Below are 110,450 nucleotides of genomic sequence, written 5' to 3' on the forward strand. Positions count from 1 at the left end.
GGCATAGACCATGGTCAGCTTGTAGCTGCCCGGCTGAACCGGCTTGCCGAAGTCGAGGCTGACGGTCTGGGCATCGGCATCCACCTTGGCCGTGCCGGTGATCGCCTTGCCCTTGGCCGGGGTCAGGGTGACGCTGGAGACGGTCAGGTCGGCGACGTTCAGCACCAGCGCCGGCATGGCGGTGGCGACAGTGACGTCGATCGTCACCTTGCCGGTGAATTTGAGGTTCGCTGCATCGGGCGTCACTTCGATCGCATAATGGCTGGGCGCAGCACCACGGGGCAGCTGGGTGGTGACGCCGGCGGCGGGGCCGGCAGGCGCGGTCTGGGCCAGCGCGGGCGCGGCGATCGCCAGCGGCGCGGCCGCCATCAGGAACGGCAGGATTTTCGACAAGGGCATGGGGGAAGGCACTCCGATACGGCTTGGATGGCGCAATGAGACATAGTCACGCGCAACATGCAAACCGGATCGGCCCTTTCCCGCGGAGGGTCAAGTGAACTATCCGCAAGAGAATGTCGTTGGTCGAAGCCTGTTGCGCGTTCGTCCAACAAGGGCAGCGTGGCTATCGGACGAGAAGCCTTCCGTCCCGCTGGGCGATGAGCGAGCGATCGCCGTTATCGCGCACGTGCCGCAATGCCGCCTTCCGGCAAGCCGGATTGCTATTAATTTGGCGCTCAAGCCAGCGCCGCCAGATGGGATCAGTCAAGGCGATGGCATAGGCTTCGTCTATGCCACATGCTTCGCTCAGGCGAATTTCCTTGATCAGCAGATGCCAGCGCGAACCGTCGGACGGGTCCAGTTCCGCCCGACGATTACGATAAAAAGCCATGAGGCTCGCGGCATCCTCCATGATCGGCGCAGCCTATGAATCAGATATTCAGCCGCGGCCGCGATAGCCCGGCACGTCCTGCGGCGGCAGCCACAGGCCGGCGGGCGGTTCGCCCGACTGCCAGAAGACGTCGATCGGGATGCCGCCGCGCGGATACCAATAGCCGCCGATGCGCAGCCAGATCGGCTGCATTTCGGTGAACAGCCGCTCGCCGATGCCGACGGTGCAATCCTCGTGGAAGCCGGCATGGTTGCGGAAGCTGCCCAGGAACAGCTTGAGTGCCTTGGATTCGACGATCGTCGCGCCAGGCGCATAGTCGATCACCAGATGGGCGAAATCGGGCTGGCCGGTCACCGGGCAGAGCGAGGTGAATTCCGGCGCCGTGAAGCGCACCAGATAGGGCTTGCCCGGACGGGGATTGGGGACATAGTCGAGGACGGCGTCCTCGGGCCGCTGCGGCAGGGTGCTGGCGCGGCCGAGATGGAGCGGGGTATCGGTCATGAGGGCGCATGTAGTCGATTGCACGCAATTTGTCATCGGTCCGGCGCGCAAGGCCATCCGTTCATCTGGCGTTCAGCAAAATTTCTGCCTTGGCAGGGCCATGGGGTCTATGCGTCTGTTCCTTTCCGCCCTGCCGCTGCTGGCAGTCACGCCCGCGCTGGCACAGCAAGCCACCGGCAGCGATCCGGTCGTCAATCTGCAGCGCGCCGCGCCACCGCCGCCGGCCGATGATCCGCGCCGTCAGGGTCCGGAACTCGACGTGTTCCGGGGCACGGCAACGCCGACCCCGACGCCCACTCCGTCGCTGCCGCCGATCGTCGCGCCCACGGTGACGCCGGCGCCGACCCAGCGCGCGCCCACGCCTGCCCCCGCATCGCAGCGCCCGGCCCCCACGCCAGCGCCGACGCGCACCGAAACACCGCGCACGACGCCCACGCCCGCCCCCACCGAACGCCCGGCCGCGCGCGACACCATGCCGGCGCAGCCCAGCCCGGCGCCCGTTGTGGCGGAACCGGACAATGCCGCCAACGCGGTGGAAACGCCGCCGCCGGCCGCCCTGCCCGCGCCCGAGCCGGTCACGGCCGACAACAGTGTCACCACTGCCGAACCCGCGCCGGAAGCCGAAGCGCAGGGACTGAGTTGGCCCTGGATCGCCGCGGCCATCGCCGCGCTGGCGGTGATCGCCGGCTTCCTGCTGATGCGGCGCCGTCGTGCGGCGGAGGACGTCGACGCCGTGCCCGCGAGCGCGCCACCCCCGGCAGCGCCCCAACCCGCCCCGGCCCCCGTCGCGCCGCCGGCTCCGGCACCTGCTCCCGCGCCCATTCCGGCGCCCACGCCAGCCCCTGCCCCCGAACCCGTGGCATCGGCGCCGGCCAGCGACGCCGGAGACCGCCCCTGGATCGAACTGGGTCTCGACATCAGCCTCGCCCGCTCCTCGCTGATCGGCGTGACCATCGGCTATACGCTGCAGCTCCATAATCGCGGCGATCGCCCGGCCCGCGACATCATGGTGCGCGGCATATTGGGCAATGCGGGCGCGCAGCAGGATGCGTTGCTGCGCCATTTCTTCGGTGGCGAAACCGGCATGCCGCTGCATTCGATCGTCGCGATCGCGCCGGGCGAAACCGTGCGCATGACCAACGAACTGCGCCTGGCCCAGGACGAGATCGTGCCGGTGACGATGGGCGAACGATCGCTGCTGGTGCCGATCGCCGCCTTCGACGCCCATTATCGCTGGGGCGAGGACGAGGAAGCGCCCGAAGGCACCGGCCGCACCGGCCGCGCCTTCATCGTCGGCCAGGAACAGGATCCGCCCGCCGAGCGCCTGTCGCCCTTCCGCCTCGACCAGGGGCCGCGCCAATATCGCCGGCCGGCCGCCCGCGCCGCCGCCGAAGTGCCACCGGCCTGAGCATTTCCCTTTCCTGTCCGGCCAGGCGCTCCTAAAGTGCCTGCCGGACAAGGCAAAAGGGGCCGCATGGACATTCTCGTTTCCACCGACTGGCTGGCCGGCGAAATCGGCAAGCCCGATCTCGTCATTCTCGACGCCAGCCTGTTTCTGCCCGGCACGCCGCGCGACCCGCGCGCCGAGTTCGACGCGGCCCATATCCCCGGCGCTGCCTTCATGGACCTACCGAGCCTCAGCGATCCTGCCGATCCGGTGCCGGGCCAGTTGCCGCCCGACGCGCTGATGACGCAGCGCATGCAGGCGCTGGGCGTCAATGCCGACAGCCGCATCGTCGTCTATGACAATAGCCCAACCCACAGCGCCGCGCGCGGCTGGTGGATGATGCGCGTCTATGGCCTCGGTGCATCCGCAGCGATCCTCGACGGCGGCCTGCCCAAATGGGTTGCCGAAGGCCGCCCGGTCGAAAGCGGCGCGCCCGCCATCGCACCCGGCACCGCCGTCGCCCGGCTCGACCGGGCGCAGGTGCGTAGCAAGGCGGACATCCTCGCCAATCTCGACAGCGGTACGGCGCAACTGCTCGACGCGCGCGGCGCGGGGCGCTTCAGCGGCGCCGAGGCCGAACCGCGACCCGGCATGGCGTCGGGCCATATTCCCGGCAGCCGCAACATCCCCTCCTCCGCCTTCTTTGCCGCCGACAACAGCCTGAAGCAGGGCGAGGAACTGCGCCGGCTGCTGCTGGACGCCGGCACCGATCTCGACCGGCCGATCATCACCACCTGCGGCAGCGGCGTGACTGCGGCGATCATCCTTGCGGCGCTCGAAACGCTCGGGAAGCGCGACGTTGCCCTCTATGACGGCAGCTGGTCGGAATGGGGGTTCGATCCCGCCACGCCCAAGGCGACCGGGCCGGCCGCATGAGCGAGGACAGCAGAAGGCCGCTGACCAGGCTGGCGCAGGCTGGCCGCCGCGCCGACTGGACCGGCATGCCGGGGCAACCCGGCGCGATCGTCAGTCCGGGCGTGTGGCGCGCCTCGACCATCCTCTATGACGATGTCGCCCATCTGCGGAAGGCGGCCGGCAGCAGCACCCATGAACGGCTGTTCTATGGGCGCAAGGGCACGCCGACCAGCTGGAGCCTGGCCGACGCGCTGACCGAAATGGAGCCGGGCGCGGAGGGCACGATGCTCTTCCCCTCGGGCGTGGCGGCGATCGCCTGCGCGCTGATGGCGGTGCTGCGGCCGGGCGACCAGTTGCTGATGGTCGACAGCGCCTATGACCCGACCCGCAATTTCTGCGAACAGGTGCTGAAACCCCTCGGTGTCGAGACGCTCTATTATGACCCGACCATCGGTGCCGGCATCGCCGACCTGTTGACCGATCGCACCCGCGCCATCTTCCTGGAATGCCCCGGCAGCCTGACCTTCGAGGTGCAGGACGTGCCGGCGATCAGCGCCATCGCGCGCGATCGCGGCATCACCACCCTGCTCGACAATACCTGGGCAACGCCGCTTTTCTTCCCGGCGCTGGCCCATGGCGTCGATATTTCGATCCTCGCCTGCACCAAATATATTGTCGGCCATAGCGACGTGATGATGGGGTCGGTCACGGCCACCCCGGCGCTGTTTCCCAAGGTCCGCCAGTCCGCCTATCTGTTCGGCCAGATGACCAGCCCCGACGATGCCTGGCTCGCCAGCCGTGGCCTGCGCACGCTGGGCGTCCGCCTGGCCCAGCATCAGGCGAGCGCGCTGGAGATCGCGCAGTGGCTGAAGGACCAGCCCGACGTCGCCCGCGTGCTGCACCCCGCTTTGCCCGATTGCCCCGGCCATGAATTGTGGGCGCGCGATTTCAGCGGCTCGACCGGCCTGTTCAGCTTCGTGCTGCAGGGCGGCGACGAGGCGGCCCGCGCCGCGTTGATCGACGGGCTCGCCCATTTCGGCATCGGCTATAGCTGGGGCGGGTTCGAGAGCCTGGCCCTGCCGGTCGATCCGGCCCGCTATCGCACGGCGACCCAATGGCAGGCGGAAGGGCCGGTCATCCGGCTGCAGATCGGGCTGGAAGATCCCGCTGACCTGATCGCCGATCTCGACGCCGGTCTCTCCCGCTTCCGGGCTGCCCGCGGATGACGCAACTGTCCGCATGGCTGGCCCGACTGCCGGGCAATGCGGACATCACACAGCCGCTGATCGCGGTCGGCATCGCGCTGCTACTCTATGCCATCGCCCATAGCGCGGCGCGCCTGCTGGCGCCACGGGTGAAGGACAGGCTGCCCGCGCTCAGCGAACTGGTCTCTACCCATGTTCGCCCGATGCTGCGCCACGCCATCAGCGTACCGCTGTTCGCGACGGCGCTGGCGCTGTGGCCGGCGGACAGCATCGCCCATCTGATCCTGGGCGCAGCGCTCGCCTTTGCCGTCGCCCTGTTCGCGCTGCATCTGCTGCAGGCGCTCAGCTTCCCGCGCTGGGCGATCACCCCGCTCGCCCTGCTGCTGTTCGTCATGGTGATATCGGGCAGCAGCGGCGGCATCGCGCCGGTGGGGTCAATGCTCGACGATGTCGCGCTGACGCTGGGCAAGCGGCGGATCAGCCTGCTCGACATCCTGTCGGTCGCGGCGACATTGGTCGCGCTGCTTGCCGGCATACGCCTTGCCAACCGGCTGATCCGGCGCAGCATCCAGAAGGCGCCCGATCTCGACCCGACCCAGAAATTGCTGGGCCAGAAGCTGGCCGGCATCGCCGTGGTCATCGCCGCCTTCTTCATCGGCATCGACATATTGGGGATCGACCTTACCGCCTTCACCGTCTTTTCCGGCGCGCTGGGTCTGGCGGTCGGCTTCGGCCTGCAGAAGACGGTCGGCAATCTGATCGCCGGAATCATCCTGCTGATGGACCGGTCGATCAAGCCGGGCGACGTGATCGCCGTCGGCGACAGTTTCGGCTGGGTCAGCAAGATCGGCGTGCGCGCCGTGTCAATCATCACCCGCGACGGCAAGAAGCACCTTATCCCCAACGAAATCCTGATGACGCAGGAGGTGGAGAACTGGTCCTATTCGGACCGCAATATCCGCGTCCGCATCCCGGTGGGGATCAGCAACGACAGCGACATCGCGCTGGCCCAGCAACTGATGCTGGACGCCGCGAAGGAAAGCCCGCGCGCGCTCAAGCATCCCGAGCCCAAAGTGTGGCTGACGGCGCTGGGCCAATATCGGCTGGAGCATGAGATTCGTGTCTGGATCAGCGATCCGGAAAATGGCGTGGGCGGCGTGACGTCGGACGTGCTGATGCGGGTGTTGGACAAGTTCAAGGCGCACGGCATCATCATGCCCTATCCGCGCCAGGTCATCGAACTACGGCAACCGCAGCAGAGACATGATTCAGCAATGAACGACCCTGGCGAGCCGGACCGTTCACAATTCTGAGCGGCTGCAAATCGCCACGAAATCCTATATATCAAGCTTTATGAGATAGATGCGCCAGTCAACCGGCGAACACCGCCGCGCACCTTGTTGCGCCGTAGCAACAATAAAAGACGTAAAAGACATGAAACAGCAATAATATCTTGTGCGCCGCAGCGCGCGCAGGCATGGCCAGAAGCGTTGAGGCAAGCTGGCCCACTTCCTTTGAGGGAAGCATAGAGGCAGGCGCCTGGACGCAGGCGGGACGATCGCAGAACCATCAAGGGGATTATCATGCGTAAGTCCATTCTCGGCCTCTCGGCCTTCGCTCTTGTTGCGCTGTCGGCACCCGCCATGGCCCAGGATGAGCCCGCTCCCGCGGTGACCGTCACCGGCAATGCCGCCGTCGTCACCGACTATCGCTTCCGCGGCATTTCGCAGACCAACAAGAAGTTCGCGCTGCAGGGCGGCATCACCGTCACTCATGAATCGGGCTTCTATGTCTCGACCTGGGGCAGCTCGATCGACGAATATGTCGCCAACGGCTCGGACCAGGAACTCGACCTGATCGGCGGCTATTCGACCACGGTCGGCGGTGCGACGATCGACGTCGGCGTCCTCTATTATTACTATCCGGGCAATGCCGGTGCGAACACCGACTTCGTCGAGCCCTATGCCTCGATCAAGGGCACGTTCGGCCCCGCCACCGCCAAGCTGACCGCCAACTACGCCCCCAAGGCGAAGGCGCTGACCGTCGGCAATGGCAAGGAAGACAATCTCTACCTCGCCGGCGACGTCTCGGCCTCGATCCCCAACACCCCGCTGAGCGTGTCGGCGCATCTGGGCCACAGCTTCGGCCCGAGCTACCTGACCATTGGCAAGGAATATACCGACTGGAATATCGGCGCGACCTACACCTGGGGTCACCTGACCTTCGGCGTATCCTATGTCGATACCGACAAGTCGCTCTATTCGTCGGCAGGCCACAATATCAGCAAGGCCGGCGTGGTCGGTTCGCTCACCGCCTCCTTCTGATCCGCCTTCCCTTCGGGGATGAACAGGGCCGCGCTCTCCAAAGGGGATCGCGGCCCTTTTCTATATGCGGTGTTTACGGGTCGCCTTGGCCCGTGTCGCTGCCTATAAGGCGCCGATGCCTCCGATCGCTCTTCTGCTGCTCTTCGTCGCCACGATCGCGCTGATGGAGGGCTTTGCCTATGTGATGCATCGCTGGGTGATGCACGGGCCGGGATGGTTCCTCCATGCCAGCCACCACCGCCCCCGCACGGGCTTCTTCGAGGCCAATGACCTTTATTTCGTGATCTTTGCCATGCCCTCCATCCTGCTGCTGCTGGGCGGGGTGCAATGGGGCTGGGGCAACTGGGCAACCGCCGTTGGCGCCGGCGTCGCCGCCTATGGCGCCATCTATCTCGGCTTCCACGACATCATCGTCCACCAGCGGGTACGCCACCGCTATGTCGCCCGCTCGCGCTACATGAAGCGGATCGTCCAGGCGCATCGGCTGCACCATGCGGTCGAGACCAAGGACGGCACGGTCAGCTTCGGCTTCCTGATCGCGCCCCACCCCGCGGACCTGAAACGCGAACTGGGGCGGCGCGGCCGGGCCGGCGTGCGCGCGGCAAAAACTAGCGCTTAGGCGGCAGATCGGGCGGATTGCGCCCCATCCCGACGACTTTTGCCAGCGATATGCGCTGCCTGATCGCGATTCGAGCGGACCGGCCCACGGCATTTCAATCCGTTAGGCGGACAGGATCGGAAGTTTATGCGTGTGACCCATGGCAGAGTTCCGCCCACCACAAAAAATCTCTGTAAATAGAATAGGTTGACAATAGGACGGCGCCGGCTGAAACTTTACACCGGGCGCACCGCTGTAGGACAGCGCTTTTACCGGACGCGGCAGGTCTCGAACGGCTGTGAGGGATCAGTCGCTGTAACAGGCCTGGCTTCCATAGGCCTCACTGTAGGGCCGGTCAAAGCACCGGATCAGGGCATCCACAATGTTGAGATTGGGCGGCCATGGATCGCCGGGATCGGGAGCAGGAACATCGACAGCCTGCCCCTTATCATCAAAAAGCCATTGATGGGTGTGGGGGAGTGGCGTTCCGGCCAGTCGATTCCTGGCCTCAACAAGTGCCGCACGATCCCGATTCAGGAAAGCGATCGTCGCATCCAGATAGGCATTCCAGCCATGACCATCCATCTTATGCTTCGCTTTGGGCAGAAGCAGAACAGCGTCTGCATAGTCACCTGCATAGGCCCTCATCTGCGCTTCATGCATCCAGGATATGGTCTGCAATTCAAGGGAATGGGCCTGACGATAGTCTCTGATGAGATTAGCGGCTTCGCGATAGCATTCCCGTTTTGCCAACGACCGCCACCCGCCATCGCCTTGATCAAAAGCCGTTTCGTCCAAAGACAACATCGAGGCCCGATCAGCGTCGCATGCTGCCCCCCCAGCAGCGGGCGCAATCAGCAGGGACAAGGCAATCCACGCACTTGGCATCGCGCCAGCCTATCCCATGAACGCTCATACGCAAGGTGGACGTTACCCGGCCGAGCCGTTTTGAAACCGATCGCCAGCGACGGCGCGCGCGCCTATCCCCGCAGCGCGCAGGGGACGATGCTGGACGGATCGGGGCGGGCGGTGCTGCGGCGGAAGCGGGCCATATAGCCGCCGGCGGTCGGCTTGGCGATCATCTCCTCCAGCCGGAAGCCCATCGCCGCCAGTTCGCAGGTGAGCAGGCGCCGGGGCGTGCCATGCTGGTCGGTCGGGCGATCGGCATCGACCACGATCAGTTCGCCATCGGCCTTGAGCGCCGGGCTGAGATGCCACAGGAACGCATAGGGTTCGGCGATCTCATGATACATATGGACCATGAAGATGCGGTCGAAGCTGTTTTCGGGCAGCTTGGGATCTTCCGGCGCGCCCAGCTTCACGCTGACATTGGTCCAATCCTCGCGGGTGATGCGACGGCTGAGCGCATCGATCACCTCGGGCAATATATCCTCGGCCAGCACCCGCCCCTTGGCGCCGACGCGCTTGGCCAGACGCACGGTATAATAGCCCTCGCCCGCACCGATATCGGCAATGGTCATGCCCGGCCGGATGCCGGCCCGGTCCATGATATCCTCCGCCTCATTGACCCGGTCGCGCGCTTCCTCGCTCGACCAGCGGGTCGACACGATCGGCGCCACCGGCCGGTCGGCGCGGGGGAAGGACGCGGCGCCGGCCGCGCGTTCCGACTGGTTGCCGCCCGACCACTGGCCGCAGGCAGCCAGCAGGAGCGACGCCCCCAATGCGGCCACCTGCCGGTGGATCATTAATCCACATCCTCCACATCGACCTTCTCGCCCGTGACCTTCTGCGACAGGGCAGCGGCCATGAACGGATCGAGCGCGCCATCGAGCACATCGTCCGGGGCGGTCGAGGTGACGCCGGTGCGCAAATCCTTCACCAGCTGATAGGGCTGGAGCACATAGGAACGGATCTGGTGACCCCAGCCGATCTCGGTCTTGGCGGCATAGTCGGTCGATGCAGCTTCCTCGCGCTTGCGCAGTTCGGCCTCGTACAGACGCGCCTTGAGCATATTCATCGCGGTGGCGCGGTTCTTGTGCTGCGATCGGTCATTCTGCGACGCCACGATGATGCCCGAGGGGACGTGGGTGATGCGGACCGCGGAGTCGGTGGTGTTGACGTGCTGGCCGCCCGCACCCGAGGCGCGATAGGTGTCGATCTTGAGGTCGGATTCCTTGACCTCGATATCGATATTGTCGTCGATCACCGGGTAGACCCAGACCGACGAGAAGCTGGTGTGGCGGCGCGCAGCGCTGTCATAGGGACTGATGCGGACCAGGCGGTGGACGCCGCTTTCGGTCTTGGCATAGCCATAGGCATTCTCGCCCTTGATGAGGAAGGTGGCCGACTTGATGCCGGCGGTTTCGCCCGCCTGATAATCGACCAGTTCCACCTTATAGCCGCGCCGTTCGGCCCAGCGGCGATACATGCGCGACAGGATTTCGGCCCAGTCCTGGCTTTCGGTGCCGCCGGCGCCGGCGTGGATTTCCAGATAGGTGTCGCTGGCATCGGCTTCGCCCGCCAGCAACGCCTTGATCTTGTCCTCGTCGGCGCGCTCGGCCAGCGCCTTCAGCGCGGCGATGGCTTCGGAGACCATATCCTCATCGCCTTCGGCCTCGGCCATTTCGATGAGTTCGGCATTGTCGGTCTTTTCAGCCTCGATCGCGCGGGTGGCGCCGATCGCGCTGTCAAGACGGGTGCGCTCGCGCATCACCTCCTGCGCCAGCTTGGCATTGTCCCACAGGGTCGGATCCTCGACGCGGGCATTCAGCTCGTCCAGCCGGCGCAGCGCACGGTCCCAGTCGAGGAAGCGGCGCAGCAGGTCCAGCGCGGCGTCGATACGGTCGATATATTGCTGCGCTTCGGCGCGCATGGGAGGTCTCCAGAATCTCGTGGCGTCTCAACGCATCAAGCGACCGCCCCTATCCCAGACCGGCAGGCTTGGAAAGATTCAATCCTCCCCTGGAAGGGGAGGTGGCAGCCCGCAGGGCTGACGGAGGGGTAGGTCGCCCCGTGCCTTGGCGGTGATGTGAAGCACAACAGCCTCCACATCCCTCAACACGTCCGTTGCCGGGATACGCAGAACCCGGATACCCTCGCCGACCAACCAAGCATCGCGTTCAGCATCGCGAACCGGTGCGTCACCACGCCCATGCACTTCCCCATCGACCTCGACCGCGAGGCGATGACGGGGACAAAAGAAATCCAGCACATAGCTGCCAGCAGGATGCTGTCGCCGAAAACGCAACCCGGCGGGACGCTTGCGCAGTTCCTGCCACAGCAGCACTTCGGGCAGGGTCATCGACTGGCGCAGGCGACGGGCGCGATGTTGCGTGCCTTTGGGACCATGGAGCATGACTGCAGCCTACCCCTCCGTCTGGCCTCCGGCCAGCCACCTCCCCTTTCAGGGGAGGAATTACGTTGCGGGCGCTGGTGCGGCAACGGTCCGAAATCTGCCGGACATAATGGCATCTTAACCCGATGGCGCAGACCGCCCCGCGCGAGGGCGGCGCATCAAGGGGGAAAACCTTTTCCATGAAAGGCGATCCCATGAACCCGATCACCCCCATGCCGGCGACGCACAGCCCGGCCACCCTCTATATCCTGCTCGACGCCGTGCGTTGCTGGGCAGCGGCGCGACGCCGGCATCGGCCGGCGATGGCCCAGTTGCACCTGCGGCTGCGGCGCTATGGCTGCGAACAACTATCCCCCGCGCTCGACAGCCTGTTGCGGCTGGGCGAGCAGGTGACCGGCCATGGACTGCGCACCGGCCGGGGACCGCGCTTGAGCGAAGACGAGAATTTGCTGATCGACCTCTTGCAGGCGCGCTGGACCGGCCCCGTTCCCTATGCCTGCAGCGACGCGATTGCCTGTGCCTTCTGCTATGCGGTGCGATCGACCCAGATCTTGCTGGCGCAGGCGCTGGAGGGCCGGCGCGGCACCGCCAGCCTGTCGATCCGCGACGCCAATCCGCGCCACTGCTGAGGGAAAGGGGGCGGGCGCCGACGCGCCCGCCCCTCAATAGATGCCGCCCTGATCCTGCAGGAAGTCGGCGTCGTTGCGCTGGCGGGTGCGGACCGCGTCGGCCTTGGCCGCGACCTTGGCCTGGGCCTCCGCCTCTTCCTTGCGGATGGTGCGGCGCGGTTCGGATTCGGGCTTGAACGCTTCCCAGATGACGGCGGGTTTGGGTTCGTCGGTCGGCCAGGCGCCATAGACGCGCTTGCCCGAGCGGCGGTCGATCGCGACCATGCGGATGCCGGCCGGGGCGATGAACGGCGTCTTGGGCATGGTCTCCAGGATCGGGGCCATCGCCTCCTTCCAGATCGGCGCGGCGATGCGGCCACCCTGTGCCCAGCCACCCAGGCTGCGGGGCTGGTCATAGCCGATATAGACGCCGGCGACGAGGTCGGGCGAACCGCCGACGAACCAGACATTGGTCGGGCCGTTGGTAGTGCCGGTCTTGCCGAACAGCGGGCGCTTGAGATCCGCCAGCACCGTTGCGGTGCCGCGCTGGATCACGCCTTCGGTGATGTGGACGACCTGATAGGCGGTCATCGGGTTCATCACCTGGCGCCCCTCGAAACCGAAGCGCGGCATCGGCTTGCCGTCCCAATTGGCCATGTTGCAATTGTCGCAGGGATGCCAGCGTTCCGGCCAGATCACCTTGCCGCGCCGATCCTGCACATAGTCCATCAGCTTGGGGGCGAATTGGCGGCCCTGATTGGCGAGCGTGGCATAGGCGTTGACCATGCGCTCCACCGTCGTCTCACCCGCGCCGAGCGCGAAGGAGAGATAGGGCTGATAATCGCCGATGCCCATATTCTTGATGGTGCGCACGACCCGGTCCATGCCGGTCTGGCTGGCGGCGCGCACGGTCATCAGGTTGCGCGACTGCTCGACGCCCCAGCGCATCGTCTGCGGACCGGCGCTGCCGCCCGAGAAGTTGCGGAAGCATTTCTGGCCAAGGCCGGCGCCCTGATAGACGCACAAGGGACCGTCGACGATGATCGAGGCCGGGGTCATGCCATTGTCGAGCGCGGCGGCATAGACGAAGGGCTTGATCGTCGAGCCGGGCTGACGCTGGGCCTGGGTCGCGCGGTTGTAGGAGGAAAGGCGATAGTCGAAACCACCCTGCATCGCGCGGATGCGGCCCGAATGCACTTCCTCCACCACCATGCCGCCCGACACTTCGGGAATGTTGCGCAGCGCCCAGCTGGCGCCGTCGCGGGCGACGATGATCAGGTCGCCCGGCTTCATCGCCGCAATGGCGGGGCCGCCGGTGCGGCGATAGGGCAACTGCGCCAGGCTGGCGGGCAGCGTGCCGGTGGTGCCGTCGGCAAAGCCGATCTGTGCGCCGCTGCGGTCGCGGCTGATGACGGCGGCGACGCGCCAGCCGGCATAATCGACGCTGATGAAGCTGGCGGCGAGTTCGCGTTCCCAGCCCTTGTCGGGGTCGATATGGCCGACCGGACCGGACCAGCCGCGGCCGGCGCCGAAGCGCAGCAGGCCGTTGCGCAGCGCGGTCTGGGTATGGTCCTGCGCCACCGGGTCATAGGGGCTGCGCACCCACAGGCCGCCGGCATAGACGCTGTTGGGGCCATCCTCCGCCTTTTCGCCGAACTGCTGGATCAGGCGACGGCGCACCTCCTCCATATAATAGCCGCCGGCATTGGCGTCGAAGCTGGAGCCATGGGCGGCAACGGTGCCGAGCGGCTGGGCGGCGGCGGCATCGCGCTGGGCCGCGGTGATCCAGCCATTTTTGAGCATCTCGCCCAAGGCCCAGTTGCGGCGGTCGAGCGCACGGGCATGGCCGGTGGTGCTTTCCGGGCGATAATTGGCCGGCCCCTTGGGCAGGATCGCCAGATAGGCCATTTCGGGCAGTTGGAGATCGGCAACGTCCTTGTCGAAATAGGCGCGCGCCGCCGCCTGTACGCCATAGGCGTTGCGGCCGAGGAAAATCTGGTTGAGATAGAGTTCGAGTATCTGCTGCTTGGTCAGGACATTTTCCATGCGCCAGGCCAGGATCATCTCCTTCACCTTGCGCGTGGGCGAATATTCGTCGCCGATCAGCAGATTCTTCGCCACCTGCTGGGTGATGGTGGAGCCGCCACGGGCGCGCTGGCCCGAGCCGAGCTTGCTGGCATAGTCGAACACCGCGCCGGCGAAACCGGGAATATCGACGCCATGATGTTCGAAGAAGGTCTTGTCCTCCGCCGCCAGATAGGCGTGGATCAGCTGCTGGGGATAATCGCTATATTGCAGCTGGACGCGGCGTTCGCGGGCATAGCTGTGGACCGGCTGGCCGTTGATGTCGCGCACCATGGTCGGCAGCGGCGGCTCATATTCCAGCAGCGTCGCCGCATCGGGCAGGCCGCGCGCGAAGATCAGCCAGAACAGGAAGATGGCGAGCAGGAAACCGCCCAGCAGGATCGCGGCCCAGCGGAACAGGCGGCGCTGCCACAAGGGCTTCAACCGGTCGGCAATGCCCCCGGCGCCACGGCGCAGGCGATAGGCGAAGGACGATGCGGGCGGATTGGAACGGGCCTCTTCCATGGTGGAAGAGGCTCTAGAGCCTGATCGCCTGAGATGGAAGCGCTTTGCGTTTCCATCGATGGCGTGAATCAGGCTCTACATCCTGACTCCCGGCCAAAAGTCCTTCAATACCAGCACCGATGCGCGGATAGGCGCGTCAGCCGCCCGACCGGCCGCTGCCCATGGCGAGCTTGCGCGCGAAATGGACATCGATGGCGCGGGCGACGCCGCGCGCGATCGCCTGCTGCCCCTCACGCGAGGAGAGGAAAATGGCATCATCGGCATTGCTGATATAGCCGGTCTCGAACAGCACCGAAGGCGTGTCCGGAGCCTTCAGCACCATCAGCGAGGCGAAGCGGTGATAGGCGCTGCGGAACGGCACATAGGGCGCCGCTTCCCGTTGCAGTAGCCGCGCGAAATTGGCCGAAATGTTCATCGATTCCCGCTGCGTCAGATCGATGAGGATCGAGGAGACGTCGCCCGACTGGTTGCCGAGGTTGACGCCGTTGAGCACATCGGCCTTGTTCTCGCGCGCGGCAAGCCGCGCCGCCTCCCGGTCCGATGCGGTTTCCGAGAGGGTATAGACGGTCGCGCCATGGGCATCGGCATTGTCCGCCGAATCGGCATGGACCGAGATGAAGAGATCGGCACCCAGCTTGCGAGCGATGCCATAGCGTTCCTGCAGCACGAGGAAGCGGTCATCGTCGCGGGTCAACGCCACGCGCACCCGGCCGGACTTGACCAGCTGGTCACGGATCGCCTGCGCGATCGCCAGCGTCACATCCTTTTCGCGCTTGCCATTATCCTTGTTGATGGCGCCCGGATCATGACCGCCATGCCCCGCATCGATCACCACCAGCGGGCGCGATCCGTCGCGCACGCCCTCGATCGCGGGCAGATCGACGCCGCGCGCGACCGGCGGGATCGGCACGGTGATCGAATGAATGCGCTTTTGCGGCCGGGCGCTCATATTGGCCGGCGCGTCGAAGCGCAGCCGCCCCTGCCCCACGGCGGTGCGGAACCGGCCGTCGGTCACGTTCTGGAGCGAGAAACTGAGCGACTTGCCGTCGGCCGCGATCTGCGGATCGCCGAGCGTCGCCGGCGTCGTCAGGTCGAGCACGATGCGCGCCATCGTGTCGTTGAGCTGGCCCTGGCGAATGCCGCTGACCACGGCATTGGAACCGGCATAGCCGCTGGCGCCGGCCTGCGCGCCGGAAACGTCGAGCGCGATGCGGCGTGGCCCGTCGAGCAGGAAGGCGGACGCGCCGTCCACCCGATCGTCGAACCGAACGGTGACGCGGTCGCCCTGCACGTCCACAGCCGCGATGCCGCCGGCATCGCCGGGGGTCGCGGCCAGCATCGTCGTTGCCAGCGCAATTATGTTGAGCATGCGCCGCTTGTGCAACGCGCGCCCATCGGCCGTCCAGCCCATTTTCATGACGTCTATCCGTCCAGCGTCCCCACGCTGAATTTCGGATTAAGCATTGCCCGTTGTGACGGGGTAAAATGAGACGGTTAATATGTGTTTCAGCATGAATCCCTGAGCCGCCGATCAACGGTCATCATAAAGACATAATCTTTTCAGGGACCGTTGCTCCCCGCGCCCATGACTGCTACCCCTTCATATTCCGGGAGGACCGACCATATTATTGCGGTCCTTTGCGGGATCTTGATTATATGCATCGGCGCGCGCCTGTCGCTCGAGCCGATGCGCAACAGGTTGACGCTGCATGAGGCATGACTTTCCTTCCACGCTGGCCCCGATACCGGGTGCTGTGGCGTGGATGGTCCGGCCCGGCGCACTGTCCGGCCCTGCCGACGCAGCAGACACGCAATTTTTCCTTCAAACCTGGACGATGCCGCCTCGCGCGCCGAACCCGGCGCGCGCACGGCCGTCCCATCACTATCGCGCGGCGGCCCGGCTCCATGCCTGCGGCCGCCGTCGCCGGAGACACATAAATGACAATGCGTATGCTGATCGATGCGCGCCACCGGGAAGAAACCCGGGTCGCGGTCGTCAAGGGAAACCGGATCGAGGAATTTGACTTCGAATCCGCTGAGCACAAGCAGCTCAAGGGCAATATCTATCTCGCCAAGGTCACCCGCGTAGAGCCTTCGCTCCAGGCGGCCTTCGTCGATTATGGTGGCAATCGCCACGGTTTCCTCGCTTTCAGCGAAATCCATCCCGACTATTACCAGATTCCGCGCGAAGATCGCGAGGCGTTGCTGCGCGAGGAACGCGCGCATGCCGAGGAAGAGGCCGCCCTGCGCGCCGACTATGACGAGGATGAGGACGCCGCCGGGGACGATGGCGTCGAAGTCGTCGAAGCAAGCCATCATGACGATGAGGAAGGCGCCCACGAAGCCGAAGCCAGCGAAGGCGACGGCAACGAAGGCGGCCGTCCCAATCGTCGCAAGCGTGAAAAGGGCGACGACGCGGCCGACGAGCTGCGCCGCAAGCGCATGGCGCTGCGCCGTCGTTACAAGATCCAGGACGTCATCAAGCGCCGCCAGGTGCTGCTGGTGCAGGTCGTCAAGGAAGAGCGTGGCAACAAGGGTGCGGCGCTGACCACCTATTTGTCGCTGGCCGGTCGCTATTGCGTGCTGATGCCCAACACCAGCCATGGTGGCGGCATTTCGCGCAAGATCAGCAATGCGGCCGACCGCAAGCGGCTGAAGTCGATCATTGCCGAAATGGCGCTGCCTTCGTCGATGGGCTGCATCGTGCGCACCGCCGGCCTGCAGCGCACCAAGCCCGAGATCAAGCGCGACTTCGACTATCTTGCCCGGCTGTGGGACGAGATTCGCGAGAAGACGCTGCGCGCCGCCGCGCCCGAGCTGATCCATAACGACAGCGACCTCATCAAGCGGGCGATCCGCGATATCTACAACAAGGATATCGAGGAAGTGATCGTCGAGGGCGAGCATGGCTACAAGGCCGCCAAGGACTTCATGAAGCTGCTGATGCCGAGCCATGCCCGGCGCGTGAAACAATATGCCGACGCGGTGTCGCTGTTCCAGCGCGCCAGCGTCGAGGACCAGCTGGCGGCGATGTACAACCCCGTCGTGCAGCTCAAGTCCGGCGGCTATCTGGTGATCAACCCGACCGAAGCTCTGGTGTCGATCGACATCAACTCGGGTCGGTCGACCCGCGAGCATGGCATCGAGCAGACCGCCGTCGCCACCAATCTGGAAGCCGCGCGCGAGATCGCCCGCCAGCTGCGCCTGCGCGACATGGCAGGCCTGGTCGTCATCGACTTCATCGACATGGAGATGAACTCCAACATCCGCAAGGTCGAGAAGGCGATGAAGGAGGCGCTGAAGGACGATCGCGCCCGCATCCAGGTCGGCCGCATTTCGGGCTTTGGCCTGATGGAAATGAGCCGCCAGCGCCTGCGCACCGGCGTGCTGGAAGCCTCCACCCGCCAGTGCCCGCATTGCGAAGGCACCGGCCTGGTCCGCACCGCATCGTCGGCGGGCCTTGGCGCGCTGCGCATGCTGGAGGAAGAGGCCGCCCGTGGTCGTGGCAGCGTCATCACCCTGCGCGCCAGCCAGGAAGCCGCCTTCTACGTCCTCAACAACAAGCGCCGCGAACTGGACGAGATCGAACAGCGCTATGGCGTGCGCATCGTCGTCCTGCCCGATGGCGAGATTGAGGGCGCCCGCATGTCGGTCGAACCCAGCGGCCCGCGCCCCGAACGCGTCGTCACCTACGCCCCGCTCGCGGAGGAAGAGGATGACCTCGACATGATCGAGGAGGAAGAAGAAGAGGAAGAGGTCGAGGCCGAGGAAGAAGCCGCCCCCGAACGCCAGGAGCGTGGCGACCGCAGTGACCGGGGCGAAGAACGCGAAGGCGGACGCCGCCGTCGCCGTCGTCGCCGTCGTCGCGGTGGCCAGCGCGATGATGCGCCGGGTGAAACCGGCGAAGACAATGGCGCCGAAGATGGTGAGGAAGGCGAGGAATCGGCCGAAGTCGAGACCGATGCCGAGGCTGTTGCCGCAGAGCCGGCCGCCGAGGGCGAGGACGAAGGCGGCAGCCGTCGTCGTGGTCGCCGCGGTCGCCGTGGTGGTCGCCGCCGTCGCGAAGGTGGCGAAGCTGGTGTCGAAAGTGGCGAAGCCGCTGGCGACGACAGCGTCGAAACGGTGATCGAAGCCGAAGCGGCTGCACCTGCCGAGGAGGCTCCGGTTGCCGAAGCGGCCCCGGAAGAAGCCCCGGCCGAGGAAGCGCCCAAGACGCGCCGTCGCCCCCGTGCCCGCAAGGCGAAGGACGCGGCAGTCGAACCGGCTGCTGCCGACGCGACCGAAGCCCCGGCCGAAGTCGTTGCCGAAGCGCCCGCCGCCGAGCCGGTTGCCGAGGAAGCGGCCGAAAAGCCCAAGCCCAAGCGCACCCGCAAGAAGAAGGCGGATGTCGAGGCCGAAGCCGCTGCTGCCGCCGAAGCGCCCGCCGTCGAGGTGGCTGCCGAGGAAGCGGCCGAAAAGCCCAAGCCCAAGCGCACCCGCAAGAAGAAGGTCGAACCAGTCGCCGAGGAAGCCGCCATCGAGGCCGCGCCGGCCGTGACCGAGGTCGCTACCGCACCCGCCGAGGCGCCGACTGCGACTGCCCCGGCCAGCGAAGCCGTCACCGCCGATCCCGCCGCCGAGGCGGAGAGCGACGAGAATGGCGAGCCGCGTCGCGGCTGGTGGCAGCGCACCTTCGGCCAGTAAGGCCAGGGCACAAGCCTGAATGAAACACGCCGCCATCCAGCCCCAGGGGTCGGATGGCGGCGTTTTTCGTGGCTTCACTTGATGTTCAGGGCGAGAAGGGCATAAATCGCGCCAATGCCTGTTCCCCTTCCCCATCAAGGCTTTGCATGATGACGCGGTGGCTGCGCCTTGTCGCGCTCCTGCTGGGGTCGCTGATGCTGATGGCGCGGCCAGCACTGGCCCAGAGCATCCTGCGCGACGCCGAGACCGAAGCGTTCATGGCGGACATGTCGGGCGATCTGGTCAAGGCGGCGGGCATGCAGCCTCGCAATGTCCACGTGATGGTGATCAACGATCCTGAGATCAACGCCTTCGTCGCGGGCGGCCAATATGTCTGGGTGCATAGCGGGCTGATCGCGCAGGCCGACAATGTGAACCAGTTGCAGGGCGTGGTCGCCCATGAACTGGGCCATATCGAAGGCGGCCATGTCATCCGGACCGACGGCATCAAGGAAGCGACCAGCATCACCTTGCTGAGCCTGGTGCTGGGCGCGGCGGCGATCGCGGCGGGCGGCGCAGAGGCCGGCATGGGCATCATGGGCCTGGGCCAGCAGGTCGGCATGTCCAAATATCTCGCTTTCTCGCGCGCGCAGGAAAGCTCCGCCGACCTTGCCGGCGCACGCTATCTGAGCGGCGCGCATCTGAGCGGCAAGGGCAGCCTGGAATTCTTCAAGAAGCTGCAGAATCAGGAATATCGCCTCGCGATCCCACAGGATAACAGCTATGGCCGCACCCACCCGCTGTCGGGCGAGCGCATCAATGTGCTGCGCGAGGTCTATACGGTCGATCCGGCCTGGGACACGCCCCCCAATCCCCAACTGGAAGCGCGGTTCGAGCGGATCAAGGCAAAGCTGATCGGCTTCGTGTCGGAACCGCAGCAGACGCTGCTCAAATATCCCGAGAGCGACCAGTCGATCCCGGCGCATTATGCGCGCGCCTATGCCTGGCATAAAAGTGCCTATCCCGAGAAGGCACTAAGCGAGGCGGACGCGCTGCTGAGCGCGGCGCCGCACGATCCCTATTTCCTGGAGCTGAAGGGCCAGATCCTGCTGGAGAGCGGGCGGCCTGGCGAGGCGATCCCACCACTACGCGAGGCTGTCGCCAAGACGCAGCAGCCGCTGATCGCGGTATTGCTGGGCCATGCCCTGATCGCGACCGAGGACGAGAAAAATTATGCCGAGGCCGAGACCGTGCTGCGCAATGCGATCGCGCGGGACCGCGAAAATCCCTTCGCCTGGTATCAACTGGGCGTCGTCTACGAGCATCGCGGCGACACGCCGCGCGCCGCGCTGGCCAGTGCCGAGCGCTTTTCGATGATCGGCCAGGACAGTATGGCACTACGCAGCGCGGACGCGGCGATGCAGGGTTTGAAGCCCGGAACGGTTGACTATCTGCGGGCGCAGGATATCGCGATGGTCTCGCGGGCTGCCGTCGAGCAGAAGCGGAAGAGAAGATGACAGATCAGACCCGGCCCAGCTTTCGTGCGGCCCTATCCAACAGGAAAATGCAGATGACCCTGGGCGCCCTCGCCTTGATCGCTGGCGCCGCCGGCACCGCCCTTGCCGTGCAGGCGCCCGGCAGCGTCTCCACCGGCGACAAGGCCGCGATCGAAAAGATCGTCCACGACTATATATTGGAGCATCCCGAGATCATCCCGCAGGCGATCGAGAAGCTGCAGGCCAAGCGGATGGAAGGCACGATCGACGCGAATCGCCAGACGATCGAGACGCCCTATGCCGGCGCATGGGAAGGCGCGGCCAATGCCGATGTCACCGTGGTCGAGTTTTTCGACTATGCCTGCGGCTATTGCCGCGCCTCGCTGCCTGACCTTGCCAAGCTGGTCGGCGCCGATGCCAAGGTGAAGATCGTCTATCGCGAACTGCCGATCCTGTCGGAAGAAAGCTCCGACGCCGCCAAGGTGTCGCTGCTGGCAGCCGAGCGCAATCGCTACATGGCCTATCACAAGGCGCTTTATGGCGCCGGCAAGGTGACCCGTGAATCGATCATCGGCGCCGCCACCCAGGCCGGAATCACCAAGGCCGATGCCGAAGCGGCGATGGCGTCGAGCAAATATGATGCGGAACTGCAGTCGAACATCGCGCTCGCCCAGAAGCTGCAGGCCAGCGGCACGCCCACCTTCGTCATCGGGAACCAGGTGCTGAACGGCGCGGTCGGCTATGATTCGCTCAAGGACGCGGTGACGAGCGCCCGCGGGAAATAAGCCCGAGAGCCGTTCGGGCGGGACAAGCAGAGGTTTGCGGGGAAGCGCGGCGCAGCGCCATTGACTTCCCCGCCCCATTTCCCTATCGGACGGCCCCTGACTTGCGGTCGCCCCGTGTGGCGGCCCTTTTTTGTCATACCTGATTCTCTAGTTTGTTTGAGGAATGAACGATGAAGCGCACTTTTCAGCCGAGCAATCTGGTTCGGAAGCGCCGTCACGGTTTTCGCGCTCGCATGGCGACCCCCGGTGGCCGCAACATCATGCGCGCCCGTCGTGCCCGCGGCCGCAAGAGCCTGAGCGCCTGAGCGACCTGACGCCGCCGGCCGCGCCTGCCATCATGGGCAAGCGCGCGGATTTCCTGGCGGCGAATCGGGGCCGACGCGCGCCCATGCCGGGATTCGTCCTGCTGGTGCGTGAGCGCGGCGATGGCGATCCGGCGATGCGTATCGGCATCACGGTGACCAAGAAGATAGGCGGCGCTGTCATCCGCAATCGGATGAAGCGCCGTTTTCGCGTCCTGGCACGCGAATTGCTGCCTGTGCATGGTGTGGCTGGTGCCGACCATGTGCTGATCGGCCGTGCCGAAGGCGTGGAGCGCGACTTCGCGCTGCTGCGCGGCGAACTGGAAAAGGCGCTGGGCAAGATATTGACCCGGCCCGAAGGCCAGGGCCGCCCGCCCCGCCGCAAGGGTGTTTCCCGCCCCGCGCCCCCAGCCGCGAAGACCGGCCAGCCGGCATGATTGCGCGGCTGCTGATCCTGATCGCGCGCGCCTGGCAGCTTGGCCCGTCCCGCATCCTCCCCCCCACTTGCCGCTATGCCCCCTCCTGTTCGGAATATGCGATCCAGGCGGTCGGCAAATATGGTGCGATCAAGGGTAGCTGGCTGGGGTTCAAGCGGCTAATGCGTTGCCACCCATGGGGTGGTTCGGGCTATGACCCGGTCCCCTGAGACATTGACGAGTTTAGACGGCGGAGCCGAATAGCGTGGACGACAAGAAGAATATCATTCTGGCGGTGATCCTGACCGCAGCGATCCTGTTCGGCTGGCCCTATATCTCCGAGCATTTCTTCCCGGCGGCAAACCCGCCCGCGACGAAGATCGAGGGGGGCAAGACCACGCCGCTGACCCCGGCGGGCGAGGCCCCGGCGCAGGACGCGTCGACCGCGATCCGTGACCGCGCACTGGTGCTGAAGGAAAGCCCGCGCGTTGCGATCCGCACGCCCAAGCTGACCGGGTCGATCAACCTGAAGGGCGCGCGCATCGATGATATCGTGCTGCCGACCTACAAGGAGACGATCGCCAAGGATTCGCCGGCGATCCGCCTCTATAGCCCGAGCGGCACCAAGGACGCCTATTTCGCCGGCTTCGGCTGGCAGGGCGAGGGCATCAAGACCCCCGACGCCAACACCGTCTGGACCGCCAGCGGCACCGAACTGACCCCCACCAGCCCGGTCACGCTGAGCTGGAACAATGGCGCGGGCCAGAATTTCGAGATCCGCTATTCGATCGACGAAAATTACATGATCTCCGCCGCGCAGAAGGTGTCGAACAGCGGCACCGGCGCGATCGCGGTCAAATCCTATGGCTATGTCAGCCGCGCGGCTCCGTCGGCCGATCCCGACACCTGGACCATCCATGTCGGCCCGATGGGCGTGTTCAACGGCGCCGCCAATTATGATGTGAACTACAAGGATCTGGAAAAGGGTCCGGCCAGCCAGAGCTTCCAGTCGACTGGCGGCTGGATCGGCTTCACCGACAAATATTGGCTGTCGGCGCTGATCCCCGACCAGAAGGACGCCTTCACCGGCCAGATGCGCAAGGGTGCCGGCACCCAGTTCCAGACCGACATTGCGCTGGCGCCGGTCATGCTGGCCCCCGGCAAGGCGATGACCCAGACCAACCGGCTGTTCGTCGGCGCGAAGGAAGTGAAGACGCTGCAGGCCTATGAGCGCGCCGGCGTGCCGCTGTTCGATCGCGCGATCGACTGGGGCTGGTTCTACTGGTTCGAGCAGCCGATCTTTGCGCTGCTGCACTGGCTGTTCGAGACGCTCGGCAATTTCGGCGTCGCCATCATCTGCCTGACCTTCTGCGTCCGTGCCCTGATGTTCCCGGTCGCTCAGCGCCAGTTCGCCAGCATGGCAGCGATGCGCGCGGTGCAGCCCAAGATGAAGGCGCTGCAGGAGAAATATAAGGACGACAAGCAGCAGCTGCAGCAGAAGATGATGGAGCTGTACAAGCAGGAGAAGGTCAATCCGCTGGCCGGCTGCCTGCCCATCTTCATCCAGATCCCGATCTTCTTCGCGCTGTACAAGGTGCTGCAGCTGACGATCGAAATGCGCCACCAGCCCTTCGTGCTGTGGATCAAGGATCTGTCCGCGCCCGACCCGCTGCACATCCTGAACCTGTTCGGCCTGCTGCCCTTCACCCCGCCATCCTTCCTGGCGATCGGTGTGCTGGCGCTGCTGCTGGGCATTTCGATGTGGCTGCAGTTCAAGCTGAACCCGGCCCAGATGGACCCGATGCAGCAGCAGGTATTCGCGATCATGCCGTGGATGATGATGTTCATCATGGCGCCGTTCGCCGCCGGCCTGCTGGTCTACTGGATCACCAACAACTGCCTGTCGATGGCGCAGCAATGGTGGCTGTACAAGCGCCACCCCGTGCTGAACACCGCGACGGCCACCAAGTAAGGACAAGGAAATCCTCCCCGAAAGGGGGGGATTTTTTCGATATGACAGAAGACGACAACACCGCCCTGATCGAGGAAGCCCGCAAGCTCTTTTCCGGGCCGATCAGCTTCCTCAAATCCGCCCCGACGCTCGACTATCTGCCCGACATGGCGGTGAACGAGGTCGCCTTTGCCGGCCGATCCAATGTCGGCAAATCGTCGCTGCTGAACGCGCTGACCAACCGCAATGGCCTGGCCCGCACGTCGAACACGCCGGGCCGGACGCAGGAACTCAACTTCTTCGACGTCGGCGATCCGCTGCGCTTCCGCCTGGTCGACATGCCCGGCTATGGCTATGCCAAGGCGCCCAAGGATCTGGTCAAGAAGTGGCGGTTCCTGGTGAACGACTATCTGCGCGGTCGCGCGGCGCTCAAGCGTGCGCTGGTGCTGATCGACAGCCGCCATGGCATCAAGGATGTCGACACCGACATGCTGGACATGCTGGACGGCGCGGCGGTCAGCTATCGCATCGTCCTGACCAAGAGCGACAAGATCAAGGCGAGCGAACTGATCGCCGTGACGCAGCGCACCGCCGATGCGATCCGCAAGCGCCCGGCCGCCCATCCCGAGATCATCGCCACGTCGAGCGAGAAGGGCATGGGCATCCCCGAGCTGCGCGCCGCCGTTCTCGAAGCCGTGAGCCAGGGATAAGCCGATGGCCGACGACGACTATGTCTATGACGAAGCCAGCGGCGAATGGATCAGCGCAGCCGATGCCGCCGCCAAGGCCGATGCCGGCGATGCCGTGGAAGTCCGCGATTCGGTCGGCAATTTGCTGGCCGATGGCGACCAGGTGACCCTGATCAAGGATCTGGTCGTGAAGGGCGCCGGCCAGACGCTGAAGCGTGGCACGCTGATCAAGTCGATCCGCCTGACCGGCGACGCGCAGGAAATCGACTGCCGCTATGACGGCATCAAGGGGCTGGTGCTGCGCGCGGAATTCGTGCGCAAGCGCTGAGCGCCTTCAGAACAGGCTATATTGGTCGCTGCCGCGCAGCGGCCATCGCCCCAGCAGCTCATGATGGGTGCGGCCGACATGGCTGCATAGCAGCACGAAATCCTCGACCCGCCAGTGGAAGCCGCTGATCCGTTGGGTGGCCGGCGCGCCGTCGCGATAATAGAGCGTCTGGTGCGGGTTGAAGCTCCAGCCTGAACGGGCGCCCACCCCTGCCCGCTTCATCGCCAACGCCACCTTGCGCTGCAATTCCCGGAGCGGCGGCAGCGCATGGGCTGGCCGCAGCGCGGCCGACCGGCCGCCCTCGCTCAACTGGTCCAGCGACAGGTCGAACGGATCGGCCAGGATGCCGGTAAAACTGCGGTGCATCGCCTTCACCAGCGCATAGGGATAGTCCGGCCAGTCGTCGGTGATCCCCAGCGTGATATGCTGGTGCGCCGGCAGGATACGCTGGGCATCGGGCGCCAGCGTCTCGGCGAAATGGTCGATCTGCCGCGTGATGAGGGTCGGCGGCTTTAGCGCCACGATCAGGCGATAGAGCGACGGCGTGCGGGCAAGCATGGCGAACATCCTCCGAATCGGATTTATGTTCACTATATGTTCTTTTCTTCCTCCTGACGAATCCGACGCATCCGAATCCGCTCTGTCAGCGTTGAACCGGGCAGAAGAGGAGAGCGACCATGGCCCAGCAGACCATCGCCACCCTGGCAGACAAGATGCAGCAGATCGATTTCGCGATGCTGTCCACCCATACCGAGGACGGCCAGATCGGCGCCCGGCCGATGAGCAACAATCAGGACGTCGCCTATGGCGGCGACAGCTATTATTTCACCACCGAAGACACGCTGATGGTGAAGGATATCGAGCGCGATCCGCGGGTCGGCCTGTCCTTCCATGGCAAGGGCGGCCTTCTGGGGCAACGCCCCCTGTTCATCGCGGTCGAGGGCCGCGCCGACCTGATCCGCGACCGCAGTGCATTTGAAGCGCATTGGAACCCGGACCTGGAACGCTGGTTCGCGCAGGGTGCCGACACGCCCGGCCTGGTGATGATCAAGGTCCATGCCGAACGCGCCCATTATTGGGACGGTGAGGATGAAGGCGAGTTGGAGCTGTAGCCGTTACCGCGCGCGCCATAGCCCGTGCCGTTCTGGCGCTTGCCTATGCAGTCGCGGGCGCGGCGCATCTGATGCAGCCGGACGGTTTCGTCGCGATCACGCCGCACTGGGTGCCTGAGCCACAAACCGTCGTCGCGCTGACCGGTATCGCCGAACTGGCCGGGGCTGCTGGGCTGATGATCCTGGCCACGCGCCGCGTCGCCGCGATCGCGCTCGCTCTCTATGCGCTGTGCGTCTGGCCGGCCAATTTCAACCATGCCCTGTATGACATCCCGCTGGGTGGGGTGCATCTGAGTTGGTGGTATCATGGCCCCCGGCTGGCACTCCAACCAGTGATCATCTGGTGGGCACTCTGGGCCGGCGCGGTGATCGACTGGCCGTTTCGCCGACGATAGCGGTCAGGCCTTCGCCAGCAGGTCCGCAATCAGGGCGATCTCGTCGGCGCTGTTGTAGATATGGGGCGAGAAGCGGATGGTCGGCTTGCCGTCCGCCCTGGACGGGGCGACCACCACCTTGCCCTGAGTCCACAGATGATCCCGGATCGCCAGCACATCCTTGCCGGCAAAGGTCGGGGTGATGACCGGGCCGGTCAGGCCCTTGGTGGTCGTGCCGACCAGCTTCGCGCCGGGCAGGCGCAGCACCATGTCGCGCATCTGGTCGCCGATGGTGAAGGCGCGGCGCTCCACCTCCGCCTCGCCGATGGCATCCAGCGCATCGAGCGTCGCGTCGATCGCGATCAGCTTGGGATCGTCACGCTGGCCGAGAATTTCATATTTCTGCGCGGTATCCAGATTCTTCTCGTCGGTCAGCCAATAGCCATGGCTGAGCATGATCGGCTGGAGCTGCGCCTGGCCTTCGCGCCGGACATAGAGGATGCCGCCCTCCAGCGGCCCCATCATCCATTTATGGGTGCTGCCCGAATAGGAATCGACGCCGAGCGCGGGCAGGTCGAGCCGCAGCCAGCCGAAGGTCTGGGCGCCATCGCCATGCAGCCAGATGCCTTTGGGCCGGGTCAACTGCGCGATCTGCGCCAGCGGGAAGATCATGCCGGTGACGTTCGACATGTGCGACAGGAAGATGGCGCGGGTGCGCGGCGTGATCGCGGCGGCGAACAGGTCGACCACCGTCTGGGCAGAAGTCGCATAGACCGGCACCGGCAGGATTTTGAGTAGCAGCCCCTCGCGCGCGGCGCGCAGCTTCCATGTCTCCAGGGTCGAGGGGTGGTTGTGATCGGTCAGGATCACCTCATCCCCTGCCTTGAGCGCCAGGCCGCGCACCGCGACCGTATTCGCCTCGCTGCTGTTGCGGACCAGCGCGATTTCCTGCGCGCTGACGTTCATGCGCTTGCCCAGGCGCGCGCGCAGGGCGTCGGCGGCAACCGGATATCTGGTGCGATACTGGGGCGAGGGATTGGCCTGGAACGCCTGCGTCTCGCGCTCATGCGCGATGATCGCGCTGCGGAAGGCCGGGCCGATATTGGCTGCGTTGAAATAATGGATGTCGGGCGCGAGCAGCAACTGGTCGCGCGTCGCATTGCCCGATGGGGCCGCGCGCGCCGCCAGCGGCAGCGCCGCCCCCACGACCGCCGCCGCCTGCAACAAGCCCCTGCGCGAAACGTCCTTGCTCCGGTCGGTCATGCGATGCCTCCTGCCCTGTTCACCCGATGGACGAACGAACGCGCCAGAATCCCCTAACCCCGACAGGCGCCTAACCCAGACTGGCGGTTGTCTTTCGGGGGGAGCGGCCTAGTGTGGCGGCCAATCCCTATCCCGAACCGTTGAGAGAGCGATGACCCGGCACATTCCATGGATCCTGACCGCGCTGGTGGGCGCGGTGTCGCTGGCGGTCGTCGCGGTCTCGCGCGGCGAGACGGTCAATGCGCTGTGGATCGTGGTCGCATCGGTCAGCTGTTTCCTGGTCGCCTATCGCTATTATGCGCTGTTCATCGCGCGCGAGGTGATGCGGCTCGATCCGGCTCGCCCCACCCCAGCGATCCGCCGCGCCGATGGCCTCGACTATGTCGCGACCGACCGCACCGTGCTGTTCGGCCATCATTTCGCGGCGATCGCCGGCGCGGGGCCGCTGGTGGGGCCGGTGCTGGCGGCGCAGATGGGCTATCTGCCCGGCACGCTGTGGATCATCGCCGGCGTCGTGCTGGCCGGCGCAGTGCAGGATTTCATGGTCCTGTTCATCTCCATGCGCCGCGACGGCAAGTCGCTGGGCGAACTCATCCGCATGGAAATGGGCCAGGTGGCGGGCACCATCGCGCTGTTCGGCGCCTTCATGATCATGGTCATCATCCTCGCCGTGCTGGCGCTGATCGTGGTCAAGGCGCTGGCCGAAAGCCCCTGGGGCATGTTCACCGTCGCGGCCACCGTGCCGCTGGCCATGGCGATGGGCGCCTATACCCGCTGGATTCGTCCCGGCCGGATCGGCGAAGTGTCGATCCTGGGCCTGGTCGGCCTGCTCGCGGCGATCGTCTATGGTCAGGCGATCGCGCAATCGCCAGTCTGGGGGCCGATCTTCACCTTCACGCCCGTGCAACTCTGCTGGATATTGATCGGCTATGGCGCGGTGGCGTCGGTGCTGCCGGTCTGGCTGCTGCTGGCGCCGCGCGATTATCTCTCGACCTTCCTCAAGATCGGGGCGATCGCCGCGCTGGCGATCGGCATCGTCATCATGGCCCCGCCGCTGAAGATGCACGCCGTCACCCAGTTCGCCGCGGGCGGCGGGCCGGTCTGGTCGGGCGGCCTGTTCCCCTTCCTGTTCATCACCATTGCCTGTGGTGCCGTTTCCGGCTTCCATGCGCTGATCGCCAGCGGCACGACGCCCAAGCTGATCGCGACCGAAAGCGACGCGCCGCTGATCGGCTATGGCGCGATGCTGATGGAGGCGTTCGTGGCGATCATGGCGCTGGTCGGCGCGTCGATCCTGGACCCCGGCATCTATTTCACGATGAACAGCCCGGCCGCCGTGATCGGCACCGACCCCGCCAGCGTGTCCGCCGCCGTTACCGCCATGGGCTTCCCAATCAGCCCGGACCTGATCGTCCAGACGGCCAAGGATGTCGGCGAACATACGATCATCAGCCGGGCCGGCGGCGCGCCGACGCTGGCCGTGGCGATGGCGGAAATCTTCAGCCATGTGTTCGGCGGCCCGGCAATGAAGGCCTTCTGGTATCATTTCGCCATCCTGTTCGAGGCTTTGTTCATCCTGACCGCGGTCGATGCGGGCACCCGCGCCGGCCGCTTCATGCTGCAGGATCTGATCGCGCTGGCGGTGCCGAGCTTCAAGGACAGCAAGAGCCAGTTGCCCGGCTTCATCGCCACCGGCCTGTGCGTCGCGGCCTGGGGCTTCTTCCTCTATCAGGGCGTCACCGATCCGCTGGGCGGGGTGAACACGCTGTGGCCGGTATTCGGCATTTCCAACCAGATGCTCGCCGCGATCGCGCTGATGCTGGGCACCGCCGTGCTGTTCCGGATGAAGCGCGACCGCTTCGCCTGGGTGACGATGGTGCCCGCCGCCTGGCTGCTGATCTGCACCTTGTCGGCCGGTTTCCTGAAATTGTTCTCCACCGATGCGAAGGTCGGCTTCCTGGCCCATGCCGCCAAATATGGCGCGGCGCTGGACAAGGGCGAGGTGCTGGCGCCGGCCAAGTCGATGGCGGAAATGCGCCAGATCCTGTTCAACAATTACGTCGATGCCGGGCTGGTCGCGATCTTCCTGGCGGTTGTGCTGGCATTGCTGGTTTTCACCATCCGCACCTGCCTAGCCGCACGCGGTTTCGCCGCGCCGACCGCGCGCGAGATTCCCGCGCAACTGGTCACGACGCCATGAACCATGTCCTCCAGACGCTGCGGCGCATGGCGCATCTGATGGTCGGCCAGCCGGACTATGACGCCTATCTGCGCCATATGCGCGACCATCATCCCGGCCATGCGCCGATGGACCGCACCGCCTTTTTCCGGAACCGACAGGAGGCGCGCTATGGCGGGAAAAATGGCGGAAAATGCTGCTGAACGATTGCGCCTGATCAGCGCTTGGCGTTGAAGCCGGCGACCATGCCGGCGGTGATCGACAGGGCGATTTCCGCCGCGCCGATCGCGCCGATGTCGAGGCCTGCTGGTCCATCGATCCGGGCAAGATCTTCTGCGCCAAAGCCCTGCGCCGCCAGCCGTTCGAGCCGTGCAGCATGGCTGCGCCGCGATCCCAGCGCCGCGACATAGCCGGTTGGTGCAGCGAGCGCGGCGATCAGCGCGGGATCGTCGATCTTGATGTCATGGCTCAAGGTCACGACCGCGGTGGATTCACCAGGATGGCGCGCGGCGATCGCCGCATCGGGCCAGCGATCGTCCAGTTCGATGCCGGGGAAACGCTCTGCCGTCAGAAAGCGACCGCGCGGGTCGATCACCACCGGGGTGACGTCGATCGCCTGCGCCAGCGCGGCCAGCGACTGGGCGATCTGCACCGCGCCGACGATCAGCAGCCGGCGGGGTGGATCATAGCGGTTGAGGAACTGGCCTTCGACCACATCTTCGCGGGTGACGCCGCTGTCCAGATCGGTCGAGAGCGTGAGCGCCCGGCCGCGCGCGCTTTCCGACGCGATCCGGTCGAACAGGTCAGGGGCGAAGCCATCCTCCCCCACCGGCTGCACCAGCACGCTGATCTCCCCGCCACAAGGCAGGCCGACCTCCCACGCATCGCCATCGGCCACGCCATAATGCGCGACATGGCCGGGCCGGCCGGCGATCACCTCGGCGGCGCGCTGCAACACGTCGGTCTCGACGCAGCCGCCCGATATGCTGCCCTCCAGCCGGCCGTCCTGATGGACGATCATGTGGCTGCCACGCGGACGCGGCGCCGATCCCCAGGTCGACACGACGGTTGCGAGCGCCATCGGCGCACCGCGCCATTCGATCGCCTTGCGGATCACCGCGCCATTATCGTTCATGATCCAGCCTTCCCCTGTTTTCCCAGACATAGGAAAGGCATGGCGCCTTTCAAAGACGGATCAGGCTTCTCAGACCAGCCGCCTGCCTGTCCAGACGACCCGGCCGACGATCGCCACCATCGCCGGATCGATATCGGTCCAGTCGGGATAATGGGGATTGTCGCTCAATACGCTGAACCGGCCGCGCAATGGCCCCATCGCCACCCGCTTGACCATCAGCACGCCGTCGAGCCGCAGCACATAGACGCCATCACGCAGGCGATCGGCATCATCCTCATGATCGACCATGATGTCGTCGCCATCGTTGAGCGTGGGCGCCATCGATTCGCCATCGACCCGGATGATCGACACGCGCTGCGGCCGCACGCCCAGATGCCGCAGCCATTGCGCGTCGAACGCCATCACACCGGATGCGCGCTCATCCTCATCCAGCGAGCCGGCCCCGGCCGAAGCGCCGAGCGACAGGCGCGGCACCGCAACCACCGCAGGCAGGCCGCGCACGCGCGGGATCGGTGCGCCGGCTGGCAGCGGACTGCCCAGCATCGTTTCCGCCACGCCGAAATAGCGCGCCAGAATGCGTCGATCCGCCTCGTCCAGCTTACGCGGCGTGCCGCGCTTGATGAACTGCTGGATATAGGCGGGATTGCGCCCGATCAGCCGCGACAGATCGGCATAATTTTCCCCACGTTCGACGATCAGCCGATCGAGGGCAGTCCGGGCGTCCTGCGCTTCATCCATGTTGCATCCATAATGATAGGAATTTTCCTAGACAAGTAGGAAAATGAATATGAGATAGGAAATTGCCTATCGATTCGCAGGGGGCGAATCGGCTCGAAAGAGGAGAGTTCCGTCCATGCTGTTGCGCACGATCGAGAAATTCCTGCGGGATCATCAGATAGCGCCGACCCGATTTGGCCGCGACGCCGTGCGCGATCCGCGCCTGGTCTTCGACCTGCGCATGGGGCGCGATCCGGGCGATCGGGTAAAGAGACGAATAGAACATTTCATGAACGAATATCGCAGGAGCGTGAGCCAATGACAAGCGCCGACATGCTGCGCACGAGCGCAAATCTGGTCCGTAATCGAGCGGGAGAACGGCGCGAGGCCGATCCGCTGGCCCAGTTGCTGGTCCAGCTGATCGCCCGGATCGGCGAGCCTGCGACGGTCGAGCGCGCGGTCAGCCGCCCCTGGGCCAGCGCCCTGTTCGAGGGGCGCCGCCATGTCATCCTGTTGCGGGTGGCGGGCGGCAGCCTGCGCGCGCGCCGGGACGCGCTGGCGCACGAATTGCAGGATGCCGAATGGACTTTGCCGGGCCATTTCGTCGCCGACATGGTGATCGACGACCTGCGCGGCGATGCGGAGGGCGAATGGATCGAGCTGTCCGCCCTCACCATCCGCGACTGGTAGCCTGATCGTTTAGCGCGGGCGGCCGGTCATGGTGCGCAGCGTGCCGAGCGCGGCACGCAGCGCATCCTCGACATCCTCCGACACCGCCTCGCGCACCGGCACCGCCGAAGCGATCGGCATGTCGGCGATGACGCGCGGCGCGGTCGCCGGCCGGCCACGCTGGACCAGCGCCCGCTCCAGCCGCTCGGTCAGTTCGGTGATCGACAGGCTGTCGATGCTGCGCGGGGTCGGAGCGGGCGATGCCTCCGCCCTCGGAACAAAAGGTGCGGGTTCAGGTGCAGGATCGAACGCCTGGATCGGTTCTTCGATCACCGGTTCCGGGACGAAGGCATGGGCCTGCTCAACGATCGGCTCCGGTGCGATATCGGTCGGCTCTTCATCGAAGGCGGCAAATTCCGCCGCTGCCTCTTCTTCCCAGGGCTCGAATATAGCGTCTTCCGGCGGCGCGAACGGCGCGCGGCCGAGCGGGATCGGAACGGCCGACAGGGTCGGCATGGCGTCGAACGGACGCGAGAAACCCGGCGCCGGTGCGATGGCCATATCCTCGACCGGTGCCTCTTCATGCGGGGTCGGCATGGCAAAGGCGGCTGGCGTCTCCATGCGCACCACAGTCGCCGTCACCGGCTCTACCGGATCGCTATCGACCACCAGACGACGACGCCCCGATTCCGGGCGCGCGAAGATATCGGCGCCACCAAAGTCGCGGCTGGCAAAGATCGGAGGACGGGGCGGCGCATCGGGATGCGCGTCGGCACGGCGCTGGGTAGGCGCAGCCTCTTCGGCAGCGGGCACATTGCGTCCGCGGGCAAGCGCGGTCAGCTTGGCAAATGCGAAACCCATTTTTCTTGCTCCTTGGGCGTCTGGATGACGCCTTCCGCTTATTCTCAAGCGCCTGTGCGGCGCATCCGATCCATTTCGCCGCACCGCGGCCACAATTCCTACACTCATCAGCGCTGCGAAACCGGCCAGCAGCAATCTTGCCTTCATGCCCAGCGGCGGACCGGCCGCCGGGATCGTCTCGCTCAGGCCGCTCGACGCGACCAGCATTTCCACCCAGCCGACCGGCAGGGTCAGCACCACCAGGGCGCCGCCGCCTGCCGCGGCCAATGCCATGATGGCCAGTCCCCGCATGGACGGTGTGAACTTCGGCATCGCCGCCGTTCCTCAGGCCGCCTTTGCGGTCGAGTCGCGTCCCAGAAGTCGCTGGTAAACAGGCTCATAACGCAAAATGTTTGACGACCAGTTACGCTCCCTCTCGACGAAATCGCGCGCGACGATACGGCGTTCGTCCCAGAAGCCGCGATCCGCAAACATGCCGGCAAGCGCCTGCGCGATCGCGGCCGGATCGTCCGGCGCGAACAGGGTGCCGGTCACGCCATCCTCGATCAGTTCGCGATGGCCGCCGACGCTCGACGCAGCGACGAGTCGGCCCTGCGCCATCGCCTCCAGCGGCTTCAAGGGCGTCACCAGATCGGTGAGGCGCATCGCCTTGCGCGGATAGGCAAGGACATCGACCTGGGCATAATAATGTTCGACCTGGTCGTGCGGCACCCGGCCGACAAAGACAATATGGTCAGTGAAAGGCGAGGCCAGCGCCTGGTCGCGCAGCGCCTGTTCCATGGGTCCGCCGCCGACCAGCAGCAGCTTGGCCCTGGGCCGCGCCCGCACGAGTCGCGGCATGGCGGCGATCAGATCGTCCAGCCCTTCATAATCATAGAAGCTGCCGATGAAGCCGACGACATCGGCGCCTTCCAGCCCCAGCTTCGCGGTCAGGGCGGGATCACGCGGCACCGGCGCGCCGAACTGATCAAGATCGACGCCATTGGGCGACACGGTGATCTTGGCCGCGTCGATTCCGCGCGCGACCAGATCGGACCGCAGCCCTTCGCAGATGACGGCAACCGCGTCGGCGGCACGGACTGCATGGGTTTCGAGCTGGCGGGTCAGCCAGTAGCGCGGGCTGCCTTCGGTGCCGGTGCCGTTACCGACTGCCGCATCCTCCCAGAAGGCGCGAATCTCGTAGATCAGGGGAATGCCGTGGCGGCGCGCGACTCGCTGCGCGGCCATGGCATTGAGCACCGGTGAATGGGCATGGATGATGTCGGGCCGCCACTGGCGCACCAGCGACTCGATCGCATCGGCATGGGCGGATATGTCGCGCCATTCGCGCAGCAGCGCATTGCCGCCGGCCGCTTCGCCCGGCGTGCGGTGGAAATGCAGGCCGTCGACCAGTTCCTCCTGCGGCCCCGCCGCGACATGGCGCCGGCCGGTAAGGCCGCGCACATCCCAGCCCTTGGCCAGTTGCGCCCGCAGGATCGCCCGCGTGCGGAACGTGTAGCCGCTGTGCATCGGCAGGCTGTGATCGAGAACGTGAAGGATACGAGTCATAGCGGTAACTTTTTGCCGAAAAAGGTTTAACGCCCCGTCAACTCTGTCACGCTAGGGATTTTCCGGGGCAAGAGTCCAGAACCGGCAGATCAAAACACGCAATGATTGATACCCTATCCCTGCTGATCAGCCATGGCGTCATCCTGCTGGCCGCCTGGCGGCTGCTGTCGCGCCCGGACCTGGATCGCGACATCGACACCCCGCCGGCATCGCCGGACGGAGACGCCGCCGATGCGTGACCTGTTCTTCATCGCCTTCCTCGGCATCTTCTTCCTGATGGGATTCAAGCGGCCCTTCCTGCTGGTCATCATCTACGCCTATATCGATATCGTTTCGCCCCAGCGGCTCTGCTATTATCTGCTCAATTCGATCCCGATCTCGCTGATCGCCTTCGTTTGCGCGGTCGGTGCCTGGGTCTTGGTGGACGACAAGAAGGATTGTCGTTTTTCCGCGCGACAGTTGTTGCTGCTGATCCTGCTGGCCTGGTGCGGCTATACGACCGCGACCGCCGACTTCCCGATCAACGCCGCGACCAAATGGGCCTGGGTGTGGAAGGCGATCGTCTTTGCCGTGTTCCTGCCGCTGGTGCTGCGCACAAGGCTGCGGATCGAGGCGCTGGCGCTGTTCATGGTGCTGTGCGCGAGCACGATCATCATCAATGGCGGCATGAAGACCGCGCTGTCGGGCGGCGGCTATGGCGTACTCAATCTGATGGTGGACAATAATAGCGGCCTGTATGAGGGCAGCATCATTTCCTGCGTGGCGATCGCGCTGATCCCGATCATCCTGTGGCTGACCCAGCATGGCACCATCTTTCCGCCCGACTGGAAGGTGAAGGCCTTTGCCTATGCGCTGTGCCTGGCCTGCATGCTAATGCCGGTCGGTACGGAGGCGCGCACGGGCCTGGTCTGCCTGGTCATCCTGGCCGGCATGATGCTGATGCGGTCGAAGCGCAAATTCGTCTATGGCCCGCTGCTGGCCTTTGCTGCGCTGGCCGCCATCCCCTTCCTGCCCGCCAGCTTCACCAAGCGGATGCAGACGATCGAGAATCACCAGGGCGACGAGAGCGCGTCCACCCGCGTCGCGGTGTGGATGTGGACGCTCGACTATGTGAAGACCCATCCGGGCGGCGGTGGCTTCGACAATTATCTCCAGAACAGCTTCACCTATTTCGCCCAGAGCGAGGTCGGCGACGGCGACGAGAAGCGGATCGAGCGCCGCCTGGTCACCGACAAGGGCCGTGCCTATCACAGTGCCTATTTCGAGATGCTCGGCGAACAGGGTTATTTCGGCTTCTTCCTGTGGGCGCTGCTGCACCTGAGCTGCTTCGTCCGCACCGAATCGATCCGCCGCATGTATCGCAAGCGCGACGGACCGGATGAGGCATGGATCGCGCCCTTTGCGAGCGCGCTGCAGCAGGGCCATGTCGTCTACATGATCGGATCGCTGTTCGTGGGCATCGCCTATCAACCCTTCATCTTCATGATGCTCTCGCTCCAGATCGGCCTCGACACTTATTTGACCCGCAAGCGCAAGGACGCGGGCCGCGTGCCGTTCTTTGAGCAGCCTGGTTCGCAGGCGGGAGTGACGGCATGACCATGGAATTGCGGATTTTGGGCTGGCTTCAGGGGCTGATGCTGGGATTGATCCTGGCCGCCCCGCTGCTGTCCCCCGCCTATATGCCATGGGGCGTACAGATGCTGTTTGCCCTGTCCGCCTTCCAGTTGCGGCAGGCCGACCGGCGCTGGGCATTGCGGCCGGGCATGACCGGCTGGATCAGCCATATCCGCATGGCGCCGTCGCGGATGCTGCCCTGGGCGGCGAGTGCCGTCGTCGCCTTCATCGCGGACGGCGCGGGCGCGGCGGCCCCCGGCGCGATCCTGCTGGCGGCGCTGACCTGCGAATTGCTGCTCTATCCGCTGCTCACCCGCCTGATCGGCGGCTGGCAATGGCGTCGCGCCGCGCTGGCGATGGTCGGGCTGATCGCCGCCTGCGCGATCGTGCCGGCCGGCGCGATGCAGAATATCGCCATGTTCGCGCTGGGCGTCACGGGCTGCCTGTTCTGGCTGCGCGGACCCGATGGCGACCTGCGGGCGACGCTGGCGGCCTTTGGCGGCGGGCTTTCGGCGATCACCCTCGCCTTCGCCATGCCCGCCACCATGATGCTGGCCTTCCCGCTGGCGGTCATCAGCCTGATCGTCGGCTGCGCCCAGGCGACGACGGTGCGCCGTCCATTGCTGCCCTGGACCGGCCATTATGGCGCGGGCACCGGCTGGTTGCAGCGGCTGCGATCGCGCCCGTCCTGACAGCGCCGGGCGGTCTGCACGCGGAACGAAGCCGATCATCACGGGTTGGACCGGAAGAAAGAAGGTCGCCCGGTTCCCATGTCGTCCCCCGCCATCATCCACAGCCATGACGGCATGCCCGGCATCAGCCGGCGCGCGCTGAAGCAGGGATGGGCCTATCGCGCGGCGGATGGCAGCCGCATCACCGACCGGGACGAGATCGACCGGCTGAACGCGATCGCCATGCCGCCCGCCTATCGCGACTGCTGGTTCTGCCCCTCCCCCCACGGCCATATCCAGGCGACCGGCTATGACGAGCGGGGGCGCAAGCAATATCGCTATCACCCCGATTTCCGGGCTGCGCGCGAGGCGGAGAAATATGCCGGCTGCCCCGCCTTCGGCCGCGCCCTGCCGCAACTGCGGGCGCAGATGGAAGAGGATCTGGCGCGACGCGGCCTGCGCAAGGCGCGGACGATCGCGGCGGTGGTGCGGCTGCTGGACCTCGCCAAGCTGCGGGTCGGCAACGAACATTATGCCACCACCAACAAGAGTTTCGGCGCGACCACGCTGCGGCGGCGGCATGTCGACCTGAATGGCCGCAGCCTGACCCTGCGCTACCGCGCCAAGTCCGGCAAGGAGCAGCAGCTGAGCATCACCGACAGCCGCCTGCTGCGCTTCGTGCGGGCGGTGCAGGATCTGCCGGGCCAGCATCTGTTCCAATATCTGGACGAGGATGGCGAGGCGCGGCCGATCAGTTCGAGCGACGTCAACGCCTATATCGCGCAGGCCATGGGCGGCGACTTCACCGCCAAGCATTTCCGCACCTGGGGCGCGTCCACCATCGCCTTCGAGACACTGGCCGCTGGCCATGTCTCGCTCAAGGAGATGATCGACCCGGTCGCGGCGGCGCTGGGCAACACGCCGGCGATCAGCCGCAAATCCTATATCCACCCCGCCCTGATCGACCTGTGCAAGGACGGACAGGATGAATGGCGGCAGGGGCTTCGCCTGCCGCGCCGGACGCGCTATCTGTCGCGTCACGAACGCGGGCTGATCGCGTTCCTCGACGATCTGGCCAACGCGCCCCCGCTGGCAGCGGCGGCCTGATCGAGCCCACGGACCATCAATCAAGGATCAGCATGGCCAACAAGAACGACCCCGGCATCGACATCAATGTGCGTGCGCCCAACCTCACGGAAATGTGGCATTCGACCATCGCCTGGTTCCAGCTTCATTATATCCAGATCCTGATCGCCATCGGCGCGGCCACGATCATCTATCTGGCGCTCGCCACGTTGCGCCGGATCGGCACCAAGCATCGCGGCCGGCGTGGCGATCCGCTGGGCCTGGGCAATGTGCTGAGCCGCGCGGCGGCGCGCACCACGCAATATTTCATGATCATGGTCGCGGCGCGGCTGGTGGTGGTGTTCGCCGACGCGCCCACGTCGCTGGACAAGACCGTCACCTTCTTCTTCACCATCGCCGTGGTCGTGCAGGCCGCGATCTGGGCACGGGAGATCATCCTGGGCCTGATCGAGCGCAAGACGCTGGCCGACGATGGCCAGGGCGAGACGCTGGCCAATGCGATGGGCCTGATCCGTATCCTGGTGACATTTGCCCTGTTCGCGATCGCCGCGATCGTGGTGCTCGACAATCTGGGCGTCAATGTCACCGGTCTGGTCGCGGGTCTGGGCATCGGCGGCATCGCGATCGGCCTTGCCGCGCAGGGCATCTTCTCCGATCTGTTCGCGGCGCTGTCGATCATCTTCGACAAGCCGTTCCGCCAGGGCGAGATCATCACCTATGACCAGACCACGGCGCGGGTCGAGAAGATCGGCCTGAAATCCACCCGGCTGCGGGCGATGAGCGGCGAGAAGAAGGTGATTTCCAACGCCAATCTGCTGCAGAAGGAGATCACCAGCCTGCAGACGCTGATCCAGCGCCGCGTCACCTATGCCATCGGCATCATCTACCAGACGTCGGAGGAACAGGCCGAGGCGATCCCCACCATATTGAAGGAGATTGTCGAGGCGGAAGGCATGATCTTCGTCAATGCCGGGATCATAGCCTTTGGTGCCAGCAGCCTGGACTATCAGCTCAATTTCGATGTGCCCGACCCGGACCATCATGACTATTTCCAGATGCGCCATCGCATCGGCCTGGCCATCTGGAAACGGTTCAATGCCGAGGGTATCGAGTTCGCCTATCCAACCCAGACCAGCTTCACCGCAGCCCCCGACGGCAAGGCGATCATGCCCTATGCCGAGGTGCAGCCGGTGCGCCGCGTGGACGGATAGAACGGAACGCCTCGCTTCACCGCAGGACGGATTCGGCTGGTCCCCTTTCCGCTTGCCGGCGGGGACCAGCCGCGCCCTTACCGACCCATCACCAATGAACGATATGGATTTGCCATGAAAATGAACCGGATGGCGGCCCTTGGCCTGCTGATCGCTGCTCCCCTGATGGCGCCTGCCGCCCATGCCGAGGGACTGGGCGCCGAAGTCAATTATGGCCGCGCCGATGGCCATTGGGGCACCGAGATCGGCGCCGGCTATGCGTTCGACATGGCGGGCTTCAGCCTGACGCCGGGCGGCGGCGTCTATCTGCGCGATGGCGACACCAAGCTCTATGGCCGGGTCGAGGCGGCCTATACGATTCCCATGTCGGTCTCGATCGGTGCGGGCGTGCGCTTCAGCGGCGACAATACCCGCCCCTATGCGACGCTGGCGATGCCGCTGATCCCCAAGCTGCGTGCCAAGGCCAATGTCGGCCCGAAATATTATAGCGTCGGCCTGACGCTGGGTTACTGAGCCGAGACAATCCGTCGCGATCGGCGGACCCGGCAGGGTCACGCCGACGCGACAGCCCCGAAGTTCACGGTGTCGTCGAGCAAATCGGGCCGTTTGCGCCGGATATGCCTCCCCCACGCCCCTGTCACGCGACAACGGCGCGACACCTGGGTCACAACTGCCTGCCGATCGGGTCACGACCAGGCGACGGTGACGCGCCATCGAGGCGACACTTGGGTCACACCTCCTATGGGCGACGGGCGATGACGCGGATTGCATCGCCGAGGATAGACCAGAGAATGGCCGAGTAGGAAAGCGGCGCCGCTTGCTTCAGGCGGCTTCCCCCCCTCCACCATCCTGCGGATGGTCCCCCTCCCCGCACGCGGGGAGGAATGGTTTCAGCCCTGGCCCCAGAGCCTGCCGGGGTGGAGCAGGCCGTCGCGCAGCGGCAGGGCGCCGTCACGATCCTTCGCCAGCAGAAGAGCGCCGTCGAGATCGATCCAGTCGGCCCCTTGCGCCACCAGCGCGGCAGGCGCGATGCCGAGCGAGGTGCCGAGCATGCAGCCGACCATGATGCGAAAGCCGCGTGCCCGCGCTGCCTGCGCCAATGCCAGCGCTTCGGTCAGGCCACCGGCCTTGTCGAGCTTGATATTCACCGCGTCGAAATCGCCCAGCCGGTCGAGATCGGCGCGGGTGTGGCAGCTTTCGTCGGCGCAGAGCGGCAGCGGCGCCCGCAGGCCGGCCAGCCTGTCCTCCCGCCCGTGCAGGATCGGCTGTTCCACCATTTCCACGCCCAGTTCGGCGAGCGCCGCTGCCTCCGCCACGATGTCGCGGTCATGCCAGCCTTCATTGGCGTCGACGATCAGCCGAACGCCGGGTGCGCCGGCGCGCACGGCGGCGATGCGGGCATGATCGCCCTCCCCCGTCAGCTTGCATTTGAGCAGGCCAAATCCGCGCGCGACGGCGGCGCGGGCATCGGCCTCCATCCGCTCCGGTTCGCCCAGGCTGATGGTGAAGGCGGTGGGCAGCGGGACAGGCGCGGCAAGGCCGGCCAGTTGCCAGACCGGGACGCCGGCCCGTTTCGCCTCCAGATCCCACAGCGCGCAGTCGAGCGCGTTGCGCGCGGCGCCGCGCGGCATCGCCTGCAACAGGGCCTCGCGATCGAGCGGCCCGGCATAGGCGTTGAGCGCCGCCACGCAGCCCTGTGCGGTCTCACCCTCATAATAGATGGCCGTGCCCTCGCCCCGCCCGACATGATCGCCGTCACCCACGGTGCAGACGACGACGTCCACTTCCGTCTTGGCGCCACGGCTGATGATGAAGGCGCCCGCCACCGGCCAGCGTTCGACCGTCGCGGAAATTATACGGGTCATCGGCGTTTCCTGCGTGATGATTTGACCAATTCGACCGGCGTCATATGCGTGAAACAGGACGGACGGCATAGTCCCCGCCTTTGCGACAGGAGCGTATTTCCCCGTGACTTCCCGTGAATTGACCGGCTTCCTCTCGCTGCATGAATCCGAAGCCGTGACCGATACCCTGTCCCGCCGCGTCTCCGACATGGCATGGCGCCTGACCTTTGGCGCGATCGGCTGGCCCTGGCTGCTTGCCAGCCTGTCGGGCGGGCGCAAGGCGGACAAGCGCGCGCTGCTGGACGAATTGCAACTGCCCCATGACGCGCTGCCCCATCTGGGAAGCTGGAAGGCCGATGTCGGCTTCCTGCGCCATATCGTGCGCGAGATCGCCCGGCTGCGGCCGGCGCATGTCGTCGAACTGGGCGCGGGCGCATCCTCGCTGATCGCGGCGCGGGCGCTGCAATTGCATGGCGGCGGACAGTTGCACAGTTTCGACCAGCATGGCGGCTTTGTCGACGCGACCCGGCAATGGCTGGCCGACCATGCGCTGGACGTGGATATTCGCCATGCGCCGCTGATCCACGAAAGCGCCGACTGGCCGGGCCGCTGGTATGCGATCGACCGGCTACCCGAGCAGATCGACCTGATCATCATCGATGGTCCGCCCTGGAGCGTCCATCCACTGGTGCGGGGCGCGGCCGACAGCCTGTTCGCGCGCCTCTCGCCCCATGGCGTGGTGCTGCTGGACGATGCCGCACGGCCGGGCGAGCGGCTGGTCGCGCGCCGCTGGCGCAAGCGCTGGCCGCATATCGATTTCCGCCTGATGCATGACGGCACCAAGGGAACGCTGATCGGCCGGCGCCGCGACATGTCGCAGCCGGTGGCCAATGATAATGACATCGGGCACGGCTGGCGCCATGTCGGGCGGGCGGCGGCGATCGCCGCGCTGCTGGCGACGGGATGGATCGGCCGGGGCGCGCTGGGCGAATTTCCCCAGGCGGCGCAGGCCAGCACCTTCCTGGACGAGGCGGCCGCATCGCGCCGCGCCGGCCTGCTGCGCCAGCAAATGGAGTCTCAGGTCGAGAGCGCGAAGCTGGATGATGCCGAAATCCGGCGGTCGACCGGCATCGTGCTGCCGCGCCTGCCGGCCAATTGGCAAGTTACCGACGTGCAACTGGTTCCGTCCACGGACAGCGCCGCAATCGCGATCGCGCTGACCACCGAGAAGGGCGAACAATTGTCGCTGTTCGCCGACCGGGCCGAGACGCCGGCGGAAGGGCAGCCGTTGATCGCCCAGCGGCGGGACGGCGCGGTCGCCTATTGGGAGGCGGGCGACATGGCCTATGCCCTGACCGGCAAGGCGGATACGCCGCGCCTGATAGCGCTGGCGGAGCGCATCGCGCCGGCGGCCTGAGCGGCGGGATCGCGCGCGCCCATTGAGGCGGGCGCGCCGCGCTGCTAACGCCCCCGACATGGAGGATGCCCCCGAAGCCGCGCCGCGCCGCGCCGATCGCCCTGCCCTGTCGAGCCTGGCCATGCTGTGGCGCTTTGCGACGCGCTATCCGGCGCGGATCGCCGGGGCGCTGATCGCGCTGATCGTCTCTTCCGCAGCGACGCTGGCGATCCCTAGTGGCTTCCGGCTGGTGATCGACAAGGGCTTCACCGGCGGCGGCGATATCAGCCGCTGGTTCGAATATCTGTTCCTGCTGGTGGTGATCCTGGCGCTGGCGAGCGCGCTGCGCTTCTATTTCGTGTCCTGGCTGGGCGAGCGGGTGGTCGCGGACATTCGCAGCGCGACCCAGGCCAATCTGCTGCGCCAAGCGCCGGCCTTCTTCGAGGAAAACAGGCCGTCGGAGATCGCCTCGCGCATGACGGCGGATACCGCGATCATCGACCAGGTGGTCGGATCGACCGTGTCGGTCGCGCTGCGCAACCTGGTCACGGGCATTGGCGGCCTCATCTACCTGTTCATACTGGCACCCAAGCTGGCAGGACTGCTGATCCTGGGCATACCGGTGATCGTGCTGACATTGGTGACGCTGGGCCGGCGGGTGCGCAAATTGTCGCGTGCCAGCCAGGATCGGCTGGCCGAAGTCGGCAGCGTCACCACCGAGGTGCTGGGCGCGATGAAGATCGTCCAGGGCTTTGGCCAGGAAGGGCGCGAGGCGGCCCGGTTCGACGCGACCGTCGCGAGCGGCTTTGCCACCGCCCGGCAGCGCATATTGCTGCGCGCAGTGATGACCGCGATCGCCTTTGCCCTGGTGTTCGGGTCGATCACCGGCGTATTGTGGCTAGGCGCGATCGACGTCGCGGCGGGGCGGCTGTCGGGCGGCAGCATCGCGGCATTCGTGCTGACCGGCGGGCTGGTGGCCGGCGCCTTCGGATCCTTGTCGGAAAGCTGGGGCGACCTGTTGCGCGGCGCGGGGGCGGCGAGCCGGCTGGACGAGCTGATGGCGGCCGAGCCGGCCATCGCCGCGCCGGCGGCGCCGGTCGCGATCCCGACGTTGCCGCAAGGCGCGCGGCTGCGCTTCGACAATGTCCATTTCCATTATCCCACCCGGCCCGACCAGGCGGCGCTGAACGGCGTCACGATCGACATTGCGCCGGGCGAGACGGTGGCGGTAGTCGGCCCTTCGGGGGCGGGCAAGTCGACGCTGATCCAGCTCGCGCTGCGCTTCTATGATCCCGACCAGGGTGAAGTGCGGCTGAACGATGTGCCGCTGCCGGCCGCCGATCCTGCCGCGCTGCGCGCCGCGATGGCGATGGTGCCGCAGGACAGCGTGATCTTCGCCGCCTCCGCCCGCGACAATCTGCGCTATGGCAAATGGGATGCGAGCGACGAGGAGATATGGGCGGCGGCGCGGGCAGCCAATGCCGAAGCCTTCCTGCGTGCCCTGCCCGAGGGGCTGGACAGCCATCTGGGCGAAGGCGGCGCACGACTGTCGGGCGGACAGCGCCAGCGCGTGTCGATCGCCCGCGCGCTGCTGCGCGATGCGCCGATCCTGTTGCTCGACGAAGCTACATCTGCGCTCGACGCGGAATCGGAGCAACTGGTCAAGGATGCGCTCGACCGGCTGATGCAGGGGCGCACGACGATCGTCATCGCCCATCGGCTGGCGACGGTGCGGGCGGCCGACCGGATCATCGTGCTGGATCAGGGCCGGATCGTGGAAGAAGGCGACCACGCCACGCTGGTGGCGCTGGGCGGGCTTTATGCGCGGCTGGCCAGCCTGCAGTTCCAGGACCAGCTGGACGGCTGAGGCGCCGTCCGCCGAGAAGTGCGGTCAGCGGCCGGACAGGCTGCGCTGGATGATATAGTCGAAGATGGCGGGATGGAGCGGGCGCTCGAAGGTGCAGCCCGATTCATGCGCGCGCACCCATTGAACGCGCGCGCGGCGCCCCTCGAAGCCCGGCAGCATGATCCACAATTCGCTGCCGACGGTGAGCTTCATGAAGCTGTGCAGGCGAAAGCCGGTGAGCGACATGTCGGCGATATTGCTGGTGAACCAGGTTTCGCCCGGACGCCGCACCTTGACGCTGATCACGACGTCGCGCCGTTCGGCAAGCCGCCCCTTGCGTTCCAATTCCGTCAGTCGTTCAGCGCCCATGGTCCACATCCACCCATTCCCCTTCAGCATCGCGCAGGAAGGTAAGGGAAATGTTAAGCCAGCGACCGGCAGGCACAAAAAAGGGGCTGCCGAAGCAGCCCCTGTCCATAGCCCGATCTTGATCGCCCGATGGGTCGGAGACGGGAAGTCTGAGACCGACGCTCCCGGACGAATCGCGGATCAGAAAGCGCTATATTGTTCGTTGCCGACGAAACCCAGCTTGGTCACGCCCGCACGCTTGATCTCCGCCAGAACCTCGTCAACGACGACGTAGCGGGTCTGCGCGTTGGGCTGGAACTGCAGTTCCGGCTCGACGGGCAGACGCAGCGACTGCTGCAGATACTGACGCAGGGTCAGCAGGTCGATCGGCGCACCGTTCCAGCTGATCACGCCGCCGGCATCGATCGCGACCTTGTTCTTGACAGGGTCGACCACAGTGTCGCTCGGAGGCGCGTTCTGCGGCAGATCGATCTTAACCGCGTGGGTCTGGATCGGAATGGTGATGATGAACATGATGAGGAGAACGAGCATGACGTCGATCAACGGCGTCGTGTTCATTTCCATCATCGGCTCGCCATCATCGGAGCCCATGCTCATGGCCATAGCGAATTCTCCTTAATCAGCCGGTCAGAGGCGGGTCGTCGACGTGCCGGGTTCCGGCTCGGAGATGAAGCCCACCTTCGGGAAACCGGCGCGCTGCATCGTGTAGATGGTGCCGCCGATGCAACGATAGGGGGTATTGATGTCGCCGCGGATATGCACTTCGGGCAAATCTTCAGGCGTCATATTTTCAACGCCGCCGGCCTTCTTGATGTCCGCTTCCAGCTTGGCCACGGCACGATCAAGCAGATCATCGGAACTGACCTTGGTCAGGTTCCAATATACCGCACAGCTGCCGTCGGGCGCAGAGGTGACCGACAAAGAAACATTTTCCGGCTTCGTCGTGGTCGGCTCGAAAGCCACCTTGGGAAGCTGCAGCTCAACCGTCTGGACGACGACCGGGACCGCGATGAGAAAGATGATGAGCAGCACCAACATGACGTCGACGAGCGGCGTCGTGTTGATGTCGGACAAGGGCTTGTCGTCACCGCCGCCGGGGCCAACACTCATTGCCATTGATACTATCCTAACCTTGGTGTCGATGGTGCCCCGTTGAACGGGGCCCCTGTCCGGCAGGGTGCCAAGTGATCGCAGCCGTCACCCGGCACCCGAACCGGCGTCTTAAGGCGATTAGGCCTTGGTCGGCGCAGCGGCCGGCTTGGCAGCAGCGGCCGGAGCGGCAGCAACGGTCGGCTTCACGGCGCCGTCCGAAACCAGATAGGCCAGCAGGTCGACGGTGAAGCCGTTCAGCTGTTCGGCGATCGACTTGTTGCGACGCTGCAGGAAGTTGTAGGCCAGAACGGCGGGAACGGCCACGGCCAGACCCAGAGCGGTCATGATCAGAGCTTCACCGACCGGGCCGGCAACGGCGTCGATCGAGGCCTGACCGGCAGCGCCGATCTTGATCAGGGCGCGGTAGATGCCGATAACGGTACCGAACAGACCGATGAACGGCGAGGTCGAACCGACGGTGGCGAGGAAGGCCAGACCGCCACCCAGCGACGAGTTGATCGCGGCTTCCGAACGCGCCAGCGAGCCGTGCAGCCAGTCATGGGCTTCGACCGGATCCTTCAGCTTGCCATGCTCTTCCTGAGCCTTGATGCCGTCATCGACGATCTGCTTGTAGGCCGAGTTCTTTTCGAGCTTGGCCGAAGCTTCCTTCAGCGAACCAGCGCGCCAGAAGGTCGCACGGATCTTCTTGCCCTGGCTGATCACCTTCTGCTGTTCGATCAGCTTGGTGAACAGGATGTAGAAAGTGCCAACCGACATGGCGCAGAGGATGATGAAGACGGTCCAGGCAATGGTGCCGCCCTGCTCCAGGGCTTCCATCAGGCCGTACGGGTTTTCCGGCTTGGGCGCCGCGGCTGCGAGATACATCAACATGTTCAAGACTTCCCTCTCAAAAGGATCATGAAAGGGGAGGGCGGCGCCGGGCGCCTGCCCTCCCGTTTAAATTACTGCGGGATCCGCCACTGAATGCGGTTCGCGTAGGTCGACGGGATCTTGTTACCCTGGTCATCTTCCGCGGGGCTAAAGCGCGCGCGGCGGGAAACCAGCTTACAAGTTGCGTCGTCCAGTTCAGGCGAGCCACTCGACTGCGTAACGCTGCAGCTCGTGACACGGCCATCGGCACCCACTTCAAGACGGAAACCAGTGGTCCCCTGCTTTTCTTCACGCAGAGCGCGCGAAGGATAGTCTTCCGTGGTTGCCCAGGAACCCGGATTACCACGCGGCTGCACACCCTTTGCAGCCTGCTTTGCGGCGGGCGGCGGCGGGGGTGCCGGCGGCGGTGCGGCGACCGGAACCTCATTGAATACCGGCGGCGGCGTCCGAACCGTCTGGATCGGCGGCGCGGGGGCCGGGGTCTGGACGATCGGCGGCGGCGCGACGACCGGCGGAGGCTCAATCGGCTTGTCCGGCGGCGGCGGCGGCGGCTCCTCGTCAGGTGGCGGGGGCTCCTCCTTCACGTCGATCACGTTCAGCTGTTCCGCCGCCTTTTTGACATATTTCATGCCAAGACCGGTGACGAAGGCATAGCCGAGAACAGCGTGAATCAGGGCGACGATGACGATCGATATCGTACGACTCGATCCTTGCGAGTGGTCAGCATAGGCCATTCGGCAACGACACTCCTTAACTCATCTTACCAGTGGGTTGTACAAATCAGCCAAAAACGGCCCGAGCTGCCCGGGGGTATCCCCGACCACCTTTGGCCCTTATCCGTCCATTTGCTACCGTGCGAACTCCTATCGCGGCGCATCGTGGCACGCAAACGCTTTATCGAACTACCGGCTTGCGTTTACCATCACACACCGGAATGACTTGCCTGTGACATCCCTGCCACGGGCTGATAGCATAGGACGAAGATGCAGAAGAAATCCACCACGGCCATGAAGACGCTTGCTTCGCTGTGCCTCATTTCCGCCTCATATACCGCCGTTTTTCCGGCATTTTCTCAGACAAATTCGATGACAGCGCAATCATCGACGGTCGCCGCCGGATTGACCTATGCCGACATTGCCGACCTTTCCGATGCGGCACCGATCGTTGCCAACGTGCGCATTAGCAACATCGTCCCATTGAAGCCCGAACAGGCTCCGGATGTGCCGGCAGGCTATCGCAGGCTCTATATCGAGGCCGAAGTGACCGCACTGATTCGCGGCGAAGGGGGTATCAGCCCGACCGTCGGCTATCTTTATGACGCTCGCCTCGATTCGAAGGGCAAGATGCCCAAGCTGAAAAAGGCGCAGGTGCTGCTGTTCGCCCGTCCGGGCGGGCGTCCGGGCCAGATTCAGCTGATCGCGCGCGATGCGCAGATCGCCGCCACGCCCGCCGAGGTCGAACGGGTGAAGGCCGTGCTGTCCGCGCTGGTCGCGCCCGATGCCGCACCGCGAATCACCGGCCTGGGTGATGCCTTCCATGTGGCCGGTACGATCGCCGGCGAAGGGGAGACCCAGATTTTCCTGCGGACGGAAAATGGCGACCCGGTGTCGCTGTCGATCATCCGCCGTCCCGGACAACAGCCCAGCTGGGCCGTGGCGCTGGGCGAAATCGTCGATGAAGCTGCCCGCGCGCCCGCCCCTGGCAGCCTGCTCTGGTATCGGCTGAGCTGTAGCCTGCCGGCCAATCTGCCAGCGCAATCGGTCCGCACCCTGGCGGTGCAGGACGCTGAATCCGCACGCGCGGATTATCAGTTCGTCCTGAACGCGCTCGGCCGTTGCGCACGCAATCGAAAGCCGATCTGACCGACCACGCACTTATCTTTCAATCGGGCGCCGCCGTGCTTTTCCTTGGACAGCGGCGCTCGGGCCGCTATCAGCGCGGCTCTTACAGTGCGAAGGACCAGGAAACGCCATGACCAATCTCCACCGCCATGCCCCGCTGCGCGTCGCGCTCGTTGGCCTCGGAACGGTGGGTGGCGGCGTCATTCGCCTGCTCAACACCAATGGCGACCTGATTGCCCGCCGTGCCGGCTGCCCGGTGCAGGTGGTCGCCATCTCCGCACGCGACCGCAACAAGGATCGCGGCGTCGACCTGTCCCCCTATGAATGGGTCGATGACATGACGACGCTGGCGACCCGCGACGATATCGACGTGGTGGTCGAACTGATCGGTGGCGCCGACGGCCCCGCCCTCACCCTTGCCCGCCAGTGCCTGGCCGCCGGCAAGCCGTTCGTCACCGCCAACAAGGCGATGCTGGCCCATCATGGCCTCGACCTCGCCAGTCGGGCGGAGAAGGCGGGCGTGGCGCTGAAATATGAAGCGGCGGTCGCTGGCGGCATCCCGGTCATCAAGGGCATGCGCGAAGGCGCGGCGGCCAACGAGATCAGCCGCGTCTACGGCATCCTCAACGGCACCTGCAATTACATCCTGACCACCATGGAAAAGGAAGGCCGGGGCTTTGACGAGGTGCTGAAGGAAGCCCAGGAACTAGGCTATGCCGAGGCAGATCCGAGCTTCGACATTGACGGCGTCGATGCCGCGCACAAGCTGACCATCCTCGCCAGCCTGGCCTTTGGCACCGAACTGGACTTCGACCATGTCGCCACCACCGGCATCCGCCATGTGATCGCCGCCGACATTGCCGAGGCAGCGGCGCTGGGCTTCCGCATCCGCCTGGTCGGCATGGCCGAGAATGGCCCGGAAGGGCTGTTCCAGCGCGTCCATCCGATGCTGGTGCCGCTCGACCATCCGCTGGCCCATGTCGATGGCTCGCTCAATGCCGTCGTGGCCGAGGGCAATTTCGTCGGCCGTCTCTTCTTCCAGGGGCGTGGCGCGGGCGACGGCCCGACCGCTTCGGCCGTGGTCGCCGACCTGATCGACGTGGCGCGGGACGAATATGGCGATGCGCTGGCAATGCCGGTCGCCGCCCTGACCCCGCAGCAGCCGGCAGACGCCGGCCAGCGGATCGGCCGCGCCTATCTGCGCTTCAAGGTGCAGGATCGCCCCGGCGTGCTGGCCGAGATTGCCGCCGCGACCCGCGATGCCGGCGTCTCGATCGAGAGCATGATCCAGCGCGGCGCCAACCAGGCCGATGGCGTGCTGGTGGCGATCGTCACCCATGCCGGCGAGGAACGCTGCGTGCGCGAGACGCTGGAGCGGCTGGCCGGCTCCGACAGCCTACTCGACACGCCGATGGTCATGCATATTCTGGATTGAGCCGACAGGCCCAGTGCTGGTTCAGTGCTGGCCCGCGCCCCTGACCTGATCCGGCAGGGGCGGCGGCGGCGCCATGTCGGCGTCGGGGTCCAGCAAATGGGTGATGACCTTGCCGGCCAGCATTGCCGCGCCCAGGATCGGCACGCCGCCGCCGACGCAGCCCGCCCCCTGCCCGCCGACGACGCCACAGGCGCCTTGCCTGGGTGCGGCAGCGGAAGCGCGCGGCGCATCGCCGGCAAGCGGTCGCCCCTCAACCGGTTCGCGCGGCAGGGGCAGCCTTTCCTTCGCATTGCGTTCCGCCCGGCTGCCGCAGACGACGATGCCGCCGCCGCTGCGATCGCACGGCCGCACCACGGCAGTGCGCGCCTGATATTGCTCCATCGCGGTGCGCTGGGCGAGCGGCGCCCCTTCGACCGGCACGACTTCCTGCGCGGCCGCCGATGGCATGCCCAGAATCAGAAGAAGGATACCGCAAAGGCGCATTTGCATATCTGAACAGGCGAAGATGGCGGGATGATGGCGACCGGCCATGCCGCAGCGGCAGCATTGGCGCGCCCACCCGTTGCTTCCCGACCATGAAAAGCGCCGTTGCACCGGCAAGTTGGGTCGACAAGGCGGGACGGACATCCTATCGCCCTCCTCAATGATTTTCAGCAGAGGGATGGCTATGGTGCAGGCTAGTTCGATACTCGATCGCGTCTTGGTGCTTGAAATGGTGCGTGTCACCGAAGCGGCTGCGATTGCAGCCTCCAAGCTGATTGGTCGAGGCGACGAGAAGGCCGCCGACGCCGCTGCGGTCGAGGCGATGCGCCTGGCCTTCAACGACCTTTATATGGACGGCACCGTCGTGATCGGCGAAGGCGAGCGCGACGAGGCACCGATGCTCTATATCGGCGAGAAGGTCGGCAATGCGATCGGCAAAGGCCCCAAGATCGACATCGCGCTCGATCCGCTGGAAGGCACCACCATCACCGCCAAGGCCGGCCCCAATGCGCTGGCCGTGCTCGCCATTTCGGAAGAAGGCGGCCTGCTCAACGCGCCCGACGTCTATATGGACAAGATCGCCGTCGGTCCGGGCTATCCCGACGACATCATCGACCTCAACAAGTCGGTGAAGGAGAATGTCGAGGCAGTAGCCCAGCACAAGGGCGTCGATCCGCATGAAATCATCGTCTGCGTGCTGGATCGCCCGCGCCACGAGAAGCTGATCGCCGAACTGCGCGCGATCGGTTGCGGCATCATGCTGATCCCGGACGGCGACGTTGCCGGCGTGATCGCGACCACCGATCCCGAAACCACGATCGACATCTATATGGGATCGGGCGGCGCGCCCGAGGGCGTGCTGGCCTGTGCCGCGCTGCGCTGCGTCGGAGGTCAGTTCAAGGGCCGCCTGCTGTTCCGCAACGATGACGAGAAGCAGCGCGCCTACAAGTGGGGCATCACCGACCTGGACAAGGTCTATGACCTCAAGGAACTGGCCAAGGGCGACTGCATCTTTGCCGCGACCGGTGTGACCGACGGGTCGCTGCTGGCCGGCGTGAAGCGCCTGCCCGGCGACAAGCTGACCACCGAGAGCGTGGTGATGCGCGCCAGCACCGGCACCGTGCGCTGGGTCAAGGGCGAGCATCGCGTGGAGCGCAAGGACGCCTGATCGGGCGCACTGGACGGAAAGACGAAGGGGGCCGAAAGGCCCCCTTTTTCGTGGTCATCGATGCGGGAGGATTCGTCCCCGATAATCGCCAGCGGTCAGTGGCTGGCGCGGTGGTTGAGATCGTGTCCGAGCGCGAGGATGGCGACGCCAAGCAACGTATAGGCGCTTTCCTGCCAGCCATGGTCCATGGTCAGCGCGCCGGCCATGATGCCCAGGCCCAGCGAACCGATCGCCGCCGGCATCATGAAGCGATGGACGAGCGCGCCATGGCCGAGCGCGATCGCGCCCATCAGGATGGCGAGCGCCAGCCCCGCTTCATGGAAGATCGGGCTGCCGAAGATCCCGCCAGCCGACGCCAGCAGGCCCAGCACGACCGCCGTCAGGAAGCAATGCGCGACGCACAGGCCCGAGAGCGCCATCGCGAGGCGATCGAGGCGGCCGGATTCCAGAGCGTGGCGGAGGCTGGACGACATGGTGCGCGTTACATAGTCGAGAGCGGCATAAGTTACAACATAACATCACCGATTTTTCCGGCGGGAAAGACGCTCTCGTTCCGCCGGATCATCAGGCGGCGAAGCGCAGACAGTTGCGACCGCTGCCCTTGGCGGCATAGAGCGCCTTGTCCGCCGCCTCCATCAGGGTCGCGGCGCTGGCGCAGCCGTCCAGTTCGACAAGGCCCGCGCTGAAGGTGATGGCAATATCCTCGCCATTGCCGAGCGGGAAAGGCCGCACCCCGACGCGGGTGCGCAGATGCTCGCAGATGCGTTCGGCCCGTTCCAGATCGACATCGGGCAGCAGCACGGCAAACTCCTCGCCGCCCAGACGACCGATGCTGCCGGTGCCGCGCAGTGCCTGGCGCAGCCGCTCGACAAAGCCGACCAGTACCCGGTCGCCGGCGGCATGGCCGTGACGGTCATTGACCGACTTGAAATGATCAATGTCGATCAGCAGCAGGCAGGCCCGTCCACCGGCGGCGACGCGGGCGATCTGCTCGTCCAGCTTTTCCTGGAACGCGCGGCGGCTGTCGGCGCCGGTCAGGGCATCCTGCGCCGCGGCCTGGTGCAGCGCCCGCTGGCGCGCCTTGTGGCGGGAAATGTCGCGCACCGTGCTGATGACGCCGATCGCCCGCCCCTGCTCGTCCAGCACGGCGCGGACCAGCATCTCATACCAGTCGCAATCATTGTCCGGCCGGTTGGGGCGAAATTCGACCGCATGCGCCTCCCCCGGATGGGCGAGCGCGCGGCGATGGGTGACGATCGCGAAGGGGCGATATTCCGGGTCGATCAGGTCAACGGCTGGCTGGCCCAGCAGTTTGTCCGCATCAATGCCGATCTGGTCGACGGCCGAAGGCGAGACATATTGGATGATGCCGTCGATGCTGAGATTGACCACGCCGTCGCCGCTATGTTCGGCGAAGGCCCGATAGCGCGCCTCGCTGTCCCGCAACATGCGGATCAGGCGGCGACGGCTGTTGAGTTCGGCCGCCACGGGAACCGACAGCAGGAAGCTGAGCGCGAGATAGAATTGGAAGAACTGGATGCGTTCGGGGATATCGGCCGCGACCAGCCGGAGCGGGCCATGGCCGGTCATGGTCGCGGTGCCGCCGATCAGGGCGAGAATGACGATCGCCGCCGCCGCCCCCGCATAGCCGGTGCGAAAGGCGATCAGCACCAACGGCAACAGCGAGGCGAACAGCATCGGATAATCGACGCGATAGAAGATCCACCAACTGCATAGGGCGAAGGCAGACAGCAGACCGAACGCCTCCAGCCGCTCGATCGGCCGGGCCTGGCGCGCCCAGCGGCTGACCTCGCCCTGCAGCAGGATCAGCAGCAGGGGCGTGCAGATGAGGCCACCCAGCACATGGCCGCTATACCATTGCAGCCAGATATGGGGGAAATTGCCATCCAGCAGGAAAGCGACCACCAGTCCGGCGGCGATGCCGGCGAGGATGTTCGCTACGCCGGCGAGCGCAGCCACGAAAATGCTCAATTCGCGCATCGATCCGCCGATCTGCCGCCCGACATTCATCCGGCGACAGATATAGGCGACGACCAGCGCCTCGCCGGCATTGATGAAAGCCATCGGCACCGCCGCGAGCGGCCCCATGCCGAACAGGGCGGTCGCGATCGTGCTGGCAATCATGCAAGAGATCAGGAGGCGCGGCCAGGCGCGCATCCGCGCGGTCATCATTTCCGCCATCAGCAGGGCATTGGCACCCCAGATGAAGGCCAAGCCGCCTTCGAATCGCGAAGTCAGCAGAGCAAGCGACGCGACCGCAAAGTAAAGCAGGCCGGTAAATACCGACATTTTCAGGGAGATATGGCGAAGGGCGGACCGCGTCATGTTCCCATCCGGGTTAAGCGGACAATGTTAATATATATTCCTATGCCCCGGACTATTTCTTGCCGAATATATGCAATCAGGCCCCGGCGCTATTAGCCGGGGCCTGATTTTGGAATATTGCAAGTCTATTCAACTGGATGCGTCAGCCAACAGCGCATCGGTCGGGGCCGAAATCGACGGATTGCGATCCTTGATCGTGGCCCGCGCCTGGCGCACGCCGGCGCCATAGTCGGAATGGACCTGGTCGAAGAGCTTGCACTGGCGCTCCTCGATCTCGTCCGGGATATCGCCCATGGCGGCGGCGATATTGGCGAAGAGACGCGCCTTCTGCGCATCGTCGAACAGGTTGAACAGCGCGCGCGGCTGGCCGAAATCATCATTGCCTTCGCGATGATTATAGCGGTCGGCATCGCCCGAAATCTTCAGCGGCGGCTCCAGGAAGCGCTGATCCTCGACCGGGCCGCCAAAGCTGTTGGGCTCATAATAGGCGGCCGGGTTCGGATTGTTCGGGAAGAAGCGCATCGCCCCGTCCTTGTGATAATGATGCACTGGGCATTTGGGGGCATTGACCGGCAGCGCCTCATAATGGGTGCCGATCCGATGCCGGTGCGCGTCCGCATAGGAGAAGATGCGTGCCTGCAGCATCTTGTCGGGCGAGAAGCCGATGCCCGGCACGATGTTGGAGGGCGAGAAGGCGGCCTGTTCGATCTCCGCGAAATAATTGTCGGCGTTGCGGTTCAGCTCCAGCACGCCAACGTCGATCGGCGGATAATCGGCATGCGGCCAGACCTTGGTGAGGTCGAACGGATTATAGGGCGTCTTGTCCGCATCCAGTTCGGGCATGATCTGGACCTGCATCTTCCATTTGGGGAAGTCGCCCTTCTCGATCGCCTCGAACAGATCCTCCTGCGTGGATTCGCGGGTGCGGCCGACGACATCGGCCGCTTCCTCGTTGGTCCAGTGGCGGTGGCCCTGCATCGTCTTGAAGTGGAACTTCACCCAGAAACGCTCGCCGGCGTCGTTGATGAAGCTGAAGGTGTGGCTGCCATAGCCGTTGATATGGCGCACATCGGTCGGCAGGCCGCGATCCGACATCAGGATCGTCACCTGATGCAGCGATTCCGGCGACAGCGACCAGAAGTCCCACATTGCCGTGGGCGAGCGCAAATTGGTGCGCGGATGGCGCTTCTGCGTGTGGATGAAATCGGGGAATTTCAGCGGATCGCGCACGAAGAAGACCGGCGTGTTGTTGCCGACCAGATCCCAATTGCCTTCGGGCGTATAGAATTTCATCGCGAAGCCGCGCACGTCGCGCTCGGCATCGGCCGCGCCCAGTTCGCCCGCCACCGTCGAGAAGCGCAGGATCATCGGCGTTTGCGCGCCCGGCTGGAGCGCCTTCGCCTTGGTATATTTGGAAATGTCGCCGGTGATGGTGAGCGTGCCATAGGCGCCCCAGCCCTTGGCATGGACGACACGTTCGGGGATGCGTTCGCGATTCTGGTGCGCCAGCTTTTCGAGCAGCTGATAATCCTGAAGCAGCAGCGGGCCGCGCGGGCCTGCGCTCAGGCTGTTCTGGTTATCGGCAATCGGCGCGCCCGCGCTCGTCGTCATCACTGGCTTATCGACCATATCGTCCTCCTCAGCTTTGGATGAGAACAGGCTAAGGCCCCGCGAAGTTTCAGAAAAACTGATTAAATCGGATTGGGTGATCGATTTTTACGGTCAATCTGAAAATCGCCCGGGTCAGGAGGTCAGCGCCCGATCGCGCAGGCGGTGCCATGCCGACAGTCGCGCACCGCGCGGCTGCGGCAGCATTGCCGGATCAAATCGAGTCGTCTTCCCTGCCATCGTCGCGGCCTCGTCCAGGGAGCGGAACAATCCAGCCCCCAACCCTGCCAGCATGGCTGCACCCAGCGCCGTGGTTTCCACATCCGCCGGACGGTCCACACTGATATCGAGCATATCAGCGATATCCTGGGCGATCCAGTCATTGGCGCTCACGCCGCCATCGATCCGCAGCTGGCGCCAGGGCGCGCCGTCGGCGGCGAAGGCGGTGGCGAGGTCGGACAATTGATGCGAAAGGGATTCGAGCGCGGCGCGGACGATATGCGCACGGGTCGATCCCTGGGTAAGACCGGCGATGACGCCGTTCACGTCGGGCCGCCAGTGCGGCGCGCCCAACCCCGCCAGCGCCGGCAGCATCAGCACGCCGCCGCTGTCCGGCACGGAGCGGGCCAGCGCCTCCGTCTCCGCCGCCGATCCGATCAGGCCGAGCTGATCGCGCAGCCATTTGATGAGATTGCCGGCGATGAAGATCGATCCTTCGAGCGCATAGATGCGCTGGTCGCCGATCCGGTAGAGCAGGGTGCCGAGCAGGCGATGGCGCGAGGTAGGCAGTTGCGCACCCATATTGGCAAGGATGAAGGCGCCGGTGCCCAGGGTCGCCTTGGCATCGCCCGGCGTCAGGCAGGCCTGACCGATGCTGGCCGCCTGCTGATCTCCGGCCAGTCCGCGGATCGGGATGGCGCCGCCGAACAATTCCCCCAGCGTCTCGCCAAAGGCGCCGGCATTGTCGACGATTTCGGGGAGCGCAGCGCGGGGCACGCCGAACAGGTCGCACAGCGCCGGATCCCAATCGGTGCCATCGAGCGCCACCAGCTGGGTGCGGCTGGCATTGCTGGCGTCGCTGACATGCAGGCCGCCGGTCAGCTTCCACACCAGCCAGCTTTCGATCGTGCCGAACGTGAGCGCATCCCCCGCCTCTGCCACGGCCGGCACATGGTCGATCATCCAGCGCATCTTGCTGGCGGAAAAATAGGGATCGACGACGAGGCCGGTGCGCTGTTGCAGCATCGCTTCATGGCCGGCTTCGCGCAGTACCGTGCATTGCGCCGCCGTGCGCCGATCTTGCCAGACGATGGCGGGCGCCAGCGGTTCGCCGGTGCGCCGGTCCCAGGCAACCACCGTCTCGCGCTGGTTGGTGATGCCGATGGCGGCGATCCGGTCGGCGCCGCCCGCCCGGTCGACCATCTGGCGGGCGCAATCGCGCGTACGGATCCAGATTTCGGCGGCGTCATGCTCGACCCAGCCGGGCTGTGGATAATATTGGGTCAGTTCCGCCTGCGCCATCGCAATGCGGCGGCCATCGGGGGCGTAGAGCATCGCGCGGGTCGAGGTCGTCCCCTCGTCCAGCACCAGCAGATAGCGGTCGGTCATGCCCTCTCCTCAAGCCAGGCATCGAGCGCGGCCAGTTGCGCGGCATCGAAGCGCAGGCCCAGCTTGGTCCGGCGCCAGAGAATATCCTCGCTGGTCTGTGCCCATTCGCGCGCGAGCAGGTAGCAGAGTTCCGCTTCGGTCAGGCCATGGCCGAAATCCCGGCCCAGGTCCGACCAGTCGCGCGCCGCGCCCAGCCAGTCGCGGGCGCGGGTGCCATAGGCGCAGCCGATCCGTTCGGCCGTGTCGAGATCGAGGAAGGGATAGTCGCCCGCCAGCGCGGCGACGAGATCGGCCAGGCCGGTCATCGGGAAATCGCCGCCGGGCAGCGGCGCATCCGCCGTCCAGTCATCGCCCGCGAGCGCAGGCAGGAGCGGCTTCAGCAGCGCGATCGCCTCGGCCGCGAGATGGCGATAGGTGGTGATCTTGCCGCCATAGATGCTGAGCAGCGGCGGCGCGTCCTCCTCCCGATCAAGATCGAGATGATAGCCGCGCGTCGCCGATTCCGGCCGGGCCGATCCGTCGTCGATCAGCGGCCGGACACCGGCAAAGGACCAGATAACATCGGCGGGGCTGATCGAGCGGGCGAAATAGCGGTTCGCACCCTCGCACAGATAGGCGATTTCCTCGGCACTGGCCTCGATCGGATCGACGCCGTCCTGATGGTCGCGGTCGGTGGTGCCGATCAGCGTGTAGAGATGCTGATAGGGGATGGCGAAGAAGATGCGGCCGTCGGGCAACTGGAAGAAATAGGCCATGCCATGGTCGAACAGGCGCGGCACGACGATATGCGATCCGCGCACCAGCCGGATGAGCCGGTCGGCGCGGCGATCGGCGCGGTCGAGCAGGTCGAGCACGGCGGGTCCGGTAGCATTGACCACGACCCGCGCATCGAAGGTCTGCGCCTGCCCCGCCGCGTCGCAGGCATGGATGCGCCAATGATCGCCGGCCTGCTCCAGCCGCAGCACCTGCGTACGGGGACGGATATCGGCGCCATGATCGGCGGCGTCGCGGGCGTTGAGGATGACCAGTCGCGCGTCATCGACCCAGCCGTCCGAATAGACATAGGCAGGGCCGAACCCCGCCCGCAGCGGCGCGCCGGCGACATGCTGGCGCAGGTCGATCGCCTGCGTCGCCGGCAGCGCGCGGCGGCCACCGATATGATCGTAGAGGAAGAGGCCGAGGCGCAGCAGCCAGCACGGCCGCAGTCCCTGGACCCAGGGCAGGACGAAGCGCATCGGCTGGATGATGTGCGGCGCGATGCGCCACAGCCTCTCCCGTTCGGCCAGGGATTCGCGGACCAGACCGAAGGCGCGATGTTCCAGATAGCGCAGCCCGCCATGGATGAGCTTGGTCGAGGCCGAGGAAGTGCCCTGCGCCAGGTCGCCGCGTTCGAGCAGCAATGTACTTGCCCCCCGCCCCGCCGCATCACGCGCGATGCCGCACCCGTTCACCCCGCCGCCGATCACGGCAAGGTCGTGGATGAAAGGGGCCGTCTCCTGCGTCACGCCGCTGTTCTAGCGGCAAAATGCTGCCCCCGATATTAACGAAGGCAAGATCGTGAAAATTCATCCGGCCGGCGGCACGCGCGGTCGCCCATGCCGCCGGCCGGATGTCTGCCCGCCCCCACGCGCGTCAGAAGGGCGCGCCGTCAGGCGAGGCTGTCGACCACCAGTCCGCTATTGCTGCTGCTCGTCGCGCTGCTGGTCGATCCATAGAGCGACTGGCTGAGGCTGGAGCGGAGATTTTCGAGGAAGGCGATGATCGAATCCAGCTGATCGGTGGCACTGGTCGCACTCGTCTCGCTGGTCGTGCTGCCGTCGTCATCGCTGCTGTCCTCGGCCGGGCGCGGTGGCGGCGGACCGCGCATGCCCTGTGGCCCCTGCATCCCGTCCATGGCGGCCAGACCGTCGATGCTCATGCCGTCGCCGCCATCGGCCGACGCCGCCGCGCCGCCCGGCCCCTGGGCAAAGAGGCTTTGGAGCTGCGCCGCCTGATCCTCGGTCAGGGTGCCGGCCGATACCTGATCATCGATCAGGGAATCGATCCGGTCCTTCATCGAGGACGGGTCGAGCCGTGAACTGCCCGAACTGGCGGAGGCACTGAGCGCGGAATCGATGGAATCGAGCGCGGTTTCGAGCGCGTCGCCATCCGTTTCCGAGATGGAACCGGCCTCCACCGCGGCGTCGATGCGATTGGTCATCGACATGCGCGGCGATGGCGGCATGGTCATGCTGTTGTAACTGCTGATAGTCGTCATGCTGGAAGTCCCCACTTCGTTTAGCGGGACCATTCATGCCGAATAAGCCTGAAAAAACATTGTATTTCAATCATGTAATTGATTGAAATAGAGGCGCTACACTGACCAAGAAAAGGTTAAGCGCGCGCCCTTACCCGATGATATCAGGCCTTTTCCAGCGTGCATTGCAGCGGATGCTGGTTCTGCCGGGCGAAATCCATCACCTGATTCACCTTGGTCTCGGCCACTTCATAGCTGAAGATGCCGCACACGCCGACGCCGCGCTGATGGACGTGCAGCATCACCCGCGTCGCTTCCTCCATATCCATGCGGAAGAAATGCTGGAGGACATGCACGACGAACTCCATCGGGGTGTAATCGTCGTTCAGCATCAGCACCTTGTAGAGCGACGGCTTCTTGGTGCGGGTACGCGTGCGCGTGGCCACGCCGATGTTCGGGTCATTGTCGCCCGTATCGTCCTGGTCGGGACCGGCCGTGAAGGGGATAGCCGCCGATGCGCTGATGAGATGCTTCATGATGGTGAAGGATATGGCGATTTGTCTCGCCAAGGCAAGGGGGCGGACCGCGTGCTATCGCGGCGTAACCATGTTTCCGCCGCAAGTCATGACATGGAAAAGGGCGCCGCTTCCATGAAAGCGACGCCCTTATCTGTCATTCCGTTCGGAAGAGCGGCCCGCCTCAGGCGGCGAGCGACTTCACCTTGTCGGTGACCAGGGTCACGCGCGCGGTCAGCGGCTGGCTGATGTCGCCGGCCAGCTTCATGAAGGCTTCGCTGCTCTTGGCGGCTTCCTTGGTGAACTCGTCGAAGCTGCTCGACAGGAACTGGCTCTGCAGCTGGAAGAATTCGGTCGGGGTCTTGGCGGTCGAGAAGCTCTTGATCGAGGCGGTCGCCTTCTCGAAGCTCTTGCGGCTGTAGTCGACGGCTTCCTGGCCCAGCGTCTCGAAGCCCTTGGCCGCGATCTTGCCCGATTCCACCAGCGCCTCGACATTGCCCTTGGCGATGTCGCTCAGCTCTTCCATCGCCTTGGTCGACTTTTCGACACCGGCCTTCGCCTTTTCGTTCAGGTCGGCATAGGCCGTTTCCATCTTGGCCTTGGTGTCCTCGGCGAACTTCTTACCGGTTTCGAGAATGTCGTTCATGATCAATGTTCCTTCCGTGGCAGGCAGCGTCTTCGCTTTGGTCTGGGGGGCGGACACAGGCTCCGAAGCCACTACCGCCTCTAGGTCTTCAACAACGGGTTCGGGTGCAGCATCGACCGCCGTCGAGGCCGCGATCACCGCCACCGGATCGGCGACAGGTGCAGACTCTTCCACCGCCAGCTTGGGCTTTTCCACCGGCTTGGGCGCAGGCGCCTTTACAGGAACAGCTTTGGCAGCGGTTTTGCGCGGCGCAGGCTTTTGGGGCGCGGGCTTTTCACCCAGGGCGGACTCAGCGGCCTTGAGCGCCTCACTGGCAGACAAGGTTGCAGAACCGCTTTTCGCGACCGACTTGGCACGCGCAGACTTAGGGGTAACGGCCATCGACCATCCTCCGTTTGTTGCACTGCACAATAATCCTTATCCCAAAGGATTACAAGGCCCATTGTGCAGTGCAACAAATCAGACATATTGATGTTTCGGCACTGATGGGCGCCCATCGCGAAATGGCTGAAATCTGCGCCTCTACCGGGCTTTTACGTAACGTCCGGGCGCATCTTCTATTGCCCGAAGCTTGCCGCCGCCCGGCTTGCGCGCGCCGCGGACAGCCACCTCGCGCGAATCGATGCCGCGCAGCCATTCGGCCCAGTCCGGCCACCAGCTGCCCTTGGTCTCGCGCGCAGCCGCAACAAAATCATCCAGCGTCGGCTGTGGCGCGTCGGCGGTCCAATATTGATATTTTTGCGCCACCGGCGGGTTGATGACGCCGGCGATATGGCCCGAGCCTGCCAGCAGGAAGCGGACCGGCCCGGCGAGATGCTCGGTCAGTTTCCACACGCTTTCGAGCGGGGCGATATGATCCTCCTTGCCGGCCTGGACATAGGCGGGGGTGCGGATCTGCGTCAGGTCGATCGGCGTACCCGCGACGCTGATCGCGCCCGGCACTACCAGCATATTGTCACGATAGAGCTGGGTCAGATAGTCGCGATGCCAGCGCGCCGGCAGGTTGGTCGTGTCGCCATTCCAGTAGAGCAGGTCGAAGGGCGGATAGTCCATGCCGAGCAGGTAATTGTTGACGACATAGTTCCAGATGAGGTCGCGCCCGCGCAGCAGGTTGAAGGTCGCCGCCATGTAGCGCCCGTCGAGAAAGCCGCTGGAGGAGAGACGGTCGACCAGCTTCATCTGCTCGTCATCGACGAACAGGGTGAGATCGCCGGCCGCGCTGAAATCCACTTGCGCCGTGAAGAAGGTCGCGCTCGCCACCTTGTCGGCCTCGCCCCGCGCCGCCAGCAGCGCCAGCGTGGCCGCCAGCGTCGTGCCGGCCACGCAATAGCCGATGGTGTGGACGCTGGGCACGTTCAGCAGGTCGCGCACGGTGTCGATCGCGTCGACCTGGCCATTCAGGATATAATCGTCCCAGACCATGTCCTTCATCGAGGCGTCGGCCGACTTCCACGAGACGAGGAAGACGCTGATCCCCTGATCCACCGCCCATTTGACGAAGCTCTTCTCCGGCGAGAGATCGAGAATGTAGAAGCGATTGATCCAGGGCGGGAAGATGATCAGCGGCGTCGCCAGCACCCTGGGCGTCGAGGGCGCATAATGGATGAGCTGGTAGAGCGGGGTTTCGTGAACCACCTTGCCCGGCGTCGCGGCGATGTTGCGCCCCAGTTCGAACTGGGTGCCGTCGGTATGGGTGAGTTGGCCCTTCTCCATGTCGGCCAGCATATGCTGGAGGCCCTTCACCAGATTCTCGCCGCCGCTCTGGATCGTCTTTTCCACGACCGTGGGATTCATCAGCGGGAAGTTGGACGGCGCCATCGCATCGAGCATGCCGGTGGTGGCAAAACGCAGCTTGGCCTTCGCCTTGGGATCGACGCCATCGACTGCATCGGCAAGGTTCATCAGATAGTCGGAGATCAGCAGATAGCTTTGCCGGATCAGGTCGTAGAAGGGATGGGTCGTCCAGGCGGGATCGGCAAAGCGCCGGTCCTTGCGCGCGGCCGGACTGTCGGCCGGCGGCGGATCGGGCTGGTCGCGCAGCAGGCCGCCGGAATCGAGAAAGCGCTGCCACAGCGCCAGCCCTTCATCGGCAAAGCTGGTCTGGATGCGGGCGACGGTTTCGGGATCGAAGGGCAGCACCCGGCCGGTCGCGCCCGCCGCCTGCTCCAGCATCAATTGCTGCGCGCGGCCCAGCACCTGGGTCCATTTCTGCATCTCCGCCAGGGTCGGGAGATGGGGCTCCAGGACATCCTGCGTTTCCATGGCCACCTTCCTCCTCCTGGCATTGCCGATATCAGCCGCTTTCACTGGCGCGCCGCAGCCTGGCGGGTTATAGCCAGATTGTGACACGCCGAATGCGTGCCGCGCACTATTCCTTACCGAGAGCTTTCAGGAAAGCCCCTATAATGTCCGAAGAATTCTACCGCATGAAGCGCCTGCCGCCCTATGTCATCGCCGAAGTGAACGCGATGCGAGCCGCAGCCCGCGCCGCGGGAGAGGATATTATCGACCTTGGCATGGGTAATCCTGACCTGCCGCCGCCCGATCATGTCATCGCCAAGCTGGTCGAAGTCGCGAGCAAGCCGGACGCCCATGGCTATTCCCAGTCCAAGGGGATTCCGGGCCTGCGCAAGGCGCAGGCCAATTATTATGGCCGCCGTTTCGGCGTCGATGTCGACCCGGAAACCGAAGTCGTCGTGACCATGGGGTCGAAGGAAGGCCTCGCCAGCCTCGCCACCGCGATCACCGCGCCCGGCGACGTGGTGCTGGCACCCAACCCCAGCTACCCGATCCATATGTTCGGCTTCATCATCGCCGGCGCCACCATCCGGTCGGTGCCGACGACGCCGGACGAGAATTATTTCCGCGCGCTCGACCGCGCCATGGCCTTCACCGTGCCGCGCCCGTCGATCCTGGTGGTCAATTATCCGTCCAACCCGACGGCCGAGACGGTGGACCTGGCCTTTTACGAGCGTCTGGTCGCCTGGGCGAAGGAGAATAAGGTCTGGGTGCTGAGCGACCTGGCCTATTCCGAGCTTTATTATGACGGCAATCCGACGCCTTCCATCCTGCAGGTGCCGGGCGCCAAGGATGTCGCGATCGAGTTCACGTCCCTGTCCAAAACCTATTCGATGGCCGGTTGGCGGATCGGCTTTGCGGTCGGCAACAAGCAGCTGATCGCGGCAATGAGCCGGGTGAAATCCTATCTCGACTATGGCGCCTTCACGCCGATCCAGGCTGCCGCCTGCGCCGCACTCAACGGCCCGCAGGACATCGTCGCCAAGAATCGCGAACTCTATCACAAGCGGCGCGACGTGATGGTCGAGAGCTTCTCGCGCGCAGGATGGGATATTCCCGCGCCGCGCGCGTCGATGTTCGCCTGGGCGCCGCTGCCGCCCGCGCTCAAGGACATGGGAAGCCTGGAATTTTCCAAGCAGCTGCTGACCCATGCCAAGGTCGCGGTGGCGCCGGGCGTGGGCTATGGCGAGGATGGCGAAGGCTATGTCCGCATCGCCATGGTCGAGAATGAGCAGCGGCTCCGCCAGGCGGCGCGCAACATCAAGCAGTATCTCAAGTCGATGGGCGTCAACACGCCTTCGTCGAAGGGCGCGGCCTGACCTTCACGCGCGTTGCGCGTTCGAAACATGACCATGATCGCCGTCGGACATTGGTGTGTCCGGCGGCGTTTGCTTTAGTGCCCCTTGCCCCTTGGCCCGCGATCAAGGATAGAAGCGAGGGATGAGAGGACCAAGTCGATGATCCCCCTTCCGCAGGTCAGCCAGGTCGCCCAGACGATCCAGCTCGCGCTTGCCCCCGTCTTCCTGCTCGCCGGTATCGGCGCGTTCCTGAATGTCTGCGTCAGCCGGCTGGCCCGCATCATTGATCGCGCCCGCGCGGTCGAGGAATGGGTGCTGAGCACGCGCGGCAAGGAGCATGACCGGATGGTGAGCGAGATCCGCGTGCTCGACCGGCGCATGAGCGTGGTCAATGGCGCGATCTTCCTGTCGGTGGCGTCGGCCTGTGCGGTCTGTCTGGTCGTCATCCTGCTGTTCGCGGGCAATCTGTTCAACGCCCATCTGGGCACGCCGGTCGCGATCCTGTTCAGCCTGGCGATGGTGCTGCAGGCCGCCGCCTTCGGCACCTTCATCCAGGAAATCCGCCTGGCGTCGCGCACCATCCATATCCGCAACGAGGTGCTCTACCACAAGGTGGAGGAGGAAGAGGCGGCATGACGCGCTTCACCGTCAACGACCGGCCGGTGCAATATCGGATGGACCCGGAGACGCCCCTGCTGTGGGCGCTGCGCGACGCGTCGAACCTGACGGGGACCAAATATGGCTGCGGCACGGGCGATTGCGGCGCCTGTACCGTGGATATCGACGGCGAGGCGGTGCGGTCCTGCCAGGTGACAATCGGCAAGACCGAGGGCCGGTTCGTGACCACGATCGAGGCGCTGTCGCCCGATCGCGGCCATCCGCTGCAACAGGCGTTCGCGGCCGAGAATGTCTCCCAATGCGGTTACTGCATGTCCGGCATCATCATGGCGGCGTCGGTATTGCTGCGGCGGACCAACGACCCTACCGATGCGGAGATCGATGCGGCGATCACCAATATCTGTCGCTGCGGCGTCTATCCCCGGCTGCGCGGCGCGATCAAGCGCGCCGGCCGGATCATGCGCGGCGAGGACCAGGCGGGCGACGGTCCGATCCAGGCCGCGCCCCCGCCCGGCATCACGCCGGACGAGGCGGTGCGCGCCGTGCCGGCGCTGCGCAAGCCCTAGATATCGGCCTTAACCGAAGCGATAGCCCGAAACCGTCCAGCCCAGCACCGTGCTGCGATGGGCGCAGATGGCGGCGTCCTCGCCGCCGGCCCCCAGCGCCACCATCAGCGGCAGCAGATGCTCCTCGCGCGGATGGGCGAAGCGGGCATGGGGCAGATGATCCCAGGCGGCGACGCGCCCTGCGCGACGGGCCGGATCGGGGTCGGTCACGGCATCGCGCAGCGCATCGTCCCACTCAAGCGAGGGCGCCGTCGCCATCGCGCCGCGCACGCGCAGATTGTGGAAGCTCATGCCCGATCCGACGATCAGCACGCCATCGTCGCGCAACGGCGCCAGCGCGCGACCGGCGGCGATATGGGCGGCCGGATCGAGATCGCGGCGCAAGGACAATTGGGCGACCGGAATGTCCGCATCGGGCAGCGCGACCTTCATCGGAATGAAGACACCATGGTCCCAGCCCCGTTCGGATTCGCGCGCTGTGGGAAAGCCCGCCTGTTCCAGCAGCGCGGCCGCACGTTCGGCAAGCGCGGGTGCGCCCGGCGCGTCCCAGCGGATCTGATAGGTGTGCGGCGGGAAGCCGAAATAGTCGAACAGCAAGGGCGGCTGGCTACCGTCATGGACGGTGAAGCCGGGCGTTTCCCAATGCCCCGACACCAGCAGGATCGCGCGCGGCCGTTCCGGCAGGTCGGCTATCAGGCCGGTGAGATAGTCCTGCATCGGCTGCCACATGGCGTCGCTGTGCGGGTGCTGGGGATCGGCGGGGTCCATGAAGAAGCAGGGACCACCGCCATGGGGGATGAACAAGGCTGGCTGTTTCATGCCCGCCTAGATCGGATGTCGGTACCGCCCGCGCAACGCGCCAGGCGGAAACCAACTGTTTCCTGTCAGCCCCTGGCCAGCATCGGGGCGATGGCCTGGGCCAGGGTCGCACCCGAATAGGGCTTCTTGAGCAGGATGACGTCGCTGAACCGATCGGGCAGGTCGAGCCCGTCGCCATAGCCGGTGGCGAACAGGAAGGGCACGCCGCGTTCCGCCAGCATGTCGGCGATCGGCAGGCTGGTTTCATTGCCCAGATTGAAGTCGAGAACGGCGAGGTCGACCGGATGGAGCGTGATCGCCTCATGCGCGCGACCGATGCTGGCGGCGGTCACCACCTGCGCGCCGAGGTCGCGCAACGCATCCTCGCCATCCATGGCGATGATCATATTATCCTCGACCAGCAAGATCTGCCGCCCCTTGAGCAGATGCGGCGAAGGAGCGGGCGCCGGCTTGGCGCGATCGGTACCGGCCACGTCGGGCAGGATCGAGGCGACATGGGCGGAGGGAATGCAGAAGCGTGCCTCCAGCCCCGCCAGCCGATAATTGACCTCCGCCCGGCCATCCAGATCATAGGGAATGGAGCGCTCGATCACGGTCGAGCCGAAGCCCCGGCGCGAGGGCGCGACGACCGCCGGGCCGCCGCTTTCCAACCAGTGGAGCAGCAGGCTGCCCTCGGCATCGACATGCCAGTCGATCGCCACCGATCCATTGTCGGACAGCGCGCCATATTTGGCGGCATTGGTCAGCAGTTCGTGGATGACAAGCGCCAGCACGGTGAAGGCGGCGGGGGTCAGCAGCACATTGGGGCCGGTCAGCTTCACCCGGTCGCGCCGGTCGCCGAGATAGGCGCCGGCCTCCACTTCGATCAGGTCATAGAGGCGCGCGGGCGCCCAGCGATCGGCAGTGATCTGGTCATGGGCACGGGCCAGCGCATGGACGCGGCTTTCCAGCGTGCCGATGAACTGGTCGACCGACATGGCGCTGTCGCGGGTCTGGGAAATCAGACCACGGATCAGCGCGAGAATATTGCGGACGCGGTGGTTGAGTTCCGCGATCAGCAATTCCTGCTTTTCATGCGCGCGTTGCCGTTCCTCGTCAGCGGAATCGGACAGGCGCAGGATCACTTCGAGCAGCGCCGTGCGCAGCGCTTCGGCGACACGCAGTTCGGCCGGCATGAAGGCGACGGCCGTGCCCTTCACCAGTTCCGACCATTCCTCGAAACTCTTGCGCGGGGTCAGGCGCGGGCCGTTGGGGCCATATTCGATATGCTTGTCCTGCTTGCCGGCCCAGCGGACCGAACGCAGCTGTTCGGCACGGAACAGCACGACATAGTCGCGCGGCCGGCGCGAGATCGGAATGGCGAGCAGGCCGGCGGCGCGATCGGCATGGGCCATCGCTTCCGGCATGATGCGGGCGATGCTGTCGGTGGTATAGACCTGGCTGGCGGCGGTGCGGTTGAGCATCGAAACGATCGCGGCGAAGGACGGCTCGTCCGGGGTCAGGCCCGACAGGGTCATCTGCCCGTCGATATAGATGCCCACGCCATCGGCGGGAATCGTGTCGAAGATGATATCGCCCAGCCAGCGGGCGTTGGTCATCAGATCATGATCCTGCGCCACCGCGGAGAGCAGCCGGTCGGCGACCTGGCGGGCCTTGCCCTCATAGCTGGCAGTTTCTGCCCGCTCGCGCCCTTCCAGCATCATCGAGAAGATCTGGCCGAACAGTTCGGCGGCACTGCGCTGCGCGAAGCTGGGCAGGCGCGGCGCATAATGATGGCAGGCGAACAGCCCCCACAGCTTGCCGTCGACGATGATCGAGATGGAGAGCGAGGCCCCCACCCCCATGTTGCGCAGATATTCGATATGGATCGGCGACACCGCGCGGGTGACGCAAAGCGACATGTCGAGCGCGGCGCCGGCGGGATCGAGGGTCGGGATGACCGGCACCGGCGGCGCGTTGATGTCCGCAATCACCCGGAAGATATTGCGGATGTAGAGCGCCCGCGCCTGCGCCGGGATGTCGGAGGCCGGATAATGCAGGCCGAAGAAACTGTCGATGCCGGGGCGCAGGGCTTCCGCCACCACCTCGCCATCGCCATTGTCGGCGAAGCGATAGACCATCACCCGGTCAAAACCGGTGAGCGCCCGCACCTGGCGTGCGCCATCGCGCAGGAAGGCGGTCATGCCATCCGCCTGCGCCAGCCGTGCAACCATCGAGCGGACCATGGAACTGGCCTCCATCTCATCGGGCACGGCAGGCTCCGCCTCGATCACCACCAGTTGGCCGGAGAAATGGACGGCCACGTCGAACGGCGCGCCGCCCTCCACCAGCGGCAATGAGAAGACCCGCTCCACCGAATCGGGGCCACGCAGCAAAGTGATGCGGTTGCGCAGCGTGTGGATCGCATCGGCGGTGAAGATCGCGCTGACCGGCTGGCCCAGCATCTGGTCGGGCGCCAGGCCGATATGGTCGGCACTGTTGGTCGAGACGCGCGACACCAGCCAGTCGGCGGTCAGGGCAACGAGAAAGCCGAAGGGCTGGACCGTGCCGAGCACATGGATCGGCTCGCGATCGCAATTATTGATGTCGACGGCGAAGCCCTGGGCTTCCGGGCTGGTCACATCAGTCACAGGCGACCTCCCGCTCGGCGCGCGCGCCGGCTTCGAACAGGGTGAAGGCCGCCTGCGCGCCGGCAATCGCATCGTCCAGCCAGGCCGCATCGCCCTGCGCGGCAGCGTCATCCAGCTGCTGCTGGAAGGCGACCCAACCGCCCTTCCCATGCACGGCGGACAGATAGGCATGGGGCAAGTCTTGTGCGACCTGACGCGCGAGCATCGCGCCGCCCAGGCGCGACCCTTCGAGCGCATAGAGCAGGCCCCAGCGGAAGCCGTCGCCGCCGGTAGACGGCATCGGCAGCGGCGCGGGCATAGCCTCCCCCAGTGCCGCGAGATCCTGCGCCATCAGTGAGAGGCGCGGCGAATCGGGCTGGGCGACCGGTTCGAGTGTGGCCAGCGCGCGGGCATGGGCGCGCAGGAACGCCCGGTAATCGGGCGCGGAAGCGAGCGAAAAATGGGAAAACAGGTCATCGACCCGTTGATGGCTCTCCATCGTCGCGGCGCGCAGGGCCTGTCTTATGCGGCCGGCATCGGCGGTTCTTATCACCCGTTGGTCCTAATGGTTGTTTGTCGGCACTGCACTGATCTGGATCAGCTTTGCGCCGAACAGCCCATTTACCGGGCTTTTCCGATGCAAGATGTTGGGATGGATGGAATGATCGAGATTGTCCATTGTTCCGGGGCAGAATCTTTCAAATCGCTGACAGAAGAGTTCAGCATCGCGACATCGCCATCCGCGTAGAAATGCGGCATGAAGGGAACGGATGGTTCCCGCACGAGGAATCGGAACGATGCTGAGGAAATGGATGCTGGCCGGCCTGATGGGTGCGACGCTGCTGAGCGGCGTGGCACCGGCCTATGCCCAGCGGAACGACAATGGCGGCGGTCCACGCGGCGAGCGTGGCGCCGGCAATCCCGGAAACCGTGGCGGCGACATGCGCGGCGCGCAGGGCAGCACGCGCTGGCAAGGCAGCAGCGATCGCGGTGGCGATCGCAGCGGACGCCCGCAAATGGCCGCGCCCGCGCAGCGCTGGCAGGGTGGCCCGGAACGGGTTGGTCGCCCGGATCAACGGCCCGATCAGCGCGCGGATCGCCCCAATGGCAATTGGCAGCGTCCCGGCAATCCCGGCCCCGCTAATCCGGGAACCGGCATGCAGCCGATCGCCCGACCCGACCGCCCGGACGGACGCGATGATGGGCGCGGTGATGGGCGCCGGCCCGACGTCCGCCCGGATGCCCGGCCAGACGCCCGCGCCGATTGGAACCGGCAGGTCTGGGACCGCGATCGCAATGGCCGTGACTGGAACGACCGCAATCGCGACGGCCGCCCTGACGATCGACGCTGGAGCGACAATGATCGGCGCGGCGATCGTCCCGGCTATCCGGGCAACTGGAACAATGATGGCCGCCGCTATGACGATCGCACCCGTTGGGCCGACCAGCGCCGCTGGGACAATGGCTGGCGCCAGGACCGGCGCTATGACTGGTATGGCTATCGCAGCCGCTATGGCGACCGCTATCGCATGGGCCGCTATTATGCGCCGTCGGGCTGGAACTATGGCTATCGCAGCTTCTCGATCGGCGTGTTCCTGTCGGGCGCGCTCTATGGCAGCAATTATTGGCTGAATGATCCCTATTATTACCGCCTGCCGCCGGCCTACGGCACGATGCGCTGGATTCGTTATTATGATGACGCGCTGCTGGTCGATATTCGCGACGGCTATGTCGTCGACGTGATCCGCAACTTCTTCTGGTGACAGCCTCCTGAACTGGCCTTCAGGACACTGGGCCCGGTGCGACACCGCACTGGGCCCTTTTTCATTGCGCGGCGCCGATGGGAAATGGCAGGGAGGCGGCATGAACGAGATAGTGGATGATGGCGGCATCGCGTCGCCAGCCCGCGCCACGATCGGCGATCGGGTACGCGAGAAACTGAACCGCAACCCGCTGGTCAGTCGCATCGATAGCCCGCATCTGGAAATTTATGGACGGCAGGATTTCCTGGGCGCCGAAGAATGCGCGGTGATGCGCGCGATCATCGACGCCGGCGCCCAGCCATCGACCCTGTTCACCGGCCGGGAAAATGCCGATTATCGCACCAGCCACAGCTGCAATCTCGACCGGGAAGACCCGCTGGTCCATGCGATCAGCGCCCGCATCTGTGCGATGACCGGACTGGAACCCGACCATGGCGAGACATTGCAGGGGCAGCGTTACACCCAGGGCCAGGAATATAAGGTCCATTGCGACTATTTCCCGGTCAATGCCAGCTATTGGCCCGAGATGCGCAAGACCGGTGGCCAGCGTAACTGGACGGCGATGATCTATCTGTCGCCGGTCGAGGGCGGGGGCGAGACCCATTTCCCGCGCTGCGAATTCATGGTGCCGCCGATCGAGGGGATGATCCTGATCTGGAACAACCTGAAGCCCGACGGCGCGCCCAACCCCTATAGCCTGCACGCCGCCCGGCCGGTGACGCAGGGCACCAAATATGTCGTCACCAAATGGTTTCGCGAACGCCCCTGGGTTCGCTGATCCAAACGTCGCGTGCCATTACACTTTGCGACATAAATGACTGGTTCCTGACAGCGCCGTTCCCGGACCGTTCAGCGAATCCACTCCATATTCAACATGTTGGTAAGGGAACCTGCCCCGCTTGAAGCGGTTGGAAGCGTCCCCGAGCCTCCAGATTGATGGGAGTAGAAATATGCGCAAGATCATCATCCTTGGCCTTCTTGCGGCCACCGTCGTCCCCAGCGTCGCTTCCGCCCAGTCCTATGGCGAAGCCCGCCGCAGCGAACAGCGGCTGCGCGAAGACCAGCGCGACCTGCGTGCGGCCCAGCGCTATGGCGATCGCCGCGATGTGAAGGAAGCCCGTCGCGACGTCCGCGACTCCCGCCAGGAAGCGCGGGAAGACTGGCAGGATTATCGCCGCAGCCACCGCGACGTCTATCGCGCCGGCAACTGGAATGCGCCCTTCCGCTATTCGCGCTGGAATGCCGGCGCCCAGCTTCGCCCGGCCTATTATAGCTCGCGCTATTATATCGCCGATCCCTATCGCTATCGCCTGCCCCGTCCGGCCGCCAATCAGCGTTGGGTCCGCCACTATAATGACGTGATGCTGGTGAATGTGCGCACCGGCCGGGTCATGACCGTCCATCGCGGCTTCTTCTGGTAAGCCGATCGAAACAGGAAAGGCCCCGGACAGCGATGTCCGGGGCCTTTCTTTACCCCCTTGGCCGCGCCCCCCGTTTCCGGGCGGGCGCGGCCGATGCCGTGCCAGGCACGCCATCAGTCCGAAAGGGGGGTGGACCGTTCGCGAAACGCCCCTCGCGCGCGATGGTTCCCCCGCTTCGTTCCGATCAGGCGGCGAGTGCCTGCGCAATCAGCTTGCGGCTGTTATCGATGCCATAGAGCGCGATGAAGCTGCCCATGCGCGGCCCCTGATCGGCGCCCAGCAGCGTCTGGTAGAGCGCCTTGAACCAGTCGCGCAGTTCGGCGAAGCCAAAGGCTTCATCCTTGCCGATGGCATAGACGATATTCTGGATATCCTCCGCACTGGCATCGGCCGGCAAGGCGGCCAGTTCTTCGTCCAGCTTGGCAAGCGCGGCAGCTTCATTGGCTTCCGGCGCGCGGCGCTGGAGCGTCGGCGCGACGAAATCGCGATGATAGGCGAGCGCATGGCCGATCAGCGCGTCCAGTTCGGGATAGGTTTCCGCGCTGGCGCCGGGAACGTAATTCTGGAGATAGCTCCACACCTGTTCGCGGCTGGCATCGCCCATCACGCCGACCAGGTTCAGCAGCAGGCCGAAGGTCACCGGCAGTTCGCCCTGCGGCAGCTTGCCATCATGGATATGATGGACCGGGTTGCCGAGCTGCTGCTCGATCGCCTGCTTGGGATAATTGCCGCGGAACTGCCAATATTCGTCAACCGCGCGCGGGATCACGCCCATGTGCAGCTGCTTGGCCTTTTTGGGCTCGCGATAGGCGTAGAAAGCGAGGCTTTCCTGCGGGCCATAGGTCAGCCATTGTTCGAGGCTGAGGCCATTGCCCTTGGACTTGGAGATTTTCTCGCCCTTTTCGTCGAGGAACATCTCATAGTTGAAGCCCTCGGGCGGGCGGCCGCCGAGCGCGCGGCAGATCTTCGACGACTGGGTGACCGAATCGATCAGATCCTTGCCCGCCATTTCATAGTCGACGCCCAGCGCATACCAGCGCATCGCCCAGTCAACCTTCCACTGCAGCTTGGCGCCGCCGCCCAGGATCGACTGTTCGATCGTCTCGCCTTCATCGACGAAGCGGACGATACCGGCCTCGGCATCGATCACCTCGACCGGCACCTGCAGCACGATGCCACTCTTGGGGCTGATCGGCAGCACCGGCGAATAGGTCGCCTGCCGTTCCTTGCGCAGGGTCGGCAGCATGATGTCCATGATCGCAGAATAGCGACGCAGCACCTGGCGCAGCGCGTCGTCGAAGGCGCCGGCCTGATAGCGTTCGGTGGCCGACACAAATTCATACTCAAAGCCGAAGCTGTCGAGAAATTCGCGCAGCATCGCGTTATTGTGATGCGCGAAACTTTCATATTTCTCGAACGGATCGGGCACCTGCGTCAGCGGCTTGCCCAGATGGTCGGCCAGCATCGCCTGGTTCGGCACATTGTCCGGCACCTTTCGGAAACCGTCCAAATCGTCGCTGAACGCCACCAGCCGGGTCGGGATGTCCGACAGTGCGTGGAAGGCGTTGCGGACCATGGTGGTGCGCAGCACTTCGTTGAAAGTGCCGATATGCGGCAGGCCCGATGGGCCATAGCCGGTTTCGAACAGGATATGACCTTTCTCCGGTGCGCCATTGGGGTAACGCTTGAGAAGCTTGCGCGCTTCCTCATAGGGCCAGGCCTTGGATGCGTTCGCGGCGGTGCGGAGAATGTCGGATATGGTCATGATGCCAACGCCCCTACCCCCGCGCAGCCCGAAAGGGAACGGCTTTTGGAGGCAAAAACACGTTAAACCGGGCGTCATATTTAGATTTTGTTTACCCTGTTCCTCCATGATCTGGTCATATGGAGGCGCCCATGCAGACACCCCGAAGCCGCGAACGGATTCCCGTCGACATCGCGATCACCATCACGACCGTGCTCGACAGCCTGGAAGGAACGATCGTCGACCTGAGCGAGGGTGGCGCGCAAGTGATCGGTTGCACCCTGCCGACCGGCAGCCAGTGCCAGTTGGATCTCGACGGCTATAGCGTATTCGGCACGGTGCGCTGGTCGGAAGAAGACCGGATGGGCATCCGCTTTCCCTATGAACTGGCCGAAGGGCCACTCTATCAACAGCTGGAAATGGCCCGCCTGGCCCGCCGCGCGCCGGTGGCGTTCCAGCCCCGACCGGCTGCACCCGCCTTCGTCTATTCCGGCCCCATGGGTTTTGGCCGCCGGACCAATTGATCGGCGCATTTCGGTTTCCCTTTTGTTCGCCTTGCCCTAAGCCGGGCGGGTGATCGATCCTGCTGCCCTGCCCGCCCTCCATGCCAGCCATGGCGGCATCTGGCTACGCGAAGGCAGCCGCACCATGGGCGTCGCCAAGGGGCAGGCCATTGCCCGCACCGCCGAAACGCCGACGCTGCTGCTCAACGCACCGCTGACCGGCCAGCGCCTCGGCTATCCCGATCTCAACGGCCTCGACCTGCTGGAACTCTGGGCGTTCGTCCATCCCGCGCGCTTCCTCGTGCCCACGCCCAAGGGGCTGGCCGAGGCGCTGGACCTGCCATTGCCGGCACAGGAAGGCGATATCCCGGCCCTGTTGCAGATGGCGGCGCGCGCGCTGCTCGACCGGCTCGATTCCCCGGAATGGAAAGAAAGGGAGGGTGGCTGGACCGCGGCGCAGGCGCTGCACCGGCTGCGCTGGCCCTGGTCGCCGCTGGTCGCGCCGCGCATCAGCCGCCCGGCGGAGGCCGAACGCTGGCTCTTTTCCAAGCTGCCAGAATGGGAGGAGGCCGCCCCCCGCCCTGCCCCGCGCACCGTGGCGATGGAGGAGGATGACGTGCTGGCGCGGCTCGACAGCCTCACCGGACCGGGCGCCGAACCCCGCCCCGGTCAGCGCGCCTATGCCGCCGCCGCGATCGAAGCCTTTCGCCCACGCGCGCATCGCGACCAGCCCAATATGCTTCTGGCGGAAGCCGGCACCGGCATCGGCAAGACGCTGGGCTATCTCGCCCCCGCCTCGCTCTGGGCCGCACAGGCGCAGGGCACGGTGTGGATATCCACCTATACCAAGGCGCTGCAACGCCAGCTCGATCGGGAATCGCTGCGCCTGTTCCCCGATCCGGCGACCGCCGCGCGACGTGTGGTCGTGCGCAAGGGACGGGAAAATTATCTCTGCCTGCTCAATCTGGAAGATGCGTTGCAGGGCGGCTTTGCCGGCCGCGCTGCCATATTGGCGCAACTGGTCGCGCGCTGGGCCGCCTTCTCCAAGGATGGCGACATGGTCGGCGGCGACCTGCCCGGCTGGCTGCCCATCCTGTTCCGGCGCAACGGCTCCACCGCGCTGACCGACCGGCGCGGCGAGTGCATCTATGCCGGCTGCCCCCATTATCGGAAATGCTTCATCGAGCGGTCGGCGCGGGCATCGGCCGAGGCGGACATCGTCATCGCCAATCATGCGCTGGTGATGATCAACGCCGCGCGCGGCCGCGAGACCGGGCAGCGCCCGCAGCGCATCGTCTTCGATGAGGGCCATCATCTGTTCGACGCCGCCGATTCGACCTTTTCGGTCGCGCTGTCAGGGCAGGAGGCGATCGAACTGCGGCGCTGGGTGATGGGGCCGGAAGGTGGATCGCGCGGTCGCCGCCGGGGCCTGGCCGCGCGCCTGTCCGACCTTGCCAGCTATGACGAGGAAGGGGGCGAGGCGATCCGCACCGCGGTAGAAGCCGCCCGCGCCCTGCCGGCCGATGATTGGCTGAAGCGCATTGTGGCAGGTGAGCCTTTTGGCCCGCTGGAGGAATTGCTCGCCACGGTACGCGGCACGGTCTTCGCGCGCGCCGCCGACAGCGGCGAGGCGGATGCCGGCTATGGGCTGGAGACCGAACTGGCCGAACCCGATGGCCCGCTGGTCGAGGCGGCGCAGGAAGCGGCGATCGCCCTCGATGCACTGCTGAAACCGCTTGTCCGCCTGTCCAAGCGGCTGGAAGCGGTGCTGGAGGATGCCCCCGACTGGCTCGACGGCGCGGCGCGGGCGCGGATCGAAGGGGCGATCGGATCGCTCGGCTGGCGCCGCGACCTGATCAGCGCCTGGCTGGCGCTGCTGGCGCGGATCGGCGGTCCGGCCGACCCCGATTTCGTCGACTGGATGACCGTCGACCGGGTCGAGGGGCGCGAATATGATATCGGCCTGCACCGCCACTGGCTCGACCCGACCCGGCCGCTGGCCGAAGCGGTGCTGCAACCCGCACAGGGGGTGATCGTCACCTCCGCCACGCTGAAGGGCGGCGGCGACTGGTCCAATGCCGAGGCGCGCAGCGGCGTCACCCATCTGCCCCACAGCGTCGAGCGATTCGAGGCGGCGAGTCCGTTTGACTATCCCGACCGGGCCGAAGTGCTGATCGTCACCGACATCAAGCGCGGCGACATCGCCGCCATGTCGGGCGCCTATGCCCGGCTGATCGAGGCATCGGGCGGCGGCACGCTGGGCCTGTTCACCGCGATCCGGCGGCTGCGGGCGGTGCATGCGCGCATCGCCGACCGGCTCGCCCGCGCCGGCCTGCCGCTCTATGCCCAGCATGTCGATCCGATGGATACCGGCACATTGGTCGACATCTTCCGCGACGATCCGCGCGCATCGCTGCTGGGGACCGATGCGCTGCGCGACGGCGTCGACGTGCCCGGCCATTCGCTGCGGCTGGTGGTGATGGAGGGCGTGCCTTGGTCCAAGCCGACCGTGCTGCATGCCGCCCGGCGCCTGGCGGGCGGTGGCAGCGCCTATGACGACCGGCTGATCCGCGCGCGCCTGGCACAGGCGTTCGGCCGGCTGATCCGACGTGCCGAGGACAAGGGCAGTTTCGTGATCCTGTCCGCCGCCATGCCGAGCCGGCTGCTGAGCGCCTTCCCGCCCGGCACGCCGATCCGCCGGCTGACGCTGGACGAGGCAATCATCGCCGTCAGCGCAAAGATGCAGGCGCGGGACATGCAGGACGCTGGTCTTGGCGACCGAACAACGTTAGGGCATCAGGGAAGCGAACCCGGCATGCGGTGACCCGACAGGGCACGGCGCCTTTGTTTTCTGCGTTTTTGCGAGTCGGCAGGAAATATTCCGCCGCGACAAGGCGCGAGGAGCTGGAGCGAGAATGAAGCGGTTGACCCTGTTGCGCCATGCCAAGTCCGATTGGGACGATCCGGTCGCGCGGGATTTCGATCGGCCGCTCAATCGCCGGGGGGAAAAGGCCGCGCTGCTGATGGGCCAGTTCGCCGCGCGCAAGGATATGCGGTTCGACCTGCTGGTCGCCTCCCCCGCTGCCCGCGTCGTCCAGACGCTCGACACCTTCTTCACCGGCTATGGCGAAACGCTGGACGCCCGCTGGGACCGGCGCATCTATCTGGCCTCCGCCCCGACCCTGATCGACGTGCTGCGCGATTTGCCGGACGAGGCGGACAGCGTGCTGATGGCGGGGCATAATCCCGGTTTCGAGGAACTGATCCTGAGCCTGGTCCCCGACGATGGCGCCAATCCGCTGCGCGAGGATGTGGAGATCAAATTCCCCACCGCCAGCATCGCGGTGATGGAACTGGCGATCGACCAGTGGGACGCGACGACGGACAAGTGCGGCACATTGCTGAGCTTCACCCGCCCCCGCGACCTGGACCCGGCCCTGGGTCCGGGATCGCGCTGAGCTTGACCACGCCGATTCACTGGCGGCCAGCCGTCGCCTCCGATGCCGCCGCATTGGCGATATTGGGCGGCGCCACCTTCCTGGCCAGCTTTGCCCATGACCATCCCGGCGAGGCGCTGGTCGCCCATATCCGCAAGGCACATGGCGAGGATTATTATCGTGCAGCCCTCGCCGATCCGGCCCAGACGATCCTGATCGGCGAGACGCCGCTAGGCGCGCCGGTCGGCTATGCGCTGATCACCCCGCCCGACCTGCCGGTGCCGACCGACGACCGGGCGGATGTCGAACTCAAGCGCATCTATCTGCTGAGCGGGTGGCAGGGCGGCGGCAATGGCGACGCGCTGATGGCGCTGGTGCTGGCGGAGGCCCGGCGACGCGGCGCGCGCCGGCTGCTCCTGGCCGTCTATCCACAGAATGATCGGGCGCGGCGCTTCTATGCCCGGCATGATTTTGTCGAGATCGGCGAACTGACCTTCATGGTCGGAGACGTGCCGTTCCGCGACCTGGTCTATGCCCGGACGCTCTGAGCGGGGTCAGCGCCCCAAGGCACGGGCCAGATCGGCCCGGATGGCTTCGAGCCGGGCGATCAGGTCGGGCTCCAGTGTCGCGACGGGCAGCGGATCGATCGCTATATCATCCATACCGTCGGCCAGCGCCTTCTGCGCACCCTTGACGGTGAACCCCTCGACATTGAGCAGCTGGTTGATGCGCCGTGCCAGCGCCACATCGGCAGGGCGATAATAGCGCCGGTTTCCCGATCGCTGGAGCGGACGCAATTGCGGGAAGCGGGTTTCCCAATAGCGCAAAATATGTTGGGCAAGACCCAGCTCTGTCGCCAGTTCGCTGATGGTCAGAAATGCGCCCTCGGCCTTTTCCATGGGCGCGATGTTGCACCCATAGTCCCGCAAAGGTCAACTACGGTAAACAGGCCACAATATTACAAAAGATGACCGAATTGCCTCAGGTCGAGGCAACACGGTCCCGCATCGTCTGGCTCGCACGGAATGTGAGTACCCGGCGCGGCTCAATCGGCACCTCGATCCCGGTCTTCGGGTTGCGCCCCATGCGCTCATTCTTGTCGCGCAGGACGAAGGTGCCGAAACTCGAAATTTTCACATTTTCGCCACGCTCCAGCGCAGTCGACATATGTTCCAGGATCGATTCGACCAGTGCCGCAGCTTCCGCGCGGGACAAGCCAATGTGACGATTGACGCTCTCCGCCAGATCAGCGCGGGTCAGTGTGCCAGTGCCGGTCATCGCAAATCCCCAATGTGCCCCCCTTGCATGCATCTGCCAGGGCAAATGCATGCGACACAAATGTGATGCATATTCGGTGATTCGGCAAGCAGGTCAGATACGTAGGGGCGATCGTTTCGCCGCCGTATCAGACCCGCAGGACGCAGGCGCCCCAGGTGAAGCCGCCACCCATGGCTTCCAGCACGAGCAGATCGCCGGCCTTGATCCGGCCGTCACGAGTCGCGGCATCCAGCGCCAGCGGCACCGAGGCGGCCGAAGTGTTGGCATGCTGGTCGACGGTGACGACGACCTTGTCCGGCGACAGCTTGAGCTTGCGCGCGGTCGCGTCGAGAATCCGGGCATTGGCCTGGTGCGGCACCAGCCAGTCGATGTCGGCGGGCGTCATCTCCGCCATCGCCATCACTTCCTTCAGAACGGTGGCGAGATTCACCACCGCATGGCGGAACACTTCCTGCCCCTTCATGCGGACCTTGCCCACCGTCTGGGTGGTCGAGGGACCGCCATCGACATAGAGAAGCTGGTTGTGGCGGCCATCGGCATGCAGCTTGGCAGCGAGGATGCCACGCTGGCCGTCCGTGCTTTCCTCCGCACCGAGCACGACGGCACCGGCGCCATCGCCGAACAGCACGCAGGTCGCGCGATCTTCCCAATCGAGGATGCGGCTGAAGGTTTCCGCGCCGATCACCAGCGCGCGCTGCGCCGCGCCCGAGCGGATCATCGAATCGGCGACGGTCATCGCATAGAGGAAGCCCGAGCAGACCGCGGCGACGTCGAAGGCGACGCAGTCATCGATGCCGAGCGCGGCCTGCACCAGGGTGGCGCTGGCCGGAAAGGTCTGGTCCGGGGTCGCGGTCGCCAGGATGATGAGGTCAATATCCTGCGCGGCAAGGCCGGCGGCCTCCAGCGCGCGCATGGCGGCATCGGTCGCCAGCGTGGTCGTGGTCTCACCCTCGCCGGCGATATAGCGGGTGCGGATGCCGGTCCGCTCGACGATCCATTCGTCGCTGGTATCGACGGTCTGCGCCAGCTCCGCATTGGTGACGACGCGTGCGGGCAGGGCCGAGCCCGTGCCCAGGAGAACGGATCGACGCATCACTTGACGGGCAGCTCCAATTTGGACGCGACGGCGGACAGATCCTGCACCCCGGCCATGTCGGCGGCGATGCGTCGCGTGATATCCTCTTCCAGCAGGCGGGCGGCGACATGCACCGCATTGGCCACGCCCTTGGCATCGGCGCTGCCATGGCTTTTTACCACGACCCCATTGAGGCCGAGGAAGACGGCGCCATTATGATTATTGGGATCGAGATGATGCTTGAGCAGGTGCATCGCCGGCTTCGAAATCAGGAAACCGATCTTGGAGCGCAGCGAGCTGGAGAAGGCGCGGCGCAGCAGGTCGGCGACGAAGCGGGCAGTGCCCTCGGCCGTCTTGAGCGCGACATTGCCCGAGAAGCCGTCGCACACGATCACGTCGGTTTCGCCGCGGCCGATCTTGTCGCCTTCGGTAAAGCCGTCGAACGAGAATGGCAGGGTGTCGCCTGCGCGCAGCACGGCAGCAGCATCACGGATCTCGTCCGTGCCCTTGAGCTCTTCGGTGCCGATGTTGAGCAGGCGCACGCGCGGCCGCTCCAGATCGAGGGCGATGCGTGCATAGGCCGCACCCATCACCGCGAACTGGACGAGATTGCGCGCATCGCACTCGGTATTGGCACCAAGGTCGAGCATGACGACATCATTATCGCCAAGGGTGGGCAGCATCGCTGCCAGCGCAGGCCGATCGACGCCGGGCATGGTGCGCAGCGCCAGCTTCGCCATCGCCATGAGCGCACCGGTATTGCCGGCGGAAACCGCCGCACCGGCATCACCCGATTTCACGGCGTTGATCGCCATGCTCATCGAGCTGCTCTTCTTGCGAATCGCGACGCTGGGCTTGTCCGTGCCCTCGACGATCGTATCGGAATGCACGACTTCCGACGCCGCCCGCAAATTGGGGTGGTTGTCGAGAGCCGCCTTGATCCGGGTCTCGTCGCCGAAAAGGGTGAAGCGGAGTCCTTCGTGCCGGCGACGGGCAAGCGCAACGCCTGCCATCATCACCCGCACGCCTTCATCCCCGCCCATCGCGTCAATTGCGATTCGCGGTTGGCTGGACACTGAGATCACCCCTTTGCGGAGATCGAAAAAGTCTTACGCCCCGACGGCGATGACTTCGCGGCCGTTATAATGGCCGCACGCGTCGCACAGATTGTGGGGACGCTTCAGTTCACCGCAGTTCGAGCATTCCTGGAATGCTTCGACGCGCAGCGAATCGTGGCTGCGACGCATGCCACGCTTGGACGGGGAAGTTTTCCTTTTGGGGACAGCCATGTCGGCACCTGTTTCCGTAATTAAATCTGGTTATGCGACTGGCCGGTTTCCAAATGAGACGCCGACGGCACGGGTGCCGCAGACCATGCGGCCCGGGTGATCGCGAAGCCCTGCGCCTATAGCCGTTTTTGAAGATGGTGCAAGTCCTTCCTTGCCCGCCGGCCCGCCACGCCTATGGTAGCGGCCCGTCGAATAGGGGGATGCCCATGTTGTTGCCGATCACGCTTACACTGGCTGCGGCCTGTGCGCTCATCAATTTCTGGCTGGCGGTGCGCTGCGCGCGAATCCGCGTGGGCGCGAAGCTTCTGCACGGCGACTCGGGGAACATGCTGCTGGCCCGGCGGATGCGGGCGCACGCCAATTTCATCGAATATACGCCGATCGTGCTGATTCTCTTTGGCCTGATCGAAATGGCGATCGGCGCGCCGCTGTGGCTGTGGATCGGGGCGATGATCTATGCGCTGGCGCGAATCGCCCATGGCTTTGGCATGGACGCCGACAAGCCGACGGTGTGGCGCGCGGGCGGCGCGCTGCTCACCTGGATCGTGATGCTCGGCTTGGCGGTGGCGGCGCTCTATGTCGCCTATGGCGCGACTCGCGCCGTGCCTGCCCCGCCGGCGATGGCGCGCGTTTAACCGAGAACGGAATCGGCCACATAGGGGTTGGTGCGCCGTTCATAGGCGAAATTGCTCATCTCGCCATGGCCGGGGACGAAGGCGGTCTGGCCGCCGAGCGGCCAGAGCTTGCCGGTGATCGCGTTGATCAGATCCTGATGGTTGCCGCGCGGGAAGTCGGTGCGGCCGATCGAGCCCTTGAACAGCACGTCGCCCACGATCGCGAGCTGGCTCGGCGCATGGTGGAAGACGACATGGCCCGGCGTGTGGCCGGGGCAATGATAGACGTCGAAGGTCAGATGGCCGACCGTCACCTGGTCGCCATCGACCAGCCAGCGATCCGGCTCGAAACTCTCACCCGGAATGCCCCAGCGTTCGCCATCCTGCGGCAGCCGGTCGATCCAGAAGCGATCCTCCTCATGCGGCCCCTCGATCGGGACATCGAGATCGCGGGCCAGCACGCCGGCCTGGCCGCAATGGTCGATATGGCCATGAGTGACAAGAATCTTCTCGATCGTGACGCCGTGCTGCGCCGCCGCCTTCTTCAGCACCGGCAGGTCGCCGCCCGGATCGACAAAGGCGCCCCGCATCGTTTCCGTACACCAGAAGAGGGTGCAGTTCTGCTGCAGCGGGGTGACGGGGATCAGGACGGCTTTGAGCGGCGGCGTGGTCATGCTGCCGATGTGGCGAAGCGGCGCGGCGAGCGCAAGGGCGTCCGCACGCCTGCTCCTGCGGCGCCCTACCCCAACCCTTCGGCCGCGAAGGGTTCGGCGAGGCTGATGCTGTCGAGCACCTTGGCGGTTTCGTCGCGCACGCGCAGCATCACCCGGTGCAGGCGGCATTCGCTTTCGGGCAGGCAGTTGGTGCAGCTTTCATGGGCGAAGCGGCTGGCACAGGGAGTGAGCGCGAGCGACCCGCGGGTCAGGCGGACGATATCGCCATAGCTGATGTCAACCGGCGCCAGCGCCAGCCAATAGCCGCCGTCGCGACCGCGCTGGGTCGCCACCAGGCCTTCGCGCGACAATTCGGACAGGATCACCGTCAGGAATTTCGCCGGGATATTCTGGCGCGTCGCAATCTCGTTGAGGGGCACAGGCCCCTGGCGATAGCGGTCGGCAAGATGCTGGAGCGCGCGGATGGCGTAACGGGTCTTCTGGGACAGCATGGTCTGTTCGTTATTCGCCTGCGGCCCGGCTTTGGCAAGTCGAGCCGCAGGGTAGAGAAGGGAAAATCCGCTTTAATTTATGCGATGTTGCCGATCAGGGCTGCGTGCTGCTCAGAGCGTCGCGCGCCTGCCTAGGGAAATCGCTGAAAATACCGTCGACGCCGGTCGCGGCGATCGCCTGGACATAGCCGGCAAAGTCGCCCCGGCCCTGCGGATCGTCCGGCCGCTTATACTGGTCGGGCAGGAAGCTGTTTTCCATCCGCAGCGTCCAGATATGGACCTGAAGCCCGGCATCATGGGCACGACCGACCAGCGCGGTCGCCCCTTCGGGCGCCAGAACCATGGCAGCGGACGGGCCGAGGCCGGTGGCGTAGCCGGCAATCGCCTCCAGCCCGGAGACGCTCATCATGTCGGCATAGGTCGTGCCGGGTTCGTCAGCAGGGCCGCCTTCGGCATCGACGAGCTGGATGAGGCGCAGCCGGGTCGCTTCATGCAGGGCCTTCAGATTGCCGACCTCGAACGACTGGATGAAGACCGGATCGTCGGCATTGGTGTAGCCATATTTGCCGAGCAGATCGAGCAGCGCCTGCTGGTGCGGCAGGCCGATGCCGGCGAAATAGCTGGGATGCTTGGTTTCGGGATAGAGGCCGATGCGACGATGCTGCTCCGCTTCCTTGGCGCGGACCAGTTTCAATATCTCCTCAAAGGTCGGGATGAGATAGAGGTCGTTGAAGCGGACATTGGCCGGGCGCAGATCAGGCAGACGTTCCCGCGCCCGCAAAGTGCGCAGTTCGGCCAAGGTGAAATCCTCGGTGAACCAGCCGGTCATTGCGATGCCGTCGATCGTCTTCGTCGTCTTGCGATCGGCAAATTCGGGATGGTCGGCGACGTCGGTGGTGCCGCCAATCTCATTCTCGTGCCGGGCAACCAGCACGCCATCCCTGGTCAGGACCAGATCGGGCTCGATATAGTCGGCGCCCTGGTCGATCGCCCGCTCATAGCTGGCGAGCGTATGTTCGGGCCGCTCGCCGCTGGCACCGCGATGCGCGATGATCAGCGGGTCGGCGGCCCGGACAGCGGAAAGGGGGAGCAGGCCCATCATCAGCAATGCCCCGATGCCCAGCAGCCCCCGTCCGATCACGCCATCACGCCTTTCAGCGCGTTTTCGTAGGTCGTCGCCTTGAAGCCGACGACCGTACCCTTGCCGGTGTCGAGGATCGGGCGCTTGATCATCGAGGGGTTGGTGATCATCAACAGGATCGCCTTGTCCGCGTCGATATGCGCCTTGTCCCCCGCGTCGAGCGCCTTGAAGGTGGTGCCGGAGCGGTTGAGGATGGTTTCCCAACCATGCTCCATCACCCATTCCTCCAGCTTTTCCTTGTCGACGCCGGCAACCTTATAGTCGTGGAAATTATAGGCGACGCGCTCATTGTCCAGCCAGTTGCGGGCCTTCTTGATCGTGTCGCAATTCTTGATGCCGTACATGGTAATCATGATGATATGTCCCTGTTACCCTTTGAAGGCGGTGACTTCGATTTCGATCTTCATCTCCGGCTTGATGAGGCCAGCGACGACGCAGCTGGCGGCCGGGCGGATCTCGCCAAAGATGGGCGCGGTGGCCTTGCCCAGATCGTCCCAATAGGCAGGGTCGGTGATATAATAGGTGACGCGCACGACATCGGCAAAGGAGAAGCCGGCGTCTTCAAGCGCCTTGCCGATCACCTTGAGCGCGTTGACGCCCTGATCGACCACGCTGTCGGGCATGATCTTGGTTTCGGGATCGGTGCCGGTGGTGCCGGCGACGAAGCACCAGTCGCCCTGGACGACGGCGCGCGAATAGCCGACCTGCGCCTCGAAGGGCGAGCCGGAGGAAATGAGCTGGCGGGACATGGAGGGATTCCTGTTGCGATGCGAAAAGGATCGGGGCGAAAAGGATCGCATCGGCCTTTGCCGCCTTGGTTCCGCGCTGTCCAGTGCGTTTCCGGACGTGCTTGCGCGGAACGGGAAAATGGGGTGATCGTTGGAGGGGGACATGCCCCTGCAAGGAGACGCGCCATGACGATGTCCGACAATCGCCCCTTCCCCGACGAGAGTGAAGAGAATAGCGAACAGGCCGATGCCGGCACCCAGGCGAACGACGTCGCCGACGATGCGCTGGGCCGGACCAGCGACCTGAGCGAAGAGAGCGAGCATGGCGGGCGGCCCAACCCGGCGCAGATCATCCCCGACGATGTCCCCGACCTGGTCGACAAGATGGACGAGATGGACCGGTCCGGCTGGATCGACGAGGGCGCGTTCGACGGCGAGCCGCGCATGGACGACGAGGATGATGGCGAGGAGGACGAAATCCTTAACGAGGATGACGACTAGCCGCTAGGCGGGGTGCGCCTGTGCCGGCGCGAGGCCGAAATTGATCATGCCGCGCGCCATATGGCCGAGCGCTTCCGCCATGGCGTCGGCAATGTCGGTGTCGAGATCTTCCTGCATGGCGATGGCGCAGGCCGCCGCCGTCGCCCATTGATCGGCCAGTTGCGGCGTGATCGGAAAGGCGCGGTGCAGCGACATGATGCAGGTGCCGCGCTGAAACCAGTCGCGTGGGCCGCCCAGCCAGCCGCACAGGAAGCGGGTGAGGCCGTGGCGCACGACGGAGAGGTCGGCGGCATGAATGGCGCGCAACTGCGCATAGGCCGGGTCGCTTTCCAGCAGGTCATAGAAACGATCTGCAATGGCGCGGACGACCGGTTCGCCGCCGATGCGGACATAGGGGCTGGGCGGCGCGGCGGCGTTCATGCGGCAATCTCCATGGGCTGAGGCCGGCGCACCCTGCGCATCCCCTGCGCGTCCCACATTGATCCCGATCAAACGCCGGTTCGCCCCGAAATGGCGACAAGCCGGATCAGATTTAACCCTCTGTTTTTCCTGAACCTGCTAGGGGCGCGCCATGTCCAGACGCCCCGACCGATTCACCCCCGACCGCATCGACACACTTTGGCGCCGGGAGGCGGCGCGTGCCGGACAGGCGCGCTTTCGTCGTCCCGCGCCCGAGCGCAGCGGCTTCAGCGGCAAGACACTGGGATTGGTGTTGGCGCTGGGGATGATGATCGGCTGGCAAGCGCCCGACTGGTGGGCGCGACTGGCGCCCGAGATCGCGATGCCGACGGCGTCGACCGGCACGGCCCCGTCGAGTGCCAGCGCCGACCAGCTGTCGGCTGATTTCGGCTATTGCCATAGCGGCGGCGGGACCAATTGCGTCGTCGATGGCGACACTTTCTGGTTCCGGGGCGAGAAATATCGGATCGCCGACATCGACACGCCCGAAACCCATGGGCCCCGCTGCGCGGAGGAAGGCGCGCTGGGCGCGCGGGCGACCAGCCGGTTGCAGCAACTGATGAATGCCGGCCCCTTCTCGCTGGAGATCGACGGGCGGGCGACCGACAAATATGGCCGGGCGCTGCGGATCGTGACGCGCGATGGCCAGTCGATCGGCCAGCAGCTGGTGGACGAAGGGCTGGCCCGAACCTGGGACGGACGCCGCCACCCCTGGTGCTGAAAAAAGGGGGCGCCTTCGCCCCCTTTCCGATCAGCGGCAGCTGAGACTGCCGCGGTCGATCTCGCGGCCGAGCAGCGCGCCGGCGCCGCCGCCGATCAATATGCCCGCCGTGTTGGAATAGCCGCGATCAAGCTGGCCGCCGATCAGCGCGCCGATCGCGCCGCCGATGATGAGGCCGGTGGTGCCGTCCGAACGGCGGCAATAATAGCGGTCGTCATAGCCGCGATAGATGCGCATGCTGCGGTCGACCCGGATCGGCGCATAGCCGCCGCGATAATAGCGGTCGGGGCGATAGCGGCCACCATAGCGCGGATCGGGCCGGTTCCAGTCATAGGCATAGACCGGGGGTCCGGGCCTGCGATAGCCGCCATGCGGCGGCGGCGGGCGATGGTTGCCGGGACGGCCATATTGAGGCGGACGACCATGGCCCGGATGGCCCGACTGGGGTGGGCGGCCTGCCCCCGGCCGGCCGGGCTGGGGCGGACGCTGGGCGCCGGGGCGGCCACCCTGGGGCGGACGCTGGGCATGATTGCCGCCATGGCTGGGGGGACGTTGTGCGCCCGGACCACCGGGGCCGCCATGACCCGATGACGGGCCGCCGGGTCGGCCATGACCCTGGCCGTGCTGGGCAGCGGCGGGCATGGCGGTCAACGCCATGGCGCCCAGTGAAAGCGCGGCAATCATGCTCTTGGCAAAGCGATGCAAAGTCCTGTCCCTTTTCGATTCCTGTTGACCGGGCGAGGCTAGAACGCGGCAGCTGAACACATGTTGCATGAACGGAACAATAGGGAAGGCGGGGATCAAAATTGTAGGAAATACTGCGCTTAACTTCGCATATTTCCCGCACATTCTGACATTTAATTTCCAATCTTTGTCATTTTGGAACAAGTGAGCGTCAGAGACAGGCCCGGTGCCGGACGGCAATATAGGCCGGCGGGAAGAAATAGGACAGCGCGCCCGCGACGCCCGCCCCGCGGCTTTCAGAGCGTGTTGGCGATGATGGCGCGCTGGCTGTTGTCGAGGCCGTCCAGCGCCGCGGTCGCGGCCTGATCGGCGCCGGCCTGATCGCCGCCGTCGCTGCCCACGAACTGGATCGCGCTCAGCAGCACCAATATCGCCCAGAGCAGGGCCATCCAGCGGCTGGTGAAGAGGGAGCGGAGTCGGACGCCGAACATGGCGACCGGTCTGGCATGGCGGCGGTTAAGGAAGCGTCACGCCCGTCGCGTGGTTCAGCCCGGCGCGGGCGGGAAGGCCGGGGCGCGGGACGGCAAGCCGGATGGCGGGCTGGTCAGCAGCAGCCGGTCGAGCTGCGCATAGCCCAGGCAGCGATGGCAATAGGCAAAGTCGAAGGCCGTGTTGAGAATCCAGGCCTGGGTCGCGACATCCCAGGCCGCCCAGGCTTCGCGTGTAACCTGATCGCTGCCGCAGACATTGCAGACGAAGACGTAGAATGGCGGAGATGGGGGATCGACGGGGCTGGTCATGACCGGACCATAGCCCAGGGCATCGCCATTCTGGCGCGAGACTGGTCCGTTATGGACGCGATGCAGGGTGCTCCAGCGGCGTACAAAAAAGGGGAGGCGCTCCCCGCGCCTCCCCTCCCCTCGACCTGGATCAGATCCCTTTGCAAGCTGACGCATCAGCAGCTTGAAACGCTCAAGCGCCGCGCGGGCTTGATCAAAGCGCGACGCGCTTTGGTCTTATTCCGCCGCGATACCGGCGGCCTTGAACATGTCCGGATCGCTTTCGTCGACATTGGCCGCTTCGGCGCCCTTGAGCTTCTTGCGGCGGTCGAATGCGTCCCAGACGTCGTTCCACTGGCCGCGGGTCGCGCCCTTGGAATATTCGGTCGCGCGGGTTTCGAAGAAATTGGCATGCTCCACGCCGTTGAGCAGCGGGGTCAGCCAGGGCAGCGGATGCTCGTCGATCATGTAGATCGGCTTCAGCCCCAGCTGGCCCAGGCGCCAGTCGGCGATGTAGCGGACATATTTCTTGATGTCCTTGGGCGTCATGCCAGGGACCGGCCCCATTTCGAAGACGAGATCGACGAACGCGTCCTCGATCCGGACGGTCTTCTGGCACATGTCCATGATATCGTCCTTGACCGACGCGGTCAGGCAGTCGCGTTCCTTCACGAAGCTGTGGAACAGCTTGATGATGCCTTCGCAATGCAGGGTTTCGTCGCGGACCGACCAGGTGACAATCTGGCCCATGCCCTTCATCTTGTTGAAGCGCGGGAAGTTCATCAGCATCGCGAAGGAGGCGAAGAGCTGGAGGCCTTCGGTGAAGCCGCCGAACATCGCCAGCGTCTTGGCGATATCCTCGTCCGTGTCGACGCCGAACTGGGCGAGATAGTCATGCTTGTCCTTCATCTCCTTATACTGGAGGAAGGCCGAATATTCGCTTTCGGGCATGCCGATCGTGTCGAGCAGATGCGAGTAGGCCGCGATATGGACCGTTTCCATGTTGCTGAACGCGGTCAGCATCATCTTGATCTCGGTCGGCTTGAACACGCGGCCGTACTTCTCGTGGTAGCAATCCTGCACTTCCACGTCGGCCTGGGTGAAGAAGCGGAAAATCTGGGTCAGCAGGTTGCGCTCATGATCGCTGAGCTTCTGCGCCCAGTCACGGCAATCCTCGCCCAGAGGCACTTCCTCGGGCAGCCAGTGGAGCTGTTGCTGGCGCTTCCAAAATTCATAGGCCCAGGGATATTCGAAGGGCTTGTAGACCTTGGAGGCTTGAAGAAGGGGCATCGGGGGGAGAGTCCTTGAATTGATACGTCATGCCAGCGAAAGCGGACATCGCTCTTTTAGAAGCGATATGCCCGCCTTCGCTGCATGACGGTTAATTACGATTGGGGGCCTGTGTTAGCGCCGACGCACACACAGCCTTAATCTCAGCGAGCGTCAGACTTTCCGGCGTTTGCAAGCCACGCGATGCGATGGACGCAATACGAGCCGATGTCTGCTCCTCACGACTAAATAGTGAATTAGTAGCGGATGCTGGCTGCCTACCAAACATACCTATTTTCGTGAGATAATTATCATACGGCTTAGACTCGCCAAAAGCGCGGCTTAGATCGTCCAGAAAATTGTTCGACATATCCATCACTCCTTACTGACAGGCGAGGCACTCGTCATAGTCGGTGGTCTCGCCGATCTCGAACTTGGGGGCGTCGATCGTGTTGTCCGCTTCCACGCCACCGGCGAAGCCGGCGCGCTGCACCGACTTGGAGCGCAGATAATAGAGCGACTTGATGCCCAGTTCCCAGGCACGGAAGTGGAGCATCAGCAGATCCCACTTCTCGACATCGGCCGGGATGAACAGGTTCAGCGACTGGGCCTGGTCGATATAGGGGGTGCGATCGGCGGCCAGTTCGAGCAGCCAGCGCTGGTCGATCTCGAAGCTGGTCTTGTACACATCCTTTTCTTCCTGGGTCAGGAAGTCGAGATGCTGGACCGAACCGCCGCGTTCCAGGATCGAGTTCCATACGGCGCTCGAATCCTTGGCCTTTTCGACCAGCAGCTTTTCCAGATAGGGGTTCTTCACCGCGAAGCTGCCCGAGAGCGTCTTGTGGGTGTAGATGTTCGCCGGGATCGGCTCGATACAGGCCGAGGTGCCGCCACAGATGATCGAGATCGACGCGGTCGGCGCGATCGCCATCTTGCAGGAAAAGCGTTCCATCACGCCCTGGTCGGCGGCGTCGGGGCACGGCCCGCGCTCCTGCGCCAGCATCATCGACGCCTCGTTCACCTTGGCATTGATATGCTTGAAGATGCGCAGGTTCCACGACTTGGCCATGGCGCCTTCGAACGGGATGCCGCGTGCCTGCAGGAAGCTGTGGAAGCCCATGACGCCCAGGCCCACCGAGCGTTCGCGGCTGGCGCTATATTTGGCGCGGGCCATTTCCGGCGGGGCGCGGTCGATATAGTCCTGCAGCACATTGTCGAGGAAGCGCATGATGTCTTCCGCGAAGGTCGGATGATCCTTCCACTGATCCCAGGTTTCCAGGTTCATCGAGGAGAGGCAGCAGACCGCCGTGCGATCCTGGCCGAGATGGTCGCGACCCGTCGGCAGGGTGATTTCCGAGCAGAGGTTCGACGTCGAGACCTTGAGCCCCAGGTCGCGGTGATGCTTGGGCATCATCCGGTTCACCGTGTCGGAGAAGACGATATAGGGTTCGCCGGTGGCGAGGCGGACCTCGACCAGCTTCTGGAACAGCGCGCGGGCATTGACGGTGCCCCGCACCGACTGGTCCTTGGGGCTGCGCAGGTTGAAATCACTGCCGTCGCGCACCGCTTCCATGAACTCGTCGGTCAGCAGCACGCCATGGTGCAGATTGAGCGCCTTGCGGTTGAAGTCTCCGCTCGTCTTGCGGATTTCCAGGAACTCCTCGATCTCCGGGTGGGAGACGTCGAGATAGCAGGCCGCCGAGCCGCGACGCAGCGACCCCTGGCTGATCGCCAAGGTCAGCGAATCCATCACGCGGACGAAGGGGATGATGCCGCTGGTCTTGCCGTTGAGGCCGACCGGCTCACCGATGCCGCGCACGCTGCCCCAATAGGTGCCGATGCCGCCGCCGCGCGAGGCGAGCCAGACATTCTCGTTCCAGGTGTTGACGATGCCTTCCAGGCTGTCGTCGACGCTGTTCAGATAGCAGCTGATCGGCAGGCCGCGACCAGTGCCGCCGTTCGACAGCACGGGCGTTGCCGGCATGAACCAGAGCTTGGAAATATAGTCATAGACGCGCTGCGCATGCTCGGCATCGTCCGAATAGGCGGCGGCGACGCGCGCGAACAGATCCTGATAGCTTTCGCCAGGCAGCAGATAGCGATCGTTCAGCGTGTCCTTGCCGAATTCGGTCAGCAGCGCATCGCGCGACGAATCCGTCACGACATGAAAGCGACGTTCATGAATCTTGGACGACGCAGACGCCGGAGCCTCGGCCGCCTTGTCCTTGCCCGCCTTGGGCTCGACCTTGTCCACCAGATCCTCGATACGCTCGTCCATCACCGTCGCCACGTCGCCGTTTCCACCTTGTTCACTATCTCGAAAGTCCATGCGAGCCCCCGATTATTCCTGATTCCGTTCGATTCGGCTCAACCAGTCCAGGAGGCACCTGAAATCATAGCATGAACCCAATCGGGCCGGGACAGAAATGGGGTCAATCGACCGGATCACAAGGGCAAAAGCCCCTTATCGCCGGAAGCAGGTCCGGCAATGCAATCACAATCTATTGGGTGACCCCCTTGGTCCCGATACCACAGATAGTGCCACAGCCCCATGATCGCGCAAGAGGGTAAATGACAGTTCGGGGACTCGGTTCATCGACGCCGAGATTCCTTTCGTCGCGGACACGCCCTGTCATGGCATGGCGACGCGCGGACTTTCTAGGGCCTTGAAAAAGGCAAGAGGCGCCACGCAAATTTAAAATAAATTTGCCTTGCCACGCAAATCCGCGCGTTGCCCCAATCGGGTCCAGCGGACATGCCCCAGCGAGGCGGCCCAACGACAGGATGCCTCCGACACCAGCGCCCCTCCCCGCTTTTTCCAGCACACCGTCTCCACCCTTTCCGGTTCAGAGTGCCCCCCGTTGCAGGCGCGCATGGTCCCCTACCGGAGCTAAAAGCGCGATGCGGCGATGGGATCGCGGACCGCACACCCGCCCCAAATATTGCAAATGAGACAATCGACGATAGGATTGCGCCCCACCACTGGTTACATGATAAGCGCCCACCCCGCTTGGGCGATGGAGATTGGAATGCCGATAACAATACAAAATGCAGCGGGAAACGATGTGCAGGCCCCCCCCGAATTCCTTGCTTCGCAAAATGGCACGATCACCTTTACCGGCAAGGGCGGGCGGGTCGAGATTGGGCATAATTGCTATGCAGCCCAGATCCACATGACCGTCGGCGACGATTGCACGGTGCGCGTTGGATCAGACTGTCGCCTGAATGCGATCACCATCTACACGGTTCGAGATTCGACCGTGTCGATCGGCGATGGCAGCGGCTTTACCTGGACCTGCGTCATGCAATGCCATGAATCCTTCAATATCAGCCTGGGCGAAGGATGCCTGATTGCAAGCGATAGCTGGATCACGGTCAGCGACATGCATTCGGTCATCGATATCGCCAGCAATCAGCGCATCAACCCCGGCGCCGACGTGCGCCTCGGCGACCGAGTCTGGCTGGGCGATGGCGCTTCGATCATGAAGGGCGTGACCATCGGAGCCGACAGCGTCGTCGCGGCACGATCCGTGGTAACGAAGGATGTTCCTTCCAATTGCGTTGCTGCCGGCGTCCCCGCACGGATCGTGCGCACCGGCATCAAATGGAATTTCAACCTGCTGCCGGTCGCCGATCCGCTGCCCACGCCATGACAAGCCTGTCCATCGTTCATTGATAAAGCTGAAGGAGCGCGACGGGATCGTCGCGTCTCCACCACTGGACTCATCGTCTCAAAGGCCTATAGCCCCGCCTTGCCAGACCCGCCGTGCAGAGGCGGGCCGCAAGAATAGGGATCAGGGTAGATGACGCTCATCAAGACCGCCGACCTCATCGAGAGCGTCGCCGATGCACTCCAGTTCATCAGCTATTATCATCCGATGGATTATATCCGGGCCTTGGGCACGGCCTATGAGGCCGAAGCCAATCCGGCGGCGAAGGACGCCATCGCCCAGATCCTGACCAACAGCCGCATGTGCGCCGAAGGCCACCGCCCGATCTGCCAGGACACCGGCATCGTCAATGTGTTCGTGAAGTGGGGCATGGAGTGCCGGCTGGACGACAATAGCCGGTCGATGCAGGAGGTGATCGATGAAGGGGTGCGCAAGGCGTACCTCAACCCCGAAAATCGGCTGCGCGCGTCGATCCTGAAAGATCCCGCCTTTTCGCGCCAGAACACCAAGGACAACACGCCCTGCGTGCTGAACGTGGAAATGGTGCCGGGCAACAAGGTCATCATCGACGTCGCGGCCAAGGGCGGCGGCAGCGAGAACAAGACCAAGTTCAAGATGATGAACCCCAGCGATTCGATCGTCGACTGGGTGCTGGAAATGGTGCCGCAGATGGGCGCCGGCTGGTGCCCGCCGGGCATGCTGGGCATCGGCATCGGCGGCACCGCGGAAAAGGCGGTTGCGCTGGCCAAGGAAAGCCTGATGGACCCGATCGACATGGGCGAGCTGAAGGCCCGTGGCCCGCAGAACAAGATCGAGGAACTGCGCATCGAGCTGTTCGACAAGGTCAATGCGCTGGGCATCGGCGCGCAGGGCCTGGGCGGCCTGGCCACCGTACTGGACATCAAGATCCACGACTATCCCTGCCATGCGGCTGGCAAGCCGGTAGCGATGATCCCGAACTGCGCCGCGACCCGCCACGCGCATTTCACCCTCGACGGGTCCGGCCCGGCCTATCTGGAAGCGCCCAAGCTCAGTGAATGGCCGCAGGTCGACTGGAAGCCGAGCAAGGAAGCGATCCGCGTCGATCTCGACACGCTGACGCCGGAACAGGTGCAGGGCTGGAAGCATGGCGACCGCCTGCTGCTGAACGGCAAGATGCTGACCGGCCGCGACGCCGCGCACAAGCGGATCGCCGACATGCTGGAGAAGGGCGAGACCTTGCCGGTCGATTTCAAGGGGCGCGTGATCTACTATGTCGGCCCGGTCGATCCGGTGCGCGACGAAGTGGTCGGCCCGGCCGGCCCGACGACCGCGACCCGCATGGACAAGTTCATGGACATGATGCTGGAACAGGGGCTGGCCGCCTGCGTCGGCAAGGCCGAGCGCGGCCCGGCCGCCACCGACAGCATCGCCAAGCACAAGAGCGCCTATCTGATGGCGGTCGGCGGCGCAGCCTATCTGGTCGCCCGCGCGATCAAGGAAGCCAAGGTCGTGGGCTTCGAGGATCTGGGCATGGAAGCCATCTACGAGTTCACGGTGGAGGACATGCCCGTCACCGTCGCCGTCGATAGCGAAGGCCAGAATGTCCACCGCCTCGCCCCACTGGTGTGGCAGGAAAAGATCAAGAAGGAAAAGCTGCTCGAAGGGGCGTAAGATCGCCCCGTCAGCAACTATCCTATTGATACGGATCAAGGCGGCGCGCGAGACGGGAACCCCGTTTCGCGCGCCGCATTATTTCCGGCACCCAAAGCCGGAGTTCATCCATGTCCTTCACGCAGCTCGAACCGCCCTTGCCCGTCATGATCGAAGGCAAGGGCAAAGGCTATGCCTTCGCCGTCATCGACTATGGGCAGGAGCATAATCTGATCTGGGTGACGGGCCTCAGCGACAGCGGAGAAATCTGGTGTGCGCCCAACCCGCTGGTCCGACTGCAGACCAACTGGACGATGGGACGCCAGCCGCATCATGAGCCCGACTGGAAGAATGTCACGCTGGCGCCGATCAAGCCGAGCTGACGAAAAAGGCGCGCCATCCCATCGGATGACGCGCCTTTTTCGTTGCCCCCTCCCCATGCTGCGCATGGGGAGGAATAGGACTTTCGATTACAGCTTGCCGCTCAAGGACACGCCGATGATGCGGGGCTCGTTGAACACCGGCGCCATATAGTTTTCGATCACGCCCTTCACGTTCTTCTCGCCGGTGATGTTGCGGGCGAACGCGGCGATCTCATATTTGCCGTCCGGCGCGGTGTAGCCGATCTTCAGACCGCCTTCGAAGTCGCCCTTCGAGTAGAACTCCTTCGTCTTGTAGAGGACGAAGTTGGTGTAGCCCTGGATGTTCCAGTCGGTCGCCGCGAAGAGCTTGCCACCATTGCCCAGCGGCACATCATAGCGGGCCGCGATGTTGGCCGTGTATTTCGGCGCGTTGGGCAGCGGGTTGCCGTCGATCTGGGCAAAGACGCCACGGCCGGCGACGGTGACAGTCGGGTCTTCCACGGTGCAGACGACCACGCCGTTCAGCGTGCAGACCTGGGCATAGACATTCTTGTCGTTGATCTCGCTGTGCAGCAGGCTGAGGCCGGCCGACAGGGTGAGATTGTCGAACGGACGCGCTTCCAGATCGGCTTCCAGGCCATAGGCCTTGGCCGCGTCGGCATTGAACAACACGCCATTGCCGTTCACGTCATTGCCGTTGAGCTGGATGTCCTTCACCTTCCAGGCGAAGCCCGACAGGTTGAAGCGCAGGCGGTTGCCCAGCAGGTTGGTCTTGATGCCGCCTTCGTACGACATGATCGTTTCCGAATCCGCCGTGGTGAAGTCGCTGTTGAAGACCGCCGAGCGGCCCTGGATGGTCGGGCCACGGAAGCCGCGCGCGACGCGGGCGTAGAGGCTGACTTCGGGGCTGACTTCATACAGGGCGCTGACGTCCCAGCTCGGTTCCTTGCCGGTCAGCTTGACGTAACGACGGCCGGCATAGGTCGAAACGCCGGCCGCATTGGCGGTAGCGCGGACCAGACGGGTTTCCTTCGTGTCCTTGGTGTAGCGACCGCCGGCGGTGATGGTCAGGCCCGGCACCACTTCGTAGCTCGCCTGGCCGAACAGGCCCCAGCTTTCATTCTTGTTGCGCAGGCGCACCCAGTTGTTGGGATTGTTGGCGGCGCCGGTCAGGAAATAGGCGCGCTGGTAGAAATCGGTGGTGTCGCGGCTGTCGAAATACATGCCGCCAACCTGCCACTTGAAGGCGCTGTCACCATTGCTGGCGAGGCGGACTTCCTGGGTCAGCTGGTCGAGGTCGCGCACCTGGCCCTGGCTCTGGCCATAGCCATTGGCGACGCCGTTCACCGGATAGTCGGCAGCGGCACCACCGTCGGTGTCGCCACGGCTGTAGCCCGAGGTGGTTTCATAGGCGGTGATCGAGGTCAGGGTGACCGGCCCCATGTCGATCGCGATATTTTCCGACGCGCCATAGGTCTTGTAGGCCTGCGGGTTGTTCATCGCTTCGTCGAGCGCGATCTTCGAGCGGGGTTCGCCCGACACGCTGTTGCTGCCCTTGGTGAGGCCGGCGCGATGGAAGATGGTCGAGGTGCCATCATAGTCGCGCGCATGGACGCTGGTCAGCATCGAGACATTTTCGGTCGGCGTCATCAGCAGCTGAAGGCGTACGTCCTTCTCATTATAGCCGCCCATCGCGTCCTTCTTCGGGGACACGGTGCCGTCGGCGCTGGGGCCGGTGTAGGTGTTGTCGACCCAGTCGTCGCGATGCTGGTAGAGGGCCGAGACGCGGAAGGCGAGCTTGTCCGCGACGATCGGGCCGCCGATGCCGCCGTCGAAGGTGACGGTGTTATAGCTGCCATAGCTGGCCTGGGCGCGACCTTCCCAATCCATCGACGGACGGATGGTGTCGAACTTGATGATGCCGGCCGTGGTGTTGCGGCCGAACAGCGAACCCTGCGGGCCGCGCAGCACTTCCACCTGGTTGACGTCGAACACCGGGTTCGACTTCAGCACGACATGCTCCAGCACGACATCGTCCTGGATGATCGACACCGGCTGCGACGCGCCGAGATAGAAATCGATATTGCCGAGGCCGCGGATGTAGAAGCGCGGGAAGATGCGGCCGGTGGTGGTTTCGGCGTAAAGGCCGGGCACGCGGGCGGCGAGTTCGAGAATGTCGCCGCCGCCGGCGGTCAGGTTGCGCAGCGCATCGCCCTGCACGACGCCGACCGAGACGGGCACCTTCTGCAGATTTTCCGAGCGGCGCTCGGCGGTCACGACGATCTCGTCGAGCTGGCCGGCGTCAGCGCCCGCTTCCTGCGCATGGGCGACGCCACCAAGGGCGAGCGCACCGAAGGCCGAGGTCAGCAGCAGCGCCGACCGTGCGAAAGTGAATTTCGACAAGGTTATTCCCCGATAATATTGCTTTTGCGTCCGGGACAGCGGCGCCCCTGCGCCTGCCGTCCGGGATGCCATCGCCGCTAGGCGCGATTTGTGGCGGGACAGTGACGTTCGCCCTGCCCAACATGGAAGCATGTCGGAATGTTGCCGAGCGTTGTAACAATGCAACACAATGCGATCCATGCGCCAAGGTGACTGGCAAGCGTCATACACGCTTGTTATCGTCCCAGCCCATGACAGGGGAAATCGAAGCAGCGGGTGACGCAATCACCGGGGGCATGCTGGCACGGGCGGTCGAGCCGGGCCATGGGGAAGCCCATGAGGCCGGCCATGGCGCCTGCCTGAATTGCGGCACGGCGGTGACGGGCAATTATTGCCCCGAATGCGGCCAGGCCGCGCATCTGCACCGCAGCTTTGCCGCGATCGGCCATGACCTGGCCCATGGCGTGCTGCATTTCGAGGGCAAGATCTTCACCACCCTGCCCGAGCTGGCGCTGCGCCCCGGACAGTTGACGCGCCGCTATATCCATGGCGAGCGGGCCAAGTTCGTATCGCCCTTTGCCCTGTTCCTGTTCAGCGCCTTCCTGATGTACGCGATCTTCTCGCTGACCAGCCATCATGGCCCGGAAGGCGCGCGCAACCAGGTGAAGATGAACAGCGAGGCGATTGCCGAGCTGAAGAAGGAAGAAGAAAAGGCCGATGCCCGCATCGCCAAGGTGCAGGCGCAACTGGCCGAGTCGGGGATCAGCGCGAGCCGGCGCGAGACGTTGCAGGAGAAGCTGAAGGACGCGCGGGACGAGCGGAAGGGCCTGTCGCTGGCGAGCGGCCTGACCGACTCGCTGACCGGCGAAGGCGTCAACAAGAACGTCGCCGATACGGTCGGCAAGGCGATCAGCGCGGCGGCCAAAGACCCCGAATTCGCTTATTACAAGCTCAAGGCCAATGCCTATAAATTCTCCTGGCTGCTGATCGTCATATCGCTGCCCTTCCTGTGGCTGCTGTTCCCGTTCAGCCGCCGGTTCAAGATTTACGACCATGCGATCTATGTGACCTATTCGATCGCCTTCATGTCGCTGCTCTTCTCGCTGTCGATGATCCTGACGGCGGTCGGCATCACCCATGGGCTGGTGACGCTGGTGCTGCTGCTGTTCGCGGCCTGGCACATGTATCGCCAGTTCAAGGATGCCTATCAGCTTTCGCGCAGCGGCACCTTGCTGCGGCTGCCGCTGCTGTACGGCTTTGCCTGTGCGTCGCTGTCGCTGTTCTTCGCGTTCCTGATGATGATGGGGTGACGGGTCGCGTCCCTATTGTATAGGGCGCGCATGATTACGTCCCCGATCTGGTTACCCGCCACCCTGATGGCCGGGGCCACGCAGGCCTGGCGCACCGCGGTGCAGCGGCGCGTGGGCAAGACGCTGTCGATCAATGCGGCGGGCCTGGTCCGCTATCTTTACGGCATTCCCTTCGCGCTGATCCTGCTTGGCGGCTATCAACTGCTCTTCCCCGCACCCTTCCCTGCGCTGGGGCGGCTGTTCCTGCCCTTCTGCCTGGCCGGCGGGCTGGCCCAGATCATCGCCACCAATTTGCTGATCATGGCGTTCGGACACCGCAATTTCGTCGTCGGCACAGCCTATTCCAAGACCGAGGCAGTGCAGGGCGCGATCCTGTCCTTCCTGCTGATGGGCGAGCGGCTGAGCGCGCTGACCTGCGCCGGGATCGGCTGCGGCGTCGCCGGCGTGATGCTGCTGTCGACCGGCGGCAAGCGGATGGGGCCGATGGATTTCCTGCGCGCGCTGGGCCAGCCGGCGGCGATCACCGGCATCGCATCGGGATTCTTCTTCGCGCTGACCGCGATCGGCATCCGCCGCGCGACGCAGGAGGTGGGCGGGGGCGATCCGATCCATGCCGCGCTGATCGTCCTGAGCGTCACGGTGCTGCTGCAGACGCTGCTCCAGGGCGGCTATCTGGCGCTGCGTGAGCCGGGCGAGATGCGTAAGGTGTTCACCAGCTGGCGAGTGTCGGGCCAGGTCGGCTTCCTGTCGGCCATGGGTTCGGCCTGCTGGTTCACCGGCTTTGCCACGGCGCCGGTCGCGCTGGTGCGGATCGTCGGCCAGATCGAGGTCGCCTTCACCATGGCGTTCGGCCATTTCTACCTGGGCGAACGGATGGCGCGCAGCGAGGCGATGGGGCTGATGCTGGTCGCATGCGGCGTGGTGCTGGCGCTGCTGGGTGCGCTCTGACGAAGCTGACATCCGTGTCAGTATGATAACCGATATTTTACCATCCATGGCTAGCCAGTTGCCGTGGGCACAGAAACGCAATCGGGAACCGTCGCACGAGCGGTAATGAAGGTCGCCAAACTCTCTGGCGATCTGGGTATCCGTACGCTCGACCTTCAGGCAGACATCAGCGAACTCGCGGACCGGGTGACGCAACAGGCGCGCACGATCGAGGCGATCAGCGGCGCCGCGTCGCAATTGTCGCGCGATGGCGAAAGCGTGTCATTGGTCGGCCAGGACGCGCGCGAGAAGGCGGTCGCCGCCCGCGCCATCATCGATGATTCGGGACGGCAGCTGTCGACCGCGAACGGCAATTTCGTCGACCTGATCGAACAGGTGAGCCGCATCCATTCCCGCCTCGATGGCTTTGGCGAGGCGCTCAAGACCGTCGCCCATGTCACCAGCGTGATCAGCGGCATCGCCAGCCAGACCAATTTGCTGGCCCTCAACGCGACGATCGAGGCGGCACGGGCCGGCGACGCGGGGCGCGGCTTTGCCGTGGTCGCGGCCGAGGTGAAGAAGCTGGCGCAGGAAACGGCAAGCGCGACCCAGACGATCGAGCGGTCGATCGGCGCGCTGACCAGCGAGGCCGGCGGCATGCTGGACAGCATCACCCATGGCGCGCAGACCGCGCGCACGGCGCTGTCCGACACCAAGAATATCGAGGCGCTGGTCGACCGGCTGGGATCGCTAATGCAGGGCCTGTCGAGCAACAGCGAGGCGGTGGCCGAGCGGATCGCGTCGATGGTCGGTTCCGCCAGCGAGATCCGGACCGGCCTGTCGGCGCTGTCGAGCACGTCGGGCGACAATGCCGATGGCCTGCAACGGCTGTCGGGCCGCGTGTCGATCGCCAGCGACGACACCAACATGCTGCTGCAATATCTGGCGGAAAGCGGCGTCGACATCCCCGATTCGCCCTATATCCGGTTCAGCCTGACCGCCGCGCAAGCAGTGGGCCATGCGATCGAACAGGCGCTGGACGAAGGCCGCATCAGCGAAGCCGATGTGTTCAGCGAATATTATGCGCCGATCCGCGGCACCAATCCGCCGCAATTCACCCATCCGATCCAGCCGATCATGCTGGCCGAGGCCCGTGCGCAGCAGGAAGTGGCGCGCGGCTACAAGGGATTGTTCGGCATGACCTTCACCGATCGCAACAGCTTCGGCGCGATCGCCATGCCCGAACGCGCTCTGCCGCAGCGGCCGGGCGACGAGAAATGGAATGCGGAATTTTCGCGCCAGGGCGTGGTGTTCGATTTCCCCGACACGCGCGAACAGTGCAAGATCAGCGAACCCTTCTGCATCAAGGCCTATCGCCGCCTGACCGCCGAGGGCGAGGTCATCCTGCTGAAGCAGGTGATCGCCGCCATCCATGTGCGCGGCCGCCACTGGGGCATATTGCAAATGGCCTATAAGGATCAGGGCTGATCCGGGCCGCCCGGCGCGTCCGTTTCCTCCTATAAATCAGGCTGCACGGCAGCGACCATGGCCGTCCGCCCAATGTGGGAGGGCGGCCATTTTCATATCATCGGCGTACATGTCAGCCATTCGACAGGGAGGCACGGATGAAGCGCATCGTGGTCTGTTGCGACGGCACCTGGAACGAACCAGATCATAATGAGCAGGGCAAGCCCTGCCCGACCAATGTGGTGAAGCTGGCCAGCCTGATCCCGGCAATGGCGGAGGACGGCACGGCGCAACGGGTCTTCTATCACAATGGCATTGGGTCGATGGCGTCGCGGACCAAGCGGCTGATCGACGGGGCGACCGGCTATGGCATCAGCCGCATCCTGCTGTCCTGCTATGCTTGGCTGGTGCGCACCTATCAGCCGGGCGACCAACTGTATTTCTTCGGCTTCAGCCGGGGCGCCTATACCGCCCGATCGCTGGCCGGCTTCGTACGCAATTCCGGCATATTGCGGCCCGAGCATGAAAGCCTGATCCCCGACGCCTTTGCGCTTTATCGATCGCGCGACGGCACCCGCGCGCCGCGATCGGAAGCGTCGCGCCTGTTCCGGCAAAGCTATGCCTGGTCGGACACTACGCCGATCCAGTGCGTCGGCGTGTGGGACACGGTCGGGTCGCTGGGCGTGCCCAACACCTTGTTCCAGGGGATATTGAAGCATCTGTGCCGGGTGAATCGCGAATTTCACGACACCGACCTATCATCGACGGTCGCCTTCGCCTTTCATGCCGTGGCAATCGACGAGCATCGCAAGCCGTTCCTGCCGACATTGTGGACGATTCCCGACGGGCAAGGCGCAGGCCAGCATGTCGAGCAATGCTGGTTCCCCGGCTGCCATGCCGATGTCGGCGGCGGCAATCCCGATTCGGCGCTGTCGGGGATCGCACTGGAGTGGATGGTGGAGCGCGCCCGGCTCGCCGGACTGGCGGTGGATGATCCGTTCCGGCTGGTGCCGCCCGCTTTCCCGCCGCACCACCCCGATCCACTGGGTCCGGTCAGCGAATCCCAGACCCTCTTCTATCGCCTGTTCGGATCGGGCGAACGACCGATCGACGTGCCCCACCCGGCCGGACGGACCAATGAAAGCCTGTCCGATGCGGCGATCGAGCGCTGGCACAAGCTGGCGACATGGCGGCCGGCCGCGCTGGTCGACCTGGCGCAGCGCAAGCCCGACATGCTGGAGCCCCGCGGCCCGTGACGGGCCGCGGATAGATCAGGACGCGACCGGAATCACGCCATATTGCTGAAGTCCGGTCATGAAGGCATGAATCGCCAGCGCCGCCTGCAGCACCGCGATCAGCCAGCCGAACGCCATCAGCGTGCCGATGCGGATGAAGCCGAGCAATTGCCGGGCGTAGATCATCGCCAGGCAATCGGCGACCATCATGCCCAGGAAAATGCCAAACACGCCGATCAGGAAGGTCTGGGTATCGCCGGCGACCGCCGCGAACAGCAGCAGCGCGACGATGCCATAAGGGGTGATAATGATCGGAAAGGTGACCGGCGACAGAGCCAGCCCCTTGGCGGATTGCGGCGGCTCCTGTGCATCGGGCCGATGCTGCGCATTCTTGATCGCTTCGAGCGCGCCGATCAGCAGTAGCACGCCCCCGGTCAGCAACAGGTCCGCCGAGCCGATCTGCCAATTCTGGCGCAGCTTGTCGCCCAGGAAAAGAATCAGGAAGCCGACGGCCGTGGCCAGCAGGGTCGCCTTGATCGCCAGTCCGCGACGATCGCTTTCGGACAATTGACTGGTCAGCTGGGCATAGGCCGGGATCACCTTGATCGGCCCCAGTGTGACGAAGAAGATGATCAGGACGAAACTGAGATCATTCATGGCGCACTCCCCTGCCCTACCGAACCGCCGCCAGCAGTCAAAAATCCGCGTCCCGACATTGTCATCGAGGATAACAGGACAAGCGGACTTTCACCCGATCGGTTCCTGCCAGCCAAAGGTCGGAAACGGAGTGCTTAAAGCTAAGTCGGCAAAGAGCTGGTGGCTATCAGGGTTATCCATGATCCGACGGCGGGACGGACAGCATCCGCTTGACAGCACTCCGCTTCATTCAATAATGAGACGTTATCTCATAACTGGAAAGACATCTCCTTTGTTCAAGCGCCTGTCCGCGACGGCCCTGCTTTCGCCTTCGCTTTTCTGCGTCGCCCCTGCCCTGGCCGAAACCGTCGATGTCGAGGAAGATCGTCGTGCGCCATCCGAAATCGTCGTGCTGGGCACCCGCACGGCACGCGTCGACTCCACCCTGTCATCCGACCGGGCGACCGAAACCATGTCGCAATCCAGCCGCTCGATCGAGCGCGACCTGATGAGCGCGGTCGGCACCTATCGCCTGTCGGACGCGCTGGAACTGGTGAGCGGGGTCAGCAACCAGAATAATCGCGGCGGCTTCATGGACAATTTCGCCATTCGCGGTTTCCTGGGCACGCCCGATGGCGGCGCGGAATATTATGTCGACGGCTTCTTCGCCAATCGGGGCATGGCGCCCCCGCGCGACCCGGCCACGACCGAGCGGATCGAATTGCTGAAAGGACCAGCGGGCGCGTTGTTCGGCGATATCGATCCGGGTGGACGGGTCAACATCGTGTCGAAAACGCCCGGCTTCACCCCGGCGGCAAGCGCGATCTTTACCTATGGTTCGTTCGATACCAAACGGATCGAACTGGATGCGAACGTGCCGCTCTCCACGACGATCGCCGCGCGGCTGGTGATCGCGACCGAGGATAGTGATGGCTGGCGCGGCCATGTGTCACTCCGGCGCCGGGTGGTCGCGCCGTCGCTGACCTGGCGGCCGCGCGACGGGCTACGCTTCACCTATGTCGGCGAGATCACGCGTTTCGATGCGCCGTTCGATCGCGGCATTCCGGCGATCAACGGCGACGCCAACGCCTTGCCGCGATCAACCTATTATGGCGAACCGAATGACGGCGACACCAAGGCGCGCAACCAGCGACACCAGTTGAGCGGCGAGGCCGATCTGGGCGGGAACTGGAGCCTCAATGGCGGGGTTGCCTGGCGCACCGGGACGCTGAAGGGCTTTTCATCGGACCAGTCGCGCCTGATCGACAATCAGACGCTGTGGCGCCAGCGCCGCTCGCGCGACTTCAAGGTCGATGACCTGTCCGCGCGGATCGAACTGCGTGGAAGGATCGGCGATCATGCGCTCAGCGTCGGTGCCAAGGGCTATGTGCTCGACTATGCCGAGCGCTGGATGCGGCGGAACCCCACGGCCGATATCCCCTATGCTGTCGATATCGATAATCCGGTCTATGGCCAGACGCCGCCCGAATTGCTGCCTTTCACCAACAACCGGGAAAAGCGCTGGTCGGGCACGCTCTATGTCCAGGACATGTGGAACGCGACCGACCGGCTGACGTTGATCGGCGGCATGCGTTTCGACGCCTATCGCCAGCGCATTCGCAACAACCGCACCGGCGCGGTCGGCAAAACGGTGGACGAGCCGCTAAGCTTTCGCTTCGGCGCGCGCTACCAACTGTCCAATGCGATCGCGGTGCATGGCAATTGGGGCGAGAATTTCGTGCTCAATTCGGGTACAGATCGCAACGGCACCGGCTTCGCCCCGGAACAGGGCAAGGGCTATGAACTGGGGCTGAGCGGTGCCTGGCCGGGCATCGACGTCGCCTTGAGTTGGTTCGACATCCGCAAGCGCGGCATCCTGACCAATGATCCGGTCGACGCCAATTATCTGGCACCGGTCGGCAAGCTGCGCAGCCGAGGGCTGGAGCTGGATGCGTCGGTGAAGCTGGGCGCCCATTGGCAACTGGTCGGCAATTATGCCTGGACCGATGCACAGGCGGACGACGACGCCTTTGCCACCGACGACGTGCTGAACGTGCCCGAACATGCCGGATCACTGTTTGCCGTCGGGCGCTTCTTAGACGCGGACGGGCGCGGCCCGTCAGTCAGCGCCGGCCTTGCCTATGTCGGCGAACGGGCCGGAGCGATCGATGGCAGCGGCCTGCGCCTGCCCGACTATGTGAAGGCCAAGGCGGCGGTCGATTATGCCTTGTCGCGCCATGTGACGCTGCGGGTGGAGGCCGACAATCTGTTCGACGCCCGCTATGCACAAAGTTCCTATAGTTCGCTATGGATTTTCCCCGGCGCGCCGCGCACCATCCGTGCCTCTGCCCGGATCGCGCTGTAACCCTGCCCGTTGCAGCCTTGCCCTGTCGCGCCGGCACGTTATGTCGGCGCGATGACAGGCACGGGAGCAGGCATGGCGCGCGCGGTTGCAATGATGAAGGCTGTCGGGGTCGCGCTGCTGTTCCTGCTGATCGCCGCCTGTCTGGCGACGGTGATCGTGCCGCCCTTTCTCGACCGCATCTATTATGCGGGGCCGGCGAGCCGCCATTATGACGGCGCCCGCTTCTTCAATCCCGATGGCGAGATCGACATGCCCGCCCCGCCCGGCACCAGCCGCCAGGGCTTCATCGCCCGCTGGCTGCTTGGCAATGACGATCGCCCGGCATGGCCCGATGCGGTGGCGGTCAAGCCGGCGCGCCCCGCCCCCTTTGCCGCGCCGCGCGGCATGGTCGCCACCTGGGTCGGCCATGCGACCGTGCTGGTGCAGGCGGCGGGCATCAACATATTGACCGATCCGATCTGGTCCGACCGTGCCAGCCCCTTTCCGCCGTTGGGGCCGAAACGGGTCGCGGAGCCGGGCATCAGGATGAAGGATCTGCCCAGGATCGACCTGATCGTCATCAGCCATAATCATTATGACCATCTGGATATCCCGACGCTGAAGGCATTGTGGCAGCGCGACCGGCCCAGGATCGTCACGGCGCTGGGCAATGACGCGATATTGAAGGCGAACGGCATCCCGTCGGTGGCGCTCGACTGGGGCCAGTCGGTGACCGGCGCGCAGTTGAACGGACTGGTGCCCGAAGCGGTGATCCAGTGCGAGAATTACGAGCATTGCCCGGACTATCGGGTCCATGCGACGCGCAACCATCATTGGAGCAGCCGCTGGCTCACCGACCGCAACCGGGCGCTCTGGTCGAGCTTCCTGATCGAGACGCGGGCGGGCAATATCTATTTTGCCGGCGACACCGGCGCGGGCGACATGGGCTGGACCGGCGATGCGACGCGGTTCGGGCCGATCCGGCTGGCGCTGATCCCGATCGGCGCCTTCCGCTTCTGGCCGGGGCAGATGGAATCGGACGCGCATATCGGCCCGCGCCGCGCGGTCGAACTGTTCGAGCGGCTGGGCGCATCGACTGCGATTCCGATTCACTGGGGCACCTTCCGCCTCTCCTACGAGAAGCGCGACACGCCGCCGCGGATGCTGGAACAATATCTGCGCTGCGAGGGGATAGAGCGTAAGCGCTTCGCCCCGGTGCGGATCGGCCAGTCGCTGCTGGTGCCCAATGTCAGCCCGGTGCCGCGCGGCCCCAAGCAGTGCGACCAGCGGGCGATCGACGCGCTGCAATAAGCAGACTTCTGCAGAACCCAAGAAAATCTGGGTAGCGTTTCGCGCCTGCGCGCCGCATGGGCCGGGCATGAACCTCTTCAAGCCCCTTCTGGCCGGTGCCCGCCCGATCGACCGGATGATCGCGGGCCTGGGCGCGGCGATCGGCATCAGCCTCACCATATTGGTGTGCAGTCAGTTGCCGTTGCATGCCGGCGACCTGCCGATCATCGTCGCGCCGCTGGGCGCGTCGGCGGTACTGATCTTTGCCGTGCCCGCGAGCCCGCTGGCCCAGCCCTGGTCGGTGGTCGGCGGCAATATTCTGTCCAGCCTGATCGGCGTCGCCGCCTATCAGTTGATCCCCGACATGATGGTCGCGGCCGGCGTGGCGGTGGGCGTGGCAATAATATTGATGAGCCTGCTGCGCTGCCTCCACCCGCCCGGCGGCGCGGCGGCGCTGACCGCGGTGATCGGCAGCCAGGGCATTCATGATGCGGGCTATGCCTTCGCCTTTGCGCCGGTCGGGATCAATTCGATCGCCCTGGTGTCCCTGGGCCTGTTCTTCCACCGCCTGTCGGGCCACAGCTATCCGCACCAGCCGGTCGCGCCGCCGTTGATCGCCGACAAGATGCGCGCGGAGGCGGGCTTTCATCTGGAGGATATCGACCAGGCGCTGGCCGAACTGCCCGACAATTTCGACATCAGCCGCGCCGACCTTGACCTGCTGCTGTCGCGGGCAGAAATCCACGCCCAGGCCCGCCGGGCGGGCTGAGGCCGATCAGCAGTCGCCGATACGGCGAAGCATCCGTCGGGCAGAGATGACCAGCATATGATTGCTACCGGTCGGCAGGCTCAGCCGCTGGATCATTCGCATGTCGAGTTGCAGGCGGTCCGGTCCGATCATGCCGTCAAACCGGACGGACGGCGTCACCGCCTTTCCAGCCGACCGCATGATCGGCGCACAACTGGCAAGGCCCGATACCGCCGGACCGTCGCGATCGAGCCTCTCGACCCGACAGCCTTCGAACCGCTGGTTGAGGAAGCGCTCCATCTCATCCTGCTTTCGCAGATAAGGCTCCCCGCAATGTTCCTCGACCCGGTCGAGCTTGGCGAGCAGATCGCGAAAATCACCGGGCAGTTCGCCATCGGGCACGCCACGATCGTCGATGCTGATGCCGATCGGCACAGTCTCGTCGCGCCAGCGACCCAGGCGCGGGACATTATCGGGATCATCCAGCGCCGGCTTGCATCCTGCCAGCAGCAGCGCCGCGCACATCCATTCTGCTCGCATATGCCCCCCAATCCCCACCGGAGGGCATAGAAGCGGCGGATTACCGGATTGCTAATCCGCCGCGAATGACTGTCAGGCCGGGCAGTCGCCGTCGCGCTTGCCGGTCAGGTCATGGGTGGTGCGCAGCACCGGCTTGCCGCCCTGCGTCTTGGTCATGGTGGTGCCGAAGGTCAGCGTGTCTTCGGTAAAATTGCCTTCGACCACGATTTCCGAGGTGCCGGCGCCCGCCTTGCAGGCGAGGGTCGCGATCAGCCGGCCCTTGCGCACCATCTTGTCCTTGTAGCTGCACTCACTGCCTTCCGCCCCGGCCAGCGCATCGGCGTCGGGCACGCCGGCGGCATCGACCTTGATGCAGATCTTGTCCTCGCTCACCTGCTTGAGCGCGGCCTGATATTCCTCCGCCGTGACGGTGGGGGTATTGTAGCCGGTGGTCTTGCGGCTGATTGCCCATTGCCCTGTCTTCATCATCGCCGGCGCGGCTTCCTCCTCCTGCGCGGGCGGAGCGGCCGGTTCGCTGCCACAGGCGGCAAGGGTCAGGCTGGTGGCCAGCAAGCCGCCCAGCGTCAGAATGTCACGCATATCCTCTCCCCGTTCGTTCCACGGCGGCACGCTCTACCGATGCGCGCGCGGGCGCAAGGGAAATTATCGCGCCCATTCATTCATCGCCGCCGGCGCCCGGCGGACAGGGTGGGCGCATGGAAATCGGCCGGCTTGTCGGCGATCCAGGCGAGGAAGCGGGCGATGGCGGGATGGCTGCGCAAGGCCATGGCATCGGCATAGGCGCGGGCCAGTTCCACGTTGGACAGGGTGGCGTGGATGGTGCGGTGGCAGATCGGATGCACCGCCACCATCTGTCGCCCGCCTCGGCTCTTGGGCACGGGATGATGCCATTCGATCCGCGCGCCGAGCGGGCGGGCGCAGAGCCAGCAGCCTTGTCCCTCCCCCTGCCTCACTCGGCCCGATCGACGCCATCAGGGAGGAACATGCCAAACCTCATTGCCCCTCCGAACAGTCCGGGCCGATCCAGCGGCCCTCAGACCGTGCCTTCATCGCCATCTCCATGCCATTGGGCAAGCCGGTCTGGCGCATGTCCATCTGCACCGCATAGCTGTCGGGCGCATAGATGCCGGCCATCGTCATGCTGCTCGTGCCGCCATCACGCTGGCAGGTGACATTGCCCTTCACCGTGCCACCGCGCACGGCGAAGTCGCTGTAGCGGCAATCTTTGCCGGGATCGCCGGAAAAGGCGCGGCCGTCGGGATGGGCGGCCTGCTCGGGCGTGACGCAATAGCGCAGCGTGTGGTTCATCGCCTGCTGCATCTGCTGGCGCGCTGCAGCGGGCATGGCCTCGCCCCCGCTCATCTCGATCCGTTCCATCACGAAGCGGCCTTCCCACTGACCGGGCTTGAGTTGCACCTTCTCGATCTGCGTGACGGCGGCGTCATGGCTCATCGCATCGGTCGCGGCGATCTGTGTGCCCTGGCTGGCGGGTGGCTTGTCGCATCCGGCCAGCGCCGCGAGCGCGCAGGCCAGCAGGCCGTTGGTCAAGGCTTTGGTCATCACCGGCTTCCCCTGGCATATCTTGGCAGAAGCGACCCTTTATCTGGCCCAGACTTAGCAAGCGGCGGCGGGTCTGGATATCGGGATTATTGCGATCCGGGGTGGCGGGGCGTGGCAAGGTGCTGAGGTGCGCTCCACTATCATTTGTTCTTGATTTGTTCTTTAAATTGTGATAGGCGATCCTTCATCATGGGGGGGGGGGGCGTGTCGATGACCGGGAGGGAGTCCGTTCGATCCAATCGCGAAACCGCATTCAGTCTTTATCTCCGCACCGGTCGGCGTATCGGGCCGGACGCGATCGAGGTGAAATTCAACCCCTGGCATGACGAGGAAAACGGTCGCTTCACCTTCCGTGGACAGGGCCGCTATTTCGGCGCCACGGGTGGCAACGCAAATGCGCCTTCGTCCCGTCCCGGTGGCACCGGCGTCGCACGGCCATCGTCACCGTTGGCGACAAGGAGAAATGGTGCTCCTGATCGCGATCGCTTTCGCGCCGATCACCCCGCCAATCACTCGCTCTACATGGTCAAACAGGGCGACACGCTCAGCCGTATCGCCGCCCAGCGCCAGGGGCTGACGGCTGCGGACCTCGCCTGGCTGAACAACATGCCGCTCGATCACCCCTTGCAGATCGGACAGCGACTGAAGCTGCCACATCAGGCCTATCTGGACGCGGGGCGGGCAGCCAAGAACAAGGTCGTCGCCCTTGCCCATTATATGGATACGCATGGCGGGGACTTGCCGCCCGATCCGGCTGATCCGCCGTCGCTGGAAAGCCAGCTACTGAACTCGAACTGGCAGCGGGAAGTGAGAAATGGCTATGCTTTCGATATCGATGTCATCGCTCGCCCAAGAGACATCAATGCCGAACTCACCGATGGGCCGATCGCCAAACGCTCCCG

At 65.0% G+C, this 110,450-nt stretch carries 114 protein-coding genes (2 of these 114 cut by a window edge); 57 read left to right on the forward strand and 57 right to left on the reverse strand.

From position 1 onward, the window contains the following. From N6H05_RS00275 to queF, 3 genes are all read right to left on the reverse strand, one after another. Positions 1–399, reverse strand: partial view of a M1 family metallopeptidase gene (locus N6H05_RS00275; protein WP_284112245.1) — the 5' end (the start) only. 2,250 nt of this gene lie to the left of the window's left edge; 399 of the gene's 2,649 nt are visible here — the first part of the coding sequence; its start codon is at positions 397–399; its stop codon lies beyond the left edge, outside the window. Between the two features lie 163 nt (positions 400–562). Continuing rightward, on the reverse strand, positions 563–850 hold the full coding sequence (locus N6H05_RS00280; protein ID WP_284112246.1) for a hypothetical protein: 288 nt from the start codon (positions 848–850) through the stop codon (positions 563–565). Positions 851–877: 27 nt separating this feature from the next. Then, entirely contained in the window at positions 878–1,330 is a 453-nt protein-coding gene (queF, locus tag N6H05_RS00285; RefSeq protein WP_004210067.1) for a preQ(1) synthase, read from the reverse strand. 109 nt (positions 1,331–1,439) lie between these two features. Between queF and N6H05_RS00290 the strand changes: the two genes are divergently transcribed. The 6 genes from N6H05_RS00290 (at position 1,440) to N6H05_RS00315 (ending at position 7,780) form a co-directional block, all read left to right on the forward strand. Further along, positions 1,440–2,738, forward strand: a complete 1,299-nt coding sequence (locus N6H05_RS00290; protein WP_284114312.1) for a hypothetical protein — start codon at positions 1,440–1,442, stop codon at positions 2,736–2,738. Positions 2,739–2,804: 66 nt separating this feature from the next. Beyond that, positions 2,805–3,653 (forward strand): 3-mercaptopyruvate sulfurtransferase, encoded by an 849-nt coding sequence (sseA, locus tag N6H05_RS00295; RefSeq protein ID WP_284112247.1) that lies wholly within the window; start codon positions 2,805–2,807, stop codon positions 3,651–3,653. Then, complete coding sequence (gene metC / locus N6H05_RS00300) at positions 3,650–4,858, forward strand: cystathionine beta-lyase (protein WP_284112248.1); 1,209 nt, start codon at positions 3,650–3,652, stop codon at positions 4,856–4,858. Before sseA ends, metC begins: the two co-directional genes overlap by 4 nt. Further along, positions 4,855–6,150 carry a mechanosensitive ion channel family protein gene (locus tag N6H05_RS00305; RefSeq protein ID WP_284112249.1) on the forward strand — a complete coding sequence of 432 codons (1,296 nt, stop codon included), beginning with the start codon at positions 4,855–4,857 and terminating at the stop codon, positions 6,148–6,150. The genes metC and N6H05_RS00305 overlap by 4 nt, the downstream gene beginning before the upstream one ends. Before the next feature lie 270 nt (positions 6,151–6,420). Next, positions 6,421–7,161: a TorF family putative porin gene (locus tag N6H05_RS00310; RefSeq protein ID WP_284112250.1), complete on the forward strand. Its 741-nt coding sequence runs from the start codon at positions 6,421–6,423 to the stop codon at positions 7,159–7,161. A 115-nt stretch (positions 7,162–7,276) separates the two neighbouring features. Next, positions 7,277–7,780 (forward strand): sterol desaturase family protein, encoded by a 504-nt coding sequence (locus N6H05_RS00315; protein ID WP_284112251.1) that lies wholly within the window; start codon positions 7,277–7,279, stop codon positions 7,778–7,780. Positions 7,781–8,065: 285 nt separating this feature from the next. Here N6H05_RS00315 and N6H05_RS00320 read toward each other — a convergent pair whose 3' ends face one another. From N6H05_RS00320 to N6H05_RS00335, 4 genes are all read right to left on the reverse strand, one after another. Beyond that, the gene (locus tag N6H05_RS00320) at positions 8,066–8,626 is read right to left on the reverse strand and encodes a hypothetical protein (protein WP_284112253.1); all 561 of its coding nucleotides are present in this window, start codon (positions 8,624–8,626) and stop codon (positions 8,066–8,068) included. A gap of 113 nt (positions 8,627–8,739) precedes the next feature. Continuing rightward, entirely contained in the window at positions 8,740–9,465 is a 726-nt protein-coding gene (locus N6H05_RS00325; RefSeq protein WP_169862890.1) for a class I SAM-dependent methyltransferase, read from the reverse strand. Further along, a complete protein-coding gene (prfB, locus tag N6H05_RS00330) occupies positions 9,465–10,592 on the reverse strand; it encodes a peptide chain release factor 2 (RefSeq protein WP_004210053.1) in 1,128 nt (375 codons plus the stop codon). The genes N6H05_RS00325 and prfB overlap by 1 nt, the downstream gene beginning before the upstream one ends. Positions 10,593–10,670: 78 nt before the next feature. Next, positions 10,671–11,075 carry an endonuclease domain-containing protein gene (locus N6H05_RS00335; RefSeq protein ID WP_284112254.1) on the reverse strand — a complete coding sequence of 135 codons (405 nt, stop codon included), beginning with the start codon at positions 11,073–11,075 and terminating at the stop codon, positions 10,671–10,673. Positions 11,076–11,269: 194 nt separating this feature from the next. Between N6H05_RS00335 and N6H05_RS00340 the strand changes: the two genes are divergently transcribed. Continuing rightward, positions 11,270–11,704, forward strand: coding sequence for a hypothetical protein (locus N6H05_RS00340; protein WP_284112255.1), 435 nt, complete (start codon positions 11,270–11,272; stop codon positions 11,702–11,704). 33 nt (positions 11,705–11,737) lie between these two features. Here the strand turns inward: N6H05_RS00340 and N6H05_RS00345 are convergent, their stop codons facing one another. Beyond that, entirely contained in the window at positions 11,738–14,272 is a 2,535-nt protein-coding gene (locus N6H05_RS00345; protein ID WP_284112256.1) for a penicillin-binding protein 1A, read from the reverse strand. 136 nt (positions 14,273–14,408) lie between these two features. Continuing rightward, positions 14,409–15,689: an N-acetylmuramoyl-L-alanine amidase gene (locus N6H05_RS00350; RefSeq protein ID WP_284112257.1), complete on the reverse strand. Its 1,281-nt coding sequence runs from the start codon at positions 15,687–15,689 to the stop codon at positions 14,409–14,411. A gap of 521 nt (positions 15,690–16,210) precedes the next feature. Here N6H05_RS00350 and N6H05_RS00355 point away from each other — a divergent pair. From N6H05_RS00355 to N6H05_RS00395, 9 genes are all read left to right on the forward strand, one after another. Beyond that, entirely contained in the window at positions 16,211–18,955 is a 2,745-nt protein-coding gene (locus tag N6H05_RS00355; protein ID WP_284112258.1) for an Rne/Rng family ribonuclease, read from the forward strand. 149 nt (positions 18,956–19,104) lie between these two features. Beyond that, positions 19,105–20,451: a M48 family metalloprotease gene (locus N6H05_RS00360; protein ID WP_284114313.1), complete on the forward strand. Its 1,347-nt coding sequence runs from the start codon at positions 19,105–19,107 to the stop codon at positions 20,449–20,451. Further along, on the forward strand, positions 20,448–21,215 hold the full coding sequence (locus tag N6H05_RS00365) for a DsbA family protein (RefSeq protein WP_170978344.1): 768 nt from the start codon (positions 20,448–20,450) through the stop codon (positions 21,213–21,215). Before N6H05_RS00360 ends, N6H05_RS00365 begins: the two co-directional genes overlap by 4 nt. Before the next feature lie 170 nt (positions 21,216–21,385). Further along, complete coding sequence (rpmH, locus tag N6H05_RS00370; protein WP_004210039.1) at positions 21,386–21,520, forward strand: 50S ribosomal protein L34; 135 nt, start codon at positions 21,386–21,388, stop codon at positions 21,518–21,520. Positions 21,521–21,552: 32 nt separating this feature from the next. Then, a complete protein-coding gene (gene rnpA, locus N6H05_RS00375; protein WP_284112259.1) occupies positions 21,553–21,954 on the forward strand; it encodes a ribonuclease P protein component in 402 nt (133 codons plus the stop codon). Next, positions 21,951–22,163 carry a membrane protein insertion efficiency factor YidD gene (gene yidD / locus N6H05_RS00380; protein ID WP_004210035.1) on the forward strand — a complete coding sequence of 71 codons (213 nt, stop codon included), beginning with the start codon at positions 21,951–21,953 and terminating at the stop codon, positions 22,161–22,163. The genes rnpA and yidD overlap by 4 nt, the downstream gene beginning before the upstream one ends. 35 nt (positions 22,164–22,198) lie before the next feature. Next, complete coding sequence (gene yidC, locus N6H05_RS00385; RefSeq protein ID WP_284112260.1) at positions 22,199–23,905, forward strand: membrane protein insertase YidC; 1,707 nt, start codon at positions 22,199–22,201, stop codon at positions 23,903–23,905. A gap of 41 nt (positions 23,906–23,946) precedes the next feature. Continuing rightward, entirely contained in the window at positions 23,947–24,594 is a 648-nt protein-coding gene (gene yihA / locus N6H05_RS00390) for a ribosome biogenesis GTP-binding protein YihA/YsxC (RefSeq protein ID WP_284112261.1), read from the forward strand. A 4-nt stretch (positions 24,595–24,598) separates the two neighbouring features. Then, complete coding sequence (locus tag N6H05_RS00395) at positions 24,599–24,901, forward strand: alkylphosphonate utilization protein (protein WP_010336895.1); 303 nt, start codon at positions 24,599–24,601, stop codon at positions 24,899–24,901. Between the two features lie 6 nt (positions 24,902–24,907). Here the strand turns inward: N6H05_RS00395 and N6H05_RS00400 are convergent, their stop codons facing one another. Beyond that, positions 24,908–25,459 (reverse strand): 2'-5' RNA ligase family protein, encoded by a 552-nt coding sequence (locus N6H05_RS00400; RefSeq protein WP_284112262.1) that lies wholly within the window; start codon positions 25,457–25,459, stop codon positions 24,908–24,910. Between the two features lie 119 nt (positions 25,460–25,578). On the opposite strand from N6H05_RS00400, the gene N6H05_RS00405 reads away from it, so the two are divergent. Then, a complete protein-coding gene (locus N6H05_RS00405) occupies positions 25,579–26,013 on the forward strand; it encodes a pyridoxamine 5'-phosphate oxidase family protein (RefSeq protein WP_004210025.1) in 435 nt (144 codons plus the stop codon). 71 nt (positions 26,014–26,084) lie between these two features. After that, on the forward strand, positions 26,085–26,408 hold the full coding sequence (locus N6H05_RS00410) for a DoxX family protein (RefSeq protein ID WP_284112263.1): 324 nt from the start codon (positions 26,085–26,087) through the stop codon (positions 26,406–26,408). 3 nt (positions 26,409–26,411) lie between these two features. Here the strand turns inward: N6H05_RS00410 and N6H05_RS00415 are convergent, their stop codons facing one another. After that, positions 26,412–27,650 (reverse strand): aminotransferase class V-fold PLP-dependent enzyme, encoded by a 1,239-nt coding sequence (locus tag N6H05_RS00415; protein ID WP_284112264.1) that lies wholly within the window; start codon positions 27,648–27,650, stop codon positions 26,412–26,414. Between the two features lie 151 nt (positions 27,651–27,801). Between N6H05_RS00415 and N6H05_RS00420 the strand changes: the two genes are divergently transcribed. After that, positions 27,802–29,850 carry a carbon starvation CstA family protein gene (locus N6H05_RS00420; RefSeq protein WP_284112265.1) on the forward strand — a complete coding sequence of 683 codons (2,049 nt, stop codon included), beginning with the start codon at positions 27,802–27,804 and terminating at the stop codon, positions 29,848–29,850. Then, complete coding sequence (locus tag N6H05_RS00425) at positions 29,847–30,032, forward strand: YbdD/YjiX family protein (RefSeq protein WP_284112266.1); 186 nt, start codon at positions 29,847–29,849, stop codon at positions 30,030–30,032. Before N6H05_RS00420 ends, N6H05_RS00425 begins: the two co-directional genes overlap by 4 nt. A gap of 14 nt (positions 30,033–30,046) precedes the next feature. Here the strand turns inward: N6H05_RS00425 and N6H05_RS00430 are convergent, their stop codons facing one another. After that, positions 30,047–30,964 carry an XdhC family protein gene (locus N6H05_RS00430; protein WP_284112267.1) on the reverse strand — a complete coding sequence of 306 codons (918 nt, stop codon included), beginning with the start codon at positions 30,962–30,964 and terminating at the stop codon, positions 30,047–30,049. A gap of 69 nt (positions 30,965–31,033) precedes the next feature. Further along, positions 31,034–31,702, reverse strand: coding sequence for a S24 family peptidase (locus N6H05_RS00435; RefSeq protein WP_284112268.1), 669 nt, complete (start codon positions 31,700–31,702; stop codon positions 31,034–31,036). A gap of 115 nt (positions 31,703–31,817) precedes the next feature. Here N6H05_RS00435 and N6H05_RS00440 point away from each other — a divergent pair, with 115 nt between their 5' ends. Next, positions 31,818–32,003, forward strand: a complete 186-nt coding sequence (locus N6H05_RS00440; protein WP_099231956.1) for a hypothetical protein — start codon at positions 31,818–31,820, stop codon at positions 32,001–32,003. Beyond that, positions 32,000–32,371, forward strand: a complete 372-nt coding sequence (locus N6H05_RS00445) for a hypothetical protein (RefSeq protein WP_284112269.1) — start codon at positions 32,000–32,002, stop codon at positions 32,369–32,371. Before N6H05_RS00440 ends, N6H05_RS00445 begins: the two co-directional genes overlap by 4 nt. A gap of 9 nt (positions 32,372–32,380) precedes the next feature. Here N6H05_RS00445 and N6H05_RS00450 read toward each other — a convergent pair whose 3' ends face one another. Together N6H05_RS00450 and N6H05_RS00455 are read right to left on the reverse strand one after the other, a co-directional pair. Next, positions 32,381–33,523 carry a hypothetical protein gene (locus N6H05_RS00450; RefSeq protein WP_284112270.1) on the reverse strand — a complete coding sequence of 381 codons (1,143 nt, stop codon included), beginning with the start codon at positions 33,521–33,523 and terminating at the stop codon, positions 32,381–32,383. A 12-nt stretch (positions 33,524–33,535) separates the two neighbouring features. Next, a complete protein-coding gene (locus N6H05_RS00455; protein WP_284112271.1) occupies positions 33,536–34,759 on the reverse strand; it encodes a TIGR04063 family PEP-CTERM/XrtA system glycosyltransferase in 1,224 nt (407 codons plus the stop codon). Between the two features lie 101 nt (positions 34,760–34,860). Between N6H05_RS00455 and N6H05_RS00460 the strand changes: the two genes are divergently transcribed. The 6 genes from N6H05_RS00460 to N6H05_RS00485 all read left to right on the forward strand — a co-directional run bounded on the left by N6H05_RS00460 (position 34,861) and on the right by N6H05_RS00485 (position 39,854). Next, positions 34,861–34,998 (forward strand): hypothetical protein, encoded by a 138-nt coding sequence (locus N6H05_RS00460; protein WP_004210005.1) that lies wholly within the window; start codon positions 34,861–34,863, stop codon positions 34,996–34,998. After that, positions 34,991–36,355 (forward strand): putative O-glycosylation ligase, exosortase A system-associated, encoded by a 1,365-nt coding sequence (locus N6H05_RS00465; RefSeq protein ID WP_284112272.1) that lies wholly within the window; start codon positions 34,991–34,993, stop codon positions 36,353–36,355. The genes N6H05_RS00460 and N6H05_RS00465 overlap by 8 nt, the downstream gene beginning before the upstream one ends. After that, positions 36,352–37,065 carry a hypothetical protein gene (locus N6H05_RS00470; RefSeq protein ID WP_284112273.1) on the forward strand — a complete coding sequence of 238 codons (714 nt, stop codon included), beginning with the start codon at positions 36,352–36,354 and terminating at the stop codon, positions 37,063–37,065. Before N6H05_RS00465 ends, N6H05_RS00470 begins: the two co-directional genes overlap by 4 nt. A 78-nt stretch (positions 37,066–37,143) precedes the next feature. After that, complete coding sequence (locus N6H05_RS00475; protein WP_284112274.1) at positions 37,144–38,151, forward strand: DNA topoisomerase IB; 1,008 nt, start codon at positions 37,144–37,146, stop codon at positions 38,149–38,151. 32 nt (positions 38,152–38,183) lie between these two features. After that, complete coding sequence (locus tag N6H05_RS00480) at positions 38,184–39,341, forward strand: mechanosensitive ion channel family protein (protein ID WP_284112275.1); 1,158 nt, start codon at positions 38,184–38,186, stop codon at positions 39,339–39,341. A 114-nt stretch (positions 39,342–39,455) separates the two neighbouring features. Then, positions 39,456–39,854 carry a hypothetical protein gene (locus N6H05_RS00485; protein ID WP_284112276.1) on the forward strand — a complete coding sequence of 133 codons (399 nt, stop codon included), beginning with the start codon at positions 39,456–39,458 and terminating at the stop codon, positions 39,852–39,854. Between the two features lie 377 nt (positions 39,855–40,231). On the opposite strand, the gene dgcA is transcribed toward N6H05_RS00485, so the two are convergent. Beyond that, entirely contained in the window at positions 40,232–41,206 is a 975-nt protein-coding gene (dgcA, locus tag N6H05_RS00490) for an N-acetyl-D-Glu racemase DgcA (RefSeq protein ID WP_284112277.1), read from the reverse strand. A 103-nt stretch (positions 41,207–41,309) separates the two neighbouring features. On the opposite strand from dgcA, the gene N6H05_RS00495 reads away from it, so the two are divergent. Then, complete coding sequence (locus N6H05_RS00495; protein WP_284112278.1) at positions 41,310–42,602, forward strand: class I SAM-dependent methyltransferase; 1,293 nt, start codon at positions 41,310–41,312, stop codon at positions 42,600–42,602. A gap of 58 nt (positions 42,603–42,660) precedes the next feature. Further along, positions 42,661–44,448, forward strand: a complete 1,788-nt coding sequence (locus tag N6H05_RS00500) for an ABC transporter transmembrane domain-containing protein (protein ID WP_284112279.1) — start codon at positions 42,661–42,663, stop codon at positions 44,446–44,448. Positions 44,449–44,472: 24 nt separating this feature from the next. On the opposite strand, the gene N6H05_RS00505 is transcribed toward N6H05_RS00500, so the two are convergent. The 5 genes from N6H05_RS00505 to N6H05_RS00525 form a co-directional block, all read right to left on the reverse strand. Further along, a complete protein-coding gene (locus tag N6H05_RS00505; RefSeq protein ID WP_284112280.1) occupies positions 44,473–44,796 on the reverse strand; it encodes a PilZ domain-containing protein in 324 nt (107 codons plus the stop codon). 180 nt (positions 44,797–44,976) lie between these two features. Next, positions 44,977–45,399, reverse strand: a complete 423-nt coding sequence (locus N6H05_RS00510; RefSeq protein ID WP_284112281.1) for an ExbD/TolR family protein — start codon at positions 45,397–45,399, stop codon at positions 44,977–44,979. Positions 45,400–45,423: 24 nt separating this feature from the next. Continuing rightward, a complete protein-coding gene (locus N6H05_RS00515) occupies positions 45,424–45,912 on the reverse strand; it encodes an ExbD/TolR family protein (protein ID WP_284112282.1) in 489 nt (162 codons plus the stop codon). Between the two features lie 114 nt (positions 45,913–46,026). After that, a complete protein-coding gene (locus tag N6H05_RS00520) occupies positions 46,027–46,779 on the reverse strand; it encodes a MotA/TolQ/ExbB proton channel family protein (RefSeq protein WP_284112283.1) in 753 nt (250 codons plus the stop codon). 71 nt (positions 46,780–46,850) lie between these two features. Further along, entirely contained in the window at positions 46,851–47,513 is a 663-nt protein-coding gene (locus N6H05_RS00525) for an energy transducer TonB (RefSeq protein ID WP_284112284.1), read from the reverse strand. Between the two features lie 249 nt (positions 47,514–47,762). Here N6H05_RS00525 and N6H05_RS00530 point away from each other — a divergent pair, with 249 nt between their 5' ends. Together N6H05_RS00530 and N6H05_RS00535 are read left to right on the forward strand one after the other, a co-directional pair. Continuing rightward, a complete protein-coding gene (locus N6H05_RS00530; protein WP_284112285.1) occupies positions 47,763–48,641 on the forward strand; it encodes a hypothetical protein in 879 nt (292 codons plus the stop codon). A gap of 109 nt (positions 48,642–48,750) precedes the next feature. After that, the gene (locus tag N6H05_RS00535) at positions 48,751–50,055 is read left to right on the forward strand and encodes a homoserine dehydrogenase (protein ID WP_010336871.1); all 1,305 of its coding nucleotides are present in this window, start codon (positions 48,751–48,753) and stop codon (positions 50,053–50,055) included. Positions 50,056–50,076: 21 nt separating this feature from the next. Here N6H05_RS00535 and N6H05_RS00540 read toward each other — a convergent pair whose 3' ends face one another. Beyond that, positions 50,077–50,502: a hypothetical protein gene (locus tag N6H05_RS00540; protein ID WP_284112286.1), complete on the reverse strand. Its 426-nt coding sequence runs from the start codon at positions 50,500–50,502 to the stop codon at positions 50,077–50,079. Between the two features lie 220 nt (positions 50,503–50,722). On the opposite strand from N6H05_RS00540, the gene glpX reads away from it, so the two are divergent. Beyond that, positions 50,723–51,706, forward strand: coding sequence for a class II fructose-bisphosphatase (gene glpX, locus N6H05_RS00545; protein WP_284112287.1), 984 nt, complete (start codon positions 50,723–50,725; stop codon positions 51,704–51,706). A 95-nt stretch (positions 51,707–51,801) separates the two neighbouring features. Here the strand turns inward: glpX and N6H05_RS00550 are convergent, their stop codons facing one another. From N6H05_RS00550 to N6H05_RS00590, 9 genes are all read right to left on the reverse strand, one after another. Next, on the reverse strand, positions 51,802–52,179 hold the full coding sequence (locus N6H05_RS00550; protein WP_284112288.1) for a MerC domain-containing protein: 378 nt from the start codon (positions 52,177–52,179) through the stop codon (positions 51,802–51,804). Positions 52,180–52,270: 91 nt separating this feature from the next. Further along, the gene (locus N6H05_RS00555; protein WP_284112289.1) at positions 52,271–54,052 is read right to left on the reverse strand and encodes a sensor domain-containing diguanylate cyclase; all 1,782 of its coding nucleotides are present in this window, start codon (positions 54,050–54,052) and stop codon (positions 52,271–52,273) included. Positions 54,053–54,181: 129 nt separating this feature from the next. Next, a complete protein-coding gene (locus N6H05_RS00560; RefSeq protein ID WP_284112290.1) occupies positions 54,182–55,681 on the reverse strand; it encodes a catalase in 1,500 nt (499 codons plus the stop codon). Between the two features lie 114 nt (positions 55,682–55,795). Next, positions 55,796–57,268, reverse strand: a complete 1,473-nt coding sequence (locus N6H05_RS00565) for an FGGY family carbohydrate kinase (RefSeq protein ID WP_284112291.1) — start codon at positions 57,266–57,268, stop codon at positions 55,796–55,798. Continuing rightward, on the reverse strand, positions 57,265–58,773 hold the full coding sequence (locus N6H05_RS00570; RefSeq protein ID WP_284112292.1) for a glycerol-3-phosphate dehydrogenase: 1,509 nt from the start codon (positions 58,771–58,773) through the stop codon (positions 57,265–57,267). The genes N6H05_RS00565 and N6H05_RS00570 overlap by 4 nt, the downstream gene beginning before the upstream one ends. A 143-nt stretch (positions 58,774–58,916) precedes the next feature. After that, a complete protein-coding gene (locus N6H05_RS00575) occupies positions 58,917–59,525 on the reverse strand; it encodes a hypothetical protein (protein WP_284112293.1) in 609 nt (202 codons plus the stop codon). Positions 59,526–59,668: 143 nt separating this feature from the next. After that, positions 59,669–60,040: an ATP-dependent Clp protease adapter ClpS gene (gene clpS / locus N6H05_RS00580; protein ID WP_284112294.1), complete on the reverse strand. Its 372-nt coding sequence runs from the start codon at positions 60,038–60,040 to the stop codon at positions 59,669–59,671. 163 nt (positions 60,041–60,203) lie between these two features. Further along, positions 60,204–61,046, reverse strand: a complete 843-nt coding sequence (locus N6H05_RS00585) for a phasin family protein (RefSeq protein WP_284112295.1) — start codon at positions 61,044–61,046, stop codon at positions 60,204–60,206. Between the two features lie 141 nt (positions 61,047–61,187). Next, positions 61,188–62,927, reverse strand: coding sequence for a PHA/PHB synthase family protein (locus tag N6H05_RS00590; RefSeq protein WP_284114314.1), 1,740 nt, complete (start codon positions 62,925–62,927; stop codon positions 61,188–61,190). A 143-nt stretch (positions 62,928–63,070) separates the two neighbouring features. Between N6H05_RS00590 and N6H05_RS00595 the strand changes: the two genes are divergently transcribed. The 3 genes from N6H05_RS00595 (at position 63,071) to N6H05_RS00605 (ending at position 65,445) form a co-directional block, all read left to right on the forward strand. Further along, entirely contained in the window at positions 63,071–64,282 is a 1,212-nt protein-coding gene (locus tag N6H05_RS00595) for an LL-diaminopimelate aminotransferase (RefSeq protein WP_004209971.1), read from the forward strand. 138 nt (positions 64,283–64,420) lie between these two features. Beyond that, positions 64,421–64,897 carry a DUF2721 domain-containing protein gene (locus tag N6H05_RS00600; protein WP_037507334.1) on the forward strand — a complete coding sequence of 159 codons (477 nt, stop codon included), beginning with the start codon at positions 64,421–64,423 and terminating at the stop codon, positions 64,895–64,897. Further along, positions 64,894–65,445, forward strand: a complete 552-nt coding sequence (locus N6H05_RS00605; RefSeq protein ID WP_099229740.1) for a (2Fe-2S)-binding protein — start codon at positions 64,894–64,896, stop codon at positions 65,443–65,445. The genes N6H05_RS00600 and N6H05_RS00605 overlap by 4 nt, the downstream gene beginning before the upstream one ends. A gap of 9 nt (positions 65,446–65,454) precedes the next feature. Here N6H05_RS00605 and N6H05_RS00610 read toward each other — a convergent pair whose 3' ends face one another. The 3 genes from N6H05_RS00610 to N6H05_RS00620 all read right to left on the reverse strand — a co-directional run bounded on the left by N6H05_RS00610 (position 65,455) and on the right by N6H05_RS00620 (position 69,372). Further along, a complete protein-coding gene (locus N6H05_RS00610) occupies positions 65,455–66,264 on the reverse strand; it encodes a DODA-type extradiol aromatic ring-opening family dioxygenase (RefSeq protein ID WP_284112297.1) in 810 nt (269 codons plus the stop codon). Positions 66,265–66,329: 65 nt separating this feature from the next. Continuing rightward, entirely contained in the window at positions 66,330–68,894 is a 2,565-nt protein-coding gene (locus tag N6H05_RS00615; protein WP_284112298.1) for an HWE histidine kinase domain-containing protein, read from the reverse strand. After that, positions 68,887–69,372: a biliverdin-producing heme oxygenase gene (locus N6H05_RS00620; protein ID WP_284114315.1), complete on the reverse strand. Its 486-nt coding sequence runs from the start codon at positions 69,370–69,372 to the stop codon at positions 68,887–68,889. Before N6H05_RS00620 ends, N6H05_RS00615 begins: the two co-directional genes overlap by 8 nt. A 298-nt stretch (positions 69,373–69,670) precedes the next feature. Between N6H05_RS00620 and N6H05_RS00625 the strand changes: the two genes are divergently transcribed. The 3 genes from N6H05_RS00625 to N6H05_RS00635 all read left to right on the forward strand — a co-directional run bounded on the left by N6H05_RS00625 (position 69,671) and on the right by N6H05_RS00635 (position 72,057). After that, positions 69,671–70,636 carry an RcnB family protein gene (locus N6H05_RS00625; RefSeq protein ID WP_284112299.1) on the forward strand — a complete coding sequence of 322 codons (966 nt, stop codon included), beginning with the start codon at positions 69,671–69,673 and terminating at the stop codon, positions 70,634–70,636. Between the two features lie 100 nt (positions 70,637–70,736). After that, the gene (locus tag N6H05_RS00630; RefSeq protein ID WP_284112300.1) at positions 70,737–71,414 is read left to right on the forward strand and encodes a 2OG-Fe(II) oxygenase; all 678 of its coding nucleotides are present in this window, start codon (positions 70,737–70,739) and stop codon (positions 71,412–71,414) included. 172 nt (positions 71,415–71,586) lie between these two features. Further along, positions 71,587–72,057, forward strand: a complete 471-nt coding sequence (locus tag N6H05_RS00635) for an RcnB family protein (protein ID WP_004209960.1) — start codon at positions 71,587–71,589, stop codon at positions 72,055–72,057. Between the two features lie 184 nt (positions 72,058–72,241). Here the strand turns inward: N6H05_RS00635 and N6H05_RS00640 are convergent, their stop codons facing one another. Next, positions 72,242–73,822, reverse strand: coding sequence for a lysine--tRNA ligase (locus tag N6H05_RS00640; protein WP_284112302.1), 1,581 nt, complete (start codon positions 73,820–73,822; stop codon positions 72,242–72,244). 131 nt (positions 73,823–73,953) lie between these two features. Between N6H05_RS00640 and N6H05_RS00645 the strand changes: the two genes are divergently transcribed. From N6H05_RS00645 to N6H05_RS00660, 4 genes are all read left to right on the forward strand, one after another. Beyond that, entirely contained in the window at positions 73,954–74,325 is a 372-nt protein-coding gene (locus N6H05_RS00645; protein WP_284112303.1) for a PilZ domain-containing protein, read from the forward strand. 49 nt (positions 74,326–74,374) lie between these two features. Next, positions 74,375–77,128 carry an ATP-dependent DNA helicase gene (locus tag N6H05_RS00650; RefSeq protein WP_284112304.1) on the forward strand — a complete coding sequence of 918 codons (2,754 nt, stop codon included), beginning with the start codon at positions 74,375–74,377 and terminating at the stop codon, positions 77,126–77,128. Between the two features lie 91 nt (positions 77,129–77,219). Next, complete coding sequence (locus tag N6H05_RS00655) at positions 77,220–77,762, forward strand: SixA phosphatase family protein (protein ID WP_010336850.1); 543 nt, start codon at positions 77,220–77,222, stop codon at positions 77,760–77,762. Between the two features lie 2 nt (positions 77,763–77,764). Continuing rightward, a complete protein-coding gene (locus tag N6H05_RS00660; protein WP_214863694.1) occupies positions 77,765–78,289 on the forward strand; it encodes a GNAT family N-acetyltransferase in 525 nt (174 codons plus the stop codon). Between the two features lie 6 nt (positions 78,290–78,295). Here N6H05_RS00660 and N6H05_RS00665 read toward each other — a convergent pair whose 3' ends face one another. The 5 genes from N6H05_RS00665 to rpmF all read right to left on the reverse strand — a co-directional run bounded on the left by N6H05_RS00665 (position 78,296) and on the right by rpmF (position 81,383). Next, entirely contained in the window at positions 78,296–78,640 is a 345-nt protein-coding gene (locus N6H05_RS00665) for a MerR family transcriptional regulator (protein WP_284112305.1), read from the reverse strand. Between the two features lie 82 nt (positions 78,641–78,722). Further along, positions 78,723–79,019, reverse strand: a complete 297-nt coding sequence (gene ihfA, locus N6H05_RS00670) for an integration host factor subunit alpha (protein WP_004209953.1) — start codon at positions 79,017–79,019, stop codon at positions 78,723–78,725. A gap of 127 nt (positions 79,020–79,146) precedes the next feature. Next, the gene (locus tag N6H05_RS00675) at positions 79,147–80,115 is read right to left on the reverse strand and encodes a beta-ketoacyl-ACP synthase III (RefSeq protein WP_284112306.1); all 969 of its coding nucleotides are present in this window, start codon (positions 80,113–80,115) and stop codon (positions 79,147–79,149) included. Beyond that, on the reverse strand, positions 80,112–81,137 hold the full coding sequence (plsX, locus tag N6H05_RS00680; protein WP_284114316.1) for a phosphate acyltransferase PlsX: 1,026 nt from the start codon (positions 81,135–81,137) through the stop codon (positions 80,112–80,114). The genes N6H05_RS00675 and plsX overlap by 4 nt, the downstream gene beginning before the upstream one ends. Before the next feature lie 66 nt (positions 81,138–81,203). Beyond that, positions 81,204–81,383 carry a 50S ribosomal protein L32 gene (gene rpmF, locus N6H05_RS00685; RefSeq protein WP_004209950.1) on the reverse strand — a complete coding sequence of 60 codons (180 nt, stop codon included), beginning with the start codon at positions 81,381–81,383 and terminating at the stop codon, positions 81,204–81,206. Between the two features lie 206 nt (positions 81,384–81,589). Between rpmF and N6H05_RS00690 the strand changes: the two genes are divergently transcribed. Beyond that, positions 81,590–82,018 carry an MAPEG family protein gene (locus N6H05_RS00690; RefSeq protein ID WP_026108754.1) on the forward strand — a complete coding sequence of 143 codons (429 nt, stop codon included), beginning with the start codon at positions 81,590–81,592 and terminating at the stop codon, positions 82,016–82,018. Here the strand turns inward: N6H05_RS00690 and N6H05_RS00695 are convergent. From N6H05_RS00695 to N6H05_RS00715, 5 genes are all read right to left on the reverse strand, one after another. Beyond that, complete coding sequence (locus N6H05_RS00695) at positions 82,015–82,671, reverse strand: MBL fold metallo-hydrolase (RefSeq protein ID WP_284112307.1); 657 nt, start codon at positions 82,669–82,671, stop codon at positions 82,015–82,017. The genes N6H05_RS00690 and N6H05_RS00695 overlap by 4 nt on opposite strands. A gap of 65 nt (positions 82,672–82,736) precedes the next feature. Further along, positions 82,737–83,162 carry an RrF2 family transcriptional regulator gene (locus N6H05_RS00700; RefSeq protein WP_004209947.1) on the reverse strand — a complete coding sequence of 142 codons (426 nt, stop codon included), beginning with the start codon at positions 83,160–83,162 and terminating at the stop codon, positions 82,737–82,739. A 94-nt stretch (positions 83,163–83,256) separates the two neighbouring features. Continuing rightward, positions 83,257–84,303: a glycerophosphodiester phosphodiesterase gene (locus tag N6H05_RS00705; protein WP_284112308.1), complete on the reverse strand. Its 1,047-nt coding sequence runs from the start codon at positions 84,301–84,303 to the stop codon at positions 83,257–83,259. Continuing rightward, entirely contained in the window at positions 84,300–84,656 is a 357-nt protein-coding gene (locus tag N6H05_RS00710; RefSeq protein ID WP_004209945.1) for an ArsC family reductase, read from the reverse strand. The genes N6H05_RS00705 and N6H05_RS00710 overlap by 4 nt, the downstream gene beginning before the upstream one ends. 15 nt (positions 84,657–84,671) lie before the next feature. Further along, positions 84,672–85,052: a RidA family protein gene (locus N6H05_RS00715; protein ID WP_007711207.1), complete on the reverse strand. Its 381-nt coding sequence runs from the start codon at positions 85,050–85,052 to the stop codon at positions 84,672–84,674. 165 nt (positions 85,053–85,217) lie between these two features. Here N6H05_RS00715 and N6H05_RS00720 point away from each other — a divergent pair, with 165 nt between their 5' ends. Beyond that, complete coding sequence (locus tag N6H05_RS00720; RefSeq protein ID WP_284112309.1) at positions 85,218–85,532, forward strand: hypothetical protein; 315 nt, start codon at positions 85,218–85,220, stop codon at positions 85,530–85,532. A gap of 3 nt (positions 85,533–85,535) precedes the next feature. On the opposite strand, the gene N6H05_RS00725 is transcribed toward N6H05_RS00720, so the two are convergent. After that, positions 85,536–85,952 (reverse strand): globin domain-containing protein, encoded by a 417-nt coding sequence (locus N6H05_RS00725; RefSeq protein ID WP_284112310.1) that lies wholly within the window; start codon positions 85,950–85,952, stop codon positions 85,536–85,538. Between the two features lie 151 nt (positions 85,953–86,103). Between N6H05_RS00725 and N6H05_RS00730 the strand changes: the two genes are divergently transcribed. Continuing rightward, the gene (locus N6H05_RS00730; protein WP_284112311.1) at positions 86,104–86,712 is read left to right on the forward strand and encodes a thermonuclease family protein; all 609 of its coding nucleotides are present in this window, start codon (positions 86,104–86,106) and stop codon (positions 86,710–86,712) included. A gap of 30 nt (positions 86,713–86,742) precedes the next feature. Here the strand turns inward: N6H05_RS00730 and N6H05_RS00735 are convergent, their stop codons facing one another. The 5 genes from N6H05_RS00735 to N6H05_RS00755 all read right to left on the reverse strand — a co-directional run bounded on the left by N6H05_RS00735 (position 86,743) and on the right by N6H05_RS00755 (position 91,773). Next, positions 86,743–87,396, reverse strand: a complete 654-nt coding sequence (locus N6H05_RS00735) for a glycine zipper 2TM domain-containing protein (protein WP_284114317.1) — start codon at positions 87,394–87,396, stop codon at positions 86,743–86,745. A gap of 296 nt (positions 87,397–87,692) precedes the next feature. Further along, positions 87,693–87,887: a hypothetical protein gene (locus N6H05_RS00740; RefSeq protein WP_284112312.1), complete on the reverse strand. Its 195-nt coding sequence runs from the start codon at positions 87,885–87,887 to the stop codon at positions 87,693–87,695. Between the two features lie 54 nt (positions 87,888–87,941). Continuing rightward, positions 87,942–88,196 (reverse strand): hypothetical protein, encoded by a 255-nt coding sequence (locus N6H05_RS00745; protein ID WP_004209932.1) that lies wholly within the window; start codon positions 88,194–88,196, stop codon positions 87,942–87,944. A gap of 216 nt (positions 88,197–88,412) precedes the next feature. Then, complete coding sequence (locus N6H05_RS00750; RefSeq protein WP_004209931.1) at positions 88,413–89,465, reverse strand: ribonucleotide-diphosphate reductase subunit beta; 1,053 nt, start codon at positions 89,463–89,465, stop codon at positions 88,413–88,415. Positions 89,466–89,826: 361 nt separating this feature from the next. Next, on the reverse strand, positions 89,827–91,773 hold the full coding sequence (locus tag N6H05_RS00755) for a ribonucleoside-diphosphate reductase subunit alpha (RefSeq protein ID WP_502958951.1): 1,947 nt from the start codon (positions 91,771–91,773) through the stop codon (positions 89,827–89,829). Between the two features lie 736 nt (positions 91,774–92,509). Here N6H05_RS00755 and N6H05_RS00760 point away from each other — a divergent pair. From N6H05_RS00760 to N6H05_RS00770, 3 genes are all read left to right on the forward strand, one after another. Then, entirely contained in the window at positions 92,510–93,097 is a 588-nt protein-coding gene (locus N6H05_RS00760; protein WP_284112313.1) for an acyltransferase, read from the forward strand. Positions 93,098–93,247: 150 nt separating this feature from the next. Beyond that, a complete protein-coding gene (locus tag N6H05_RS00765; RefSeq protein WP_284112314.1) occupies positions 93,248–94,768 on the forward strand; it encodes a fumarate hydratase in 1,521 nt (506 codons plus the stop codon). A gap of 110 nt (positions 94,769–94,878) precedes the next feature. Beyond that, positions 94,879–95,130: a hypothetical protein gene (locus N6H05_RS00770; protein WP_284112315.1), complete on the forward strand. Its 252-nt coding sequence runs from the start codon at positions 94,879–94,881 to the stop codon at positions 95,128–95,130. A gap of 87 nt (positions 95,131–95,217) precedes the next feature. Here the strand turns inward: N6H05_RS00770 and N6H05_RS00775 are convergent, their stop codons facing one another. Continuing rightward, on the reverse strand, positions 95,218–97,512 hold the full coding sequence (locus tag N6H05_RS00775) for a TonB-dependent receptor (RefSeq protein WP_284112316.1): 2,295 nt from the start codon (positions 97,510–97,512) through the stop codon (positions 95,218–95,220). A 230-nt stretch (positions 97,513–97,742) separates the two neighbouring features. On the opposite strand from N6H05_RS00775, the gene N6H05_RS00780 reads away from it, so the two are divergent. The 4 genes from N6H05_RS00780 (at position 97,743) to N6H05_RS00795 (ending at position 102,451) form a co-directional block, all read left to right on the forward strand. Further along, positions 97,743–98,801 carry a DUF3667 domain-containing protein gene (locus tag N6H05_RS00780; RefSeq protein ID WP_284112317.1) on the forward strand — a complete coding sequence of 353 codons (1,059 nt, stop codon included), beginning with the start codon at positions 97,743–97,745 and terminating at the stop codon, positions 98,799–98,801. Positions 98,802–98,831: 30 nt separating this feature from the next. Further along, positions 98,832–99,749 (forward strand): EamA family transporter, encoded by a 918-nt coding sequence (locus N6H05_RS00785; RefSeq protein WP_017499129.1) that lies wholly within the window; start codon positions 98,832–98,834, stop codon positions 99,747–99,749. Between the two features lie 105 nt (positions 99,750–99,854). Next, complete coding sequence (locus N6H05_RS00790) at positions 99,855–101,216, forward strand: methyl-accepting chemotaxis protein (protein ID WP_284112318.1); 1,362 nt, start codon at positions 99,855–99,857, stop codon at positions 101,214–101,216. 137 nt (positions 101,217–101,353) lie between these two features. Then, positions 101,354–102,451: a T6SS phospholipase effector Tle1-like catalytic domain-containing protein gene (locus tag N6H05_RS00795; protein WP_284112319.1), complete on the forward strand. Its 1,098-nt coding sequence runs from the start codon at positions 101,354–101,356 to the stop codon at positions 102,449–102,451. A 15-nt stretch (positions 102,452–102,466) separates the two neighbouring features. Here N6H05_RS00795 and N6H05_RS00800 read toward each other — a convergent pair whose 3' ends face one another. Next, positions 102,467–103,087 carry a MarC family protein gene (locus tag N6H05_RS00800; protein ID WP_284112320.1) on the reverse strand — a complete coding sequence of 207 codons (621 nt, stop codon included), beginning with the start codon at positions 103,085–103,087 and terminating at the stop codon, positions 102,467–102,469. A 271-nt stretch (positions 103,088–103,358) separates the two neighbouring features. Between N6H05_RS00800 and N6H05_RS00805 the strand changes: the two genes are divergently transcribed. The 3 genes from N6H05_RS00805 (at position 103,359) to N6H05_RS00815 (ending at position 107,469) form a co-directional block, all read left to right on the forward strand. Then, a complete protein-coding gene (locus tag N6H05_RS00805; protein WP_284112321.1) occupies positions 103,359–105,431 on the forward strand; it encodes a TonB-dependent siderophore receptor in 2,073 nt (690 codons plus the stop codon). 72 nt (positions 105,432–105,503) lie between these two features. Then, positions 105,504–106,721, forward strand: coding sequence for an MBL fold metallo-hydrolase (locus N6H05_RS00810; RefSeq protein WP_284112322.1), 1,218 nt, complete (start codon positions 105,504–105,506; stop codon positions 106,719–106,721). 67 nt (positions 106,722–106,788) lie between these two features. Beyond that, positions 106,789–107,469 (forward strand): HPP family protein, encoded by a 681-nt coding sequence (locus N6H05_RS00815; protein WP_284112323.1) that lies wholly within the window; start codon positions 106,789–106,791, stop codon positions 107,467–107,469. Between the two features lie 6 nt (positions 107,470–107,475). Here N6H05_RS00815 and N6H05_RS00820 read toward each other — a convergent pair whose 3' ends face one another. The 4 genes from N6H05_RS00820 to N6H05_RS00835 form a co-directional block, all read right to left on the reverse strand. After that, positions 107,476–107,988 carry a DUF3617 domain-containing protein gene (locus N6H05_RS00820; RefSeq protein WP_284112324.1) on the reverse strand — a complete coding sequence of 171 codons (513 nt, stop codon included), beginning with the start codon at positions 107,986–107,988 and terminating at the stop codon, positions 107,476–107,478. A 72-nt stretch (positions 107,989–108,060) separates the two neighbouring features. Then, a complete protein-coding gene (locus N6H05_RS00825; RefSeq protein WP_284112325.1) occupies positions 108,061–108,567 on the reverse strand; it encodes a DUF3617 domain-containing protein in 507 nt (168 codons plus the stop codon). A gap of 80 nt (positions 108,568–108,647) precedes the next feature. Beyond that, positions 108,648–108,941: an HNH endonuclease gene (locus N6H05_RS00830; RefSeq protein ID WP_284112326.1), complete on the reverse strand. Its 294-nt coding sequence runs from the start codon at positions 108,939–108,941 to the stop codon at positions 108,648–108,650. Between the two features lie 40 nt (positions 108,942–108,981). Continuing rightward, complete coding sequence (locus tag N6H05_RS00835; RefSeq protein WP_284112327.1) at positions 108,982–109,548, reverse strand: DUF3617 domain-containing protein; 567 nt, start codon at positions 109,546–109,548, stop codon at positions 108,982–108,984. Positions 109,549–109,692: 144 nt separating this feature from the next. On the opposite strand from N6H05_RS00835, the gene N6H05_RS00840 reads away from it, so the two are divergent. Next, positions 109,693–110,450, forward strand: the 5' portion of a protein-coding gene (locus tag N6H05_RS00840) for a LysM peptidoglycan-binding domain-containing protein (protein ID WP_284112328.1). 325 nt of this gene lie beyond the right edge of the window; 758 of the gene's 1,083 nt are visible here — the first part of the coding sequence; the start codon lies at positions 109,693–109,695; its stop codon lies off the right edge, out of view.

The organism is Sphingobium sp. WTD-1, from assembly GCF_030128825.1.
Taxonomy (GTDB): domain Bacteria; phylum Pseudomonadota; class Alphaproteobacteria; order Sphingomonadales; family Sphingomonadaceae; genus Sphingobium.

What these genes read in the sequence shown, in the direction of transcription:
- N6H05_RS00630 (WP_284112300.1), top strand. Translation starts at nt 70,737, where the DNA reads ATGAACGAGATAGTGGATGATGGCGGCATCGCGTCGCCAGCCCGCGCC.
- N6H05_RS00625 (WP_284112299.1), top strand. Translation starts at nt 69,671, where the DNA reads ATGCTGAGGAAATGGATGCTGGCCGGCCTGATGGGTGCGACGCTGCTG.
- N6H05_RS00510 (WP_284112281.1), bottom strand. Translation starts at nt 45,399, where the DNA reads ATGGCCATGAGCATGGGCTCCGATGATGGCGAGCCGATGATGGAAATG.
- N6H05_RS00810 (WP_284112322.1), top strand. Translation starts at nt 105,504, where the DNA reads ATGGCGCGCGCGGTTGCAATGATGAAGGCTGTCGGGGTCGCGCTGCTG.
- metC (WP_284112248.1), top strand. Translation starts at nt 3,650, where the DNA reads ATGAGCGAGGACAGCAGAAGGCCGCTGACCAGGCTGGCGCAGGCTGGC.
- N6H05_RS00745 (WP_004209932.1), bottom strand. Translation starts at nt 88,196, where the DNA reads ATGACCAGCCCCGTCGATCCCCCATCTCCGCCATTCTACGTCTTCGTC.
- N6H05_RS00290 (WP_284114312.1), top strand. Translation starts at nt 1,440, where the DNA reads ATGCGTCTGTTCCTTTCCGCCCTGCCGCTGCTGGCAGTCACGCCCGCG.
- N6H05_RS00575 (WP_284112293.1), bottom strand. Translation starts at nt 59,525, where the DNA reads ATGACGACTATCAGCAGTTACAACAGCATGACCATGCCGCCATCGCCG.
- N6H05_RS00525 (WP_284112284.1), bottom strand. Translation starts at nt 47,513, where the DNA reads ATGGCCTATGCTGACCACTCGCAAGGATCGAGTCGTACGATATCGATC.
- N6H05_RS00640 (WP_284112302.1), bottom strand. Translation starts at nt 73,822, where the DNA reads ATGACCATATCCGACATTCTCCGCACCGCCGCGAACGCATCCAAGGCC.
- N6H05_RS00720 (WP_284112309.1), top strand. Translation starts at nt 85,218, where the DNA reads ATGACGATGTCCGACAATCGCCCCTTCCCCGACGAGAGTGAAGAGAAT.
- N6H05_RS00635 (WP_004209960.1), top strand. Translation starts at nt 71,587, where the DNA reads ATGCGCAAGATCATCATCCTTGGCCTTCTTGCGGCCACCGTCGTCCCC.
- N6H05_RS00585 (WP_284112295.1), bottom strand. Translation starts at nt 61,046, where the DNA reads ATGGCCGTTACCCCTAAGTCTGCGCGTGCCAAGTCGGTCGCGAAAAGC.
- N6H05_RS00600 (WP_037507334.1), top strand. Translation starts at nt 64,421, where the DNA reads ATGATCCCCCTTCCGCAGGTCAGCCAGGTCGCCCAGACGATCCAGCTC.
- N6H05_RS00725 (WP_284112310.1), bottom strand. Translation starts at nt 85,952, where the DNA reads ATGAACGCCGCCGCGCCGCCCAGCCCCTATGTCCGCATCGGCGGCGAA.
- queF (WP_004210067.1), bottom strand. Translation starts at nt 1,330, where the DNA reads ATGACCGATACCCCGCTCCATCTCGGCCGCGCCAGCACCCTGCCGCAG.
- N6H05_RS00565 (WP_284112291.1), bottom strand. Translation starts at nt 57,268, where the DNA reads ATGACCGACCGCTATCTGCTGGTGCTGGACGAGGGGACGACCTCGACC.
- dgcA (WP_284112277.1), bottom strand. Translation starts at nt 41,206, where the DNA reads ATGACCCGTATAATTTCCGCGACGGTCGAACGCTGGCCGGTGGCGGGC.
- N6H05_RS00420 (WP_284112265.1), top strand. Translation starts at nt 27,802, where the DNA reads ATGACCCGGCACATTCCATGGATCCTGACCGCGCTGGTGGGCGCGGTG.
- N6H05_RS00365 (WP_170978344.1), top strand. Translation starts at nt 20,448, where the DNA reads ATGACAGATCAGACCCGGCCCAGCTTTCGTGCGGCCCTATCCAACAGG.
- N6H05_RS00435 (WP_284112268.1), bottom strand. Translation starts at nt 31,702, where the DNA reads ATGGATGAAGCGCAGGACGCCCGGACTGCCCTCGATCGGCTGATCGTC.
- N6H05_RS00395 (WP_010336895.1), top strand. Translation starts at nt 24,599, where the DNA reads ATGGCCGACGACGACTATGTCTATGACGAAGCCAGCGGCGAATGGATC.
- N6H05_RS00325 (WP_169862890.1), bottom strand. Translation starts at nt 9,465, where the DNA reads ATGATCCACCGGCAGGTGGCCGCATTGGGGGCGTCGCTCCTGCTGGCT.
- N6H05_RS00710 (WP_004209945.1), bottom strand. Translation starts at nt 84,656, where the DNA reads ATGATTACCATGTACGGCATCAAGAATTGCGACACGATCAAGAAGGCC.
- plsX (WP_284114316.1), bottom strand. Translation starts at nt 81,137, where the DNA reads ATGGGCGGGGATGAAGGCGTGCGGGTGATGATGGCAGGCGTTGCGCTT.
- N6H05_RS00485 (WP_284112276.1), top strand. Translation starts at nt 39,456, where the DNA reads ATGAAAATGAACCGGATGGCGGCCCTTGGCCTGCTGATCGCTGCTCCC.
- N6H05_RS00445 (WP_284112269.1), top strand. Translation starts at nt 32,000, where the DNA reads ATGACAAGCGCCGACATGCTGCGCACGAGCGCAAATCTGGTCCGTAAT.
- N6H05_RS00475 (WP_284112274.1), top strand. Translation starts at nt 37,144, where the DNA reads ATGTCGTCCCCCGCCATCATCCACAGCCATGACGGCATGCCCGGCATC.
- N6H05_RS00755 (WP_502958951.1), bottom strand. Translation starts at nt 91,773, where the DNA reads ATGGACTTTCGAGATAGTGAACAAGGTGGAAACGGCGACGTGGCGACG.
- N6H05_RS00400 (WP_284112262.1), bottom strand. Translation starts at nt 25,459, where the DNA reads ATGCTTGCCCGCACGCCGTCGCTCTATCGCCTGATCGTGGCGCTAAAG.
- glpX (WP_284112287.1), top strand. Translation starts at nt 50,723, where the DNA reads ATGGTGCAGGCTAGTTCGATACTCGATCGCGTCTTGGTGCTTGAAATG.
- N6H05_RS00780 (WP_284112317.1), top strand. Translation starts at nt 97,743, where the DNA reads ATGACAGGGGAAATCGAAGCAGCGGGTGACGCAATCACCGGGGGCATG.
- rpmF (WP_004209950.1), bottom strand. Translation starts at nt 81,383, where the DNA reads ATGGCTGTCCCCAAAAGGAAAACTTCCCCGTCCAAGCGTGGCATGCGT.
- N6H05_RS00455 (WP_284112271.1), bottom strand. Translation starts at nt 34,759, where the DNA reads ATGACTCGTATCCTTCACGTTCTCGATCACAGCCTGCCGATGCACAGC.
- N6H05_RS00795 (WP_284112319.1), top strand. Translation starts at nt 101,354, where the DNA reads ATGAAGCGCATCGTGGTCTGTTGCGACGGCACCTGGAACGAACCAGAT.
- prfB (WP_004210053.1), bottom strand. Translation starts at nt 10,592, where the DNA reads ATGCGCGCCGAAGCGCAGCAATATATCGACCGTATCGACGCCGCGCTG.
- N6H05_RS00590 (WP_284114314.1), bottom strand. Translation starts at nt 62,927, where the DNA reads ATGGAAACGCAGGATGTCCTGGAGCCCCATCTCCCGACCCTGGCGGAG.
- N6H05_RS00785 (WP_017499129.1), top strand. Translation starts at nt 98,832, where the DNA reads ATGATTACGTCCCCGATCTGGTTACCCGCCACCCTGATGGCCGGGGCC.
- N6H05_RS00560 (WP_284112290.1), bottom strand. Translation starts at nt 55,681, where the DNA reads ATGGTCGATAAGCCAGTGATGACGACGAGCGCGGGCGCGCCGATTGCC.
- N6H05_RS00815 (WP_284112323.1), top strand. Translation starts at nt 106,789, where the DNA reads ATGAACCTCTTCAAGCCCCTTCTGGCCGGTGCCCGCCCGATCGACCGG.
- N6H05_RS00800 (WP_284112320.1), bottom strand. Translation starts at nt 103,087, where the DNA reads ATGAATGATCTCAGTTTCGTCCTGATCATCTTCTTCGTCACACTGGGG.
- N6H05_RS00540 (WP_284112286.1), bottom strand. Translation starts at nt 50,502, where the DNA reads ATGCCATCGGCGGCCGCGCAGGAAGTCGTGCCGGTCGAAGGGGCGCCG.
- ihfA (WP_004209953.1), bottom strand. Translation starts at nt 79,019, where the DNA reads ATGACCGGCACTGGCACACTGACCCGCGCTGATCTGGCGGAGAGCGTC.
- N6H05_RS00645 (WP_284112303.1), top strand. Translation starts at nt 73,954, where the DNA reads ATGCAGACACCCCGAAGCCGCGAACGGATTCCCGTCGACATCGCGATC.
- N6H05_RS00355 (WP_284112258.1), top strand. Translation starts at nt 16,211, where the DNA reads ATGACAATGCGTATGCTGATCGATGCGCGCCACCGGGAAGAAACCCGG.
- N6H05_RS00530 (WP_284112285.1), top strand. Translation starts at nt 47,763, where the DNA reads ATGCAGAAGAAATCCACCACGGCCATGAAGACGCTTGCTTCGCTGTGC.
- N6H05_RS00470 (WP_284112273.1), top strand. Translation starts at nt 36,352, where the DNA reads ATGACCATGGAATTGCGGATTTTGGGCTGGCTTCAGGGGCTGATGCTG.
- N6H05_RS00730 (WP_284112311.1), top strand. Translation starts at nt 86,104, where the DNA reads ATGTCCAGACGCCCCGACCGATTCACCCCCGACCGCATCGACACACTT.
- N6H05_RS00305 (WP_284112249.1), top strand. Translation starts at nt 4,855, where the DNA reads ATGACGCAACTGTCCGCATGGCTGGCCCGACTGCCGGGCAATGCGGAC.
- N6H05_RS00415 (WP_284112264.1), bottom strand. Translation starts at nt 27,650, where the DNA reads ATGACCGACCGGAGCAAGGACGTTTCGCGCAGGGGCTTGTTGCAGGCG.
- N6H05_RS00690 (WP_026108754.1), top strand. Translation starts at nt 81,590, where the DNA reads ATGTTGTTGCCGATCACGCTTACACTGGCTGCGGCCTGTGCGCTCATC.
- N6H05_RS00310 (WP_284112250.1), top strand. Translation starts at nt 6,421, where the DNA reads ATGCGTAAGTCCATTCTCGGCCTCTCGGCCTTCGCTCTTGTTGCGCTG.
- N6H05_RS00505 (WP_284112280.1), bottom strand. Translation starts at nt 44,796, where the DNA reads ATGGGCGCTGAACGACTGACGGAATTGGAACGCAAGGGGCGGCTTGCC.
- N6H05_RS00700 (WP_004209947.1), bottom strand. Translation starts at nt 83,162, where the DNA reads ATGCTGTCCCAGAAGACCCGTTACGCCATCCGCGCGCTCCAGCATCTT.
- N6H05_RS00835 (WP_284112327.1), bottom strand. Translation starts at nt 109,548, where the DNA reads ATGACCAAAGCCTTGACCAACGGCCTGCTGGCCTGCGCGCTCGCGGCG.
- N6H05_RS00360 (WP_284114313.1), top strand. Translation starts at nt 19,105, where the DNA reads ATGACGCGGTGGCTGCGCCTTGTCGCGCTCCTGCTGGGGTCGCTGATG.
- clpS (WP_284112294.1), bottom strand. Translation starts at nt 60,040, where the DNA reads ATGAAGCATCTCATCAGCGCATCGGCGGCTATCCCCTTCACGGCCGGT.
- N6H05_RS00655 (WP_010336850.1), top strand. Translation starts at nt 77,220, where the DNA reads ATGAAGCGGTTGACCCTGTTGCGCCATGCCAAGTCCGATTGGGACGAT.
- N6H05_RS00695 (WP_284112307.1), bottom strand. Translation starts at nt 82,671, where the DNA reads ATGACCACGCCGCCGCTCAAAGCCGTCCTGATCCCCGTCACCCCGCTG.
- yihA (WP_284112261.1), top strand. Translation starts at nt 23,947, where the DNA reads ATGACAGAAGACGACAACACCGCCCTGATCGAGGAAGCCCGCAAGCTC.
- N6H05_RS00790 (WP_284112318.1), top strand. Translation starts at nt 99,855, where the DNA reads ATGAAGGTCGCCAAACTCTCTGGCGATCTGGGTATCCGTACGCTCGAC.
- N6H05_RS00315 (WP_284112251.1), top strand. Translation starts at nt 7,277, where the DNA reads ATGCCTCCGATCGCTCTTCTGCTGCTCTTCGTCGCCACGATCGCGCTG.
- N6H05_RS00715 (WP_007711207.1), bottom strand. Translation starts at nt 85,052, where the DNA reads ATGTCCCGCCAGCTCATTTCCTCCGGCTCGCCCTTCGAGGCGCAGGTC.
- N6H05_RS00410 (WP_284112263.1), top strand. Translation starts at nt 26,085, where the DNA reads ATGCAGCCGGACGGTTTCGTCGCGATCACGCCGCACTGGGTGCCTGAG.
- rpmH (WP_004210039.1), top strand. Translation starts at nt 21,386, where the DNA reads ATGAAGCGCACTTTTCAGCCGAGCAATCTGGTTCGGAAGCGCCGTCAC.
- N6H05_RS00465 (WP_284112272.1), top strand. Translation starts at nt 34,991, where the DNA reads ATGCGTGACCTGTTCTTCATCGCCTTCCTCGGCATCTTCTTCCTGATG.
- N6H05_RS00535 (WP_010336871.1), top strand. Translation starts at nt 48,751, where the DNA reads ATGACCAATCTCCACCGCCATGCCCCGCTGCGCGTCGCGCTCGTTGGC.
- N6H05_RS00405 (WP_004210025.1), top strand. Translation starts at nt 25,579, where the DNA reads ATGGCCCAGCAGACCATCGCCACCCTGGCAGACAAGATGCAGCAGATC.
- N6H05_RS00340 (WP_284112255.1), top strand. Translation starts at nt 11,270, where the DNA reads ATGAACCCGATCACCCCCATGCCGGCGACGCACAGCCCGGCCACCCTC.
- N6H05_RS00765 (WP_284112314.1), top strand. Translation starts at nt 93,248, where the DNA reads ATGACGCTCATCAAGACCGCCGACCTCATCGAGAGCGTCGCCGATGCA.
- N6H05_RS00280 (WP_284112246.1), bottom strand. Translation starts at nt 850, where the DNA reads ATGGAGGATGCCGCGAGCCTCATGGCTTTTTATCGTAATCGTCGGGCG.
- N6H05_RS00550 (WP_284112288.1), bottom strand. Translation starts at nt 52,179, where the DNA reads ATGTCGTCCAGCCTCCGCCACGCTCTGGAATCCGGCCGCCTCGATCGC.
- N6H05_RS00825 (WP_284112325.1), bottom strand. Translation starts at nt 108,567, where the DNA reads ATGCGTGACATTCTGACGCTGGGCGGCTTGCTGGCCACCAGCCTGACC.
- N6H05_RS00520 (WP_284112283.1), bottom strand. Translation starts at nt 46,779, where the DNA reads ATGTTGATGTATCTCGCAGCCGCGGCGCCCAAGCCGGAAAACCCGTAC.
- N6H05_RS00345 (WP_284112256.1), bottom strand. Translation starts at nt 14,272, where the DNA reads ATGGAAGAGGCCCGTTCCAATCCGCCCGCATCGTCCTTCGCCTATCGC.
- N6H05_RS00440 (WP_099231956.1), top strand. Translation starts at nt 31,818, where the DNA reads ATGCTGTTGCGCACGATCGAGAAATTCCTGCGGGATCATCAGATAGCG.
- rnpA (WP_284112259.1), top strand. Translation starts at nt 21,553, where the DNA reads ATGGGCAAGCGCGCGGATTTCCTGGCGGCGAATCGGGGCCGACGCGCG.
- N6H05_RS00460 (WP_004210005.1), top strand. Translation starts at nt 34,861, where the DNA reads ATGATTGATACCCTATCCCTGCTGATCAGCCATGGCGTCATCCTGCTG.
- N6H05_RS00350 (WP_284112257.1), bottom strand. Translation starts at nt 15,689, where the DNA reads ATGAAAATGGGCTGGACGGCCGATGGGCGCGCGTTGCACAAGCGGCGC.
- sseA (WP_284112247.1), top strand. Translation starts at nt 2,805, where the DNA reads ATGGACATTCTCGTTTCCACCGACTGGCTGGCCGGCGAAATCGGCAAG.
- N6H05_RS00555 (WP_284112289.1), bottom strand. Translation starts at nt 54,052, where the DNA reads ATGACGCGGTCCGCCCTTCGCCATATCTCCCTGAAAATGTCGGTATTT.
- N6H05_RS00750 (WP_004209931.1), bottom strand. Translation starts at nt 89,465, where the DNA reads ATGCCCCTTCTTCAAGCCTCCAAGGTCTACAAGCCCTTCGAATATCCC.
- N6H05_RS00820 (WP_284112324.1), bottom strand. Translation starts at nt 107,988, where the DNA reads ATGCGAGCAGAATGGATGTGCGCGGCGCTGCTGCTGGCAGGATGCAAG.
- N6H05_RS00735 (WP_284114317.1), bottom strand. Translation starts at nt 87,396, where the DNA reads ATGATTGCCGCGCTTTCACTGGGCGCCATGGCGTTGACCGCCATGCCC.
- N6H05_RS00515 (WP_284112282.1), bottom strand. Translation starts at nt 45,912, where the DNA reads ATGGCAATGAGTGTTGGCCCCGGCGGCGGTGACGACAAGCCCTTGTCC.
- N6H05_RS00425 (WP_284112266.1), top strand. Translation starts at nt 29,847, where the DNA reads ATGAACCATGTCCTCCAGACGCTGCGGCGCATGGCGCATCTGATGGTC.
- N6H05_RS00740 (WP_284112312.1), bottom strand. Translation starts at nt 87,887, where the DNA reads ATGTTCGGCGTCCGACTCCGCTCCCTCTTCACCAGCCGCTGGATGGCC.
- N6H05_RS00450 (WP_284112270.1), bottom strand. Translation starts at nt 33,523, where the DNA reads ATGCCGAAGTTCACACCGTCCATGCGGGGACTGGCCATCATGGCATTG.
- N6H05_RS00605 (WP_099229740.1), top strand. Translation starts at nt 64,894, where the DNA reads ATGACGCGCTTCACCGTCAACGACCGGCCGGTGCAATATCGGATGGAC.
- N6H05_RS00500 (WP_284112279.1), top strand. Translation starts at nt 42,661, where the DNA reads ATGGAGGATGCCCCCGAAGCCGCGCCGCGCCGCGCCGATCGCCCTGCC.
- N6H05_RS00620 (WP_284114315.1), bottom strand. Translation starts at nt 69,372, where the DNA reads ATGGAGAGCCATCAACGGGTCGATGACCTGTTTTCCCATTTTTCGCTC.
- N6H05_RS00480 (WP_284112275.1), top strand. Translation starts at nt 38,184, where the DNA reads ATGGCCAACAAGAACGACCCCGGCATCGACATCAATGTGCGTGCGCCC.
- yidD (WP_004210035.1), top strand. Translation starts at nt 21,951, where the DNA reads ATGATTGCGCGGCTGCTGATCCTGATCGCGCGCGCCTGGCAGCTTGGC.
- N6H05_RS00770 (WP_284112315.1), top strand. Translation starts at nt 94,879, where the DNA reads ATGTCCTTCACGCAGCTCGAACCGCCCTTGCCCGTCATGATCGAAGGC.
- N6H05_RS00430 (WP_284112267.1), bottom strand. Translation starts at nt 30,964, where the DNA reads ATGAACGATAATGGCGCGGTGATCCGCAAGGCGATCGAATGGCGCGGT.
- N6H05_RS00610 (WP_284112297.1), bottom strand. Translation starts at nt 66,264, where the DNA reads ATGAAACAGCCAGCCTTGTTCATCCCCCATGGCGGTGGTCCCTGCTTC.
- N6H05_RS00595 (WP_004209971.1), top strand. Translation starts at nt 63,071, where the DNA reads ATGTCCGAAGAATTCTACCGCATGAAGCGCCTGCCGCCCTATGTCATC.
- N6H05_RS00665 (WP_284112305.1), bottom strand. Translation starts at nt 78,640, where the DNA reads ATGGAAAAGGCCGAGGGCGCATTTCTGACCATCAGCGAACTGGCGACA.
- N6H05_RS00335 (WP_284112254.1), bottom strand. Translation starts at nt 11,075, where the DNA reads ATGCTCCATGGTCCCAAAGGCACGCAACATCGCGCCCGTCGCCTGCGC.